This window comes from Inediibacterium massiliense (assembly GCF_001282725.1).
Taxonomy (GTDB): Bacteria; Bacillota; Clostridia; order Peptostreptococcales; family Thermotaleaceae; genus Anaerophilus; species Anaerophilus massiliensis.
The window spans coordinates 115,343-230,685 of record NZ_LN876583.1; the positions used below are offsets into that span (position 1 = coordinate 115,343).

Consider the following 115,343-nt stretch of genomic DNA (forward strand, 5'->3'; position numbering starts at 1 on the left):
TTTCTTCCTCTCCTGTATCTGCATTAATATATATTAGAAATTGATCACCCTTATAAGAAGCCTCAAATTCATAACAATAAATTTCTCCAAAGGAACTTGTAGGAATAATGCAAAGGCTAGGCTCTTTCTCAACTTTTGCACGAATATTTACTTTTTCTCTTGCTTGTTCTTTTGTCATTTTGGGAGGCTCAATATTTCTTTTGTAATTGGTAGTTAAAAAATGAGTGGAATCAAACCCTACAATTTCTCCATTGTCTAAAGCAATTTTTACTTTCACTAAATCTGGATACATAAGTACATTGTCTTGCTTGTATACATAATTAATCAGCAATACCCCATCATATTGTAATGTATAAGTAGGAACTAAATTTAAAAATCCTTTTTCATTTAGAAATTTGGATGCATGCTCTATCCCTTGCTCAGGAGATAAGGTAGCTTTTTTTACCTCTCTATTATTTAAAAGCCATGCTACATATCCATTTCTTTGACTAATATCAATATATACAGGATTTCCTTTTCCCTGTTTTTGATTTTTAGGAATGACTTCAAAGCTATACGTATCAATTCTTCCTTGTCCATTTGTTATTTTTTCTACTTTATCAACTTTTCCTCCTCCTAAAAAAGCAATTACCTTTTTTTCTGCTTCTTTTTGAGTAATTTTATTTCCCTTAAGCCTTGGTCTCATTCCCTCAATCACATGTTCTGAAAAAGGTCCATCATAAATAAGTTCCGGGTATTTTACCATTCTTTCTTCAAATTGATTAAATTTAAGCTGAACAGCATTTTGTTCTTCTGCTTCTTGATTCAATTTTTTGCTACCTTTTTTTCTTAATTCATTTTCCCAAACCACACCTTTTAAAGCTGTTTTTTGTAGATCATGTAAATCCTTTGAAAGATCTAGTGCATAATTATGAAGTTGTTCTAAATTATTAATTTCCTTTTCTCCCAAAACTTCATTATTAATACTTCTCTTGGCCATAGCAAAAGTATAGTCTCCCAATTGACTTAAAAATTTTTCAGTCTTTGTAATATCTCCATGTCGAATAGGAAGTTGTGATAATTTTTCTTGGGCATTGTATGCATTTTGCCATATATCTGAATACAAAACTATATTTTCTTTTTTCTGAGAAGAAACAATGAGTTTGGATAAATCTGTAGTAATGGTCTCTACACTTCCCATTAAATCATAATACATTCTTTGAAATTGATTATCTAAAAAAGTATAATATTCTTTTTTTTCTGCTTGTTGATTATATCCCCATATACCTGTTCCAATCAAAGCTACAGCAAGAATAAGGGGAAGAATAAATCTTTTCATTCATCTACCTCCTTAATTTCCAAACCAATGTTTTCCTATTTTTTTTATTACTTCCCTAGACCAAATCCACTTGCTTGTAGCCGTAGCTGGATTCCAATAATATAAACATCCCCCCGTAGGATCCCATCCATTCAAAGCATCTCTAGCAGCTTTAATACAACTATCATCTGCTGGAAGATTGATTTGTCCATCACTTACAGCAGTAAAGGCTCCAGGTTGATAGATGACTCCTGCAATTGTATTTGGAAAAGATGGATGCCTCGTTCTATTTAGCACAACAGCTCCTACCGCTACTTGTCCTATGTAGGGTTCTCCTCTTGCCTCTCCTGTTATTGCTTTTGCCAATATATTTACCTCGTCATTCCTAGAAGTCCCGCTATTACTAGCTTGATAATCTTTAGATGTAGCAGGCTCCTTTACCGGCAAGCCTATTTTTTTTGCAGTTTCATATCCTACTACTCCATCTACAGCAAGTCCATTTTTTCTTTGAAAAGCCTTTACAGCTTCAAAGGTTCCCCCTCCATATACACTATCAATAGGTCCATTATAATATCCCCATTGTTTTAATTTGGTTTGAAGTGTTTTCACTTTTTCTCCACTAGAACCCCAATATAGAGTTTCTTGTGCACTCCCTATATGTAAATAGGTTTGTATCACAATAGTAGTACAAAAAGTTAATAAAATAATTAATATAGTAACTTTCTTTTTACTTATAGTCATGTATATCCTCCTTTCATAGATTAATTTTATTTTTTGTTAGATTCTACTCAATTATTCAACATTTAACTATGTGGTTATTTTTAGTAAAAAAAATGAGGAAAATTTCCTCATTTTTTTGCCATTCTATTCAATTTTGTTTTTGCCTCTTCTAACATTTCTACCACTTTAAATTTTAATTTAATAGGAACTTCTCCCTCACTTTTAGCCGTACGAATCATATTAAATTCTTCTTTTGTAAGGACATTCATCATCTCTTTTTCAGTTTTTTTATCCGTTAATCCATTTTTCATATCAATAAAGCATAGAGGAGGAAACATAACACACCACCAATTTTGCCCTTCTCCTTTTCCAATCACTACTCGTAAAGCCTCATAATTTCCTGCTGGAAGAGTAATAGATCCATAATTTTTGGTAGGGAAATCATAATCTCCTAAAGAAGCTACGACTTTGTAACTTTGATTATTTTTTTGAATTTCATTTTCAGCAATAGTTTCTATTTCCTTTATATTCTTTTGAATGATTCTCCTACTTTCTTCTAGACTTTGAGACTTTTCAAATTTTGGATTCATTGCTTCAATAATTTTATCTCTAACCTTTAATTTTAATTCTTGATCCTTTGGATCATCACTATTTGCAAGAACATGAAATCTTATTAAATGATCTTTGTAGCTTTGCTGATTGTCATATACATCTTTGGTAAAATAATAAACACAAGAAGAAATACTAAGTACAAATATAATTCCTATCACCCATAACTTTTTATTTTTCCATATATACATATTCATAAAAATCCCCCTATCTGCCAATTTATCATCTTACTTTCAGTATTAACAAATAAGGGAATTTTTAAACCAACTTTTATATATTTTTCCTTAAAATTTATCTTGTATCTCCAATCCTCCTTATGATTATTTTAGAATTTACTTTTACTTGAGTTATTGGAAAAATTTCACTCCAATCTTCTCTTACTTCTTTCCAAATATTTGGTTCGTATTTTCTTAAATATTCTCCACTTTGTACAAGATCTGTTTGAAAATCTTTCTGGATTTTTTTATATAATTTCTCTATAGCTTGATTTAATTCCATTGATGCTTTTTTTTGTACCCTCTTAAGATATGTATCATCTAAAGGCTGATTTCTTACTTCAAATAGATGTTGACTTAACTCTGTTTCTACCTCTATATCAAATGATGTATAGATTTGTCCATTTTTTTCATATACTTTCATTTTTGTATTTGAATTTGTTACTTTTAAAGGAAGTCTAATATTGTCTACTTTTGTATTTAAAATTCCTCCATTAATCTTATTTAGCATAAACATCATCTTTTCTGTTTCTTGTTCTCCTAGCCATCCTACCAACTTGAAATCTTTAAGGACTGCCGACCCTGCAACTTTAATTTCATCTTTAGAAGCCATCATCCTAGGAGTAACGGCAGCTTTACTTTCATGTAAGCTTTTTAATACATATCCTAAATCCGCATCTGGAATCCTTGGAGTTACTTTTTTTCTACGCATCACTTCTCGAATAAAAAGTCCTGGTCCTAATTCATCCTTTACTTTTACCTTTACCACATCTTCAGCATTTCCTCTTGTATTCATAAGATATATCTTTCTTCCAATAGCAGGACTTCTTTCAATATTATCTAATACTTCTCTTACAAAGATTTCATCTTGAGCAAGCTTTTCTCCTAATACAATAGCTTGTGTTTGTCTAAAATTTAAAGTTCTTCCTGTTCTTGTTTCAAATTCATCCAATATATCCTCTAAATTATCTCCTACTGCACTATATACATATTTAGCATCTCCTTGTCCTTTTTGAGCTAAAAGTCCCGTATTCGGGTAAGAAATCGTTACGAGATATCTATTTTTTACTTGATCTATTTTTTCTTCTTCAGTGTTTTCTATTTTTATTTTATTTTCTTCATATTTATCAATACCCACAATAGCTACAAATGCCCTTTTCTCAATTTCAATCTTATCCCAACAACCTGTGAGCAATAATATACTCATCATACATAATAAAACTTTTTTATACACCACCTTTTCCCCCTTCCTTCTTTTTGATATAACTAAGCAGTAGTAAAATAGAAGGAATAATCACCATATGCAAAGTACCTAAATAATATGAAAATTTATCTGCATAATCTCCTAATTGAGCAATATTTTCTGGAATTAATGCAATAAAATAAATAAAAGGAATCAAAAACAATACCAAATAATTTTGTTCTTTTGATTTAAATATTCGACTCAAGGTTAAACTCGCACCAAAATAAAGAGGCACTACCGTCATAAATACAGTAATAATCCACACAGCAATGACAAATATCTGGATATTCTCAATAAATGCTCCTGGCAAATCAATAGTCTTAAAAAGTTCTAAAGACGGCCATATAATATGAGTTGTTTCAACAAGTCCAAATCTCGAAACTGTTACCACTACTATAAACATATAAATCCCTGCTACAATTAATACAGATAGATCTATATCTTTTTTTATATTTTCAGGATCTACAACAAAATTTGCACATACCATAATCATTTCTATTCCAACAAAACTAAAAAATGTAATAGGAATAGCTTGAATGATTTTAGAAATAGGAGTTTTAAAAACTGGAAGTAAATTACTAAAATGTAATTCTCCTAAAACAGGTATAGTAATCAATATAGCAAATATAATTACAAATGGAAAAAGTAGTTGTGCCATTCTAACAATAGATTCTATTCCACTCCTTACAAGATAAGTAGCTGTTAGTAAAAGAGTAATCATTAATACCTCAATAGGTGTATTAAAAAGTAAATAAGCTTTTGTAATTTCTCCAAATATTCTTAATTCAAAGCTTGTAAAAATAACAAGGTATATACAAAAAGACAAAGCAATCAAAGTTCCTAAAATCTTTCCTACTAAAGAATTACTATATTCAACCATATTTTGAGGATAAAATTTTTCTACTAAAGTAGTAAAAATTCTTCCTATTCCTAACGCCAACAATACGGTAATTGATAAAACAATCCATCCATCAGGTCCAACTTTCTCTGTAAGACTTCTTGGAATCGTTAAAATTCCTACTCCTACAATAGTAATACTAATCATCATTCCCAATTGAAAACTTGAAATTTTATCATTATTTCTATTCATCTTTTTCTTCCTCCCCTATAGCTACCGTTGTATCTCTTAGTCTATCATTGTCCCTCCTATGTAAAAATTCAGGTCTTTTTTTCATAAATCGAAGAGGTGCTCGAATCAATACATCTTTAAAATCCTTAAATGTAGTTTCCGTAGCTACAAATGGACTTAAATATGGAACTCCAAAGCTCTTTAAATTACATAAATGAATTAATATAATAATCAAACCTAATATAATCCCATATAATCCAAATACTCCTGCTAATATCATAAGAGAAAATCTGAGTATGCGAAAAGCAATAGCAAAGCTATAGTTTGGAGTTGTATAAGCAGCCATTGCTGTAAGTGCTACAACAATCACCATCAAAGGACTTACAATTCCAGCTTGAACTGCCGCTTGACCTAACACCAACCCCCCTACAATCCCAATGGTTGATCCTATAGGTCCTGGAAGCCTGACTCCAGCTTCTCTTAATAGTTCTAAAGAACCCTCCATAATAAATGTTTCAATAAATGCAGGAAAAGGTACATTCATTCTACTTCCAGCTACATACAAAGCCAGATCTGTAGGTAGCATTCCAGGATGATAAGAAGTAATAGCTATATAAAGACTTGGAAGAAACAATGCAAATACAATAGATATAAACCTTAAAATTCTTAAAGCAGATGCAATCAAAAACCTTTCACTATAATCCTCTGGAGATTGTAATAAAGTAACAATGGTTGCAGGAATCAAAAGAACAAAAGGAGTATTATCTACAATAATAGCTACCCTTCCTTCTAATAATGCAGCCGAGACAACATCTGGTCTTTGCGTATTCTGAATTTGGGGAAAAGGTGACTTCCACTGATCTTCTATAAATTGTTCTATGTATCCGCTTTCTAAAATGGCATCAATTTTAATTTCATCCAATCTTTTTTTGACCTCTTTTAATATGTCTTTATTTACAATCTCTTCTATATATAAAATAGCTATATCTGTCTTTGATCTTTCTCCTATCTGCATTTGTTTTATTTTGAATTTAGGATCACGAATTCTCCTTCTTACTAAAGCAGTATTAATTCTTAGTGTTTCTACAAATCCTTCTCTTGGTCCACGAATAACTGTTTCTGTTGAAGGTTCACTAATAGATCGAAACTCCCATCCTTTTGAAGCAATAACAAAAAACTTGTCCCATTTGTCTACGATCAAAATCGTATCTCCACAAAGAATTGTATCAATAGCTACATTCATATCATCAATCTCTTTTATATCTGCTACAGAAATAGATTGTTTTTTGATTTCTTCAAAAAGTTTTTCCTTCATCAAATGAGGTTCTTTTAAAATATCAGAGGATAAAAGCATCAAACTTTTTAAAACATATTCCTGTAAAAGATCTTTGTTGGATATACCTTCTGCATATACAAGTGCAAAATTCATTTTTTTATCTTTCATAGGTTGAAATTCTCTATAAATCACATCATCACAATTACTTAAAATTTCTTTGATTGTATCTAAATTTTTTTGGTAGTCTTCTTTAATTGGAATTTTTACTTTTTCTTCTTTAGGCTGAAATAAATCATCAAAAAAACTCATAAGAAAATAGCTCCTTTCTTCATACTATTTTAAGAACAATATAAACTCCTATTCCGCCTATAATATATACTAGCCCTACTCCTTTACAAATTTTTGCTTCCCTATATAATTTCTTCTTCTTTAAATTTTTACTATCTATCCATAAAGAAAAAAATCCTATCCCTAAAACTAAAAATACCAAATACAAAGAATAAATATCCTTTAGTTTTTCATAAAAATATAAAATTATTTTTTCCAAGTTTCATCACCCGCTTTTCAAAGTCTATAATATAATATTTACCTTTTTTGAAAGGGATATACAAAAAAAGAACAGCATTTGCTGTTCCTCAAACTATTGGCAAACTATATTTTAGCAAAGTCATAAAATTCGAAACCATTATTGAGAATTTGTGAAAATATAGAATAAGTGAGAAAATCATTAGCATTACACTGTTTGAACATAGTGAGTTTGTAATGCTATTTTCGATCGTTTCTTCATATTTTCCAAATTTGAAAATTGGTTACATTTTTTATGACTTTGTATACAAGATAAGGAACAGCATTTGCTGTTCCTTTTTTAAATTATTCATTATATGTTTTTACAATATATACTTGATTATATATTTTACTTAAATTTTCATAAGCAGATTTTGCTTTATTATAATCTTTGTAAATTCCAAACACCGTAGGACCACTTCCGCTCATTATACTTCCTAATGCTTGGTATTCTAACATCTTCTTTTTAATATCTTTTATAATAGGATGCATACTTTCCGTTACAGGCTCTAATACATTACATAAATTTTCAGAAAGAATCTTTATATCTTTATTTTTTAGAGCCTCAATCATAACTTCCGTCTTAGGATGATCTATAATTTGTTCTACATTTAAATTACCATATACACTAGCCGTTGAAACACTTATATTAGGTTTACATAAAACAATCCATTCCTGAAATCCTTGTATAGAAGTTAATTTTTCTCCTATTCCCTCTGCAAGGGCTGCTCCTCCCAAAATACAAAATGGAACATCTGCCCCTAAATTCACCCCTAAATCCATCAATTCTTTTTTGGTAGCTTTAAGATTAAAAAGTTCATTCATTCCAATCATAACTGCTGCTGCATCTGTACTTCCACCTGCCAGTCCTGCTGCTACAGGAATATTTTTATGAATGTAAATTTCAATCCCTTGTTTAATACCAAAATGATGAATCATAAGCTGTGCTGCCTTATATGCAATATTCCCTTCATGATTGGGTATATATTCACAATTTGAATTTAAAATAATTCCATTTTTAATAATTTTCAAACTAATTTCATCATATAAATCGATTTGCTGCATAATCATCTTCACTTCATGATATCCGTCTTCTCTTCTTTTTAGAACATCTAGTGATAAATTGATTTTTGCTCTTCCTTTTATTTCTAATTTTTCCATTTTACTCACCTCTTTTGTTCTTTCGTATTATTTTATCATTTTTTCCGTATCATTGTACATAAAATAAAAAAGCCTATAAGTTTATAGGCTCTGACTGCTGACAAAGTATATTGTAGCAAAGTCATAAAATTCGCAAGCTCATGGCGCCAACGAAATCTTTTCATTTCATTCAATATTTCCGTTGCTTAAAATTCGGAACAATTATTGAGAATTTAGTGACGTTTTTTATGACTTTGTCTACAAACTTAAGCCTATAAGTTCATAGGCTTTTAAACTAAGTTTTTAAAACTCATATACAAAAGTTTTTTGAATCACAATCTGATCTCCAGGATAAATAGAATCTGCCTTTTCAATATGATTGGTTTCAATCAATTCCTCCACAGTGGTATTATATCTCTTAGCAATCTTCCAAATTGTATCTCCTGGTTGTACATAATATATAGTAATACTTGGTCTTTTGCTCATATCTACTTTTTCATCTAATTCTTGTGCATCTACAATAACTTCTATTTTCATTTTTTCTTTCACTGTACAATTGGCTCCTATGTTGATTCTTACTTCTATTTGTTCTGGATTAATTAAACTATAATCTATATCATAAGTATGTAGTTCTACTTCTGCCTCCATGTTTTCCTTTGCTTTAGGAATTTCCACAAAGTGTCTAAAAGGAATTTCTTGTGCAAAATTCTTGACTCCCTTTTCTTCATCTTGACATAAATACAATACATTTGTTTCTAAAACACCTTCTATGATTACTTTTTCATCATTTAAAGTCATATCTGTCATGACAGGCCTTGCATTCACATGAAGCACCTTCAAAATTTGTAATGCATCGTCAGGTATATCTAGCATTTCTTTTACAATCACATTTGCTGTATTATCGCCTACTTTTTCATAAAAGAAAACAGGTTTTTTATCTATTTTTAAAACCTTTGTTGGAGAATATGCATCCACTAAAACTTCGTTTTGTTCTATCTCACTTACTACTGCATCAATCTTAATTACAGCTTCTACTTCTACGATTCTTTTATCTCCATCTACATTTTCTTTGATCTCTGTATATACTTCATCTCCTTTTAACTTAATTTTGCTTTCCATATCCTTCATAGCATTGGGGATTTCAACAAAATGAGTAAAAGGAACTTCATTTCTCATTATACATAAAGAATTCTTTTCATCATCTCCAACATACAAAGTATTGATTTTAACTACTCCACCTACAATAACCTTTCCGTCTGTAACCTGCCTTTCTTTTTCTACAGGATAAGCATCACATTTTACGATTTCTAAGATATCTGGCATACTTTCATCAATTTCAATTTTTTCTCTTACCATAGTCTCAGATTGGTTTGATCCTACTAGATCTTCATAATATATATTTTCTTTTAAAACCTGTACATCTTCTAAACCTTCTATCTTTCTAAGTACTTCCATTTTCGTAGTATCCATGCTTTTTCCTTCTAAATCCACAACTGCTTTAATCCCTATTTTTCTTTCATTGACTATATAAGAATCAATATGTTCTATAAAGGCACGAATATCCGTTCTCATATTAGGCTCTGTAGCTGGAATATCCATACTTTGATTAAAGCCTGCACTAGCATTCATGCCATACACAGGATACTCCCCTGTATCTGCAACATAAAGTATTTTAAAATTTATGACACCCTCTATGTTCACTTTATCCTTAAGAATTTCTTTTCCTGTAATACTAATATCACCATCTACAGATATAATTCTTGAAATATCAGGTTTTATATCCGGCACTAATATTTCTCCCTCTACAAGTGCTTGTGTATCCCCTCCACCAATTACTTGATCTATCTTTAGTAAATCTCTCATTAATTCCATAGCCATTGATTTTCCTCCTCCTTTAGTCCCTAAATCACACTACTATTTATCTCTTTCTATACTTATGATGAAGTACATAAAAAAAGAAGTGAAAAATAAATTTTTCACTTCTTTTTTAGAAATTTCTCTCCTTCTATAATCATTCTCTCAACATTTTCTTTAGCAGGAGATCCTTGTGACTTCTTTGATTCTATACAATTTTCTATTTTAATCACTTCAAAAATATCTTCTGTAAATACATTTGAAAATCCTTTCAATTCTTTTAGTGTTAAATCTTCAATATTCTTACTCGCCTCAATACAATAAAGAACTATTTTCCCTACTATTTCATGAGCACTCCTAAAAGCTACTTCTTTTTTCACAAGATAATCTGCTACATCTGTAGCATTCATAAATCCTTCTTTTGTATTCTTTTTCATCACATCTTTATTTACCTTCATTGTTAAAATCATTTCATTAAAAATATCAATACAAATGCTTACAGTTTCAATGGTATCAAATAAGGGAATTTTGTCTTCTTGCATATCTTTATTATAAGCTAGGGGTAGTGCTTTCATAATGGTCAATATATTGAATAGATTGCCATAAATCCTACCTGTTTTCCCCCTAATTAGCTCTGCTACATCAGGATTTTTCTTCTGTGGCATAATACTGCTCCCTGTACTATAAGCATCATCTAGCTCTATAAAGTTAAATTCAGCACTATTCCAAATAATCAATTCTTCGCAAAATCTGCTAAGGTGCATCATAACCAATGACATATCACTCATAAATTCAATAATAAAATCTCTATCACTTACTGCATCTAGTGAGTTTTCACATATATGAAAAAATCCAAGCTCTTCTTTTAAAAATTCTAAATCTGTATGATAAGTAGTTCCTGCCAAAGCTCCTGCCCCTAGAGGCATCACGTTGACTCTTTCATAGCAATCTTTTAGTCTTAAATAGTCTCTTTTAAACATTTGAAAATATGCCATCATATGATATCCCAAGGTAATAGGTTGTGCTCTTTGAAGATGTGTATACCCTGGCATAATCGTACTTATATGTTCTTTTGAAAGTAATACGAAAGTATTTAATAAATTTTTTAGTTTTTTAGAAATGCTATCCATTTCATCTTTTAGATATAATCTTAGATCTACTGCCACCTGATCATTTCTACTTCTTGCTGTATGAAGTTTTTTTCCTACTTCTCCAATACGATCCGTAAGAAATTTTTCAATGTTCATATGAATATCTTCATAGGCTGTTTGAAATATTATTTTTCCTTCCTCAATATCTTTTAAAATCTCTTGTAGTCCTTTTATAATCTTTTGTCCTTCTTCTTCTGTAATAATATTTGAATGCTTTAGCATTTTTGCATGAGCGATACTTCCTATAATATCATGCTTATAAAGTTTTTGATCAAAAGATATAGATGCATTAAATTCATCTACAATACTTGCTGTATTTTTTAAAAAACGTCCTCCCCATAGCTTCATGTTTTTATTTCTCTCCTTTTGAGTTTTTTTCATTCATCAAAGCACGGATTGTCAAAGGCAGTGAAAATAAGTTAATAAAACCTTCTGCATCCTTTTGATTATACACATGATCTTCTCCAAAGGTTACAAATTCTTCATTATACAATGAATAAGGTGAATAAGATGCAACGGGCGTGCAATTTCCTTTATAAAGTTTCATTTTCACCTTTCCACTCACACACTCTTGCGTACTATCCACAAATTTAGATAATGCAAGTCTAAGAGGCGTAAACCACAATCCATCATAAACAAGCTGTGCATACTTTTGTGCTACTATTTTTTTATAATTTAAAGTATCTCTATCTAAAGTAAGCTTCTCTAGTGCTTGATGTGCTTTAAAAAGCACCGTCCCTCCTGGTGTTTCATAGATTCCACGGGATTTCATACCTACTAATCTATTTTCAATAATATCAATCATTCCTACTCCATTCTCACCAGCTAATTGATTGAGTAGTTTCATCATAATTACTGGATCATAATCTCTTTCATTTATTTTTACAGGAATTCCTTTTTCAAACTCTATTTCTACAAAAGTAGGTACATCAGGAGCATTTTTAGGAGATACACTCATCATATATATACTCTCATCATGCTCATTCCATGGATTTTCCAAATTTCCTCCCTCGTGACTGATATGCCATATATTTTGATCCCTACTATAAATTTTTTCTTTTGTAACCCCAATTTGAATATTATGCTTTTTTGCATATTCAATACAATCTTCTCTAGATTTTAAATCCCACATTCTCCAAGGAGCAATAATTTTAAGATGAGGATCTAACGCTTTAATGGTGGCTTCAAAACGAACTTGATCATTTCCCTTACCTGTAGCACCATGAGCAATGGCAATAGCCCCCTCCTTTTGGGCTATCTCAACTAGTTTTTTTGCAATCAATGGTCTAGCAAAAGATGTACCCAATAAATAATCATCTTCATATACGGCAGATGCCTTAAGAGTTGGAAAAATATAATCCGTAATAAACTCTTCTACAACATCAATTACATAAACATTTACAGCTCCTGTTGCTAATGCTTTCTTCTTTACTTCCTCAAAATCTTCTTGTTGACCTACATTGACACATACAGCAATCACATCCATTCCATGTGTTTCCTTTAGCCAAGTAAGAATAACAGATGTATCCAATCCTCCAGAATATGCTAAAACTGCTTTTTCTTTTTTCAAATGAATTTCCCCTTTCTAATTTATATATTGAATATATTATAACAAAAATTTATAATTATTCAACATATTTATTCAGATTATTTTATAATTATTCACAAGCGTTAAGATATAAATAAAAAAAGATGAAAGCAAATGCTTTCATCTCAAAAAACAAAATACCTTCTGGCTTCCCCAGAAGGTTATTATCGTTAACTAGCTTGGATTTTTTTGTCATTGTTGCATAAGGTAATTTCAACTGTTTCTGTAAGTATATCTGAATAGCTGTAGGAAACTCTTCTTACCGTATTATATCCACCGTCTATACACACTACAAAGATGTCAGGGTAAGTTTCTTCAAGAATACCTTCTTTTACGCAGATCTTCTTTCTTCCTTTGTTGGCTTTTAATCTTACTTTTTCCCCAACAAGGTGTTCTACATCTCTTTTGATCCTAGCCAAATCATTCTTTTGAGCCATTGAATCACCTTCTTTCACATAATACAATACTATCATATCATATTACAGAACAATTGTCAAACACTTGACCTATTATTATATAATGGATATTTAATATTGTCAATAAACGTTTTAAGTTCCACAAGGAAAACATTTGCACTTTCATGTCCATACTACACGAAAATAGAAGAACACTTAGTTCTTCTACCCATAAGAGTAAAATCTTATTAAGCCTGTAGCCATAGCTTCTGCAATTTTATCTTGTGTTTTTTCTTCTCTTAATTTTTTTTCTTCTTCTGGATTCGTAATAAAGCCAACTTCAATATGAAGAACACTAGATTTTACTTCTCTAAGAAGATAGAATTCAGCTATTTTTGTTCCCCTTTTGATCAATCCTACTTTTTTATGGATTTCTTCTAAAATAAGATTTCCAAGAATTTCTCCCTCTTCATCTCCTCTATAATGATAAACTTCACTTCCTGATATATTAGAATTTAAAAAGGAGTTTTGATGAATACTTATAAAGAAATCAGGTCTTACCTCCTCAGCTAATTTGGCTCTTTTCCCAAGCGGAACATAAACATCTTCTTTTCTCGTTTCATATACTTTTGCTCCTAATCCCCTAAGCTTTTGAGCAAGCTTTAAAGATATACAAAGATTTACATCTTTCTCTCTCAGTCCTGTAGGTCCATATACATCTTCTGTATTTATCCCTCCATGACCTGGATCAAGTACTATTATTCTCCCCGTTAAAGGTTTATTTATACTGGGTTTATCAAAGTTTTTGATTTCTACTCCTGTAAAATAATATTTTAAAATTTCTTCTGCACTTTTTCCACTTTTAGCCATAGAATTTGCACCATACTGACAAAGGCCTAACCCCTCACCCTTTCCTTGCATTTCAATTTGAAAAGCGATAGGCTTCCATCCAAATCTTGTTAAATATCAACAAGAACAATTTAATGTCTTATTTTATAATGAATGATAATATCATTTTCTTCAAAAACTTCTATTTGATCTATCAATTGAGTAAAGATAAGTCTACGAAACTCATATTTACTCCATAGCTTGCTTATGGTTTTTTCCATATCTATTTTATTTTTATGACAAGGTTTATAATTATTCTTTTCATATAAAAAATTTTTCCTTATTAAAAGATTTTCTTTATCACATTGAAATTCTTTATATAAATAAAAAAACTCTTCTTCTGAGATATTTTTTTTCACCTTATCTTCATATAATGATTTTAATATATGTGTACTTTCTGCTAATCTTTTTTCTATAGTTGCCAATTCTTTTTCAACGCTTTTTCTTTGTTTCTGATGATAGACTATTTTTTGTAATTCTTTTTGGAATTTATCTAAATCCACAAACTTATTGACCAGATCCTTAACATCTTTTATGACCATTTCCTCTAACTTTTTTTCTAATATAGAATGTCTAGTGCATTCTTTTTTTCCATACTTTTTATAGGTAGAACATATTAAAAAATAATAACCCTTTGGCATTTTGTAATATGTCATATATCCTCCACAATCTCCACAAAAAGCTAATCCACTAAAAGATTTGACACTTTTTTTGGCTCCTTTATATTTTTTACTCTTTTGATTCATTAAATTTCTAACCATTTCAAAGGTTTCCTTTGAAACAATAGGATCATGAGTATTTTTTATGCTCAACCAATCTTCTTCCTTTAATCTTTTAATTTTTTTAGATTTATAATTAATTTTTTTAGATTTTCCTTGAGTAAGATCTCCTGTGTATGTTTTATTTGTAAGTATATTTTTGATAGTACTATGACACCATTTTGAACTTTTCATCAGAACTGGATTATAGTTTTTTATCTTTTTACTTTTATACACAGAGGGGCAAGGTATTTTCGAATCATTAAGCCATATACATATAGCTTTTAACCCCTTTCCTGATAAATATAGATCAAAAATCTTTTCAACCACCCAAGACGCTTCTTCATCTATCATTAAATGCCCTTTATGATTAGGATTTTTTTCGTATCCATAAGGAGCAAAAGAACCTATAAATTTTCCTTCTTTTCTTTTTAAATCTAATACACTTCTTATTTTTTTACTAATATCCTTTGAATAATAATCATTCATAATGGCTTTAAATGGAGTGATATCATCATTGATACCCTCTTCTTTTGTATCTACCCCGTCATTTAAAGCAATATATCTTATACCTGACTCTGGGAAAAATTTTTCTATATAAAATCCTACTTGTATATAATCTCTTCCAAGTCTACTCATATCTTTTGTCATGACAATAGATATATTTCCCCTTTTTATATCCTCAATCATTCTTTTAAATTCTGGACGATCAAAATTTGTTCCTGTATATCCATCATCTATATAGTAGTCATATACATGCCAATAATTTTCATCTGCATATTTTTTTAACATATTCATTTGATTTTCTATAGAATTAGATAAAAGATTTTCTCCATCCTCATTACTTAGTCTACAATATATTCCTACACTTTTTTTATAGTCTTCTCCTTTCATTATATTTACCTCCTTTAAAGACTTACTTTAAATTTATGAGGTGTGTTTTTAAATTATACTTTCATAAAATAAAGACCTGCTTTAAAGCAGGTCTTTATTTATTCTTATAATCTTTATATATTTTATCTAAATTCTTTAAAGGTGAATAATCTATCACTTTATTTTCATCTAACCCTATCCATTCTAATTCATGTAAATTTTTTAAAGGTTCTATATCTATAATTTTATTGTTATTTAAGTTCAATTCTTTTAAATGTATTAACTTTTTTAAAGGACTTATATCTTCAATACAATTATCTCCTAAATCCAATTTTTCCAAATGAATCAAGTGAGTAATAGGATCAATATCTTCAATTTTATTTTGATTAAAACTTACATTTTTTAACGAATATAATTCTTTCATTCCTGTTATATCCTTTATTTTGTTCCTCTCGGCATGCAATATCTCTAATTGTTTTAAGTTTTTGATACCATTTAAATTTTTTATATCCAATCCATCTACATAAAGTTCTTTAAGATTATCAAGCTCATTTAAAGTACCTATATTTTTAGGAAAAGTATATCCTTTTATATTTTGATTATAATTTAGATTATCTTCTATATGAAGAACTTCTAAGTTTTTTAAACTTTTTAAAGGACTCACATCATCTACTCTACATTCTCTCATGTTAAGCACATGAAGATTCATTAATGTTTCTAAAGGTACTATATTCTTTACACCTATATTACAACTTATATCTAAATCATTTAATTTTTCTAATTTCATAAGAGGGGTCAAATCTTTTATACTGTCTCTTGTATAACTGATCATGCTTTTTGATATATCTAGTTTTTCTAAAGAATATAAATTTTTTATAACATCTAAAGTATTTATATTTGTATCACTTATATTTAATTTCTTCAAATTTTTCAATTCCATCAAAGGTGTAAAATCTACTATTTGCCTTTGAGATAAATCTAATTCCTCTAAATAAGGTGAAGTTTTTACATAATCTATATGGATATTTACTCCTTTTGTAATCTTAAGCTTTTTTAGATGTTTTGGTAAAATAATATTTTCAGATTTATCATTTTTAAAGGATATATGAAGTTCTTTTAGGTTTTTATACTCCTTTAAAAAATTTAATTTTTCATCGTCTACATTATAAATCCATAAAGTTTCTAATTTCTTCAATGCTTTTAGTTCTGAATAGTCTTGTAGATTTTTACAATCCATCTCTAATTTTTTTAAATTCTTTAAGTTTTCTATTCCATCTAATATTCTCACTCTTTTTCCAATAGATAATTCTTTTATATTCTCTAAATCCTTTATAGAAATTTTTTTATTATGCTGATCTAGTGTTTGTATGATGTTTTTCTCCAAGTATAAATCTTTAATAATTTTATCCTTTTTTATATAATTACTAGTATAAAAAACAATAGGCACTACAAGTAATATACACAATCCTTGTATAAGCTTATGCTTTATCTTCCTCTCTGCAACAACCCCTATTATGCCTATTACAATAATAGAATTTGTTATGATACTTTCATCCATATAATAAATAGATAACTTTTTGAATAAATAATATATAGAAAACAAAGCAATTACTGCAATACTTCCTATCCTATTTTCTTTATGCTTTATATTTATAAATGCAATACATATCATTATACAAGCAAGAAACCATGCTGTGTCTCCACTTTTTATATTTGTAATGACATACATAAGTAAAATAAGCTTTTCTAAAATAGACCTTAATCTATCTTTCCATGTTATATCTTGGGTATCCTCCATATTTTCCTCCCATATATTTAGGTATCAACTGTACTTTTTCACTTTTCCCATTTTCAAAAATTCAAGCTTTGTTTCTGTTAATATGACCCCAGAAAATATTACAATACATCCTAACATCATTTTCATAGTCAATGTTTCTCCTAATACTAATACTGCCAACAAGCTTCCAAAAACAGATTCCAAAGAAAGTATAATAGCTGTATGAGAAGCTTCTGTATATTTTTGGGCAACATTTTGAATCGTATATGCAAAGACCGTTCCTGCCAAAGCTAAATAAAGCATAGCCTTCATAACAGAAGGATTAAGATTTAAAGTAAATGGTTCAAATATCAAAGCGGATACTAAAAATAGTATGGCTGCTACTCCAAATTGTACAATACTTAGTACAATAGGTTCTTTGTCTTTTGAAAAATATTCAATAGCTACAATATGAAATGCAAAGAAAAGAGCGCATGAAAGAGTTAATATATCTCCCTTATTCAATGTACTTAAAGAAAAAGATTCATCTATAGTCAACAAGCCTATTCCTATAATCGCTAAAAAAGCCCCTATCATAGAATACATGTCTGGTCTTTTTTTATAGATGATCCAAGTTAAAAAAGGAACCATTACCACATATATAGTAGTTAAAAAAGATTGCTTAGCTGCAGTTGTATAAATAAGTCCTATAGTTTGAACGGCTAAAGCAATATACAAAAATATTCCAATCACAACTCCTCCAACAAATTCTTCTTTTGTAATTTTTTTTAGTTTTTTATGAAATATAATAGATAATAATGCAGTAGCTACTATAAATCTCATAGCCATTAGACCCATAGGTTTCGTTTGAGACAAAACATCCTTGATCACTACAAAAGTAGATCCCCAAATAAAAGCAACTATCAATAGAGCTAAATCTGCATACAATGTTTTTTTCTTCATTTTCATCCCCCTATTCTTCATTTGCATATCTATTTTTCTCTTCTTTTCCTCTATAGTATACCAAATAAATCCACTACTTCCCATATATAGCATATAAAATGTTCTTAATGAACATTAACACTTGTTGAATTTAAACCCAATAAATTCATCATTTCTATTCCTTTAAATACGGTTCCCCCAATCTTTGCACAAACCACTCTTCCTTCTTCATCTCTTTGAACGTCTTCTATAATTCCCTCTATACAAGATCCCTCCAAAGAACTCGGAGGAAGAGTTTTTATATTTAATCTTTTCTCCATTTCTTTTATGGATAAAACCCTCGACTCCTTATATCCAGTAGCATCCCTGCACCCATCACACAATACTTTCCTCAAATATAGTGTTTTGTTTCCTATTACCTTTTCAGAATTCTCCGTAGAACCTCCGCAAATCAAGTGATATTTAGGTTCAATAGGTTTATTATTTATAGTAATAATTTTTTCTTGCGTTTCCTGTACAGCTTTTTGAATTCTATCCCAATTTGAAACAAAATCTTCTTTCCACTTTTCTTTTAATTCATCTATATTTCCAACGACTCCACAGTGTCCACTTGTACAGACATCTGCTCCTTTATATTTAGAACATCCTTCTCCTCCAAATATTTTTGAATTTTTCATTAAAAAAGTTCTATCCATAATCGCTTGTGCCTTTAAAGCTTCTATTTGAAAATCTATAGGGATTTGAGCAGCTACCATAAGCTTAACAACTTCATCCATCTCCATAAATACTATTTTCTTTTTGATATGGTCATATATTTTAACAAAAATAGATTTTTCCTCATTCAAATTCTAGCCCTCCTTCAATCCTAACCTTTTGTTATTTTCAACATTTTATATATAAATAATAGGTCTACACAATAGACTAGTATGGAGTGTAGAAAATAAATAAAGAAAGATCTAAAATTGATTTAGATCTTTGCACACTTTTTCTAAAATTTGAGATAAAGTTTTATTTTCTCCTTTCACATATTCTTGCATTACTTGAATTTTTAATTTTCCTGCCTCTTCTTTATCCCATATGATATATGCAAACCAAGATACAAGCCCTAAATCTAAAAAATCCTCTGTAATTAATCCTCTCATAAAAAAAGAAGATTCCATAGTAAAAATACTATCAATCATTGTCTGTCGTTGTTGTTTTGTCATTCTTTTGCAAACTTCAAAGTCTGTGCAATAATCAATTTTATAATAAGCCACTTCTTCTGGAATAAAAATACCGTACTGATTTTTAAACATTTTCATATTTCCAATGTTTTCACTTAATACTCTCTTATATCCTTCTTCATATTCTTCTTTTGTCAAGTGTCCAAAAACCCTACAAACTAAAGGTCTAACAGGATAAATTACACATTTTCCAGACTCATCTAAAAAAGGGCAATGGGTCTTGTCTACCATCTCTAAAAAATAATATTTTACAACATTAGGCAGAATTTCTTTATAAAGTTTAGACCTATTCGTTAAATAATGGATGATATTTAAAAACTCTACAAAATGGGTAGATACAGATTCCATACAACAATTTGTACAACCTAAACACCTTCCCGTAGGAATCGTATTATAAATTTTATTTAATCGATCAAAATAATCAGATTTTTGAGCAAATTTAATAGATTTTTCTATATGTTTATGATTAAGTTTCATTATAGTCTCCTTTTTATATTTTTACCAAATAAAAAAGAGGATGCCCTAGAGCTCCTCTTTTTATACATAAATTATACTTATTTTCTTTCTACGACTAGAGCTGTTCCCATTCCTCCACCGATGCATAGTGTTGCTAAACCACGTTTTGCATCTCTTTTTTCCATTTCATGAAGTAATGTAACTAAAATTCTTCCGCCACTTGCTCCAATTGGATGTCCGATAGCAATCGCTCCACCATTTACATTTACTTTTTCCATATCAAGATTTAAATCTCTTGCTACTGCAATAGATTGTGCTGCAAATGCTTCATTTGCTTCTACTAAGTCGATATCTTCAATTTTAAGACCTGCTTTTTCTAAAGCTTTTCTACTAGATGGAATAGGTCCTAATCCCATTACAGATGGATCTACACCTGCAGTTGCATTAGATACAATTGTAGCTAATGGTTTGATTCCAAGTTCATCAGCTTTTTCTTTTGACATGATTACAAATGCTGCTGCACCATCATTGATTCCAGATGCATTTCCTGCTGTTACAGTACCATCTTTTTTGAAAGCTGGTCTTAATTTTCCAATAGATTCTGCTGTTACGCCTTCTCTGATGAATTCATCTTGATCAAATATGATTGTTTCTTTTTTCTTTTTGATTTCAACAGGAACGATTTCATCTTTAAATCTTCCTTCTTTTCTTGCTTTTTCTGCTCTGTTTTGGCTTCTAGCTGAAAATTCATCTTGTTCTTCTCTAGTAATTCCATATTGCTCAGCAATATTTTCTGCTGTAATACCCATATGATAATTGTTAAATGCATCCCATAGTCCATCTTTGATCATTTCATCAACGAACTTTGCATCTCCCATTCTATGTCCCCATCTTGCTTTTTCAACTACATATGGAGCATTACTCATTACTTCTGTTCCTCCAGCGATAACAATATCATTGTCTCCTGCTGCAATAGTTTGAGCAGCTAATGCTACTGATTTTAATCCAGAACCGCAAATGATGTTTATAGTTGTTGCTGGAATTTCTACAGGAATACCTGCTTTTACAGCAGATTGTCTAGCAACCCCTTGCCCTTGTCCTGCTTGTAGTACACAACCAAATAAAACTTCACTTACTTGCTCTGGTGCAACCTTTGCTCTGTTTAAAGCTTCTTTAATTACGATAGCTCCTAAATCAGCCGGTTTAAAGTCTTTTAAAGACCCTCCGTAACTTCCTACAGCTGTTCTTACTGCACTTGCAATAACTACTTCTCTCATGGAATATTCCTCCTTAATATATATCAATTATAATGTCAAATTTACGCAAATATATATTATGCAAGATTCATGCCATGTATTTTTTCTTCATATTTCTTTGTTTTCCCTCTATTTCTATCACATTTTTACTATTTATTACATATCAATTGTCGGTTTTTCTGAACATATTGTTCTTTTTTCTGTACATTGTGCTTGCTTTTAAGGACATGTTATCTTAGAAGAATTTTCGAAATCATATTCTATGACTATTTTTTTATCATGAAAAACTTCTATTCTTTTTATAAATTTGCAAAGAGTCATTCTATCTAAGTTTTTAAATCTTAATAAATCATATATATACTCTTTCCATTCCAGTATATCCTTTTTAAATTTTTCTTCTATTCCTCTTTTATTTTCCTGTAATAATTCTTCCTGTTCTTGTATCCTATGAAACTTTTCTTGATAAACCTGTTCATCGATCAAATTTTCTATCAAAAGATCTAACAATCTATTTTTTTTATTTTTAAGTTTTTTTATAGATTTTTCTATATGATCTATTTTTTTATTTTTTTCTTCTTTTTTTATTCCCTCTACAATCTCCAGTATGATACCCTCTTCTTTTTTTATATGATTTGTAATCATTCCTTGTAAAGATGTTCTAACTATATGTTCCAAATCTTTTTCATGTACATAAGCTCCTTGGCAATATTTTTTTCCCATTTTATTTACTTTCCCACATAAATAAGCTTCCTTATCTTTCTTAAAGTGCATTGAACTTTTACATTCTCCACAAATTAATAAATTTGAAAAAAGATATACTCCTTTTGAACCCTTGTTCTTCCCATTTTCTTTTATTTTTTTTTGTACTTCTTCAAATGTTACTCGATCAATAATTCCTTGATGTGTATTTTGTATCTTTATCATATGATCTTGACTATATATAGAATTTATTTTCCCCTTATTTTGAACCAAATCTCCCACATAGAAAGAATTGGATAAAATATTTCGAATGGTACTTTGATGCCATATCAAGCTGCTGTTTTTCTTATTAGCTATTTGACTAGGTGTAGGATATCCTTTGTCATTTAATTCTTTTGCAATTTTATAAAATCCATTTCCGCCTAAATACATAGAAAATATCTTTTGTACTACATAAGTAGATACATCTTCTGATGGAATCATTTGATTCTCATGTTTCATATACCCATAAGGTGGATGACTCCCATTATAGCACCCTTTTTTTGCCCTGCATAATTTCCCAAATCGAATACGCTCCCCTATTTTTTCAGATTCCTTTTGTGCCATGGATAAAAGCAAAGTAAACATAAATTCATCGTATTCTTCTGAATCAAATCCATCTTCTATAGTTATGAATCTTATATTTCTAGATTTTAAATCCCGAATCATGGTAAGTCCTTCCAAAGTATTTCGAGCAAATCTTGATATGGATTTTGTAAGGACAATATCAAATTCTTTTTTTTTACTGTCTTCTATCAAATTTTTTAATCCTTCTCTATTTTTTATACTTTTCCCACTTTCAATATCTTCATAAATTTTGTACATTTTCCATTCTCTTTGTTTTGTATATTTTTCAAAAAAATTTTTCTGATGTGCAAGACTACTCTTTTGTATATCCATATCTGTAGAAACTCTTACATATACAGCACATCTCAAGTTTATTCCTCCTATTTATTTTTTAATTTTAGAATAATGAATTCTTTTACTATATCTCTTAAATCCTTCTCCCCTGTAAATTTTTCAATGACTTTATCTTTTTTCTTCATCCCATCCTCTCCTTTCACCACTTCACTAGTATCCTATAGGGTGAACTGATTAAACTAAGCTGTACTACATAATATGTATAAAAAGGAGAAGTGGTGCATATTGCATGATTTGTAAAACATTTAAGAATCAAGATGCACTTTTACTATTTAAATCTAAAAATATCATTACTTCATTTAGACAAAAGATCAAAGATCATTACATATATTTTCTCATTTTATTCAAAATTCAAAATAAATTTATTGAAATTATTGAATAAATAAGTTATTATGTATATTAATACATGTTGAAAAATTTCAACATATCATGGGGGAATCTTATGGCTATTCGTAGATGGAAAAAATCAAAAACGTTAGATTCATATGTTTTAATTTTTGTCATTTTAGTCATATTATCAGGGCTATCCTATATTATTCCAGCAGGAAATTATAAACGAATTGCTGATCCATTAACTCAGATTACCTATGTTCAACCTGGAAGTTATACTCAGATATCAAAGACTCCCGTATCTCTTTTTCAGTTATTTCGAGCCATACCACAAGGTATGATTACAGGATCAAATATTATTATTTTCGTTTTTATTGTTGGAGGAAGCTTTGGTATTATTAATGCAACAGGCATTATGAAGCGAAGTATTAATGCATTAGCTCAAAAATATCAGGGAAAAGAAAGCTGGATTATTCCTATTTTGATGACTGTATTTGCCTTCTTTGGGACAATCTTTGGAACAGCTGAAGAATTCTTACCATTTTGTCCAATTATTATAGCTCTATTTGTAGCCTTAGGTATGGATAAAATAACAGGTCTTGCCGTTGTTTTAATTGGTGGTTGTGTTGGATTTTCATCTGGTGTTTTAAATCCTTTTACAACAGGCATCGCTCAACAAATTGTTGAATTATCACTTTTTTCTGGAATCTCATTAAGGTTAGCAACATTTGTTATATTTTTATTGACCAGTATTATGTATGTTCTACATTATGCTAATAAAATCAAACAACCGAATTCAATGATAACAAATCAGAACAAATATAGTCTTAAAAAAATCGACTTTGCTACCATAGCCATATTAATCAGTAGTATTTTCTTTATTTCTTATGGTGTATTAGTACTACAATTTGATACAATTGATGTATCAACTATTTTTATCATAATGAGTTTAGCTGTAGGCATAGCCAATCGACTTAGTTCTAATCAACTCGTAGCCGAATTTGTTAAAGGAGCTTCATCGTTAGTTTATGGTGCTTTAATTATTGGAATGGCCAAGGCTGTATTTGTTGTAATGGAATATGGTCATATTTCAGATACAATTATTTACTATCTGTCTAATATTTTAAATGATGTTAATCCTGTAATTGGTTCTGTGATGATGTATGTTTTTCATACTATTATCAATTTATTTTTATCTTCGGCAACAGGACAAGCATCTGTTACAATGCCTATTATGAAAAATTTAGCCGATTTATCTGGGATTACAAGACAAACCGCTGTTCTTGCATTTCAATTTGGAGATGGCTTGTCTAATATTATTTTCCCAACATCTGGATACTTTATGGCCTGTTTAGCAATTAGTAATATTAAGTGGAAAGAATGGTTAAAATGGATGATGCCATTGTTCATTATATTAAGTATAGAAGCTTGTTTGGTTCTAATATTCTCAACAATTATTCACTATGGTCCATTTTAAATAAATATAGAGTAAGTAGGGAGTATGCTATGTCTGGAATCAATGAAAATAGTTTAGACGTTAATGTACTCAAGGCTATTGCAGATGAAATCCGTATAGATATTTTATATCTTCTTAAAGAAGAAGAAATGAATGTAAATGATCTTTCTGAACAATTTGATATTTCAAGGCCAACTGTTTCACATCATTTGCAGATTTTAAAACGAGCTAATCTTGTTTACGCTCGTAAAGAAGGAAAAGAAATTTATTATTCAATTAATATCTACGCGATTACATCTTTAGCAGAGAGTTTATTGAAATTTATTTCAATTTAAGAAAGGAGGAATATTAATTCATTATGTTTAACGCGTTGATATTATTAAACATATAAACATATATTGATTTAGAAGGAGGAGAATTTATGTTAGCTAAAACAAAAAAGAAAAATTTTCAGGTGCCACATGTCTATATTATCTTGTTAGGTGTGATTTTTATCTTCTCATTATTAACTTATATAATTCCTGCTGGTGAGTACGCTCGAGTAGAAGCACCCGATGGCAGAATGGTAGTTGATGCATCCAGCTTTAATTACATTAAACAATCACCTGTTAATATATGGAGTGCTCTGCAAAGTATTCCAAAAGGATTGAGTCAAGGATCTTCTATTATTTTCTTTATTTTTATTGTAGGTGGTGCTTTTGGATTGGTTTCTGAAACAGGAGCTATCAACGCTGCTATTGCACGATTATCAAGGAGAATGAATGGACGAGAACGCGCCTTAATCCCTGTTATTATGTTCGTGTTTTCATTGGGAGGATCCATCTTCGGTATGGCAGAAGAAACATTACCTTTTATCCCAATGGGAATCACGTTAGCAATGGCCCTTGGATTTGACTCCTTGACTGGAGCTGGTATGGTTTTAGTTGGGGCAAGTGCAGGATTTGCAGGTGCCTTTATGAATCCTTTTACAATCGGTGTAGCTCAAGGTATTGCAGGTCTACCTATCTTTTCTGGCATGTCCTATAGAATTTTTGTTTGTTTTGCTTTTTTAGTTCTCAATATTAGTTTCATTTATCTTTATGCCGGAAAAATAAAAAAAGATCCTACTAAAAGTTTAATGTACGATGTAGACAAAAAAAGAGAAAATACCTTTGATTTTAATCAATTACCTGAATTCACTATACATCATAAATTGGTTCTTTGGACAGTCCTTGTAACAATTGTATTATTAATTTTTGGAGTAATTCATTATGGTTGGTATATTACGCAAATAGGGGCATTATTCCTTGGCATGAGTATGGTAGTTAGTCTGGTTTATGGATATACCTTTAACGAGTATGCTCAAAATTTAGTTAAAGGAATGTCAGAATTAACAAGTGGAGCTTTAGTCGTTGGATTTGCAACTGGAATTTTAGTTGTATTAGACGAGGGACATATACTTGATCCTATCCTCTTTAGTATTAGCCATTCTCTAGCAGGTGTCCCTCCCACATTCACTGCATTAGGCATGTATCTTTTTCAATGTTTATTAAATTTTATCGTTCCTTCCGGTAGCGGACAGGCAGCCATCAGTATGCCTATTATGGCACCTCTAGCTGATTTATCTGGCGTATCAAGACAAACAGCTGTATTAGCCTATCAATTAGGAGATGGGATTTCTAATATCTTTACCCCTACATCAGGTTATTTTATGGCAGGTTTAGCATTAGCTAAAATTTCATGGGATAAATGGGCAAAATGGATTTTACCATTAATCTTATTAGAATATCTTTTAGGCGGAATACTTATAACAATTGCTCATATGATAAATTTTGGGCCATTCTAGTAAAAGGTTTTCCTCTATATTAGCTCATGATTCACCTTCGAATTTGAAATCATATAAAAACATTTTAAAATAATTGATAAGAATAGATATGAAAAAATATAATACATTCATTGTAATGTATTAATAATAAGAGGAGTGATTTTATGAATACAATTAAAATTATTAATGGAAAAATTCCTGACTTTAATCAAAGAAAATTTGTGCAACAAGATATTTTTATCCAGGAAGGAAAAATCACGGAAATAGGTAAAATTTACAGAGAAGCTCAAAAAGTTATTGATGCGCAAAATAGAATTGTTTCACCAGGCTTTATAGATATACATATGCATGAAGAAAACTTAATGGCAGAAAATTATAACTATGATATTGCAAACTACATGTTAAATATGGGGGTTACTACCTGTGCAGGCGGTAATTGCGGATTGTCTATGACACCGTTGATAGACTTTATATCTTTTGTAGAAAAAACAGGCGCTCCCACTAATTATATTATGTTTACAGGTTACAATAACTTAAGAGAGGAAGCCGGATATAACGATCGTTATGCTTCGATTGATTCATATGCTATGGGAAAAATTCAAAAATTAATTGAGAGAGATATTCAAGCGGGAGCAGTAGGAATGAGTTTTGGCATTGAGTATTCTCCTGGTATTTCATTTGAAGAAATAATAACAGCATCCCATGCTATTCCAAACACTGATTATCTGTTGAGCGCTCATTATCGCTATGATGAAGTACGATCTAAAGAATCTATTGAGGAAATGATTGAAATTGCAAATCAGACAAAAATACCCTTTCAAATTTCACATTTAGGAAGTGCTGCAGCATTTGGATTTATGGATGATTGTTTGGATACTATTCGAAAAGCACGCAATGAACATATTGATATTATGGCAGATTGCTATCCTTATGATGCTTTTTGTACACAAATTGGTTCAGCTGTATTTGATGAGGGATGTCTAGAACGTTGGCATAGAAATTATAATGACTTACTTTTAACACAGCCTCCTTATAAAAATCAACGTTGTACAAAAGAAATATTTGAAGATGCTAGAAAAAATTATCCAAATATACTTACAGTTGCATTTGCCATGGATGAAGAAGAGGTTATTAAAGCTTTGAAAGAACCTTTCATTATGATTGCATCTGATGGAATTTATACAAACGGTCAGGGCCACCCAAGAGGAGCAGGTACATTTCCAAGAGTACTTGGTCACTTTGTGAGAGAAAAAAATGCTATAGAATTACTGGATGCTTTAGAAAAAATGACAAAAATACCTGCTCAAAGATTAAAATTATTTCAAAAGGGAGAAATCAAAGAAGGTATGGATGCAGATATTACTATTTTTGATGATCAAACAATTATAGATCAAGCCTCTTTTGACAAACCTAATTTAAAGCCACAAGGCATTGATTATGTTTTAATCAATGGAAAAATAGCTATAGAAAACGGTATAATTATCCATAATGCAAATGGGAAAATTATCAAAAAAGTTTTATAAAAAAATTCGTATATTCCTCTCGGAATTGCTCATGGTCTAAGCGGAATTCTTTCATTTCATTCACAATTCAAGATCAAAGAACCAACCTTCATCAAAGGTTGGTTCTTTGCCTTTATTTAGATTGCATAAAAGATACTAACTTTTTCATTATTGATTCTTCTCTTTCCATTAATAGGTATGCTACCGGAATCACATATAATGTAAGCACAGATGAAACCAGCATTCCAAATATAATAGAATATGCCATTGGAGCCCATAAAAGTCCTCCTGATCGACCTAGTGGAATCAAGGAAATTACAGTAGTAATCATTCCAATCATAATAGGTCTAATTCTTGTAGCACATGCTTCTACAATAGCCTCTGATAAATTTTCATAATCATTTTTTACAAGCTTAATATAATCTAATAATACAATCCCATTGTTTACTACTACCCCCATCAAACTAATAGCTCCCAATAGGGCCATAAATCCAATAGGGTATCCTGTAATTTTAAGTCCCCATATGATCCCTATAAAAGATAGAGGAATGGTACCCATAATAATAAATGGTTCTCTTAAATCTCCAAATTGCATCACCAAAATTAAGTAAATAATCGCTACTGCAATCACTGATGGTACTTTCATAGATGTAAATGCATCATTTCTTTCTTCACTTGCTCCTCCAATTTCCATACTATATCCTTTGGGAAGTTCATAATTTTTTAGTCTCTTCATTACTTCCTTCTCTACAGATTCTATATTATATCCATCCTTTACAAACATTCCCACTGTAATAGTTCTTTTTGTATCTCTTCGTATAATCTTATTAAGGGCAAATTCATTTTTTATTTTTCCTATATGTTGTATTGGAATATTTTCTCCAGTAATTGTAGATGTAAAAAATAAATCCTCTAAAACATCTTTATTGTGCTTATTTTCATCTGGAATTTTCATAACTACTGATAAATCATCATCATCAATATTTTCTTGTTTTAATTTAGTAATTTCCATTCCATTAATGGCCATTCTTACAGTTCCTGCAATATCATAATTACTAAGACCTACAAGATTTGCTTTTTCTTCATTTACATTAACAGATAATTTATAAGAATCTAATCCAAAAGTATCTTGAACATTTTTACTACCTTCTATAGTATCTACTTGATCTTTGATATCATGTGCAATTTCTTTAAGTTTTGGAATATCTTCACCAGAAATTCTTACTTGTACTGGGAAATCTACTGGCATGGCAATTTCAAGTTTTTTGACATTGATTCTTGCCCCTGTTATTTTTTCATCTAAAGTCTTTTGAATACGTGCCATATCCTTTTGTTTTCCATTTACAATAATTTGTGCTTTATCTGTAGAAACTTTGTTTGGAATAAAAGTAATATAATATTTTAAAGGTCCTTCTCCTACTTTACTCATAAAAGAATCTACCGACTTATCTTCTAAAAGAATTTTTCCTATCTTCTGTACAATCTCTCCTGTTCTCTCTGAAGTACTTCCTTCTTGTACATCTACATCAATAACATATTGATCTCTCTCTACTGGTGGGAACAATTGAACACCAAGACTCGGAATAATTGTTAAACTTCCTATAAGCGCTCCTATGGCGACTAATAAAATCAATTTAGGTTTCTTAAGTCCAATAGCAAGACTTTTTTTATATTGTTCCAGTAAATTTGTAGATAACTTATCAATAGGAATGAACCTTTCAAGAGTTCTTTGGAATATATTTTTCTTTCCCTCTCCCTTAACTTTTAAGAAAGTATATCCTAAAGCTGGAACCATTGTAAGGGAAGTAATATATGAACTAAACAATGCAACAGATACTAAAATAGGAAGACTTTTTACAAATTTTCCTGCTACTCCTTGCATCATAGCCAGTGGCAAGAAGGATGCAATACTTGTAAGGGTTGAAGTCAAAATAGCAATTTGTACTTCTTTTACACCTTTTATACAAGATGTCTCTCTATCAAATCCCCTTTGCATATAAAGATACATACTATCATTGGCTACAATTCCATTTGCAACTAATAAACTCAAAGAAATAATCAAGGATGCAATGGATACTTGGTGGAGCTGCATATGTTGAAGCTTCATATATACAAAAACACTCATAATAATTAGTGGAATAGAACTAGATACTACAAGAGCACTTCTAGATCCCATTGCAAGAAGCACTACCAATACAACTAGCCAAATAGCAGAAATAAGATTATCTTCAAATAGTTTAATGGCATTATCTACATATTCTGCTTGATCAGTAAAATTAGTAAGCTCCATTCCTTCGTAGAGTTCTCCCTTAAACTCATCAATAATTTTATGTAGTCTCTTACTTGTTTTTACCATATTCTTGCCTTCAGCATATTTTACACCTATAGCAATAGCTTTTTCATTATTATAATTTACAAATATCTCTTTTTTTTCTTCTTTTTTAACAACTTCTGCTACATTTTTAAGATAAATTGGATTTCCAGTTTCAGAAATTCCTACAACTGTATTTTTAAGTTCTTCTACACTTTCATATTCTCCAGAAGTTTGAACAGGCACTTTAATAGCTCCTATCTCTAAATTTCCTCCGGGAATATTTACATTATGTGCTTTGATTAATTTTCCAATCGTACTTGGAGCAATTTTATATTGTTTCAATTTTGCCATATCTACATTGATATGAACTTCTTCATCGATTTCTCCATCTAAATCTACTGCCTTGACATCCGGATCTTCTTCTAATTGATCCTTTAATTCTTCTGCCATTGATTTCAAATCTTTATAAGTATAATTCTCTCCAGTTAATACCATCAAAAGACCATATGTCTCTGTAAAATCTGTTTCTACTTCAGGCTCCCATGCCTCTGCTGGCAAGTCTTTTTTGACTTGATCTACATCATCTTTTAATTCATCCCAAACCTCGTTGATTTTTTCATCACTTAAATCTATTAAGCTTACTCTTATGACTCCTACACTATCCATTGAAAAACTTTCAAGCTTTTTGATTTCAGATATTTCATTAATCTTCGTTTCAAGGGGTTTGATGATAAGCTTTTCTACATCTTCAGGGCTAGCTCCTGGATAAATACATTTGACCATAGCATCAGGAGAAACTACATTAGGATTTTCTTGCCTTTCCATGTCTCCATAGATAAACACTCCTGTAATGAAGACAAAAAAACAGATAAGCATTACAATACTTCTATGCTTTACGCTCCATTTTATCATTATTTCATCTCCTCTACATGTACAGCTTCATCATTTTTTAGTTTGAGTTGTCCTTCTATTACAATCTTCTCTCCTAATTTTAGCCCTTCTTTTATTTCTATTTTGTCATGAATAATATCTCCTGGAACTACCTTTCTTTTAGAAACTTTCTTTTTCTCAGAATCATATACAAACACAGCAGCTCCTTGTGGTGTATTTAAAACTGCATCTACAGGAACTAATACCGCCTTTTTCTTATCTAAAGGAATACGTACCTTTCCCATCATTCCTGGTTTTAACTTATGGTCTTTATTATCGATAATAATTTTTACTGGAAAAGTTCTTGTCTTTTCATCTGCTACAGCTCCTACTTCACTCACTACTCCTTCAAATTCTTTTTCTACTCCATATACATAAACTTTTGCCTTTTGCCCCTTTACAATTTTATTGATGCTTGCATCTGCCACTCCTATTTCCATTTCTACTTGATTAAGATTTCCAAGAACCATAACAGGATATCCTTGACCTACAGTTTCCCCAACCTCTGCAATCTTTTTGAGAACAATTCCATCGATAGGACTTGTAAGAGTTGTATCTGAAAGATCTGATTGAGCCTTATCTTTTGCAGCTTTTGCTTGCTCTAATTCTATTTTTGTATACACTTTAGCATCTAGTGCTTCTTGATATGTATTTTTTGCAGCTATATATTTTGTTTGTATTTCATCTAATTGAGCTGTAGAAATAGCTCCTTCTTCGTAAAGATTTTTCATTCTTTCATAATTCTTTTCAATTAAATCTAGTGCAGCCTTTGCTTGTTCAATCTTAGATGGTACTTGGCTATCCATTTTCATTCTTGAAGATTCAAGCTTTGCATTGGTTGCATCCACATTTAAGGTATAGTCATAAGCATCTAGTTTGATTAAGACATCATTTTTTTTAACTACATCTCCTTCTTCTACAAAAATATTAGAAACTACTCCTCCTGGAATTTTATATGCAATCTTTACTGTCTGAGACGGTTTGATATTTCCACTTAAATCAATTTCTTCAGAATAAGATTGCTCATTTACATCTTCTACTGAAACAGGTTTTAAACTATTTGCCTTCACCTTTTCTTCCTTTTTACCGCATCCTGTTAAAATCAATTGAATAGATAACAAAAAAGTAAGTAATATTGCTATTTTTCTTTTCATACTAGCTCCCCCTTTACAAAGTATTATTCCTCATATGTTCATTATAGTTGAATATCTATTCAACAGTCAAGAATTCCTACTTCTCACATTATCACTTTTCATCTATCACTAGACCATGTAAAATAATGTCTACCATATCATGTAAAGCTTCTCTTAAGGTAATATCATTTTTCATTAAAAAATTTCTATCTACTAATGCCATAATTGACTCTACTATCATTTGTCTTAAAATAACACTATTCACTTTTCTTAACTTTCCACTTTCAATACCCTCCTTAATAAGCTTTTCTTCAGGCTTCCATTCATTGACCCAACTTTGTACCATTCTCCATTGTTTAGGATAATACTGTTTCATTTCATAAAATTTACTAATATACATCAGTCTTGGATCATTAGGAAGAATCATAGCAGTTGCTTTTAATTTTTCAATAGGATCTAAATCTTTATTTTGTAAAATTTCATCTTCTTTTTCTTGTATCTGTTTAAAAAAATGTTCTATAATTGCTTCTATTAACGCTTCTTTAGAAGTGAAATTTTCATACAATGTTCTTTTACTTACTCCTAATCTTTTGGCCAAATCGCTCATAGTAAATTTTATTCCTTTTTCCCCTGTTTCTTCAATGGCTCCTTGGATAATTCTCGTCCTCATCCGCATCACTTCTTTCATGTATGTAATCATAAAACTATTTTAGTTTTTTCAGTACCAATATTATTCTAACACCCTCCTTCATTCCTGTCAAACAATATTTTCCTATTCATTATATACAAAAAAGATGAAAGAATATCTTTCATCTCAGACTGCTGACAAACTATTTTTTAGCAAAGTCATAAAAATAAGAAACATTTATTAAGAATTTGTGAAAATATAGAATAAGTAAGAAAATGATTAGCATTACACTGTTTGAGCATAGCGAGTTTGTAATGCTATTTTCGATCGTTTCTATATATTTTTCAAATTTGAAAATTTAGTAACGTTTTTTATGACTTTGTCTACAAACTCAGATCAAAGAATATCTTTCACCTTTAGAAATTTCATTCTAAAATATGGACATCATATATTTTCTTCATACAAGAAACAATCTCTTTTTCGCTTTCATAAAAAATAGTATTCCATTTCCACAAATCTTTATATAGATAAATTTCACCTACAATCACATTTTTACATTCTTTCGTATTTATGCTTTGATGTATATGAAAACTTCTTTCATTTTTTTGAATCTCTAAAGAAAATTCTAATTCTCTATTTTCCCTCACATCTTCATATATAGTAACTCCACAAACCATTTTTTTTATTTTTTCATCTATTTGATCCATGTGCATTTTAAATTTTCTTTCGTCTTCATCATAAAATATGCTCTTACAAATACTATAGGGTTGATTGTAAAAAATAATATTATTTTTATTCACTTGATTTTTTTCATCCATCATCCAAATCATTAAATCTATAGATGTAGAAATTTCATGGTCCATTTTTATAAAAACATCAAAAGGTTCTCTTATTTTTCCTAATTCTGCTTTCTGCCCTTTAATAAGATTTTGAATCATTTTAATCTCCACCTTCAAAATCAAATTGTAAATATAAAAAAACAATAAATTGATGTGTATGTGCATATTCTAAAAGCTCATATACAGAAAGCTCTTTATTTTTTTGAAAAAGTATAGTCTCCGTATCTACTTTTATAGAATATTCTAATGAATTTACATTATTTATAGGACAAATACAATCTTTATAAAAAGTTGTCCATAAATTTACTAAAAATATTTTTACTTCTTCTGAACATTTTTTATTCCAATGTATAAAATGAGTGATATATTTCTTTAATTTCTCTCTACTAAGAATCATTTGATTCATTTGTTTTTGTTCATATTGTGATAATTCTAAATAAGTATTTTTCCTTACCATTTCAAAATGTTTCTCGTCATGATCTTCTTCTATAATATACTCTATATCTCCCGAAACAATATATTTTTTCAATATTTCGCTATGATGATAGGCATGGTAGAAAAAATATTCCAAATCTGTACAAACTCTACTCATATTTTTAAAAATTTTCTTTGCAGAATCTGTAATAGGCTCCACCCTAAAATACCCATTAAACAATCCTTCCAAATGGTCTGAAATATGATGCACCTCTAATACAATATTGTCTTTTTTATTTTTAGAGTAGATTCTTAAAATTTTCAGTTCATCAATAGAATGGAATATATCCCTAAAATAGAAAATATGACTTTTCATATGAAAATCAGGATTTTTTAAACTGCTGATTAAGCTTTCTATCTCAAAATAAGATTTGATCCACTCTATACATTCTTGTTTATTCATTTTAATCCCCTTATTTATATTGACTTTTATACTCTAAAAGCTTTTGTTTCTGTATATTTTCAAGCTCTGTTAATTCTTTTTCTATATTTGCTCTCTTCATCTTTCCTTCTTCATAAATTTTCATAGACCCTTCAATAGTTTCAAGTAGCTTTTGATGGGTTTCTTTTAATGTCTCTATACTGATCACTCCTCTTTCACTTTCTTTTGCAATTTCTATGGTATTTACTTTTAAAAGCTCTGCATTTTGCTTTAACATATTTTCAGTCGTATCTGAAACCTTCTTTTGAATTTCTAAAGCTGATTTTTGCTTATTTAATGAAATAGCCAGAGCAATTTGGTTTTTCCAAATAGGAATGGTTGTTAGAATACTTGCTTGAATTTTACTTGCTAGTATTTTGTCATTGCTTTGCATAAGTCTAATTTGTGGAAGAGTTTGAATAGAAATTTCTCTACTCAATTTTAAATCGTGAATTCTTTTTTCTACTTCACTCAGTAGTTGTACAAAGTCATTGTATCTTTGTATATCTAACATATCTTGAGTCTTTTGGGCCTGTTCTTTTAAATTTACTAAAGTATTGTCCTTTAATTCTTTATACTTTAATTCTCCTGCTGCAATGTATAATTCCAATTGATGAAGATATTCCATATTTTTTTCATATAAAATATCTAATACATTTACATCTCTTATGAGTTCTTTCCTTGCTGTATCTAAAGATATTACAATTTTATCTACTGTTTGGGTCACATTTTCCACCTGAATTTTGGCTTTTTCTATACTATTTCTAAGTTTTCCGAAAAAAGGAATATTACTCATAATAGATTTTTTTTCTTGAAACTTTTCTATATCGATTTGCTTAATAGTAGTTAACAGAGATGTAAGATCACTTCCAATATGTCCTGTATCTTTTGTTTTCACCCCTTCTAATATACCATCTGCAAACTTTGCAATGTTTCCTTGTATTTCCATTCCAAAGTTTCCTATACTGTTTGTCTCTTCCATTGTTATTTCTCTTTTTAAATCCTTTACTCTTTCTAATTCCACTTCATTAAATTTATTCAAATCCATAGAACTATCTCGTTTTTTTTCTAAAGCTAATTCTTTATTTTCTTGTCTTTGAATTTCTGTCACGTTCTTTTGTTCTGCTTCATTCAATAGATCCTCAAAGCTCATTTTAATCTCCTCCATTTAAAAGTCTGATTGAATCAAATCTCGTATGGTCTTTAAATCGATCTTTAAATTTATTTTTTTTTGTTCTTTTATATTATTGATAGTTTCATAAAGTTTTTGATTCATCTTTTCAATCGTATGAATCAGTTCTTTTTTTAATGTTTTATCTTCCTCATAAGCTGTTACAATCTCAGTAATCATAGGAATGTATTTAAAAAATAAAAGCTCTTGTACAGACATGATTTCTTCTTCATTTTCTTTATAAAATTCTATAACAAACGTATAGTATGATACAAAAGAATACAAACTTACAAAAATTTGTTTATCTTTTTCTTGATATAAAATATTTTCTATATTCTCTAATGCTTCTTTTGCCTCATCTATGCTATTATGGTTATCATTATTATTTTTTATATGATTGTCTTGGTTTTTTCTTTTGAATAGATGAAATATTTTCACCACATCCTTTTTGAAATTGAAAGAATTTTCTACTATATTATATCAAATCCTGCAAAACTGGCAAAGGTCTATTCATCTTATTTATTGAAGGATCTTTCTATATATTATACAATAGAACTAATATGATATTTGGGAGTGAGACCATTGATCAGCAATGAAATAGAAAAAAAATTAAAAGAGAAGGGATATAAACTAACTTACCAAAGAAAAGCAATATTAGAAATTTTAATCCAACATGAACAACAATTTCTAACAGCAGAAGAAATTTATATAAAAGTCAAAAAAGATCTTCCTCAAATCAATTTTTCTACTGTTTATAGAAACTTAGAAATTCTTGAAAAAATAAATATGATTCACAAAATCAATATAGAAAACAAGCCTTCTCAATATGAACTTATTTTACATGATGATCATCACCACCATGTCATTTGTAAAAGTTGCGGAAAAACTCAACCTATTCATTTTTGTCCACTCAAACAAATCATTGAATCTCTAGAAGATAAAGATTTTACATTGACAGAACATAAATTTGAACTTTATGGATACTGCTCTAATTGCACAAAAAAAAATAAGGAATAAGTCTATTTTCTGAATATTTAAACTTTAAACAAGCTATTGCTATTTTTTATATGAAGTGCTATCATTTTATCAAGCAGTCATGACTATTTAACTTTATTAACTTAATATTTTCGGATGATGATAATGGGAGAGAGATGCGAATGCATCCACCGAAGGGGTTAAGCTTTCAGGTAAAAGGACCGTTATCGGACGAGCCTCTGGAGAGACTCAGTATGAGCACCGAAGGAGCAAGCCATAGTTATATGGTGAATCTCTCAGGTAAAAGGACAGAGTATCATGATTTATATCATCATGTTCTAGAGGCCAAATCACATAGGATTTGGCTTTTATTTATAATTTATGCATTTTTGTATAAATTATAGTAAAAGTCTTCCTTTATCGTTTTTAAGTTTAAAACAAAAGGAGGAAAAATAATGGAAAAATTAACTTATCTTTTAAATCAAATCGATGCATTTGTATGGGGACCTCCCCTACTCATTCTTTTAGTAGGAACTGGTATTTATCTAACTATTCGTTTAGGACTGTTACAAGTCTTTAAATTACCCCTTGCTCTAAAATATTTATTTTCAAAAGATGATGATCATACTGGTGAAGGTGATGTATCTAGCTTTGCTGCTTTGTGTACAGCACTTGCCGCAACTATTGGTACAGGTAATATTGTAGGTGTAGCAACTGCTATTAAAGCAGGTGGTCCTGGTTCATTATTTTGGATGTGGATTGCGGCTTTCTTTGGTATGGCAACAAAGTATGCAGAAGGACTTTTAGCTGTAAAATACAGAGTTGTAGATAAAAACGGTCAAATGTCTGGTGGACCTATGTACTATATTGAAAGAGGTCTTGGAAATAAATTATTAGCTAAAATGTTTGCATTATTTGGAATTGGAGTAGCATTCTTTGGAATCGGTACCTTTCCACAAGTAAATGCCATTACAAATGCTGCAAAACTCACTTTAAATATGCCAATTATTGTTTCATCTGTGATTCTTACTCTTCTAGTAGCTTTGGTTACTTTAGGAGGAATCAAAAGTATTGCAAAAGTATCAGAATTAATCGTTCCATTTATGGCTGTATTTTATATTATTGGTTCTTTAATTATTCTTATTTTAAATATTGATTTAGTTCCTCAAACTATAGGACTCGTTTTAAAAAGCGCATTTACTCCTACTGCAGCAACAGGAGGATTTTTAGGAGCTACTGTAATGTTTGCTCTTCGTAATGGAGTAGCCAGAGGGGTATTTTCTAATGAATCTGGTCTTGGAAGTGCACCTATTGCATCTGCAGCTGCAAAAACAAAGTCTTGTGTTCGTCAAGGTCTTATATCTATGACAGGAACATTCTTTGATACCATTGTAGTATGTACTATGACAGGTTTGGTTCTTGTTTTAACAGGTGCTTGGTGTTCTGATGTTGAAGGAGCTGCCATGACCAATTTGGCATTTAGTGAAGCTCTTCCAGGACTTGGTCAATATATTGTTACAATAGGACTTATGTTCTTTGCTTTTACTACTATATTAGGTTGGAATTATTATGGCGAAAGATGTACTGAATATTTATTTGGAATAAAAGGAATCAAACCTTTTAAAATTATATATATTCTTCTTGTAGCTAGTGGAGCTTTCTTAAAATTAGATATGATTTGGATCTTAGCAGATATTGTAAATGGTTTGATGGCTATTCCAAACTTAATTGGTTTGATTGGATTAAGTGGAATCATCGTAACTGAAACAAAAGTATTCTTTGAACAAATGAAGCAAGAAAAAAATTCTTTACAAAATAAAAAAGCAGCTTAGAGAATGTACATTTGTACATTCTTTTTTTATAGAGTAAAATATATTTTTTTGGGTATACAAAGTAAAGATGCAAAAAATAATGAAGGAGATGCTTTATGTTTCAACATGACATTACATTAAAAGACAAAGATTTATTTGAAAAATATGTTTTTAGTTATCCATATGAAACCTCTGGACTTAGTTTTACAAGCCTTTTCATGTGGAGACAATTAAATGAGTTCAAATATGAAATCATAAATGATTTTTTATGTATTGGAGGAGTTAGTTTACTTAATATGGATAAAAAAGAACCCTTTGTTCTTCCTCCTCTAGCTGTAGGCAAATATGATTTGAATAAACTTTCTATCACTATGGATGAAATCAAAAAAAGGTTTGATCAAAAAGGATTCCCTTTTCAAATCAAATTGTTACCAAAGCACTTAATCCCTACATTTGATGAAGCTATGCAGGACAAGCTTATTTTTACAGAAGATCGAGTAAATTTTGATTATGTATATCTTACAAATGATTTGATAGAATTAAAGGGAAGAAAATATCATTCTAAAAAAAATCATTTGAATTATTTTATGAGAAATATTCCTCATAAATATGTTCCATTAACAAAAGATTTGATACAACATTGTCTTGACTTTAACAAACGTTTAATTGATTACAAAGATCTAAATTCTTTTTCAAATCATTTGATAGAAGCTGAAGAAATAGCTTTAAAAGAAGCTCTACTCAATATGGATCATCTTAATTGTAAAGGAGGGGCTATCTTAATTGACAACGAGGTGCAAGCCTTTACCCTAGGTGGAAAACTTTATAATGATACTATTGTTGTTCATATAGAAAAAGCAAATCCAACGATCAAAGGCCTATATCAAGCAATTAACAATGAATTTTGTAAAAATGAATGTATAGATATAAAATATATAAATCGAGAAGAGGATATGGGACTTGAAAATTTAAGAAAAGCAAAGCTTTCTTATCGACCTTATAAAATGGTTGAAAAATTTAATGTAACCTTCATATAAAGGAGGAAATTTATGTTTTTAAGATTTTTGAGAAAAGAAGATACTCCTACTGCAAAAAAATTGTGGGGATATGCTTTTGAAACAGATGAACCCTTTTATAGCTGGTACTTTGATGAAGTATTTTCTCCAAATCACTCATTAGGTATTTTTGAAGAAGACCAACTGATCTCTTATCTTCAATTAAATCCTTATACTCTTTCTCTAAATCACTCTTTATTTGAAACTTCTTATGTAGTAGGAGTCATTACATCCCCTGAATATAGAAATAAGGGAACGATGAAATTTCTTATTCCAAAAGCTATAGAAGAGATGAGAAATAAAAATCATTTTGTCTCTATTCTTATGCCTTTTGATACTACCTTTTATCAACCTTATGGCTGGGAATTATCCTATAGTCAAAAAAAGTATCAAATTCCTATGAGTATCATTGGGCATTTTAGTCAAAGAGAAAAAAAATATTATTTTAATGAAATCAATCTAGATGATGATTTTGAAAATCTAAATAATATCTATGAATCTTTTTTAAATGAATATCATGGATATATGAAAAGAAATAAAAAAAATTGGGACTTTATATTAAAAGATTTAATATATTATGGAGGGTACGCGTTTATTTTAAAAAATGAACAAAAAAAGCCTATAGGCTATATCCTCTATTTTATAAAAGATAAAAAATTTATAGTAAGAGAAATGTCTTATGAAAATTATACAGCAAAAAAAGCTTTATTTAGTTTTATATACAGTCATATTTCTCAAGCTACCCATGTAGAATGGTCTGCCCCTTTAGATGAATCTACCCATCTTTTTTTAAAAGATACCATACAACCTGAACCTACTAATCAAATCGGTATTTATCCTTTTATGTGCGCAAGAGTAATAGATGTAAAAGCCGCTATTGAACATTGTACTTTTCATCAAAATATAGACACAAAATTTTCTATTGAAATTAAAGACCCTTATGCTCCATGGAATGAAGGTATTTTTATGGTACATATTGAAAATCAAAAAGCTAATGTTCAAAAAGATAATCATATAAAAGCAGATTTGTCTTGTTCTATCAATACCTTCTCTCAACTTTTCTTTGGAGCTATTGATATCAATACAGCTATTTTTATGGAAAATATAAAGGTTTATAATCCAGAGGCTATCAAAAATTTTTCAAAGGTATTTTATCAGAAAAAAAATTATATCAATGAATACTTCTAAATAATAAAAGTCATAAAATTCGTCACCAATTTTCAAATTTGGAAAATATATAGAAACGCTCGAAAATAGCATTCCAAACTCGCTACGCTCAAACAGTGTAACGCTAAACATTTTCTTACTTATTCTATATTTTCACAAATTCTCAATAATTGTTCCTTATTTTTATGACTTTTCTAAGATAAACTTTATGGATAAAAAATAGAATCCTCTCGGATTCTATTTTTTATATTTACATATTATATTTTATAACTTTGTCTAAATAGTATTCAATTCTTATCCATTAATTGATGCATTTTCTTTAGGTTGTAATTTTTTACCTGAAATTTTATTTACCATAATCGCAATGGCTCCATCCCCTGTTACATTACATGCTGTTCCAAAGCTATCTTGTGCAAGATATAGTGCAATCATTAAAGATGTTAATGTAGGTGAAAAATGAAGCATACTTTGTAGTAGTCCTAAAGCTGCCATAACTGCTCCTCCTGGTACTCCTGGAGCTGCAACCATAGTAACCCCTAGCATTAATATAAACGGAAACATAATAGCAAAGTTTGTAGTCATACCATTTAACATCATAACTGCCATAGCACAACTTGTAAGTGTAATTGTACTTCCTGATAAATGGATCGTTGCGCATAGTGGAATCACAAATTCTGCAATCCCATCATCAATACCATTTTGTTTTCCTTGTCTTAGTGTAACAGGAATTGTAGCAGCAGAAGATTGTGTTCCAATAGCTGTAAAGTATGCTGGAAGCATTGTTTTAAGTAATCTAAATGGATTTGCTCCAGCAAAAGTTCCTGCAATACCATATTGAACGATTAAAATAACAATATGAAGAATAATAATCATAACAAATACTTTAGCAAATACAGACATAATAGAAGCTACTTCTCCTGCATAAGTCATATTGGCAAATATTCCTAAAATGTGTACTGGTAATAGCGGAATGATAATGTTCGATATTAATTTTTCAACGATTGCTTGAAATTCATGCATGAACTTCTTCATTGTGTCCCCTTCAATTACAGCCATCCCTAATCCTATTGTAAAAGCAAGTAAAAGTGCTGTCATAACCCCCATAATAGGTGGCATATCTACTTTAAAAAATGGTGCTAATAAAGCTTCCTCTGGATTTTTTGCATCTACTGCTAAAGCACTTAAATGCAATACTTTAGGTAATACAGTAGAACTTGTAAAATAAGCTAGTGAACCAGAAATGATCGTAGATAAATATGCAATCAATGCCGTTACTCCTAAAAGCTTTCCTGCTCCTTTTCCTAAATCTCCTATACCAGGAGCAACAAAACCTAAAATAATAAGTGGAATAGCAAATCCTAAGAAGTTACCAAAAATATTGTTGAAAGTAACAAATATTTTGATGAACCATTCTGGTGCTGCATTTCCTAATAAAATACCTAGAATAATAGCAATAATCAATTTTGGAAGTAATCCTAATTTTTTCATAACCAAACTCCTTTCCCTTATTTTTTATTTTTTAATCAGTTTATAGTTTTTCTCTCCTTTCCCCCTTTTTTGTTTTTAGAATATTTAAAATTTTCTTATCTTTTTAGATAAGTTTTCATTATGCCCATTCTATCATAAAAACAATTGTATGCCAATACCGTACACATTATATATTTTTATAAATTTTTATGAAATTCTTAAAGGCTTCAGATCTTTATGTACGATAAAAAAGTCTTTCTTTGGGGAATAAATAAAACAAAGTCATAAAAATGAATAACACACACTCTTAAAATTGTGAACATTTTTATGACTTTATTATCTTATGCATTTAATTTTTTTATCCTATTGTATAAATATTTATTTCCCAATACCCTTTTCTTTTAATTTTACAAGCATATCTTTAGTCATTTTTTCTAGATCATATTCCGCCTTAAATCCCCATTCTTCTTTTGCTGATGTACAATCTAAAGAATTTGGCCAACTATCTGCAATTCCTTGTCTAACAGGATCTACATCATAATTTATTTCAAAGGATGGAATATGTTTTTTGATTTCTGCTGCAATTTCTTCAGGTTCAAAGCTCATAGCTGTTACGTTAAAAGCATTTCTATGCTTTAATTTAGATGGATCTGCCTCCATTAAATTAATAATTGCACCTAACGCATCTGGCATATACATCATATCCATATAAGTTCCTTTTCCAATATATGAAGTATATTTTTGATTTTTCAATGCTTCATAATAAATATCTACTGCATAATCAGTAGTTCCTCCTCCTGGAGGTGCTACATATGAAATAAGTCCTGGAAATCTGACTCCCCTAGTATCTACTCCAAATTTATAATAATAATAGTCACAAAGAAGTTCTCCAGATACTTTATTGACTCCATACATAGTTGTAGGCCTTTGAATCGTATCTTGCGGAGTATGATCTTTAGGTGTAGAAGGCCCAAATGATCCTATTGAACTTGGTGTGAAAAATTGACATCCACATTCTCTCGCTACTTCTAATGCATTTACTAAGCCTCCCATATTTAAATTCCATGCAAATAATGGTTTTGCTTCTGCTGTAGCCGAAAGTAGAGCTGCTAAATGTACAATGGTATCAGAGTTATATTTTTTTACTAATTTATTCATATTCTCTCCATCCATTGCATCTAATATTTCAAAGGGACCTGCCTCTACAACTGGATGATCTGTAGGTTTTCTGATATCTGTAGCTACTACATTGTCATTTCCGTATATTTCTCTCATTTTAGTAACTAACTCCGTACCGATTTGCCCTAATGCTCCTGTGACAAATATTTTTTTCATCACCTATTCCTCCTTATAAAATTCCCATTTCTTTTCCTACTTTTTCATATATACTTAAAGCTTTGTCTAGCATTTCTTTAGTATGAGCTGCTGTAGGCATATTTCTCACCCTACCTGTTCCTCTTGGAACCGTTGGAAATACAATTGATTTTGCATAAACTCCCTCTTCATTAAGTCTTTTGCTAAACAATTGAGTTTTATTTTCATCTCCAATGATACAAGGTGTAATAGGAGTCTCACTTTTTCCTATATCAAATCCAATATTTTTTAATCCTTTCTTTAAATAATTTCCATTTTCCCAAAGCTTATCATGAAGCTCTGTACTCTCTGTAAGAATAGCTATAGCTTCTATACAAGCTGCTGCTGCTCCTGGTGTAAGAGAAGTAGAAAATAAAAATGGTCTAGAACGAACCTTCAACCAATCAATTAAATCCTTACTTCCTGCTACATATCCTCCTACTACCCCAATGGCTTTAGACAATGTCCCTATTTGAAAATCTATTTTGTCTGAAAGTCCAAAATGTTTTACTGTACCTGCACCTTTTCCCAGTACTCCCGATCCATGAGCATCATCTACATATGTAATCAAATCAAATTCTTGTGCAATTTCTACAATTTCAGGAAGCTTTGCAATATCGCCATCCATTGAAAATACACCATCTGTAATAACCATAATTTTATTATATTTTCCTGACTCTTTTACCTCTTTTGCAACTCTTCTTAAATCATCCATATCAGAGTGATTATAACGAATAATTTCTGCTTTTGATAATCTACAGCCGTCGATAATAGATGCATGATTGAGTTCATCTGATAAAATAGCATCATTTTTATCCATTACTGCTCCTATGGCACCCATATTGCAGTTAAACCCTGATTGAAAAACAATAGCTCCTTCTGTATGTTTAAACTTAGCCAGTTTTTCTTCTAATTGGATATGTATATCTAATGTTCCATTAATAGTACGAACAGCTCCTGCTCCTACCCCATATTTTTTAGTAGCTTCGATGCAGGCATTTACTAACCTTTCATTTGTAGCAAGTCCTAAATAGTTATTAGAAGATAAATTAATAAGTTCTCTTCCTTTTATTTTTATAATAGGTCCATTTGCTCCTTCTAATGGATCAATTGTATTGTAAAGCCCTCTTTTTTTCAAATCTTCCAAATTTTCTTTCAAGAATTTATTTAATATTTTACTAGACATTGTATATCCTCCTTATATAAAATATTTGTTTTCACATTGCATACATTTGTATTTTATCTACGCTTATATATATCCATACGCTCCATTATTTCAATTTATTTTTCATCTATCGTGATCGTATTCTACGGACAGTATATCATTTTCAATATGTTTTTTCAATATTTTCCATAAAATATATCATAAAATTTAAAATACATATTTTTCAATAAATTTTCTATCAATTGACGCATATTTTAAAATTATTTCCTTTCTAACTATTTTTATGCATACAAAATCTTTTTATTCTACATAAAATACCTCTTGACACCTAAAAAAGGAAATGCTACGATATTTTCATACAAATGAATACAATCTTCAGGGCAGGGTGCAATTCCCGACCGGCGGTATAGCCCGCGAGCCACTTTTGTGGTTGACTTGGTTTGATTCCAAGGCCGACAGTATAGTCTGGATGGAAGAAGAGGAATATGTATATCTATATTTTTATAGATGTGCTTTTTATGATGAGATAGTCCTGAAAATAATATTTTCAGGGCTTTTCTTATTCATTAGGGAACTATATAAATGAATAAATTGTGTATAACTTTAGAAAGTTAGATTTTCATCAAATTTTAAGCAACGGAAATTCTGAATGAAATGAAAGAATTTCGTTGGCGCCATGAGCAATTCCGATAGGAATATGCGAATTTTTAATTATGAAAGTTTTTTATAAAATTTGGAATAATATAATCATCTATTCCATAGAGGTGAAAAAAATGGACACTTTTTATATGAAAAAAGCTTTACATTTAGCTCAAAAAGGCATTGGCCATACAAGCCCAAATCCTTTAGTAGGAGCAGTCATTGTAAAAAATGGGCAAATTATAGGAGAAGGATATCACGAAAAGTTCGGAGGTCCTCACGCAGAAATCAATGCATTTTTAAATTCGACAGAAGATGTAAGTGAATCTACTATGTACGTAACCTTAGAACCCTGCTCTCATTATGGTAAAACTCCTCCTTGTGCACAAGCTATTGTAAATAAAAAAATCAAAAAAGTAGTCATTGCTATGAAAGATCCAAATCCTTTGGTTTCAGGACAGGGAATAGAAATATTAAAAAAGCACAACATAGAAGTAGTTACAGGAGTCTTAGAAGAAGAAGCAAAGAAATTAAATGAAATATTTGTTAAATATATCAGTACAAAATTACCATTTTGCATATTAAAAACTGCCATGACTCTAGATGGAAAAATAGCTACATCTACTAAAGACTCCAAATGGATTACCAATTCTTCCTCTAGAGAATACGTCCATTTACTTAGACACAAAGTAACAGGAATCATGGTAGGAATTGGAACTGTTTTAGCAGATGATCCTCTATTAACTACACGTATTGTAAATTACAAAGGAAAAAATCCAATTCGGATTATTGTAGATTCTAAAGGTCAAATTCCTCTAAATAGCAATATATTAAAAACAAGTAAAGACATAAAGACTATTATTGTCACAACAAAGATGATTTCAACAGAAAAAATAAAATCAATAGAAAATACAAAAGCAGAAGTTTTGATTACTCCTTCTAAAGATGGAAAAATAGATCTTTCTTACTTGATGAAAACTTTAGGAGAAAAAGGAATAGACAGTATTTTGCTTGAAGGAGGAGGAACACTAAATTTTTCTGCTCTTAAGGAAGGAATCATAGACCAAGTGATCTCTTTTATTGCTCCTAAAATCATAGGAGGAAAAGATGCCTTAACACCTATAGAGGGAGAAGGATTTTCTTTTATGAAAGATGCTATATGCCTAAATCATATAGAAGTCGATCATTTCAAAGAAGATATCATGATCAAAGGCTATATTGCAAAGGAGAGATAAAATGTTTACTGGACTTGTAGAAGAAATTGGAACTATTTTATCTATTACAAAAGGAGAAAAATCAGCAAAAATTACAATTCAAGCAAAAAAAATATTAGAAAATATTTGTTTAGGTGATAGTATTGCTACAAATGGAGTATGTCTTACAGTGACTGATTTTAACCAAAACTCTTTTTGTGTAGATGTAATGGCAGAAACTATGAGAAGAAGTAATTTAAAGGATCTTATAAAAAATAGTCCTGTAAATCTAGAAAGAGCACTAAAGCTAGGTGATCGTTTAGGCGGACATATTGTAAGTGGTCATATTGACGGAGTAGGAATTATTACAGACCTTGAAAAAGAAGATAATGCTATTTGGGTATCTATTAAAGCCCATGAAGAAATTTTAAAATATATTGTTTTAAAAGGATCCATCACTATTGATGGTATCAGTCTGACTGTAGCTTATGTAGACAATCATCTATTTAAGGTATCTATTATTCCTCATACAAAACATATGACTACACTCCTTGATAAAAAAATAGGAGATTCTGTTAATTTAGAGTGCGACATGATTGGAAAATATATTGAAAAATTTTTATTACAAAGAGAATCCTCTCCTAAAAAAGATATCAATATGAATTTTTTATCAGAACATGGATTTATATAATTTCAAATACAATGTAAATTTAAAAAATTTAAAACGAGGTGATAAAAATGTACAAATTCAATACAATCGAAGAAGCCATAGAAGATATACAAGCTGGAAAAATGATTGTAGTCATAGATGATGAAGATCGAGAAAACGAAGGAGATCTTTTAATGGCTGCTGAGCTAGTGACACCAGAGCATATTAATTTCATGGCAACCTATGCAAGAGGATTAATTTGTATGCCTATATGTAAAGAAAAGCTTGAAGAATTAGATATGCCTCAGATGGTATCTCATAATACAGATAATCATCAAACTGCTTTTACTGTATCTATTGATGCAATAGATACTTCAACTGGAATTTCAGCTTTTGAAAGAGCCCATACTATAAAAAAAGTACTAGATCCAAATAGCAATTCTACTGACTTTAGAAGACCTGGTCATATTTTCCCTCTAAAAGCCCGTGAAGGAGGCGTATTGAAAAGAGCTGGTCATACAGAAGCTTGTGTAGATCTAGCAAAGCTTGCTGGACTTTATCCTGCTGGAGTCATTTGTGAAATTATGAATGAAGATGGATCTATGGCAAGAACTCCAGAGCTTATGGAATATGTAAAAAAACATGATTTAAAAATCATTACCATTGCCTCTTTAATAGAATATCGAAGAAAGCATGAAATTCTTGTAGAAAAAATGGCGGAAGCTCATATGCCTACAAAATATGGAGATTTCAAAGTCATAGGCTATCAAAATAAATTAAACAAAGAGCATCATGTAGCTCTTGTAAAAGGAGATATTTCAGATGGCAATCCTGTTTTGGTAAGAGTTCATTCTGAGTGTCTTACAGGAGATGCCTTTGGATCTGTTCGTTGCGATTGTGGTGAACAATATGCAGCTGCCATGAAACAAATTGAAAAAGAAGGACGTGGAGTTCTTTTATATATGCGCCAAGAAGGAAGAGGTATTGGTCTAATGAATAAATTAAAAGCCTATGCTCTTCAAGATCAAGGAATGGATACAGTACAAGCAAATATTGCATTAGGATTTCCTGAAGATATGAGAGATTATGGAATTGGTGCACAAATTCTTTCTGATTTAGGAATAAAAAAATTAAAACTTATGACAAACAATCCTAAAAAGCTTTCTGGCCTTTCTGGATATGGATTAGAAATCGTAGAAAGAGTTCCTATTATCATGGAATATCGTAAAGAAAATGAATTTTATTTAAAAACAAAAGAAGAAAAAATGGGACATATGTTAAATATAGAGGAGGAATAAAAATGAAAATATACGAAGGAAAATTAATTGCAAAAGAATTAAAATTTGCAGTCATTATAGGAAGATTTAATGAATTTATAGGGAGCAAACTTTTATCTGGTGCATTAGATGCACTGAAAAGACATGGAGCAAATGAAAGTGATATAGAAATCATTTGGGTTCCAGGAGCTTTCGAAATTCCTTTAGTTGCTAAAAAACTTGCTAAATCACAAAAATATGATGGGATCATTTGCCTTGGTGCAGTTATAAGAGGTGCAACTCCTCACTTTGATTATGTATCTAGTGAAGTAACAAAAGGAGTAGCTTTAGTAGGACTTGAAACTGAAGTTCCTGTAGTATTTGGAGTACTTACTACAGATACAATCGAACAAGCTATTGAAAGAGCAGGAACAAAGGCTGGAAACAAAGGATACGATGCAGCTATGACTGCCATTGAAATGGCTAATTTACTTAAAGAATTCTAACAACCACACTATCACATCGTATATATAAAGAATTGTGAATACATTAAAAACAGTTTTGTTAAAAAACACATACTGCTGACAAATTATATTTTAGCAAAGTCATAAAAATAAGGAACATTTATTGAGAATTTATGAAAATATAGAATAAGTGAGAAAATGCTTAGCATTACACTGTTTGAGCATAGCGAGTTTGTAATGCTATTTTCGATCGGTTCTATATATTTTCCAAATTTGAAAATTTAGTGACGTTTTTTATGACTTTGTCTATGAAAACAGTTTTGTTAGAAAACAACTTAGTTTTCTCAAAACTGTTTTTTTGTAATGAGCAATCTTTATATATAACATTTACTTAATCATACGATCAATAGTCGTAAGAATCTCATCAATAACCTCTTCATCTCCCGCTTTAATACTTTCTACAATACAAGTACGCATATGACTCTCAAGAAGAAGTCTTCCTACTCCCTTCATAGCAGATTGAGCCGCTGCAATTTGAATCAAAATATCATTGCAATAAACTCCTTTTTCTACCATCCCCTTAATACCCCTTACTTGTCCTTCTATTCTATTCAATCTATTGATCAAAGCATTTGTTACCTCTTGCGATCGATGGCTAACTCTTTCTCCATCTACTATATGACAACAGGGCTGTTTTTTTTCCATGAATTTCCTCCTTAAAATAAAAGTCTTAGAAGAAGCTACTCTATCTAAGACTTTTCATATTTATATACTTTTTATTTCAACCACTTCATATCCTGCTTCTTCTACTGCGTTTTTCAATACTTCATCTGTAACTTCTTCACTTAATTGTATCACAGCATTTTTTCCCTGTAAATCTACTACCACTTCCTGTACTCCTTGGATTTCTTCTAAAGCATTTTTTACATGATTTACACAATGCATACAACTCATTCCTTCAATCATCATTAATTTTTTCATAATTTCTCCTCCTCTTAATTAGGTTTAAATTTTCTAAGTCTCAAAGCATTTGTTACTACAGATACGGAACTTAAAGACATGGCAGCTCCTGCAAACATAGGATTTAAAAGTGGTCCACCTAATGCATAAAATACTCCTGCTGCAAGGGGAATTCCTGCTGTATTATAAGCAAATGCCCAAAAAAGATTTTGTTTGATATTTCTTATTGTGCTTTTACTTAATTGAATTGCAGTAGATACATCTATCAAATCACTTCTCATAAGAACGATATCTGCTGACTCAATTGCAACATCTGTTCCAGATCCTATTGCAATTCCTACATCTGCTTGTGCTAAAGCTGGAGCATCATTAATTCCATCTCCTACCATAGCTACAACTCTTCCTTCATTTTGAATTTTTTTCACTTCATTTGCTTTATCTTCAGGTAAAACCTCTGCATACACTCTATCAATGCCTACTTGTTTTGCTATGGCATTTGCTGTCCTTTGATTATCTCCTGTAATCATAGCCACTTCAATTCCCATTTCATGGAGCTTTTTTATAGCTTTTTTACTACTCTCCTTGACTACATCTGCCACCGCAATAATGGCTACGAATTCATCATCTACTGCCATATACATAGGAGTCTTTCCTTCATCTGCTAATTTTATAGATATATCATTTGCTTTTTCTATCTCTATATTTTTTTGTTTCATTAATTTACTATTTCCTAATAATATATTTTTATTTTCTATTTTCACCTGGATTCCATGACCTGCTATAGCCAAAAAATCATCTAATTTTAAAATATCAATTCCCTCATTTTCAGCTTTTCTTACAATAGCTTCCCCTAGTGGATGCTCTGATCCCTTCTCTGCTGATGCTGAAAGTTTTAAAATCTCTACTTCATCTATATCTGTAAAGCTTATAACATCTGTAACTTCAGGTCTTCCTTGTGTAATGGTTCCTGTTTTATCAAATACTATTGTTTGAATTTTATGAGAAGATTCTAATGCCTCCCCACCTTTTATTAAAACTCCATTTTCTGCTCCTTTTCCAGTTCCAACCATTATGGCAGTAGGAGTGGCAAGCCCTAATGCACAAGGACAAGCAATGACTAATACAGAAATAAATATAGTAAGACAAAACACAGGATCTTTTCCAGTTACATACCAAATTAATGAAGATAATACGGCAATACAAAATACTACTGGCACAAAATAAGAAGCAACTATATCTGCTAATTTCGCAATAGGAGCTTTAGATCCTTGTGCATCTTCTACTAATTTTATAATTTGTGAAAGAGCAGTATCTTCTCCTACTTTTGTAGCTTTAAAATAAATCATTCCTTGCTTATTAATACTTCCTCCTACAACCTTGTCTCCTTTTTTCTTTTCAACAGGAATACTCTCTCCAGTAAGCATAGATTCATCAATAAAGGTATTTCCATCTACTACTTCTCCATCTACTGGAATTTTACCTCCTGGTTTTACTAAAACTATATCTCCTACCTCTACTTCTTCAATAGGAATTTCTATTTCTTTTTCGTCTCTTATAATAACAGCATTCTTAGGCGCTAATCCCATTAGTTTCTTGATTGCTTCTGAAGTTTTACCTTTACTTACACTTTCTAAATATTTTCCTAAAGAAATAAGTGCAATAATCACTCCAGCTGATTCAAAATACAGGTGATGAGCATACATCACTTCTCCATTTAATATTTTATAAGTTGCATAAAATCCATATAAAACAGCAGCTCCTGTACCCATGGCAACTAAAGAATCCATATTTGGACTTTTCCTAAATATAGCTGAAAATCCTACTGTATAAAATTTATATCCGTAAATTAAGATTGGTACAACAAGTAGTATTTGACTCATAGAAAAATTTAATGGATTTTTCATAGGATGAATAATCTCTGGAAGATAAAGTCCTATCATAGGTCCCATAGCAATATAAAGAAGCGGTATAGCAAATATAGCTGATATCATAAACCTTTTCTTTAAATTTTCTATCTCTTCTTCCTTTTTATCTTGCTCTTGTGTTTGATCTCTTTCAATATCTAGTGGAGTATACCCTGCTTTTTTGATTGCTTCCTTAATATCTGAAAGTTTGACTTGACTCGGATCATAAATAACATTCGCTTTATTTGTAGCAATGTTTACATTAGAAGATGCTATTCCTCCTAATTTGTTAATAGCACGATCCGCCGCTCTCGCACAAGCTGCGCAAGTCATACCCTCTATAGATATTACAACTTCTTTATTGGTGTTTTCTTCCTTTGCCTCGTATCCTGCTTTTTTTATTGACTCTTTTATATTTTCTATATTTAATTTTTCTTCATCATATTCTAAAGACATCTTCTCTGTAGCAAAGTTTACATTTACCTCTTTTACACCATCTAATTTTTTAACTGCTCTTTCTGAAGCTTTTGCACAAGCTGCACAACTCATGCCTTCTATTTTTAATATTTCTTTTTTCATATCACCCCTCCTTTATACCCCCCTAGGGTATATTTATTTAATTTCATATTATATGACTCACATTCTTCTGTCAAGTCTTTATTGAATTTATTATGTGTCATAATTTTACTTCCATGCATATGCTATAACTGAAGAAAGAATTTTCTATTATTATAAGGGGGAAAAAAAATGCCTATACATGAAGAATATATGAGAGAACCTAGTATGCCACCATCAGAGATGCCTGGTACGTGTCCTCCAATCGGAAGACCTATGCCACAACCTCCAATCGGGAGACCTACACCTGTACCTCCAATTGAAAGACCTGAAATGCCTATATGCCCTCCTATCGGTATGCCTGAAATGCCTGGGATGCAACCTCCTATAGGAATGCCTCCCGCTGGTATGCCTGGTATGTGCCCTCCTATAGGAATGCCTCCTGCTGGTATGCCTGGCATGTGTCCTCCTATAGGAATGCCTCCTGCTGGTATGCCTGGCATGTGCCCTCCTATAGGAATGCCTCCTGCTGGTATGCCTGGCATGTGTCCTCCTATAGGAATGCCTCCTGCTGGTATGCCTGGCATGTGCCCTTCTATGCCTGTTATGGGGGAACAAGATGTAAAAGAATTATGTTATATGGAACATATGCATGAATCCATGGCTTATATGTGTAAAGCTGAAGCATGTAGAATGCGTGCAATGCAATGTATCCATAANCCTGGCATGTGTCCTCCTATAGGAATGCCTCCTGCTGGTATGCCTGGCATGTGTCCTCCTATAGGAATGCCTCCTGCTGGTATGCCTGGCATGTGCCCTTCTATGCCTGTTATGGGGGAACAAGATGTAAAAGAATTATGTTATATGGAACATATGCATGAATCCATGGCTTATATGTGTAAAGCTGAAGCATGTAGAATGCGTGCAATGCAATGTATCCATAAAGGTTGATTTTACATTTAAAAAGATACTGCCACAAGGCAGTATCTTTCTTCTTTATAAATGTTTTTGATTTTGTACCATATCCACTGTACCCAATAATATATGAGCCAAGCCAAACCCTACAACTCCTGCAGCAATCATAGGTGCAATATCTTTTCTTTTCATAATTGTTCCTGTTAAAGTAACAGCAGAACCTAACGCAGCAGGAATTATTCCTTCTCGAATATGCACATAAACTCCTCCTTTAGTATAAAAGCTTACTATTAGGTTGCTACGATCTTATTTCTTTTATCCATGGCAATCATTGCAAAATGTCTATGATTTTTACAGACCATTGACAAACTATATTTTAGCAAAGTTATAAAATTCGGAACAATTATTGATTTTTACTCATACTTTTTAGGTATTTTCTCCAATATAATTTGTAAGGTCATTGCTTTTCCATTTCTCATAATTTTTATATGAATAGTATCTTCTGGTCTATATTGATAAAGCTTTGTTGAAAGTTCTCTCATTCCAGATATTTCTTGATTTTCTATTCCTACAATAATATCTCCACTGCGAAGATCTCCTTTATCTGCTGGAGAGTTAGGTGTAATTTCTGCTATATATACTCCTTTAGGTACAGATAAATCTGTATTCATATACTTTTCAAAAACATCTACATCTACACCTTTAATTCCTAAATAAGCCTTACTAAATTCACCTTTTTGTATAAACTGATCTACAATTGGCTTTGCCATATTAATAGGAATAGCAAAACCCAAACCTTCTCCTGATTGAATTTTTGCCGTATTGATTCCAACCACTTCTCCTTTGCTGTTTAAAAGAGGCCCTCCACTATTTCCTGGATTGATAGAAGCATCTGTTTGGATCAGATTTTCAATACTCTCTCTTTCATTGATTTGCACGCTTCTTCCTAGTCCACTAACAATACCTGATGTAACAGTTTTTTCAAATTCCATTCCTAATGGGTTTCCTATGGCAATAGCTACTTCTCCCACCTGTAAATCATCAGAATCTCCCAAATCTGCTGCAGCTAAATTGACTCCATCTACTTTTAACACTGCCAAATCTAGCATAGAATCATTCCAAATAATCTTAGCATCCTTCTTTTTTCCATTATCAAATAAAACCTTGACTTCTTGCACTTCTCCATTATTCACAACATGAGAATTTGTTAAAATATATCCATTTTTATCCACAATTACCCCAGTTCCTAATCCTTGTGATACTTTTCTTCCAAAGAAAAAATCTTCTTCAACACTTTGAGTTGTGATTCCCACTACAGAAGACATGGCTTTTTTTGCAACTGCTGATACTAAAAATTGTGTATTTTTACCATCCACTTGAATCACTTGCTTCTTATTTTGTCCAAAATAATTATCAGGATAAGGAAGAATATGACCAAATATATAAACAGGCATAATATAACTTGCAATCACTCCCCCTAATAAAGTTGAAATCAAAATGATACAAATCATCCACAGTCCTTTTTTTCTTCGAGGCTTTTTCTCTTCTTCTACAGAATATACTACTGGAACATCAATGATCTCTATTTTTTCATTTTCCATTTTTATCCCTTCTTTCTGTTGATACTTTTATTAAAACAAAAAGTTATGAACAGAATATGAACAATTTATGAACAACTTATTCTTTGAAAATAGAAATAGAAAAAGTAAAAATCGTCCCTCTCCCCAGTTGACTTTCTAATATTATTTTCTCTTTATGTCTATCTATTATTTTTTTTACAATATACAAACCAAGTCCTGTTCCTTCTTTATTCCGATCTCTAGATTTATCAATTTTATAAAATCTATCCCAAATCTTATTTTGCTCCTCTTTTGCGATTCCTACTCCTTCGTCTTCTATCTTTACCCAAACCTTATGTTCCTCTTCATAGGTATAAATCATAAGCGTTTTATTCTCTTGCATAAATTTCATAGCATTATCTAAAAGATTTACAAGTACTTGTTCATAAGCATCTTTATCTGCCCAAACAAGGGGAAGCTTTTCTTTTAAATGAAGATCTATATGGATTCTTTTTCTCTCAATCGTCTCTTCATATTTTAATAAAGTTCTTACAATCAGTTCATTGACATGAAATTTTTGTGGATAAATAGGATATTGATCGGACTCCATTTTTTGAATATCTAATAAATTGGTAATAAATTTAGTAAGTCTCTTGGTTTCTCCTAATATAATATCTAAATATTTTTTTTGTTCTTCTTTTTTTATGGTTTCATCTGCCATTCCCTGTACAAACCCCTGAATCAATGTAAGAGGAGACCTCAGCTCATGAGCAACAGCAGATATAAAACTTCTCCTATGATCTTCAATTCTTTCTAATTGCTGTGCCATATCATTAAAAGTTTTTGTAACCTTTCCAATATCATCTTTTTCATCTATCACCTCTACTCTTTGACTAAAATCCCCTTTTGCAATTTTTTGAGCTGCTTGTCCCATTTGTCTTAAAGGATCTGAAAGCTTCTTAGCTACTATATAAAGAATCACAAAAGAAATACAAAGTGATATGGTCATAGCCTGCCAAATAATTTTGTGAACCTCTTGAATCACCTTTGTAATTTCATAAAGAGGTGAATGCATGACAATGGCATTATCTACACTTCCATTAATGAAAATAGGTACTCCTACTGTTACCATAGGAGCTTGTCCTACTCCTTCATAAATTCCTTTTTTGACAATAATTTTTCCTTTAAATACTTCTAAAATATCTTTCGTAGTAATCTGCTTTCCAATCCATTTCTTTTCATCGCTAGATACTCCATAAATAATACCTCTTTGATCAATCACCCAAATTCTTGTATTTAAAAATCTCTCTACAGACTGAAGCTCTATATTTAATCTTTCTTTTGTAATATCTCTATTTAAGTAATCAATCACTAATTCATTAATCTTTTCTCCTTCTTGTAAAAGTAATTTTTCATGTCTATTGAAAAAATAATTTTCAAAGAGCTGAGAAGCTAAAAGACCTAGTATCAAAAAAGTAATAACAATAATAATCAAATAAGTAGCAAACAACTTTTTAAATACCGTATCAAGCATCCTTTTTCACCTCAAACTTATACCCTACTCCCCATACCGTTTGAATATTGTAGTAATTTTTTAAAACCTCTAGCTTCTCTCTTATTCTTTTAATATGAACATCTATCGTTCTAACATCTCCCTCAAAGTCCAATCCCCAAATATTTTCAATGAGTTGTTCCCTTGTGAATACTATATTTTGATTTTTCGCTAAAAAATACAAAAGCTCCATTTCCTTAGGAGGCAATGTAATCATTTGATCATCTATCTTTACCCTATAAAGATCCATATCTATAGATAAATGAGGAAGAACAATATTTCTTGTGCAAAAAGATTGTCCACCTGCTCTTCTTAAAACAGCTTCTACTCTTGCCATCAACTCCCTTGGTTCAAAGGGCTTTACCATATAATCATCTGCTCCTAATTTGAGTCCCAAAACTTTATCAAAAGTATCACCCTTTGCTGTAAGCATAATGATAGGTACATTACTTATTTTTTTTATTTCTCTACATACATCCCATCCATCTATCTTAGGAAGCATAATATCTAAAATTACAAAACTTGGAGTTTCCTCTTTAAATTTTTCTATGGCACTTACTCCATCATATGCTGCACACACTTCATATCCTTCTTTTTTTAAATACATTTCAATCAATTCACAAATATATATATCATCATCTACAATCAGTATTTTTCTTTTGTTCATATCCATCGCCTCCTCTTTTTTATTATACCAAAAAAGGCCTTATACAGGCCTTATACATTAGCTTGTTCCGTTGGAATACAAATAAGTCTTCCTGGAGCAAATTCACTAGGAATCATATTAGGATTGGCTTTTAACAATTCATTAGCGCCCACTACAAATTTTTCTGCTACAGAGGATAAGCTTTCTCCTGGTTGAATGATATATATTTTATCTTCTGGACAAGTTAGAGAAGGTTTCGACTCTGGAATACATATTTGTTGCCCTACCATTAAATGATCTACATCTAAACTTGGATTTGACTTTTTAAGTAATTCATATGAAATATCAAATTTAGTAGCGATGGTAAAGAAAGTATCACCTTCTTCGATTGTATATACTTTTCCATTTGGACATACTACAGTCTGTTTAGGAATACAAATCACTTGCCCCACCATCAAATTATAAGGATTTAAAAATGGGTTAAATCTTATAATTTCATTTACAGAAACATTGTACTCCTTTGCAATTTTATATAAAGTATCTCCATATTTTATCGTGTAATAGTTCCCCGTTGGACAAGGTATAGTAGACATCATTGGTACGCAAAGTCCATCTCCCACTTGAAGTTTATCTGGATTTTTCAATCCATTTAAAAAAACAAGGTATTCCACTGTAGTATTATATTCTTTTGCAATTTTATATAAGCTGTCTCCTGGCTTTACAACATAACTCACAGTTCCCATCGGGCAATGCCTATACATAAACAATATCCCCCTTTTATTTAAACTTATTACATCTTATGCAATCACTACTAAAATAGTTTCAATGAACTTGTTTGTATGTTACACTTATATAAGAATATATGGATAAGGAGATGATTTTATGAGTGAAAACTATAAGTTTCATCAAAATAGTAAGTGTGAGTATTTTCCCTGTCATAAGGTAAAAGACAAGGAAAACTTTAATTGTCTTTTTTGTTTTTGCCCTTTATATATGTTAAAAGATAAATGTGGAGGAAATTTCATTTATTCAAATGGTGTAAAAGATTGTAGCAATTGCCTGATTCCTCATGGAAAAGGAGCATATGATTATATCATGTCTAAAATGAGTGAAGTCATTCGTATTGGTAGCGAAAGAGAACAGGAGTAAATACAGTGAAAGTTATTAATATCTATACAGATGGAGCCTGTTCTGGTAACCAAAATGAAAATAATATTGGAGGATGGGGAGCTATTTTAGAATATAAAGAGCACCAAAAAACTCTTTATGGTGGAGAAAAAAACACTACAAACAATCGTATGGAAATGAAAGCCCTACTTGAAGCTTTAAAAATTCTAAAAGCAGCCCACCTAACTGTTAATGTATTTTCAGATAGCTCTTATTTAATAGAATGCTTTACAAAAAAATGGTATGTGAAATGGATGCAAAACGGTTGGATGACTTCTAATAAAAAACCTGTAGAAAATAAAGATCTTTGGGAGAGTCTTTTAGAACAAATCAAAAGACAAGATCAAATAAATTTTTATAGAGTAAAAGGTCATTTAAATCCTAATCAAACTTCACAAATGCAGAAATGGTATGAAAAATTTCTTCTATGGAATGGAAATCAATTTAGTATGGAGGATTTTTTATACATTACCAATATGAATATACAAGCTGACTCATTAGCCAACAAAGGAATTTCTTTATTTAAAATAGATACTCCCTTAAAAAACTCACTTTAGTGAGTTTTTTTTCTGAAAAACTACATTGTGAGCAGATTTAGTCAGCATTCCTCAACATCTCTGCCATAAATAAAATAATATTCAAAAAATATTTACAAATTTTAGAATATATAGTATCATATATCTAGTAGATCTTTAAAAAAAATGTTTGAACTTGTACTATATTTGGTATTCTACATTCGTTAAAGGGGAAGCGATGGGGATATGAGAAAAACAAAGGAAATCAAAAGGGAAATTGAAGATTTAAGGAATCATTTGTATTATTTAATTGGTCAAAAGAAAAATCTCATTACACCAGAAGTCGTAATAGTCAGCCAAAAACTTGATCGGGTACTCAACGAATACGATATTACTATTAAAAAACAGATAGCATAGCTATCTGTTTTTTAAATGGTTTGAATAATCTCTAATACCAGTTTTGAACTTTTTACCAAATCCTCTATTTTTAAATGTTCCTCTAAAGTATGAGGTTTTCTTTCTCCTATTCCTAGGTTCACTGCCTTTAATCCATTTCCATTAAATATATTTGTATCACTGCCTCCACCTGAGCTTTGAATAGAAGGATGGATTCCAAGATTTTGGCAAGCCTTTTTTACAATATTAACAATTTCATCATTTTCATCTATTTTAAAAGCACTATACATTCTCTTAGCCTCTACTTCTGCCTTTGCACCATATTCCTTTGCTGCTTTTTTAAAACAATCTACCATATGAGCTGTTTGTTTGTCTAACTTTTCATTATTTAAACTTCTCGCTTCTGCTTGAATTACTACTTCAGGACATACAATGTTTGTTGCTTTTCCACCTTCTATACTTCCTATATTTGCAGTAGTTTCTTCATCAATTCTTAAAAGCTTCATCATACTAATGGCTTTTGAAGCAACCTCTATGGCACTAATTCCTTCTTCTGGAGCTACTCCTGCATGTGCTGATTTTCCAATGATTTTTGCATGAATTTTATCTTGTGCAGGTCCTTTTACAATAATTTCTCCTGGTTCTCCGCCACTATCTAGTATGAATGCTTTCTTTGCTTGTATCTTTGTATAATCTAAATTCTTTGCTCCAAATAATCCTCCTTCTTCAAAAATACTAAATACTACTTCAATAGGACCATGCTCTATATTTTTTTCTTTTACAACTTTTAAAGCTTCTATTACAGCTGCAATTCCAGCTTTATCATCTCCACCTAATATAGTTGTTCCATCACTATAGATGACTCCATCCTTTATAATGGGTTTAATTCCTACACTAGGATCTACTGTATCCATATGACAACTAAATAAAATAGGTTCTACCTCTTTATTTCCTTCTAGCCTTGCAATCACATTTCCTGTATCTGATCCCGTCTTTTCTCCTGCATCATCTATATGTACTGAAAATCCTAAAGCTTCTAATTCTTTAGTAATAAATTTTGCAAAATTTCCTTCTTTTCTTGTTGGACTATCAATTTGTACATACTCTAAAAAAGCATTTACAATTCTTTCCTCATTGATCATTTGATTTCCCCCATTTCTTTTTTCTATATTATTGTATTCTATTCTTTTTTATAATATCCTTTTTATACATAAAAGGCACCCTAAGGTGCCTTTTCACTTACATTGTTAAATGAATAAATGCATCTGGTCCAATAGGCCATCCTGCTGCATACCAACCGATCATTAGTATTGTCCATCCAATTAAAAATACAATAGAATATGGAAGCATTGTAGAAATTAAAGTACCAATTCCCGTATCCTTATCATATTTTTGAGCAAATACTACGATTAATGCAAAATAAGACATTAAAGGTGTAATAATATTTGTACATGAATCTCCTATACGATATGCAAGCTGTGTAAATTCTGGTGTAAATCCTAATTGATACATCATTGGGATAAATACAGGAGCCATAATTCCCCATTTAGCAGATGCTGATCCAATAAATAAATTAATAAATCCTGCAACTATAATAAATGAAAGTACTAATGGAAGTCCTGTAAATCCTATAGTTTTTAAGAATTTTGCACCACTTACAGCTAAAATAATTCCTAAATTTGTGTATGAGAAATAATTAATAAATTGAGCAGCAAAGAAACATAATACTAGATAGCCACCCATTCCTCCCATAGCTTTACTCATGTGTTTGATTACATCTTTATCATTTTTAATAGCTCCTACTACGATTCCATAAACAAGTCCTGGAACTAAGAAGAAAAACATAATTGTTGGAACCAAACCATCATGAATAAAAGTATCTAATGTTCCATCTACTCTTAATACTGCATTTTCAGGTACCATTAAAAGTAACATAACTCCAATAAATGCTAATATAGAAAGTCCTGCTGCTATCAATCCTTTTCTTTCTTGTTTTGTTACTTCCATAGAATGATCTTCTTCATGAACTCCTTTGTATTCACCAAGTCTTGGCTCTACTATTTTTTCAGTTACCCATGTACCTAAAATAGTAATTAAAAATGTAGAAGCCGCCATAAAGTAATAATTAGAAGTTGGTAATATAGTTAAATTAATTCCACCTGCTTTTAAAGCCTCATTTGTAATTCCTGTTAATAATGGATCTAGCGTTCCTAATAAAAGATTTGCCGAGAATCCACCAGACACCCCTGCAAAAGCCGCTGCCATACCTGCTAATGGATGACGTTTAAATCCTAAAAATACAATGGCACCTAATGGAACCAATACAATATACCCTGCATCGGATGCAATATTTGACATAACTCCTGCAAATACTAAAACAGCAGTTATCAATTTTTTTGGTGTACTAAGCACCAATTTCTTAAGTGCAGCATTAATCATTCCTGTTCCCTCTGCAATACCCACCCCAAGCATAGCTACTAAAACTGTTCCTAACGGACTAAATCCAGTAAAGTTTCCAGTAGCTGTATTAAACATAAATCTTAATCCCTCAGCATTAAATAAAGATACTGCTTGAACTGTTTTGTCTGCTTTCGCTTTCGCATCGTAAAAATTAACTGTAAGTCCTTTAGTTGCAGCAATTTCTGAAATAATAACTACAATCACTGATAATAGTAAAAATATAATTGCTGGATGAGGTAACTTATTTCCTACTACTTCAACTCCATTTAAAAATTTGTTAAAAATACCATTCTTTTTTGGTTCATATGCTTTTGATAAATTTGACAATATAATTCCTCCTTCTTTTAAATTTTTATCAAGATTCACTATTCTGACAATTCTGTTTTTGGGGTGGTATTCAGATTGAAAAGAAAAACATAGATTTTAGTGCTAAGATGTGTATAAATATTGCATCTGTATTGATTATAGGTATAATTTATATTATCACATTTTTTGATTTTTATTTTTTAAGTTTTTGTAATGATTTTCCCGTAAATATTTCAAAAACTTAACTTTTTCATTTTCTTATTTTGGATTCTACCTATGATATCTGGCAAAATATTCATTCCAGAATTTTCATTCATTTACATATTTATTTTTATATTATTCCTTTGATAGATTTTGTACGAAAATATATTCTTTAGAATATATTATATAAAAGAGGGGGTTTAAGAAATGTCCACATACATTCACAAGAGAGATCATCTTTTATTCTTTTTTCTATGCATCATCCTTTTACTCAAAGATACTCCTTATTGCCATACTCATCCAACTACCTTTATGTTATTTTTTCTAAATTTAGTTGTACTCATGAACATATTTTATCTAAAATAAAGGTGGGAATATCTCCCACCTTTACTTGTTTTATGACTTTTTTTCTCTTTTTATTAATACACTTGCAACAATTGCAGTTAATGGAATAGTAAGCACTAGCCCTATACTCCCTGCAAGAGATCTCACAACTTCTGTAGCAATAATATCTAAATTTAGGATCTTAACTATAGATGTCTCATATGCCATAAACAAAAGCAACAAGGGAATGGAGCTTCCTGTATAAGCTAAAATAAGTGTATTGGTCATAGTTCCCATAACATCTGTTCCTACATTCATACCTGCACGAAACAATTCCTTTGTACTCATAGAAGGATTTGCCTTGTGAATTTCTTCTATAGAAGAGGAAATAGACATACCAATATCCATAACCGCACCTAATGCTCCCATAATCATTCCAGAAAACAATAAATCTTTAAAATCAAAATTAATCTTTTGTGGAATAAATAACAGCATATTTGCCTCTTCACTACTCATTCCTGTCAGCTTTACTTGACTTCCTATATAATAGGCAATGATTCCTGCAATAATAACTCCTCCACTGGTTCCTATAATTCCTGCAATACTTTTACTATTTACTCCTGCTATAATGACCATAGTCAATATGGTAATTCCAATAGATATGAAAATAGTAATAGGAATCGGATTTACTCCTTTTAAAATCATAGGAAGAAGTACTTTCAGAATTGCTAAAATGGTTAGCGTAAGAGTAATTACAGCTTTTATGCCCTTTTTTCTTCCTATTAATATAATAAGTAAAATAAAAATGATATATAAATAAATAATATAATGTTGTCTCATATACTCTGTAATAACTATATTCACATGATTATTTTCTTCCTCTACATCTATAATTACTTTATCTCCTACCTTTACAGGAATAGCAAAAGTAGAATTATCAGGAATGCTATGGTCAATTTCATAAATTTTCCCCTTATATTTTCCACTCATTACTTTTAATTTTACATATTGATATGCTTCCGTATATCCTTCTGATATTTTTACTTTTTGTATCTTACTACAATCTAAAATTACTGCATTCTCTGTAGAACTAGGAATTTCTTCATTGACATCTTGGGCATATATAAATTGAAAAGATAATATACAAATCATTAAAGCTAATAATATTTTCTTCATTAGTTTCCTCCATTTAAAGCTTTTTTTCCTAGTATACCATTTTTTCTATATAAAAACAAAAACTCCTAAGCTTTAGGAGTTTCAGACTAAAGACAAACTATTTTTTAGCAAAGTCATAAAAATTAGGAACATTTATTGAGAATTTGTGAAAATATAGAAACAATGAGAAAATGCTTAGCATTACACTGTTTGAGCATAGCGAGTTTGTAATGCTATTTTCGAAGGTTTCTATATATTTCCCAAATTTAAAAGTCAGTGACGTTTTTTTATGCCTTTGTCTAAAAACAAAAACTCCTAATTTCTAGGAGTTTCATGTTTTGAAGAACATTGGTGGTTGCTACACCCGCTACAACCACTGCAGCCTCCACCTGTTACTTCTCTTTTGATGCTTTTTATAAGGCAATAAATTCCAAGACCTATAATAGGGATTCCTATGATCCATGTCATATAATCATCTCCTTAAAATCCTAAAAGGATTCCCACTTGATATATAATAAACGATACAATCCATGCAATCAATGTAGTATAAACAATTGAAAATCCAGTCCATTTCCAAGAGTTTGTTTCTTTTTTAATTACTCCAATTACAGCTACGCAAGGAAGATACAATAAAGAGAATACCATAAAAGATATCGCACTCATACTTGTAAAGCCTGCAGCTTTTAGTGCTCCTGCCATACCCATAACATCTCCATCCATAGCTGCTTCTCCTACTGCTTCTCCAAGTCCATAAATTACTGCCATACTACTTACTACTACTTCTTTTGCTAATAACCCTGTAATTAAAGATATTCCAGCTTGCCACGATCCAAACCCTAATGGTTTAAAAAAAGGTGCCATGAATTGTCCAATACTAGCTCCTATACTTTGTTCCATGTCTACCATTCCTGTAAAATTAAATCCTAAAATAAACCAGATTAATATTGAAGCTGAGAAAATAACTGTACCTGCACGAAGAAGATATCCTTTTACCTTTTCTAATACGCTAATTCCTGTTCCTTTTAAGGTTGGGAATCTATATGGAGGAAGTTCCATTACAAAAGGAGTTTGTTCTCCTTTAAATATAGTCTTTTTAAATAATAATGCAGAGAAAATTGCAACAATAATTCCAAGCACATACAAAGCAAATACAATGGTACTTGTATGTTTAGGAAAGAAGATTCCAGCAAATAATATATAAATAGGTGCTCTTGCTCCACAAGACATAAAAGGTACGACCAATATAGATGCTAATCTATCTTTTTCATCTTCTAAGGTTCTTGTTCCCATTACTGCTGGAACTGAGCATCCAAATCCTATAAGCATAGGGATAAATGCTTTTCCACTCAAACCTATTTTTCTCATGGCTCTATCCATGATAAATGCAACTCTTGCCATATATCCACTATCTTCTAATATACAAATGGCAATAAATAAAAATGCAATTTGTGGTAAGAATGTGAGTACTGCTCCTACTCCACCTATAATTCCATCTACAACTAAAGAAATTAACCACGGTGCACTCCCTGCTGCTTCTAATGAAGCTCCTGCTGCTTCTCCTAATGCTCCAAAACTTCCATCAATCATATCCAAAAATATTTCTCCAACGTTAATAGAGAACCAAAAAACAAAATACATAAGTCCTGCAAATATAGGAAGTCCTAGCCATTTATTTGTAATCACTTTATCAATTTTATCAGAAGTGGTAAGATCTGTATCTTTAGGTTTTTTAATGCATTTTCCAATGATACTTGAAACATATTGATACCTTTGATCTGCAATTAAACTTTCATAATCATCTAAAAGTTCATTACCTGTTACAGCTAGTTCTTCTTGTGTTGAAACACTTGGCTTTAATTTTAATAAATCTAAAATCACTTCATCTTCTTCAATAACTTTTAAAGCTAGCCATCTTAGGTCATATTTAGAAATATTTATCTTTGCTTTTAGCATTTTTATTGTTTCTTCAATTTTATTTTCTAGATCTTTTCCATAGTCTACTTGATTTGGACTATACTTTATATTTTTAAGTGCAATAGCTACTGCTTTATCTAAAAGCTCTTTAAGTCCCTTCTTCTGTGTTGCTACAATAGGTACAACGGGTACTCCTAAACTTTCTGATAATTTTTCTATATTGATCTTATATCCTCTTTTCTCAGCCATATCCATCATATTAAGAGCTACTACTACAGGTTTTCCAAGCTCTATAAGCTGCATAGAAAGATATAAGTTTCTTTCTATGTTAGATGCATCCACAATGTTTATTACTACATCTGGACTTTCATCTACAATATAGTTTCTGGCAATCATTTCTTCTAATGAATAGGGAGATAAACTATATGTTCCAGGTAAGTCTACTGCAATCATATTATGATCTTTATGCTTTAGCTTTCCTTCTTTTTTCTCAACTGTAACCCCAGGCCAGTTTCCAACTGAATGCCTAGCTCCCGTCAAAGCATTAAATAACGTGGTCTTTCCACTATTAGGGTTTCCCGCTAAGGCAATAGTAATATTTTGGGCCATCCTTATCACTCCTTAACTTGAATATAAAAATCATTCTCAATCTCTGAACAAAAAAAATAATATTTTTACTCCATAATAATGTTTTTGGCATCTTCTTTTCGTAAGGTTAAATTATACCCTCTAACCTTTACTTCTATAGGATCTCCTAGGGGTGCTTTTTTTTCTACATATATTTCTGTACCCGCTACCACTCCCATATCCATAAGTCTTCTTTTCGTTGGACCTACTCCTAATATTTTTAGAATTTTTCCACTTTCCTTTGGCTTTAAGTCTTTTAATGTTTTATTCACATCTATACCTCCTTTACGCCATTTCAACCATAATCTGTTGGGTCACAACGCTTCCTAAAACTAATCTTGACCCTCTTACATTTACAATAAAAGCTCCGTTTGTATTATTAGAGATTACATTTAACTTCACCCCAGGAGTGAGTCCCATATCCTGAAGCTTTTTCTTTAGTTTTGGTCCCCAATTAATAGCATTTAGAATTACTTCTTGTCCTGGATTGGCCATAGATAAAGGCATAATCCTTCCTCCTTTTTTAATAACAATTATCATTTATTATATATAATCTCTTGTTTTTGACTTTGATTATCATTTACACTGGTATTATATTCTAATTCATATAAACTGTCAACTGCTTTTATTTTTACAATTTGTGCATATTCCATAATATACGATGCCCGTTCCTAAAATTTCAAACTTTTCTCGATCATATTTTATTTTTTCTTCATTTAATGGAATACTCTTTTTTTGTTTGCATTTTTTACATACTATAAAACAATAATTATTTTCAACAAGTTGAAAATACCTCATACCCTTGTAAAAATCATTACAATAAATTTTTTTTATAGCTATCAATTTTTCCAACGCTCTATAAACAGTTCTTTTACTTATTTTTTCATTTTTTTCATCAATTTTTTTTACAATTCCTTGAATATTAAAAATAGACAAAGGATTTTTTTTGAATATGTCATAAACAATTTTTTGCTTTATAGATAATCCTTCTAACGTGTTCATATTCGACCATACCTTTCATACCTTATAAACATTTTTTAATAAAGATCTCTACTAATTCTTGATCAAACTGAGTATTTTTTCCTTCTTGTAATCTTTCTATAGCTTCCTTTTTTGATAAAGATGTTTTATATGTTCTTTCTCCTGTCATAGCTTCATAAGCATCGCAAATACTAAGCATTCTCACTCTATAAGGAATCTGTTCCTTTAAAAGTCCAAAGGGATATCCCCCTCCATCTACTCTTTCATGATGATATAAAATATAAGGAAGAAGTTCTTTTGGCCCTTTCATTTTTTTAAAAATTTCATATCCCTTTATAGAATGACTTTTCATAATTTCATATTCTTTTTGTGTCAATTTATCCTTCTTTAAAAGAAGTTTATTTTCTATATGAATCTTTCCAACATCATGTACAATGCCAGCATGATAAATTTCTTCTATATCCGCCATAGAATCATTCATTTTCTCCGCAAACCTCTTGGCATACAAAGCTACTTGCAAGGAATGATTCTTCGTAATTTCATCTTTTTTTCCTAAAAGTTTTATGACTTTTTCTATTGTAAATATAGTATGAGTTTTTGTCGTCATCAGGTTTTTTGCATGCATATAGTATCAGGCTTTTACTCCTTTCTGTAATTGTCAACGATATTCATTATCAATAATATTACCATATTATTGTTTGTTTGTAAAATACTTTTAAGTATTGAAAATCTTCTATTGACAGAAACATATTTGGATTTTACAATATACTTGATAATAATTATCATTTAATTAAAGGAGTCTTATTATGCTTGATTTGAAAAATTCTAAAACAAAAATGATAGAAGAATTATATTTGAGTATACAACTTATGATTGGGCTTACAGGAGTAATCATTGTGAGTCATCTTGATAAAAGTATTTTTTCTGTACACACTAAATTTTTATTATGGATTTATTTATTGTATTCGATTACTTGTGTCACTCATTTCATTCGAAAAGTTTATTTTAAAAATATTTTATCTATTGATCCTAATATTTATCTTGCTTTTTTAGATGGTATATTTATTACATTATTTTTATATCTATCTCCCCAAAATTTTTATGCCATATTTCACTTTTTTTATATCTATATTGCTCTTGAAAGTATTCGTTTTTATGATAAAAGTTCTTCTATTTTTAGCACTTTTATTTCTATTTGCTATAGTTTGATTGTCGTCCTTGAGAATCCTCGTAATTTAATTTCATTTGAATTTTTAATTCACGTAGGTTCTTTTTATTTATTAAGCTATATTTTATCTTCCGTAATCCATGAAATTCATCAACTAGAAAATCAAGTACATTTTATGTTTGAAGAAATTAAAACAAAAAATAACATGTTAAAAGAAATAGCTTCTAGAGATTACCTTACTAAATTATATAATCATAAAAGTTTTTATGAATTTTTTCAAAAAATAATCAAAACTACTAAGATGAATCATACCCCCTTTTGTCTAACCATTATAGATATTGATGATTTTAAAAAAGTCAACGATACTTATGGCCATGTAGTTGGAGATATGATTTTAAAAGAAATATCCTTAATTATTCAAAGCAATACAAGGAAAACAGATATTGCCGCTAGATATGGAGGAGAAGAATTTGCTATATTATTTCCAAATACATCTATAAGAGAGTCTCAAAAAATATGTGAAAGAATTAGAAAGTCTATTGAAAATCACATATTTTTTATTCATAATCATAAAATTCAAATTACTATTAGTGGAGGATTAGGAAGTGCTATAATATCCTCTATATCTGCTAAAGGAGTATTTTTTATAGAATTTGTAGATAAACTTTTATATGAAGCAAAAAGATTTGGAAAAAACCAAATCAGATCTTCTTCTCAAATTATTTTCATAGAAGATTAAAAACTCCCATGTTCTTATAAGAACATGGGAGTTTTTAATTTATGTACAACACCTTTTACAATTTTTACAAATCTCTAATTTCTTGCTCAAATCACTTGTAGCTCTTTTGGCAAATATACAGGGCACATCTAAATTTTTAGATTCTCTTTTAATAATATTGACTAAATTATGTTCTATGAAATCATACAAAACAATAATCATATCAATATTACCTGGCAAATCCTTTTTTCTCATACCTTTTTTTCTTCCAGCCCAATGAATATAATCATGAATTCCTTGTTGACTTAATACTTCAGGAATATTTCCCAATCGATCTCCACCTACAATTAACGCAGTCACTTTTCCACTCTCCTTATTGATATTGATTATCATTATTATATACTAATGATAATTTTATGTCAATTCATATTTTATGGAAAATTTCTCATTGAAATTGAAGATGAATTTGTAGACAAAGTCATAAAAAACGTCACTCAATTTTTAAATTTGGAAAATATATAGAAACGATCGAAAATAGCATTACAAACTCGCTATGCTCAAACAGTGTAATGCTAAGCATTTTCTCACTTATTCTATATTTTCACAAATTCTCAATAATGGTTCCTAATTTTTATGACTTTGCTAAAATATAGTTTGTTAACAGTCTAACTTCCATTGAAACAGAAATTTTTAAGGAAAATATTTATAATGTTATAATATATTGTAAATAAAATGATAGATTATGTTATAATCAATGAAAAGACATAATTGTGAATAATTATGCAACTAAAAATAAAATGCTTGGAGGGATTCATATGATAAGTAAAGTAAATCAATTTACAAAAGAAGTAAAGGATGAGCTTATTTATTTAAGTGAGTACATAAGAAACAATCCAGAGCTAGGATATGAAGAACACAAAGCATGCAAAGCACATGTAGACCTATTAAAAAAACATGGCTTTGATGTAGTAGAAAATTATTTAGGAATATCTACTGCTTTTCGTGCAGAATTTGATAGTAAAAAAGAGGGTAGAGCAATAGCTTATCTTGCTGAATATGATGCTTTGCCTGGTATCGGCCATGGATGTGGTCATAATCTTTTAGGAACTACTAGTACAGGAGCAGGAATTGTACTTAGTAAAATGATAAAAGAAATCGGTGGAAAAGTAGTAGTATTTGGAACTCCTGCCGAAGAGACAAATGGTGCAAAGGTAGATATGGCTAATGCAAAAGCTTTCGATCCTATTCATGTAGCTATGATGGCTCATCCTGCTGATTTTCATTATAAAAGTGGCAGTTCTTTAGCTATGGAAGCTATTGAATTTACCTTTAAAGGCAAAACAGCTCATGCAGCTGCTTCTCCTGACAAAGGAATCAATGCATTAGATGCATGCATCAATACTTTTAACAATATTAATGCTTTAAGAGAACATATAAAAAGTGATGCAAGAGTTCATGGAATTATTAAAGAAGGTGGAAAAGCCGCTAATATCGTTCCAGACCTTGCCGTTGCTCAATTTTATGTTCGCGCTACTACCAAAACTTATTTAAAAGAGCTTATCGAAAAAGTAAAAAACTGTGCTAGAGGAGCATCTTTAGCTGCAGGTACTACTCTAGAAATTAGAAATTATGAAGCAAGCTACGACAACTTAGTAACTAATGAAGCTTTATCTAAAGCTTATACCAAAAGATTACAAGAAGTAGGTGTAACAGATATTCATGAACCTAAAGACAGCTATGGTTCATTAGATGCAGGAAATGTCAGTCATATATGCCCTACAATTCATCCATATTTTGGTATTTGCGAAACTGAGACTCCTGGTCACACTATAGAGCTTCAAGAAGCTACCAGTAAGCTTCTAGCTTTTAATAATATGGAGCAAACAATTGATGCTTTAGTTTTAACAGCAATAGATATTATCACAAATGATGATTTATATGAAAAAATCAAATTAGAATTTGACACTACACAAAAATAAACCGCCAAAGGGCGGTTTATTTTTATCCTATTAATATTTTTTTCTTCTAAAATATCCTCTTCCTATTAAAGCTACAAACCCTGCTCCTATGAGAATAGCAGGAAGTGCAACTCCATTACTTCCTCCATTTTTTGTTTCTTTTTTAGATTCTTTTTTCTCTATTTCATAAGCCTTGCCCGCAGTCTCCTGTCCTTTTTGTGCTTCTTTTTGTTGTTCTTGTTGCGGCTTCTCAGTTGATTTCTCTGATTTGTTTCCTACACTGCTTTTTGATGATTGTTGTGTTTCTTGATCTGTATTTTCTTTTACGGATCCCTTTTGGACAGATGTAGCTTCTTGTTTTACATTTTCTGTAGATGCTACAATATTTTTTTGTGCTGACTCTACATTTGTATTTTGTTGTATTTTGTTATCTACTTGATTTTGTGATTCTTTCGGTTCTTGTAATTTTTCTTGAGGATTCATTTCTTGTTTTGTTTCTTCTTTTTTTGGTTCTTCTTGTTTTACTTCCTCTTGTTTTATTTCTTCTTGTTTTGTTTTATTTTTACTAGAAGATGATGATGATTGTTGTTGCTGATTTTTAGAAGTATCCATTTTTATATCTTGATTTGTTGCATCTTTAAATATACTTTGGAATTTTTTCATTGTATCTTGATCTAGTGTAGAAAAACTTGCTGCAAGTTCATTGACCTTTACATTTCCACAAGTATGATGACAACATACTACTCCATATTCTACTGCATTGTTGATATAAATATCAGCAATTTTTTTCATTGTTTCTTCATCAGCTTTCCACATATCTCTTCTTGCAGCTTCCATTTGCCATCCTATAATAGATTGAATCACATAAGGATCTAACTCAGCTCTTACTTTATCATCTAATATAATAGTATCTACTACACTTTTCCATCCCCAATCATCAATTGCATCTAAAGTCGCATCCATTAAAAACATATTCCCTATCTGTTTTCCTATTTCTGCACTTCCTGCATAGCCTTCCTTTAACATTCCTTCAATCCATTTTGGATTTAAAATTCTTGTTCTTAATTCTGTAGAGATAAATTCAGATAAACTTTGCACTTTAGGATCTCCTGCTTTTCTTGTATTGATAATAAATGTTTTGATATCTTTTCCAGACGCAGCTTTGGCAGCTAGTCTTAATCCTCCTAAATATTGCGCCACATCATCATTGTCTAAAGTTCCCCATAAAGAATCTCTTATTTGAGTTACTGTATCTACATTTTTAAGAGCCTCTTTAAATATATCCTTTGCTTCTTTTCCATAAGCATCTTTTCCATAAATATAAGACATACGATTCATATAAGTGTCTACTAAATCATCTTGTGTTTCCCAAGCACTCGTAGTTTCTCCCAAAGTAGATACCCCTGTTCCATAGGTTCCTGGTGCATCTCCAAAAATTCTAGCTCCTGCTAATAATTCTGCTTCTTTTTCACTTACTCCTTTTTCTTTTAGTTGATTTAAAATTTGATCATAGTGTTTTTTAACATGATTTTGGTCATTACTTTCCTCTAATTTTGCTACTTCTCTAAAAGCTTGATCTAAAACTTCTATTGTATTTGAAAAAGTATCTCTAAATAATCCTGATATACTTACTACTACATCTACACGAGGTCTTCCCAATTCTTCTATAGGAGTAACTTTCACAGAGCTTACATTTCCTTTTTTATCCCATACAGGCTCTGTTCCTATCATTCTTAAAATCATTCCAACACTTTCTCCATTTGTTCTCATAGTTTCAATGGCCCATAATACAACACCTACTGAATCAGGATATTTCCCTGTTTCTTGTTTATATCTTTCTAAAAGATCATCAGCTGCTTTTTTTCCTGTTTCCCATGCTGCTTTATCAGGAATTTGTCTAGGATCAAAAGTTGCAAAATTGATTCCTGTAGGCATAGCATCTGGAACTCTTATAGGATCTTTAGATAAACCAGGCTCAATATATTCTCCATTCAATGCACGAATTAAATTGATAATTTCTTGACTTGCCATTCCTAAATTTTTCTCTATATTTTCTCTATCACTTTCTCTACTTGGATCATATGCAATGATAGAATCCACCATTTGATCAAACAAATCTCCCTTTGGTGATTCTCCTAATGTATGAAGTCCATAAGGCATCAGCTCTGTTGCTAGATCTTCTAAATATTCATGAAGATCCTCTGCTGCTTCGTAAAAGTTTGTTTCAAGATTGATATTGATTTCTTGATCAATATGATTATTTTTTACCATCTCTATAATTTGTTTTTGAAGCTCTAAAGCTCTTGCTTCATTATTATTTTTCATTTCATCTAAATAACTTACTACTAAATTTTGAAGTTGAACCAACTCTCCATAAAGCTCTGGTTGAACCATAGGAGGAGTCAAATGATCAATAATCACTGCATATCCTCTTCTTTTTGCTTGTGTTCCCTCTCCTGGATTGTTCATAATATAAGGGTTAATATTGATCATATTTCCAATTAATTGATCTGGCCAATCCTTTTCTCCTAATCCTACACTTTTCCCTGGCAACCATTCTAATGTACCATGAGTTCCTAAGTGAATCACTGCATCTGCTTTAAAGTCATTTTGAAGCCAAAAGTAAAAAGCAATATATTGATGTGTTGGAGGAAGCTCTGGCGAATGGGCAATTTTGTTTGGATCATCTCCCCATCCCCTCATTGGTTGAGGTCCTACAAATACATTTCCCATCTTCATTCCTGGAATAATCATCTTTCCATCTACAACCATTACATTTCCTGGAGCTGGTCCCCACTCTTTTTCTACTTGATCTTTTAAGGCTTGAGGAAGCTTTTCATACCATTTCATATACTCATCTACAGGGATTGTTAAAACATCTTCCTCTAATAGCTTTTCCATTTCTCCTGGTGCCCAACTACCTACGTTTCTTCCTTGTCTTTGAATCATCTCTTCTAAACTTTTTGCATCTGTATTTTGATCAATTGTATATCCATCTTCCTTTAATGCCCCTAACACATTAGATGCACTTTCTATTACATTTAAATAAGATGCTTTGATTCCATCTTTTCCTCCATCATGATTGTAATAAACCAAAGCTACTTTTTTATCTTCATTTTTTTTATTTCTTAAATTTGCCCAAGAAATGGCACGTCCACTAAGTCTTTCTATATTATAATCAACAGGTATTTGCTTTTTAATCGCTGCTCCTGTAATAGGATCTTTTTCTACTTCTTTTTTGCCTCCCATAAAAATAGGTTCAATTCTTCCATCTAGTTCAGGAAGTACTACTTGCCAATATAATTCTTTAGAAATACCAGCAGGATTTTTCTCCCAATCCTCTAAATCACTGCTGTATACAGGTGTAATCACTGGTATATTTAAATCTTTAAAAATTTCTACTGCTTTTTCAGGTTTTCCACTAATAAAATTAAATCCCATTGCTGCTATATATACATCTATATTTGGTTTATGCTCTTCCATATAAAACGTATTGATTAATTCTTCTCTTTTAGCATCTGTAAGGGTAAATATAACGTTGGCATTATTTTCTTCTAATTCTTTTAATAAAGCTTTATGCATCTCTATATCTTCATTTTTAAAATAACTATTGTAAGTACTTACTCCAATCCATGGTCCATCTTTTTCATGATTGCTTGTTTGATACCAAGTCTTATATGCTTTTAAATCCTCAAATATTCCTGGCATAGATGGCTCTGTTGTAATACTTTGTTTTATTTTTTCAATCAATGCGGCATCGGCAGTTCCATTGAGTTGATTCATAATCGCATCATATAAATCATCTGCTGTCACACCATTTTGATTTTTTAATGATCTATAAGCTGCATCTATGATCATAGCTGTTTTTTGTGGATCATCCTTATCATAAACAGAATTTGTTACAGTCTTTAAAAAGTTATCTGAGTTTTCAAAGGAAAAAATCATATCTTTCCAATTCTTTTCATAAACTGCATCTACTACACTTTCTTTTATCATTCCATTTAGCAAAGAAATATTTTCTGCATTTTCAGATCCATATACAGTATTTTGTACTGTATGATGAATATCATTTGTAATCATTCCCATATTTTGTGGATCATTTTGAAAAACTTCTTGAATAGTTTTATAAAAATGATCTACATCAAATGAAATATTTTCTGCATCTGGGTGATAAATGAACCGCTCCGGCATAGTTACTGTTTTGATAGATTCATTTACTTCCATTCCTCCTAGCTTTCCTAAGAAAAGAAGGAGTCTTTTCATATTCTTTACTCCACCCTTTACAAAATAATCTTTTAATTCTTCATCTTTAGTATAATCTAACGAAGGATAATCTTTGCTAAAATCACTACTTCTTGTAATGTAAATATGGCAAGACTGTGGAGCATCTTTAATCATAGGTCCTAAATTATCAATTCCTTGGGAACCTACCATCTCCAATAGTACAATATTTGTATCCTTTAACTCATCTTTTACTTTTTCTATATCTACATCTTTACTAAAAATCTTTAAATCTAGTGGATACTTATCTTTAATTTCTCCATAAGCTTGAGCAATAGGCGCCACATTAGTATCACTTACAAAAATCAAAACTTTTGTAGTCCCTTGTGCATTTGCAAAAGACATATTCATTCCTAAAATCATAGTAAATAAGATCATAAAGATCATAAAAGATTGATAATACCTTTTCATTTTCTTCCCACCTTTATTTTTTTACTTCTCCTTCAATCAAAATCAATTTTCCTGTTTTAGGATCTTGAAATACAGTTCCCATTTCATTAAATCCTTCTCCTGAGCCCTCTTCAAAATCAGGAACTTCTTTTAATTCTTTTCCTTTATCCACCTCCATAATTTGTTGAAGTCTTTGTTGCATTTTTTGTCTTTCTTCTGGTGTCTTTTCCTTAAAAATAACACTTTGAAGGTTCCAAGAAACAACTAAAGCTACCATAAGTCCACAACAAAATACCATCATTACATCCATCAGATTGGCCATACCTGCTAGTGGATCAGTTTCCTCCTCTTCTAACATTCTTCTTTTCTGTCTCCTGATCAATTTCTTCCCCTCCATCAATAAGTTCTAATAACACTTCCATGCGATTTAAATCCTTTTGATACCATCTTTTTCTTACTTTGGATATAATAGATGCTAATGCACCAGCGGCTACTCCTACTACAGTAGTATCAAAGGCAATAATCATAGATTCAGAAAGTCCTGCCACATCCCCTTGTCCAAGCTGCCCAAGTCCCGGTCCTAATGGTATCAATGTTCCCATCAGTCCCAATACAGGACCAAGCTTTGTAATTAAATCTGTTTTGTCTAATATTTTTTTTATTCTAGATTCTTCTTGATCCAAAATATCTATAGCCAACGCTTTTTTAGAGCTTACATCTATATCCTTTTTTTCAATATAATCAAGCAATACATTTTTTTGTCTTTTAGGCAATCCGCTTTTTTCTACTACTTGACATAAATTATTCTTTTTCCAAACTTCATCTTGTACCTGGCAAAATACTTCCATTAACTCATTTTTTTTGTTTTCTTTTCGTTTTTGCCACTCAGCAATAAAATTACCAAACTCCATAAAAATAAATAAAACCATCAAAAGCAAAAAAACGATTACAGGTATTAAAAAGCTTTGAGCAATGGCATGTAATATAGTAGTTAGTGACTTAGAACCTACAATGTTCAACTTTGTATCCTCCTTTAATTTTTTATTTTATATTGAATGAATCCAATACTAGTTACCCCAGTCATTCCAACAAATACTGCTTTTAATATTTTTAATGAATCCACTTTAATTGGAGAAAAACCCATTTTTGCAGCACTTACATAATTAGGAATAAACAATCCTAAAAGCAATGTAAAAATTCCAAAGAAAATCAATATGCTATTGAATATACTTGATGGATTTATATTGAGACAATCTATCATCCACTTCATTCCAAACCCAACTAAAAGTATAAATACAAAAAACAAAATAGCTGTAATCATTTCTAGTAGATGATCTGTTCTTTTTAACTGTCCTTTTGTAAGCATGACACTAATAGACATGGCCAACAGACAAAAAGGACAAGGTAGATAAGCAAGTATTTTATGACCCATACTTTCCTTTTGTGAAGATGAATGATGAAGTCCTAAATAAATTAAAAATACAGACAGCATCATAGAACCCACAAAGGTATAACGATCAATAAAATGAGCAATATATTTCATATGGCTGGTTAGAAAAATACTTAAAAAATACAAAACCAATGAAAATAAAAAGCTAATCAAAGCCATATACCTTTTATTTGTAGAAGATACTCCTAAAATCATTCCTGTTTTTACGCTCAATACAAATAAAGCAAACATCATAGTAAAAATTGCAGTCCACAATCATATCACCTCCTTTTTGTTGGAAATTTCTAATAAAAAAACCTCTCAAAAAGAGAGGTTACACACAAAATAATATGAACTTTTTAAAGTCATTTCTATGTACACCCCCCTATGACCCGTAGGATTTATGTGCTCGTCATAACAGGCAGGTCTTCTGGCTTATGGTCATTATCTTTTGCCTTCCTTCCCAGTTTCCTAGTGGATATAAGCTAAGACTACCATTTTACAGCGGCGGGACCGCGCAGGATTTTCACCTGCTTCCCTTTTCATCTATATTTCTATAGACACCTATCGACATATATTGATTTTGTACGACTACATTATAGCATATGCCATTGTATTTTTCCATAAATAATTAAAAAAAATATAATTTTCCATTTTATATAAAATGAAAAATCATATTTTTTTAGCAAATTGAATAAAATCTTCTATAAAAGAATTTTTCTCATTTTTTCTCCAAATAAAATAAAAAGCTCTTTTCATCATAAATTCTTTCATCTCTATAACCTTTAGACTTCCTTCTTTTACTTCTTCTTTGATAGCTTCTCTTGATAAAAATGTATACCCAAGATTCCATTTCACTAAAGACTTAATGGCTGTAATATCTCCTATTTCCATAAAAATATTGTAATCATATCCTTTTTCCTTTAAATCATTTTCTATAATAGCTCTTGTTCCTGACCCTTTTTCTCTAATGATTAAATTTTCTTTTAATAAATCCTCTATCTTTATTTCTCTTTTTTTACATAAGGGATGATCACTTGAAAATACAGGAACCAACTCATCTTCTTTAAACAAAATAGAATCATATTTCTCTTTTTTAAAATTCCCTTCCACTAATGTAAGATCAAATTTTCCTTCATCCAATCTATTTAATATATGCTCTGTATTCGATACCTCTAAAATTACTTCATGATTTGGAAAACTTATTTTGTATTTTCCTAATAAATCTGGAATAATATAAGACCCTATTGTTTTTGTAGCTCCTAATCTATATCTTTTGATAATACTACTTTGATTGTTTAAAGTTCGAATAAATTTTCTTTCCATAGTCAATATTTGATCAATATGTTCATATAAAAGCTTACCTTCTTCTGTTAAAAATATCTGTCTCCCATTCCTTTGAATGAGAGTTACTCCATACAGATCTTCTAAATACTTTATATGTTGAGTAACTGCTGGCTGGGTAATATTTAACTTTTGTGCGGTCTTTGTATAGCTTTTTAGCTTTGCCAATGTATAAAAAGTAATTTGTCTAGTACACATGCTATTGATCTCCTTTTTTGATCTCAAACCAAAATTCAACTCCATCTTTCTTATTCTCTACTCCAAAAGAACTTTTATGGAGCTTTAAAATTCCTTTTACGATAGAAAGTCCTAATCCCGTTCCTCCTAACTCTCTCGTCCTTGCTTTATCTATTTTATAAAAACTATCCCATATTTTATCCATTTCTTCTTTGGGAATAAAATCTCCTGTATTATATATTCCAATTCTTATAGTCTCCTTCTTTTCTTCAAGAGAAATGACTAGCTTTCTTTCCTTTCCTATATGATGAATTCCATTGTTTATAAAATTTAAAATCACTTGTTCTAACTTATATGGATCTCCTATTGCAATCCAGCTATTTCCATTTTTTTGAATCTGCCCTTTTATATTCTTCTCCATGAATACATAATTGTATTTTTGATAAATCTTTTGTATCAGTTCTTCTATAGAAAAAGGTTCTACTTGTAATTTTATATTTTCCGAATCTAGTTTAGAAAGTTCCAACAAATCCTTTACTAGTTGATCCATTTGATCTGTCTCATCTATAATCACATGGCAATAAAATTTTTTACTTTTTTCATCTTGTACTATATTTTCTAAAAGCCCCTCTGCATATCCTTTAATGAGTGCAATAGGACTTTTCAATTCATGGGAAACATTTGCAATAAATTCTTTTCTTAACTCTTCCATTCTTTTTCTTTTTTCTATATCTTTTTTTAATTGTTCATTTGAAATATTTAATGCTTTTATAGTTTCATTCAATTGATGAGATAAAGAATTCATAGTATTTCCAAGTTGTCCTATTTCATCTTTTCTGTTTCCTTCATATTTTGTATCAAATTTTAACTTTGCCAAATCCTTTGCTACTTCATTTAAAGCTACAATAGGCTTTGTAAATTTCTTTGCATACCAAAATGCCATAAAAGTCCCAAGCATTAAAGAGAATATACCTATATAAATATAAAATTCTTTTGCAACCATCACACTTTCCTGTATAGATGCAATAGAGCTTTGCAAAATAATGATTTTATCATCTATGGGAGCTGCAAATACTAAAAATTTGACCTTCCATTTAGGATGTTCAAAGGTTTCCATTACTTTTTCTCCCTGCAAAACCCTTTTGAATACTTCTTGACTTAACATAACTCCCATCTTTCCTTTTCCATGCCCATAAAATGAATCATTAGAAGATATAATGACAACATTTCCTCCTAAAACATTTTCTATTTTTCCTATAGTATCATTCAAATTTTGTGGATTTTCTTTATATGTATTTTCAATTTCTTTTTCATATTGAATTAAATTTTCTTTTTTTCTTTGCAAATAATATTCTTCAATATATTTTGTATGAAAAATCCATGATATGGTCACAATCATCAAAATAAATATCATAATTCCTACGAATAGCTTCATACCTATGGAATTTCTCATTTCTTCACCTCAAATCGGTAGCCCACTCCTCGAACAGTTTGAATCCAACTATTTTTTTCCTTTAACTTCATTCTCAATCTCTTGATATGTGTATCTACAGTTCTTAAATCCCCATAATAATCATATCCCCATACTTGATCTAACAATTGTTCTCTTGAGAGAGCTTTTCCTTCATATTTTGCTAAAAAGTAAAGGAGTTCATATTCCTTTGGCGTTATATCTATTTCTTTTTCATTGATAAACACTTTGTGGGCACTATGATCAATCTTCATATCTCTTATCTGTATCAATTCTTCTTCTTTTTGTATTCTTTTTAAGAGAGCTTTTATTCTAGCTAATAATATTTTTAAAGAAAATGGCTTTGTAATATATTCATCTGCTCCTAACTCAAAACCAAACAATTGATCAGATTCTTCACTTCTAGCTGTAAGCATTACAATAGGAACTTTAGATACTTCTCTTAATTCTTTACAAACTGTCCACCCATCATATTTAGGCATCATAATATCCAAAATAACCAAATCAATTGCCTCATCAAATAAGTTTAGCGCTTCTTTCCCATCTTCTGCTTCTACAATCAAGAAGCCTTCTTTTGTTAAATAATCCTTGATCAGTCTTCTCATTCTGCTTTCATCTTCTACCACAAGAATTTTGGCCATTGCTTCACCTCCTATTTTATTATACCCAAAAAAACTAAGGTCTGATTTATCAGACCTTACATATTGTTTAAAATTATCTTTTAGAAAAGTCATACAAATAAGGAACATTTAACATCCTCTTCCTTGTCCATTTCCTTTGCCTTGCCCTTTTCCAAATCCTAACCCTAATCTTTCATGTTGATCTCTATTTTCTCCAGGAGTTGTACATTCTTTCATTCTCTCTTCAATAACTTTTTTATACTGATCTCCTTCTTCTTTTGTAATCTCTCCATTCTTTACAAGTTCATCAATATGAGCATTTTTTTGAGTCATTCTTTCTTCTACAGATAAATTACTCCATCTCATACCTACCTTATTTTGACTTACTGGCTCCTCTGCTGCAAAAGCCCCCATACTAGATCCTATCACTAACATTCCTAATACCAAACCAATCATTCTTTTTTTCATAAACTTCATCTCCTCTCTTTGATAAGTTTATTATATCTATAGATTGTGGCATCTTTGTGACAATTCATAGTCTTTTATGTGATCATTCTATATTTTTATATATTCTATCTTCTACCTTACTAGCTATAATTTCATTTTTCCCCTTTAACTTTTCTAGGTAACTTTTCATATCTTTATACTCTAAAAATTCTCCTATCAATATGACTTCTAGCATATTTCTCACTTGATGAATCCTTTCATCTATCTCATACTCTTCCTCTTTGCTCTTATGAAAATACATAAGTACTGCACTTAAACTATCTATGACTCTTCCTTCGTCAAAATTTTTATTTAAACTCTCTTTTAAAATACCTATTTCTTCTTTTGGTAAAGATTCATTTTGAATAATATTTTTGATAAGCTTCTTTGTATATCCAATCATACAATGTCTTCCTTCACATATGCCACATTCTTTTTCCCCAAGACAAATTTTTTCTAAACTTTCTTGTATATTGTGGGTATGATCATAAAGAGTAATAGCTGCTTCTTTAAAAACAGATAAAATTCCTTCTTTTTTTGATTTTATCATAGGTTTTACTACAATATAGATACAGACTCCTATTACAATAAAAAATATACTTACACTGACAGAATTGATATAAGATTTAGGAAGAGTATGATATAATTTCGTCACTCCAAAGATCATAAATATACTAGCAGAACATATTTTAATGAAAATTTCTGGAATCTTATCTCCAATTTGACTGCCTATTAAAATAGCAAGTCCACTCGTAAGAATCATTCCTGATACAGTTCCTAATAATACAAATATAGGATGTGAAGAATCTACTGCCAATGTAATGGCACTTAACTGAGTTTTATCTCCAAGTTCTCCTATAAAAAATGCGACTGCGACTGTCAAAATAGGTCCTATATTCTTTTTTTGCTCCTCCTCTTCTTCTTCCTCATCTTCTTTTAGTGTCCAAAAAGCAAAGCCCACAAATAAAATTCCTGCTGCAATCTGCATTTTATCTAAAGGAATCAAATTGGAAAGATAATTTCCTAAAGCTACAGCTATTCCATGATTTAGAAACGAACCTATAAAAACACCTATCAGCACTTCATATACTCTAAATTTAGTAGCAAAAGTCATGGCAAGGATTTGAGTTTTATCTCCCATTTCTGCCATAAAAATAAGAAATAATGATTTTACAAATGATGTAAGCATTTTGGTCCTCCTTTTTACATTTATATTTCTTTGTACAAAATATCAAAAGCGAGACTCATAGCTTAATAAAGCTATTTAAATAAATAGCTTTATTAAGCTAAAAGTCTCGCCCCTTTTTAAAAAAAGTAAATAGAACCAGGTATTTTCACCAGTATGTTGATTCGTATTTGCAAAAAAATTTTGCGGCTACTCCCTTTTTCACTTAAAAGTCATTTAAAAATATATCATATATTATTATAAATCACAAGTCCTGTAATTATTCAAATTTAAAATATTACTATCTTTCTTATCTATACCTTTTATACCTTTATTTCCTGTTCGTATAAATTCTTTATCATGAGCATATACTATTTATGAATCCTTAAAAGGAGGTCTCACTTATGAAAGCAAATAATAGTATTGGATGTAATGTAACAGAATGTAAATATCATGCAAAGTCAGTTCCTCAGTGTAGTCTAGATCATATAGAAGTTGTCAAACATGAAACCAATGCGACTACAGTAGAATGCACAGATTGTGGAAGTTTTGAAAGAGCATAATAATCATCCACCAGCTTAGCTGGTGGTATTTCTTCAGCCCTATAAGGGCCGGTTATGTGCTTGCGCCTTAAGGCGCTTTTGGTTTCGCCAGCTGCAAAACCCTTTACTTGCTACCCTTAAAAGGGTCCATATATTCTTTTATACTTATTTGATCAGATATCATATCTTCATGCAATTGTTCCTTTATATATTGTTCTATTGCTTTTTTATTACGTCCAACTGTACTTACGTAATATCCTCTGCACCAAAAATGTCTGTTCCCATATTTATATTTCAAATTTGAATATTTCTCAAATATCATTAAACTACTCTTACCTTTTAAAAATCCCATAAAACTTGAAATACTCATCTTTGGTGGTATTGATACCAACATATGTATGTGATCTGGGCAAGCATTTGCCTCTATTATTTGTACACTCTTCCAGTCACATAACTGCCTTAAAATCTTTCCTATTTCTGTTTTCTTTTCTCCATATATTTCTTTTCTTCTAAATTTTGGTGCAAATACTATATGATATTTGCAATCCCATTTCGTATGTGATAAACTACTCTCGTCCACTGTGACGACCTCCTTTTGTTTCTTAGATTTGGCTGACGAAACCTTTTCTATTTTAACAAAAGGAGGTCTTTTATTACATACTCATCGCTAAAAGCTCTTTGGAACCACCCGCATAGCAGGTGGTTTTCTTTATACAATAAAAAGCCTGATTTTCAGGCTTTTTTTAATATATATTTTATATGATCTATATTCTTTCTCATATGATCTAAATTTCTTTCTTCCTTTTTTATATCTATAAAGAAGGTTTTTTTTATTTTTACAGGAGAATCACTAAATATATAGACAACATCTCCTAATAAAACAGCATCTTCTATGCTATGAGTAACAAATACAATAGTTTTTATATCTGTATGAACTAAATGTAGAAATATTTTCATCATTTCGTTTTTTGTTTTGATATCTAATCCTGTAAAAGGCTCATCCATAAGAAGTAAATCAGAAGGATATGCAAATGCTCTTGCCATGGAGACTCTATGTTTCATCCCTGTACTTAAATCTTTTGGATAATAATTTTCAAAACCTTCTAACCCGACTTTCTTTATATATTCCTTTGCTATTTTTTCTCTTTCTTCCTTTTTATAAACTTTTTTTAAAACAAACTCAATATTTTTTTGTACACTTTTCCAAGGCAATAATCTAGGTTCTTGAAAAAGATAAGAAATGGATAAATCATCTAAACCTATAATCTTTCCTTTATCAAAGGGAATGACTTTACTGAGTATATTGAGTAGAGTTGTTTTTCCACATCCTGATGGACCTAAAATACAAGTTGTTTTCTTCTTGGGTATACTCATATGAAAATTTTCATAAATAGATAGATTTTTATAACTTTTATATAAGTTTTCTAGATTGATATTCATCTATATTCTCCATCTCATTATTTTCCTTTGTAAAGATTTCAATATTTTTTCAAATAAAAAACTTAAACCAATGGCAATGAGGGTCCATGCAAAAACTAAATTTGTTTCTATATAAACCTTTGAATTATAAAGACTTGTCCCTATTCCAGCTTTCGGCTGACTTAATACTTCTGCTGCAATAACAGCCTTAAATCCGATCCCTATAGCATTTGAAAGTCCAGCCATAAAAAAAGATGCAATAGAAGGTAAATAAATTTCTGTAAATAAATCTATAAGATTTACTTCATAGATAGATGCCATTTGTATTAAATTTTGGTCTACATTTTTTATTCCTTCTGAAACATTTACACATATAATAGGAAAAGCTACTAAAAAACTTACAAAAACAGGAACATTCTCTGTATGTATCCAAATCAATGCTAAAATAATAATAGACATAATAGGGGTAGACTGAATCATTGCTAAAGGAGGCTCTAACATTTTTTCCATAAAAGGATACATTCCTATACAAAATCCTACTCCCAAACCTAATATAGCAGAAATTAAAATTCCAATACCACCTCTTTTGATGGTATAAAAAACTATTTTGATAAAGTCCTTTGATTGTAAAATATTCAAAAGGCTTTTATATGTATTTTCTGGAGAAGGTAAAATCAATTCATTTCCAATTTTAAGTGTAATAATTTTCCATATCCATATCAATAATACAATAGATAAAATAGTTGGATACTTATCTTTCATAGTAAAAATTTTCATCCGGAAGTTTTCCTCCCACATCTTTTGGTGAAAAATCATATAATATTTTTAAATAATTATTTACAGAATCCTTGCAGGCTTTTGCATCATCAAATTCAATATTACATCTTGGAATAGCTACCTCTGCCATTTTGGCATTTATTCCAACTCCATGCTTTTCAGTCAAAATACCTGCTTGTTCATGATTTGTATTTACCCAATCTATAGATTGTTTATATTCTTTTAAAAATGCATCTACTACTTCCTTATGTTCTTTTGCAAATTCTTCTCTCACTACTATACAGCCTTGAGCAATATATGTTTTAGGATTGACCTTTTTCCATTCTTCTTGTAAATCCATAGCCACTTTTAAATCTTTATTTTTCATTTGAACCATGGTTACAAAAGGTTCAGGTAAAACTGCCAAATTCACTTTTCCTGCCGCCATCCCTTGAGCTAATTCTAATTGAGAAAAAGTATAATCTATTTTTACATCTTCTTCACTTAATCCATTCTCTTTTAAAAGATATCTAAAAATCACATCTGGATTAGAACCTTTTCCAATAGAATAAATAGTTTTGCCCTTTAAATCACTCCAATCTTTCATTTCTTCATTCCCTACTACATATAAAACTCCCTTTGTATTCATAGCGGCTATCTTATATCCTGCTTTTTTATTATAAAGCTTTGCAGCTACATTTGTAGGAAGTGCAGCAAAATCTACCTCCTTTGATAAAATCTTTGCAACCATTTGATCAGGAGTTTCTATGACCTCATAAGATGTATTTATATTTTTCCCTAAAGAAGGATTTGCTTCAAACATTTGAATCATTCCTATAGAAGTAGGTCCTTTTAATCCTACAACTTTTACAGTAATTTCTTTTTCTTCTGTGCTACATGCAGACATAGTAAAAATAATCATAAAGCTTAAAACTAAAGATAAAAATTTTCTCACTGTTATTCCCCTCTTTCTTCATTATATTATCAGTATAACATAGCCTATAATATTATATATAAGTTTATACACTCAGACTGTTGAGAAAGTATATTATAGCAAAGTCATAGAAATTAGGAACAATTATTAAGAAGATGTTTTTTTATGAATTTATCTATAAACTCTATGTATAAGTTTATTCAATCTATGTCATCCTATAAAATAAAGATTATATTCTACTAAACTTAAAAGGGAGTGGTATTTTGTATATTGTTTATCATGATGTAGGTGGAGCACATTCTACTATTGTAGCCGCGGCTATTCATTTAAATCAACTACCCTTAGATTATATTCCAGATAAAAATGAACTTCTTGCACTTCCGTTATTTGATAAAATACAAAAAAAAGATATAGCAAGACTGATTTATCATGGAAAAGATGAATATGGTCATTCTATCTATACCATTGGGAGAAAAAATTCTGCTCATCTTGTAGTCAATGCTATTGAAACGGTATTTCAGATGTTGAACTTTCCTCAAAATGAAATTTTATGTGTAGACACATCTCCTGCTGTAAACAACTTGATGCGAATAGGAGGAGGCAGTTCTAGAAAATTTGGACTTGTATCCTTTGGAAGACCTATTGTCACTTATGGAACTTTAAAAGCTTATTCAAATATTTCTGAAATTGTAAAAAAAACAAAAAGAAAAATAGTACCATAGATGAAGTACTATTTCATAAATTTAATAATTGTTTGTAATACCTTATCTACCTCTTCTTTGCTAATCATATCCTGATCACCTAATAAGCAATCTTTTGCATGCTCTTGTAATATAATAAGGCCTACTTTATGAATAGAAGCTCTAATAGCTGCAATTTGAAGAAGAACATCATTACAACTTTTTGTATCTTCCTCAATCATTTTTTCTACTCCAGCTATATGTCCCTTTATGGTTCTTAATCTATTAATTAAATCCTTTTTTGAATCCATATCTATATCCTCCGTTCAAATTCTTTTCATATTATTGTACCACATTTTATTCATTTATATAATTTCCTAAAAAATAAGAAAAAATTATAAAAATAGTGTCACTTTTATACTCTCATCAATATGATATATTAAGAGCGCAATCATTGTTCTTTAAAAGGGGGATATAAACATATGGAACAAAATAAACAATGTTTATTTGGCTGTGGGAATGACATCTGGATTTGGATCATTGTAATATTTTTCATATTTTGTATTTGCGATGGTGGCTTTCCATTCTTTGGACTTGGAGACAGATAAAATCATGTATGAGCCATCCTAAAAAATCCTTTGTCTTTTATGCAAAGGATTTTTTACTCTTTAAGAAGTTATATACATGAATAAATTTTGGATAGCTTTAGAAAGTTAGCTTTTCATCAACTTTTAAGCAACGGAAATTCTGAATAAAATGAAAGAATTTCGCTTAAGCCATGAGCAATTCCGAGAGGAATATGCGAATTTTTTTAGGCACAGATGTCCTATAAATTTCATAGACTATAGTATACAAAAGAAAAATAAAATATTAAATTTTTAAAGGAGGTATATATGATGGCTAATGCACAACAATATGGATATGGTTGTGGATATGATAGCAGTTTATTATTTTTCTTCTTACTTCTAGTTATTTTATTCTGTGGTGGCTGGGGATATGGTTATTAGTAGTAATTTTTTCTTTCTTAAAAAGAGAATTGGGCATTCACCCAGTTCTTTTTTTTAAGGAATAAATTCTATGCATAAAATAGCTATTGTACAAATATATTATTAGTACAATGTCAACGTAGCGAGGTGATTCATTTATGTTAAAAATTCTTATTCTCAAAAGACGAACTCTATATATTGCACTTGTTCTCCTGATCATATTACTGATTGGAATTGTTTTTTTTACACTCTCAGGTTCAGATGAAACTTTTTTAGATTCAGAAAGAGTAAAATACAATTATAAAAAGGTATCTTTTGAACAAGCAAAAATACTTTTAGAAAAAAATCCAGATACAATTGTATTTGATATTCGCGATGAAGATGAATATTTAGAGGGACATCTCCCTAATGCTACACAACTTACTTATAAAGAACTTAAAAAAAAATTAGACTATTATAATCCAGACAATATTTACATGATCTACGGAGAAAGTGATAAAAAAAGTGAAAAGGCTGCAGAAGTTATGGCTAATAATGGTTTCTCAAAGATTTATATGCTCAATGGAGGCATGCAAGATTGGCCATATGAAATTGAATAATATAAAAATCGCATGTTCCTTATAAGAACATGCGATTTTTATATTGAAATTTATTGAGGAGGTATTGTTTTATTAGGTGGAACAACTGCATTTCCTGTTTTGGCATCAATATGCAATATCCAGTACCCATAATCTCCCTTTTCTGCTTTCTTATCTTCTAGAGAATGCCAGTAAACAAATCCTGTTTTTCCTTCGTAGGGCTGTTCATTTTTTATAAATCTTCCTGGAACGCCATATAAATAGTAAGCCACTTCTCCTTTTTCATTTTTCATAATTCCAAAAATATAATGTTTATATTTATAAATTGAAGGAGGACATGCTGACGTATAAGGTGTATAAGGTATATAAGTATACATATAATTGGTATATCCATAAAAAGGAAGGAAATTTCTATATAACGTTTGTTGACTACAATCAATTTTCCACCATGTGCAGTTTTTCATATTCTTTTCAAAAGGCTCTACAATTGGATAATACTTCAATATGTTTTCTACATATCCACTCACCATTTTAAAATACTGTTGATAATACTCATAAGGATTTTTACAATCATAAGCTTTCATAGCATTAGATTCCTGAGCATACTCATTTTCTTCATATCTCCTAAACCCATTGATAATTCTTTGGTGGTAACTATACTCCTCAACCTTTTGTTTGTTCTCTTTATCATTATCTTGTGTATTTCTCATAATTTTTTCTTCCATTTCTTCTTTTTCTTCTTCCTGTAAATCTTTTGGATAGTCTTTGTTTTGAACTTCCTCTTTTTCTATCTCTTCACTCTCTTTATAGATTTCTTGATTTTGCTCTATTTTGATATCTTCCTTCTCTACTGTATCTTTCTTCTCTTCAATATCTTTCTTCTCTTCCTCAACCTCTTTTTGTTCTGTATCTTGCTTATAAAGATCTTCTTCTTTCGTTTCCACTTTTTCCTCTTTTACTATTGTTTCCTCTTTTACTTTATCTATACTTTGAGTGGCAGGAGTCTTTTCTAGATCAGAAGATTTTTTTTGATTCTCTTCTACAACATGTTTAAAAGCTACTTTCTTTTTATCTATAAATCCTACTAAAGGGGTAGCTACTTCTTTTTCTATTTCTCTTGGCTTTGCCATAATTGCAATAACATTAAAATCCGTAATAGAATGACCTTTTCCATCTACATTGTCAGGATCAAACTTCCAACTTAGTTCTCCCTTTCCATCTTGATCCATCATAAATGTTCCATTTTCTATACAAATATGATTCTTCGTTCCAATTAAGTATCCTTTATACATATACTCTGCATCCTCAAAGTATTTCATATTCTCGATATAATGATTAAGTACTCCTTTTCCATTTCTAGTTTCGATCTTTGTATATCCCTTTGGCATTTTTCCTTCTTTATTTTGGAATCCTTTATCTTCATGATCTAGTATAATAAAGTATCTTCTATACTGTTTCCTGTCCATATTCACCATCCTCTCTTTTATCACTTACTATTAATATATGTACCAACTAGTAAATAAGTTCTTTTTTCGCAAAAAAAATAAGCCTTTAAAGGCTTATGTATTCATATACTACATCTGATAGTTTTCCAAATTCTTCTATACTCAATGTCTCTCCTCTACGATTTTCCTCTATATCACTTTTTTGTAAAATTTCCTTAAGTATCTCTTTTTCTAAACCAAGTCCACTATTAGACAATGCATTTAATATGGTTTTTCTCCTCTTTCCAAAAGCTGCTCTCACCACTCTAAATAATAACTTTTCACTTTTTACAACTACCTTTGGTTTTTCTAATACATCTAAACGAATTACTGTAGATTCTACATTAGGTTGAGGAATAAATACAGATCTAGGAACCTTTGTAATAATTTTAGGATTACAATAATACTGAACGGCTACAGATAAAGCTCCATAATCTTTTGTATTTGGGTTTGCTTGCATTCTATCTGCAACCTCTTTTTGAATCATTACAACCATATTTTGAATGGGTACTTTTTCTTCTAAAAATTTCATGATAATAGGAGTCGTTACATAATAGGGAAGATTGGCTATGACTTTTACAGATCTCTTTTCACATTTTTCCCCAATCAATTGATGTAAATCTATTTTTAGAATATCTCCATTGACTACCTCTACATTATGACAAGCACTTAGAGTTTCTCCTAAAATTGGAATCAGTTTTTTATCAATTTCTACTGCAATGACTTTTGAAGCTCTTTCTGATAATGCTTGAGTAAGTGTTCCTATTCCAGGTCCCACCTCAATGACTGCATCCTCTTTTCCTACATCTGCTCCATCTACTATTTTTGTCAATATATTTTCATCAATTAAAAAATTTTGTCCTAAGCTTTTTGAAAATTTAAATCCATATTTACTCACAATCTCTTTTGTTTTATAAACAGAAACTAATTTTTCCATAAAACTCTCCTATCTAAAGCTTTTTTAGAGCTTCTTCAAATTCATCTCTTGTAATTGCGTAATTATTTAATCGACTTAGAAACTGTTTTGCATTGGCATAACCAATTCCTAATATTTTTCCTATTTTATCTCTTCTTTCACTTGCTTGATTAGATCCAATAAGATCATTACGAATCAAATCAATTTGTTTAAATTCATTTCTCTTTTCTTCACTTTTAGACCGAACTTTACTTAAAGCTTCAATAATGCTTTCAGCAGATGCATTTTCAATTCCTATATCTCCATTTTTCGTAGCTTCTTCTCTTGGTAAAAATGCATGCTTACAACCTGGTATTCTCTGATCTATTCTTTTTCTAATGGTTTCTCCTGCATGATCTGGATCTGTAAAAATAATCACGCCTTTTCTTTCACTTGCTAGTTCTATCCTTTTAAATGTATTTTCTTTAATCCCAAAACCATGGGTAATAATAATCTCTGCATCTACTGCTGCTTTTACAGCAATTTCATCATCTCTTCCTTCTACTACAATGACTTCCTTAATCATATTTTTCACCTACCCTACATTTTTATCCTTAAAATATTGTACAACATACCTAAACGATTGTAAAATACAATGTTTTTTACTTTGATAAATGTCAATACATATGTAATTTCGACATTTTTTGTTGACAATCCCATATTTAGGTACTAATATGTAACAGAGGCCTCGATATTAATTATCATTTTCAATAATTTTTTATTATTTATTGACTCTAATTATCATTTACAAACTACATTAAAAGGAGGTTTATTTATGGATTTACACCATAAAATTGTTAAAAAAATAAGTTATACTTTAGTCTTTTGCTTATGTTTTGTAAGTATTTTTTCGGGCATGTTTCCTACCTTTTCTTACGCCAATGAAAAGCCTAATTTGTCAAAAGATCTTTGTGCCAAATATGGAATTGATGAAAATTTTGAAGGTGAATTAATTATTCAATACAAAAAAATAAAAAAACATAATACTTTAAGAAGTTTATTTTCTCAATCAGAAAGTACTCCTACAGAACAAGAACCTATACTATATAACGTTGAAAGTGGAGAAGATGTTTCTGATGTTTTAGAAGATTTAACATATGATGGTGAAATTGAATACATAGAACCTAATAGAATCTATCGAATTTGTAAAAACTTATCTGATGACTTATCTGAAAGACAAACTGTAAATTCTACTGTTTATAATAACAACGAAGAAAAAAATGAAATAAAAGAAGAAATTTCTAAAGAACAAATACAAAATGAATCAAAAAAAGATACAACAAAAGAAGATGAAGTAAAAGAAGAAATCAAAGAAGAAAAAATCACTGAAGAAATGCAGGAAGATGTAAAAGATAAATACATAGATTACCAATGGGCTCTAAAAGATATACAAGCCTTTGATGCTTGGAAAAGAATAGGAAAAAATAAGCACAAAGCAGTAGTAGCCGTTTTAGATACAGGAGTAGATTACCATCATCCTGATTTAGAAGGAAAAATTATAGAAGGTGAAAACTTTGTAAAGGAAAGACAAAATGGAAGTAAATATCCTTACAATTATGGTGTAATAGATGACAATGGCCATGGAACATTTGCATCGGGAGTGATAAGCGCTCACTATAATAATAAATTAGGAATCGCTGGACTTGCTGGTGACTTAAATGTAGAAATTCTTGCTGTAAAGGTTATGAATGATGAAGGAGAAGGAAATATATTTGAAATCTCAGAAGGTATTCGATATGCTGCTGATAAAGGAGCAGATATTATCAACCTAAGTCTTGGAGGAGAAGGCTATAGTCAAACCATGGCCAATGCAGTAAAGTACGCACAAGAAAAAGGTGTATTGGTAGTTGCAGCTGCTGGAAATGATGGAAAAGATGGAAGCAATTTTTATCCTGCTGCATACCCTGGTGTTTTAACAGTAGGTGCTATTGGAGTAGATGATAGTATTGCTAAATTTTCAAACTATGGGGAAGCCTTAGATATTATGGCTCCTGGTGTACAAATTTACTCTACTTCTATTCCTAAGGAAGCACAATTTGGAAATGAAGAAGAAGGATATTATGCTCAATTTAATGGAACATCCTTTGCCTGCCCTTATACTGCCGGTGTAGCTGCTGTATATAAAATTGTTCATCCTAATACTACTCCTGAAGAAATTAAAGAAGCATTGATTCAAACAACAGTAGATCTTGAAGATATTGGTTGGGATGAAAAAACAGGATACGGTAAATTAAATATGTATGCTGCTGTAAATCCAAATATGAATATTGATCGATTGATTAAAATAGAAGGTTTAAAAAGAAATGACTATTTAAAAGATGAAGTAACTTTAAAAGCAAACATTTTAAAAGATCAAGATGAAATTGATAAAGTAGTATTTTATTTAGATAAAATCTCTAAAGACCATAAAATTGGAGAAATGGAAAAAGGAAATTCTAATAAATATTCTATCCATTGGAATACAAAAGATCAAAAAAATGGAAGCTATGAACTCATTGCTGCAGCTTATGCAGGAGAAGAAGTGAAAGGAACAGATACAATCTCTGTAAAAATCATCAACGAAGTTACAAATGGTATTTTACTTGAAGTCAAAGATCCTGATGGAAATGTAGCTGTAAACTCTTTTGTAAACGTATATGTAAAAGATCCTGAGCATAATAACTATGACAGAATCTATACAGGAAAAACAAATGAACTAGGACTCACAAGAATCCCAGGAACTTTAGGAAAAGATCTTAAAAAAGTATATGTAATGATTCAAGGATCTTTTGACTGCAAAGAAATGAAAAGAGGAACATCTATATTTATGTATCAAAGAGAGTTAGAAGGTCCTGGCGAATTTAAAATTACAGGAGAAAATACTCAAGCTGTTCAATTTAAAACCATCAACAAAGGTGGCTCTGAAATTACAGATGTGGCTTATTATGCTACTGTAGTAGACAAAGATGGAATCAATATAGGAACTACAAATGAACTCAATAACAACAAAGAAATGGCTCCTGTTATTTTTATAGATGAAGGAGATTATGACTTTTTTTCTTACAGCAAAAAAGATGGAGAAACTTATTTCTTAACTCAATGGGCAAAACATATTCAAAAAGGAAGTCAAAAATATGAAATGCTATTTGATGGAACAAAAACAGGGCAAGTACATTTGGTTACAGATACTGAAACAAAAGTAAAATCAGGTATTGTCTATCTATACAATGACAAAACCAATACTTCTTTAGGTATGAAGCTTGGAGGAGAAAATATTTATGTATCTGCTGATACTTATCGTTATAAAATAGATGCAAATGTGGCAGACCCTGAAAATAAACAAGATTGGATCTATACCTTTGATAGTGGTAAAACAGGTATTGTGATTCCAGAAAATGAAGTAGTAGATGTAAAGGTTGGAGGAGGTCTTCACATTAGTCACTTTGACTTAAGCTATGAAGCTGTAGAAGATCATGTATTAGAAGCCAATAAAACATATAATCCTGAAAGCATTCAGTTTATAGAAGAAAATGGAGAAACTATCGTTAAATTTCCTATTGGATATGAATTATTTCAAACTATGAATCGTTTTTCAGATGATTATGGGAATTTCTTGTGTCAAATCAGTAGAGGAAATCTAAGTAAAGCAAGTATTGTCAAACAAGAAGATACACTCCAAGTACAAGATGATGATGAAGATGATAGCAAAGTACTTCTTCCTCGTTTTAGAGTTTTAGATGAAAATGATGAATGGATTTATCCTATTTATTGGGACTTAATGGGTGGTCATGAAGATGGAGAAAAAAGCAAAAATTTCTTTGAATTAACTTTTTGGGATATTATGAGTTTAGATGGAAAGACAGGAGATTATCATCTTCAACTTTCTTTAGAGGAAAATCCTCTGTCTAAAGAAAAATTGGCAAAACAAATGACTGTACGTCTTTATGATGAAGGAATCCATAAAATCGTAAGTCATGATCCTAAGATGATTACAAAACATGTAAGCTGGAGAAATGCTTTAACTGTTCCTTATGTATATATATATAGTCTTAAAAAAGGAAATGATGTAGATGCTGTAAGCAGTGCATCTTTAAAAGAAGAAAACCCTATGGGTGGTGGAGAAGTGGATGCAGTCAGTACAGCATCTATAAACTCTAGCTCTTATCATTGGGAACAAACCTACGGATCATGGGGAAATAAATATCAAGATGAAGATGATTTTGGTACCGTTGCATTAGATTCTAGTATCAAATTATCAAAAGAAAAAAATGGAAACCTTGCAGTCATTAGATATACTCTCGCAGATGATAAAACATATATCTATTTATTTAAACCTTTTACAACCTTTGACGATTTAGATACAGAAATTCATTTGGACAAGCTTGATCTTAAAAAAGTTACTCTTCATGATTTTGAAATGAATAATAAAGAAGTAGAACATATGCAAAATGGTATCAATATTATTTATCAACCTAAGATAGAAAAAGAAAACAAAACTATGCCGATTCGTATGCCTATCTTTACAAAAGACGTTTGGGTAGAAAATGGAGATTATAGCTTTGATGGTCAATTTATCACCCATGCAGATGCTAACGGAAATCAAACAAATTATTATGTAGTTGCAAAGGATATAAAAGTAGATGAAGATAAAGAAATTCATTTTGATGCTTCTAAAAATGCAAAAATCATATTAGATCCTATAGTAAAAGGATATAAAAAATGGAAAGGTGCAGCTCTTCTTCCTTTTAGCAACTACAACCATACCTTCAAAATTGAAGAAAGCCAAGGAAGTATATTCTATGTTCCTGCTGATATTGACTATGATAGTATGAATATTGTATTAGGTCTTGCTGATAATGAAAAACCATCTTATATCTGGAACTACCTACTACAAATGCCTAAATCCCTAAAGCTTGAAGCAGGAAAAGAATATACTATAAAGGTTGGAGGTACATTCAAACCTTTAGTAGAATTACAAAAGAATTCCTTTAAAAACAATGACAAACTTATAGGTTACGCAGGAGTATTAGATGAATTTGGAAATCGCCTTTTAAGCACTAGAATTTCTGCAAATCATGAATGGTTTGATGTAAATAGAAAAGATACAACCACTACCCTATATAACCTTTCTCATAAAGGAATTTGTGCATCCACTTATGCTGATAAAGAAGATTATGTGATTCAACATGATACAACAGATGATGCAAATATTGTCTATCCTTATATGAGACTTTACAAAATAGAAAATGGAGTAGAAAAAGTTTTATATAATGAATCAAAAGCTCATTATTATCATGGTTTTGATGAAAGTTTAGTTAGTCTTTTAAGTGGAGATTATCGTGTAGAAATGGCCTTTGCAGGTAGTCCAAATGGACCTGTATTTACTTCTAAAAATGAAGGGTTATTCAAAATGAATACAAACAGTTCCAACTCTGGTTCTTCTATCAAAGGATCTTCAAGTGGTGGAGGCGGAAGCAACAAAACTACTCCAAAGCCAACAGAAGAAAAACAAAATCCATTGAATTCAATAGATCTTGAGAAGTTCATTCAAAAAAATAAAAAAGAAATTAATATTTCATTAGAAAAAGATCATACCAAAGCATCTTTTACTGTAGATTCATTAAATCTAGCTTTAAAAGAAAATAAAGATATGATTATTCATGTCAAAGGAGAAAATGGAGAATATTCTCTTCCTATCTCTTCATTAGATATGAAAAAGCTTCAAGAAAAATTAGGACAAGCTCCTAAAAAAATTAGTGTTTCTATTGAACCTAAAGAAAAAGACAATTCTATAAAAGATATTTTATCTAATAAAAATGTTAAAATACTTTCTACACCAGTAGAATTTAAAGTATTTGCTTTAGGAGAAAATAATTCATCTGTAGAAATCAAAGATTTTAATAACTTATATATCAATGCTATAATTCCTATTGAAAAAACATTCAATAAAAATAAAGCCACAGCAGTTTCATACGATCCAAAAAATAACTCTTATGATTTTGTTCCTACTACTTTTAAAGAAATAGATGGCAAATGGATTGCAAAAATAAAATCTTCTTCTAATTATATGATCACAATTGTAGAAGGAAACAAAACCTTTGATGATGTACAAACTCATTGGGCAAAAAAAGAAATCGAAAATCTTGCTTCACGATTTATTATCAAAGGAATGAATGAAAACACATTTGCTCCTGATTCAAATATCACAAGAGCTGAATTTGTCACTCTTTTAGTAAAAGCTTTAGGTCTTAAAAATACTGAAAGTAATAAAAAGTTTGTAGATATAAATTCTAATGACTGGTATAAAGATTTTGTATTAACAGGCGCTCATTATGGATTAATCAACGGCTATGAAGATGGATCTTTTAAACCAAATCAACCTATTACTCGTCAAGAAATGGCAGTGATCATTGAAAAAGCTATGAAACTAGGAGGAAAAGCTCCTCAAGAATATGATTATGACAAAACTCTTAAAGTATTTGATGATCAACAAAAGATTAGTGATTGGTCTAAAGGTGCTATATCTACTATGATTCATTCAGGAATTGCCTCTGGAAGAACTGCTAGTCAATACGCTCCAACTGAAAATACAACTCGTGCTGAAACAAGTATTATGGTGTATCGTTTACTAAAATTCATAGACTTTATTGAATAAATATAAAAATAGACAGAGATCATTCTCTGTCTATTTTAATATATACACTAATACTTTTCTTCTTCCATATCTTTTTGTATCCTTGGGACTTTCAAAATAAAGATCAATCTTATTTCCTTTGATAGCTCCTCCTGTATCTTCTGCAACGGCAAATCCATAATCTGCTGATCCGTCTAGTGCTTTGATATACAATTTTGTTCCTAAAGGAATCACCTTAGGATCTACTGCTACCACTCCTGGTCTTACCCTTGTTCCACTACTTGTAATCCCATGATAAGGATGTCCTGGATATTTTCCTGTACTGGCATAAGAACAATCATACGCAGTAGCCGTCATTTTCACAACATTTTTAGCACTTATGCTACCTCTAGAAGTAGCTACATAAATGGCTGTTCCTTTTTCTACAATTTCGTTTTTAGGATTTACTATAATCTTTTCTTCTACCCATTCCTTGGAAGTTTCTACACCATCTTCATAAATAATTTTATACTTAACTTCCTTTTCTCCATTTTCCCCTTTTTGCATGATATTTATTTTGCCTTGATCTAGCTTTTGATTGTATTTGATAACACTTTGAAAGGGAATTGCCTCTTGTTGTGCTACTATTTTTTCTTTTACTCTAGCTATTTTTATAGTTTCGTCTTTTCCTACTTTTTCATCAAGAGCAGGCTGTACTTTATCCTTTTTTCCTACCTTAATTTTATGTTCTTTCAAAATATCTTCTACTTTTTCATAGGCAGTCATCACTTGGATATCTTTTTGATCTGCGTAAACATTTACAGGATGTGCTCGTTTGATTTGTATGATCATTCCATCTTTGACTTTGCTGTCTAAAGGATAAGATACTTGGTCATGATCACCTAATACAAGATTTGATTTTTGAATGGCATTTGCTACATTTGAAAAAAGAACTTCTAACTTTACTGCTTTATTTCCATCTTTAATTGTAATCTGTTTTGTCAATGCAGTACTTCCTAGAAAGATCCCTATTAGCACAACCAGTCCCAGAATGATGAAATTTCTTTTGTTTAGAAATTTCATATTCCTAAAGTGTGTTTCCATAGGTTTTAGCCTCCTTATTTTTAAGTAGAATTCTAAAAAATGAATTCTACATTTTTGAAAAATCTAACATTTGGTTGATTTTTCCTGTTCCTTTGAAGAATCTATAGTATTTTACACAAAAAACTTTCATAAGTCAAATTTTTGTATAATAATTTACAAAGAAATTAAATTTTTCTATATTTATTATTTACATTAAATCCATTTTTATACATATTTTCTTTTTCGCCACTTTTCCCAGGAAATTTCCAAAAAATAAATAAGAAGGATTTCCTTCTTTTATCTTATAGACAAAGTCATAAAAACCGTCACTGATTTTCAAATTTGGAAAATATATAGAAACGATCGAAAACAGCATTACAAACTCGCTATGCTCAAACAATGTAATGCTAAGCATTTTCTCACTTATTCTATATTTTCACAAATTCTCAATAAATGTTCCTTATTTTTATGACTTTTCTAAATATACTTTGTCAATAGTCCATAAGAAGAGATTCCTTCTTTATACTTTATTATATTCAAAATATTATTTTTTCATGCTATAAAAATACCCTTTTTTTATTCACTTAATCAAAAATTTCGCATATAAAATAGGATAGGCCAAAGGCCTATCCTATTTTATATTAAAAAACTTCTTTGCATTTTCCGTTGTTTGATGAGCTACTTCCTCTATAGAAATCCCTTTGATATTTGCAACTTTTTCTGCCACATACTTTACATAAGACATTTCATTTCTTTTTCCTCTGTAAGGCACAGGCGTAAGATATGGAGAATCTGTCTCCACAAACAAATACTCTAGAGGAATACTTTCTACTACTTCTACTGTTTTTCTAGCATTATTAAAGGTTACAGGTCCTGCAATAGAGATATATGCTCCAAGCTTTATATATTGTCTTGCAAGCTCTGCACTGCCTGAATAACAATGAAGAACTACTCCTGTCTCAAAAGCCTCTTCTTCTTTGAGTATCCTTAAAACATCATCATTGGCTTCTCGATCATGAATAATAATAGGAAGCTTTACTTCCTTTGCTAGATGAATTTGTCTTCTAAACCATTCTCTTTGCAAATCCCTTGGAGAATGATCATAATGATAATCAAGACCAATCTCACCAATGGCTACTACCTTTGGCTTTTTAGATAATCCTTTGAGTAAAGATAGTGTAATTTCATCCATATCCTTTACATCATGAGGATGAACTCCTACAGCTGCATATACCATATCATATTCTTTTGCCATCTCAATTGATCTTACTGAAGTCTCAAAATCTGATCCAGGATTGACAATATAAGATATGCCATTTTCTTGTGCTCTTTTGATGATTTCATCTCGATCCTTATCAAATCTAGGATCATCTAAATGGGCATGTGAATCAAATAACATTTATTTTCCCCCTCTAGCTTACTTGAGCTCCTTCATTTATATCGGCAGTAACAAGAGTCAACTCTTTTCCATCTGCTGCAGCTAAAATCATTCCTCTGGATTCTTCTCCTCTTAGTTTAATAGGCTTTAAATTTGTTACTACTATTACTTTTCTTCCTACTAACTCTTCAGGACTGAAATGCTTTGCAATACCAGATACAATTTGACGTACTTCTTCTCCTATTTTCACTTGAGATACAAGCAATTTATCTGCCTTTGGATGCTTTTTGCACTCTAATATTTTCCCTACTTTTAAATCTACTTTGTCAAAATCATCTATGGTAATTTCTGGTTTTTGCACAATTTCTTTTTTCTCTTCTTTTGGTTCTGGTTTTTGATTCATTTTTTCTAGTTCTTCTAACTCTTTTGCAATATCAATTCTTGGGAACAAAGCTTCTCCTTTATGTACTTTGATTCCACTTGGAATTTTTCCAAACTCTAAAGTATCTTCCCAAGAAGTTGCCTGTCCATGATCTATTCCTAATTGATTCCATATTTTTTTCGCTGTGATATGCATAAATGGCTCTATAAGAATAGAGATCATTCTGATACTATCTGATAAGTTATATAGCACTGTATCTAGTCTACTCTTTTTGTCTTCTTCTTTTGCAAGTGCCCAAGGCATAGTTTCATCAATATATTTATTTGTTCTTCTTACAAGTTTCCATATCTCTTCTAATGCATTACTAAAATCTAAATTATCCATTTTTTCTTCTACTTTTTTAGATACACCTACTGCTAATGTTTTTAAATCTTCATCAAATTCTCCTTCTTCTATAGGTGCTGGAATAATTCCTCCATTGTATTTTTCAATCATTGCAACAGTTCTACTCACTAGATTTCCCAAATCATTTGCAAGATCAGAATTGATTCTATTGAGTAATACTTCATTTGTAAACACACCATCTTGACCAAATGAATATTCTCTTAAAAGGAAATATTTTAGTGCATCTACTCCATATTTTTCTACCAATACTACAGGGTCTACTACATTTCCTTTTGATTTGGACATTTTTCCTCCTTCTAGTAAAATCCATCCATGTCCAAATACTTTTTTAGGAAGAGGAATTTCTAGTGCCATCAGCATTGCTGGCCAAATAATTGTATGGAATCTTACAATTTCTTTTGCCATTAAATGAACATCTGCTGGCCAATATTTTTTATAATCTCCATCTACGTCTTCTGGATACCCTAAAGCTGTAATATAATTTGATAGTGCGTCTAACCATACATAAATCACATGCTTTTCATCTATAGGTACAGGTATGCCCCAATCAAAGCTTGTTCGAGAAATACATAAGTCCTCAAGTCCTGCCTTTATGAAGTTTACCATTTCATTTTTTCTTGAAGCAGGCTCTAAAAACTTAGGGTTTTCTTCAAACAACCTAAGAAGTCTATCTTGATATTTAGATAATTTAAAGAAATAAGCTTCTTCTTTTGTTTTTTCTACAGGTCTACCACAATCTGGACACTTTCCATCTACTGCTTGAGTTTCTGTCCAAAATGACTCACAAGGAGTACAATACAATCCTTCATATTCACCCTTATAAATATCTCCTTTTTCATAAAGCTTTTTAAATATTTCTTGTACTCTTCTTTTATGAAAATCATCTGTAGTTCGAATAAAGAAATCATAAGAAATTTCCATAGTTTCCCATAGTTTTTTAATACCATCTACAATCGTATCAATATATTCTTTAGGCTCCATTCCCTTTTCCTGTGCTGCCTTTTGAAGCTTTTGACCATGCTCATCAGTTCCTGTCAAAAACTTTACATCATAGCCTGTAATTCTTTTAAATCTTGCCATAGCATCTGCTGCTACCGTACTATAAGTATGTCCAATATGAAGATTCGAACTTGGATAATAAATAGGTGTTGTAATATAAAAAGTTTTTTTACTCATAAATTTTCCTCCTCTTTTTCTTTCTTTTTCTAAGCTCCAGCTGACCTCTTCTCCACTCTATAAGCCCCCAAAACAACATGAATACATGCCCTGCTAAAGTAGGAACTAGCTTGCTTACTCCTTCTGTTTTTGTATACTTAATTACAACAATTGAGAAAGGCTCTGGATCAAATAAAATAATAGTAATGCCTACTACTATATAAATAATTGAAATAAAAATGATTCCTTGTAAATAACCATAAATAAATCTTAAAAGAAGCGCCTTAGGCTTCCCTGATTTCAAAAGCATCACCTCATATCAAAAATTCACCACAAAAAAACCCCGTCCCAAAACAAGGGACGAGATCTACTCGCGTTACCACCCTAATTTGCCTATATTTCACAATATAGACCTTAGTAAGTGAAATTCACTTTGCACCTTTAACGGACGCAACTCCGGCATAACCTAAAACATTTTCAGCCATGCAGTTTAGGGGCCATCTTCAAGATATTACTTGCGCTAGTTCTCAGCAATCCTAGCTCTCTTTAGCAAATTTGTATCCTTACTCTTCCCATCATTACTATTAACCTTATTATATATATAATTTATAAAAATATACATGTATTGTCAAGGGATTTGTAAGGTTTTCATGTGAAACTATGCTCTTCTATTAACTTGTATAAAATAATTTGGAATAAACCATCCAAGACCTAACCCTATAGCATATCCTATAATCAATAATACAATATTATACATTTGAAGAATTCCTGTAAGCATAGGTCCAAACAAAAGCATAGTACAGATCGCAACTCCTACTTTAAAGAAATTTTCTAATCCTGCAAACATGAGGATTTCTCCATTTCTCTCCATCTTATTTTTTAAGAACAATCTATATCCTATAAATATCATAATCATAGCTGCAATTACTAATACTCCCATAATTAAATCCATTTGATCCATACAATCATGAAATATTTGTTTAGGAAACATATAAAATGGCAATGTGAAAAATCTTACGATATCTCCTATATTTTCAATGAATGTAGGATTAAAATGAATAGATAATATGTCTTGTATAGTAGCAGTATTCATCATCAAAAGTCCCCAAAATCCTCCAGGTAAAGACATAAATATAACTGTTAATATAGCTTGTGCAATAGTGGTTCCTACTAGCATTCCTATAAGCATGGAAAAGCTAAAAAATAACAACATGGGTACAAGACTTACATACAACCAATGAACTAAATCTGCATATCCATAAAGATGAGCTACTTCCTTCATGGAAGATCTCATCAAAAGAGTAATACCAAAGTTTAATATATAAGGAACAACCATTATGCTAAGTCCTGCCAATACTTTACTCATATAAATTTGCACTCTTTTATAAGGCATAACCCCTAAAAGCTCTAATGTCTTTGTTCTTCTTTCTTCTCCCAATAAAAAAGATGCCATCATGATAGGAAAAATAAGAAGAATTAAAAATTGTATAGGGCTTTCTCCTATTATAGGATCTGTAATCATATATGATCTCCAAGCCAACTCTTCTGTATATTGATAACTCATAGGATCTAAATTAGAAATCGCATTTAAATATCTAATATGACTCATAGGTAAATCTAAAAACAATAAACCAAACATAACAATTCCAAAAACCCAATTGAGTCTTATATCTTTTTTATATAAATTTTTATTAAAAAGTGAAGTCACAAAATTCATAGCCTTCCCCTCCCATCTTGTAAATAAATATTTCTTCTAAGCTCATATCTATAGTTTCTAAAAGGATTGGATCATGTTTTTTGATCTCTTCCATCACTTTTTCTACACCTTCTTTTACAACCATTTGATATACTTTCCCAACATTTTCTATTTTTAAAAGATCTTTATGTTCTTGAATTTCTTTAGGTATTTCTCCTTTAAAAGCTACTTGTATTTTTCTTACCTTTTCTTTTAGATCATCAATATTCGTTTGTAAAAGTATTTTTCCTTTATTCATCATTCCTATATGATCACAAATTTGTTCAAGCTCTCCTAGATTATGAGTAGAAATCAATACAGTAGTATTATTTAAACTCACTTCTTGTACAATTAAATTAAGTACCTCACGTCTTATCACAGGATCTAATCCACTGGTAGGTTCATCCATCACCATAACTTTTGGCATCATAGAAAGATTTAAATGTATAGCAAGCTGAGTTTTCATTCCCTTGGATAATTGTCTTATTTTTTTATGATCTTGTATAGAGAATAACTCTTTTAACTTTTTGTATCTTTCCTCATTCCAATCTCTATAAGTATGTCTATAAAAATCTACCATTTCTCCTACCTTAAATTGATTATAGAAGTTTTGAAAATCTGGTATATATGCAATTTTTCCTTTCATAGAAGAGCCATCTGTAAGCTTTTGACCATCTATAAAAATTTCTCCTTCATCTGGTGTATAAATTCCTACCATATTTTTAATCAAAGTAGTCTTTCCTGCTCCATTAGGACCTAATAAACCATAGATTGCTCCTTCCTTTGCAAATAAATTTACATCATCTAATATCTTATTTGCTCCTAATGATTTAGATACACCCACTACACTAATCATGTTTAGCTCCTCCTTCCAACTCTTTTATAATTTCATCAATTATATTCATAATTTCTTTTTTATCTATTCCCATATAATAAGCTTCTACAATTCCTTTTTTAAAAATATCTTTAAGCTCTACCATTTTCTCCCCATCCTTTTTTGCCTCATATTCCATAGATACAAAAGTTCCTTTTCCTCTGAAGGTTTCTATGACCTTTTGTCTTTCTAGCTCTTGATAGGCTTTTGCTACTGTATTAGGATTTAATGTCATCATCTTTGCAAGCTCTCTTACAGAAGGCATTCTATCTCCGGGTTCTAGTAAACCCTTTAAGATATTTTCTTTTACTCCTTCTATAATTTGCTGATATATAGGTGTACTGCTTCTAGGATCTATAATAAACATGTCTTCACCTCCTACATTGTACTCTTTGTATTATAAAACATAGTACACTTAGTACATATATAAATTATCACTTTCCTAAATATTTGTCAACAACAAAAAAGATGGACAAAGATTTGTCCATTTTAACCTATCATGTTATTACAAATCCATACAGATGCAATAACTGCTCCTATATGAGAAAGAATAGCAGCCAGCAAAGTATGCCTACTATCTTTGATTCCTATAGCTCCAAAATAAATAGCCATGGTATAAAATATAGTCTCTGATGATCCCATCATAGTAGATGATACTCTTCCTATAAATGAATCGGGTCCATAGGTATTTAGTAGATCACTTACAACTCCTAATGCTCCACTTCCTGATACCGGTCTCATAAATACTAAAGGGAGTACCTCTTTGGGAATGCCTAATGCATTTGTAATCGGAGAAAATATTTTGATAAATAAAGACAACGAACCAGAGTCTTTAAAAATACCAATGGCCAAGAATATAGCAATCAAATAGGGCATAATTCGAATAGATGTTTTAAAACCTTCTTTTGCTCCTTCTACAAAAGTTTCATAAATATCAATCTTTTTTATGATTCCATGCCCCAATATAATTGTAATCATCATAGGAAGCATCATCACTGAAATAATTTGTAATAAACTAACCATATTAACTTTTCCTTTCTAATATTTTGCAAGATAAAATACCTATCAATGTAGATACAGTAGTGGCTACTAAAGACGTACCTATGATTTCTGTAGGGTTTAAACTTCCTGTATCAACTCTAATCTTTAAAACAGATAGGGGAACAAGCTGAATAGAAGACATATTGATGACTAAAAACATGCACATGGCATTGGTAGCTTTTCTTTTATTGGAATTGAGGCTTTGTAAATCCTCCATAGCTTTGAGTCCTAAAGCTGTTGCAGAGTTTCCTGCTCCAAACATATTGGCCGCCATATTCATGACTATTGCACTCATGGCAGGATGATTTTTCGGAATCTCTGGAAATAAAATCCTCATAAAAGGACTCATCATTTTTCCTATTTTGTCTATAAGCCCAGATTTTTGAGCCACATTCATAAGGCCTAACCATACAGACATAATCCCTGTAAGACCTATGGAAAACATGACTGCATCTTGAGTATTTTTAATGAGTACATCATTGACAATATCTATTCTTTGTGTGATAGCTGCTACACCCATTCCGAAAAATATCATAAATACCCATATTTTGTTCATACTTCACCATCCTTCTATCCATAAACATATTCTTTACTACTTTATTTTTATATCAAAAAAATATTACACAAAAAAAGACGCCGAGGCGTCTTTTTACTAATCTAAACTATTAAGAAAGCTATAAACATAAGGAACAATTATTGAGAATTTGTGAAAATATAGAATAAGTGAGAAAATGGATAGCATTACACTGTTTAAGCGAAGCGAGTTTGTAATGCTATTTTTGACCGTTTCTATATATTTTCCAAATTTGAAAATTAGTGACGTTGTTTATACTTTCGCCTTTATACTAATCCTGCCAATACGGATGCTCTTACAATAATTCCTAAAAGCTTTTGTGTATGATCTACTACTGCAATTGGATATTTTGTCTCTACAGCTTTTGGGATGAGTTCTTGTACATACGTATCCGGATCTGTCTTAAAGTAATCTTGTTTTAAAATATCTTCAACACTTTTCTTTTCCTTTATTGCTTTTATGGTATCGTCTATAGAAATAATTCCTTTTAGTCTTCTTTCTTTATCTACTACAAAGATACTAGAAATCCCATGAGATTTCATTTCCTTCATAGCTACATTGAGTCCATCTTTACTAAATAAAAGAGGAGATGGCGTAAACATAATATTTTTTGCTTGTAAAATTTTTGTTCGATCAATATCTTTTATAAAGTTTTCAATATATTCATCAGCAGGATTTTCAAGAATTTCTTCAGGAGTTCCAATTTGCTTGATTTCTCCATCCTTCATAACTGCCACCCGATCTCCTATTTTAAATGCCTCATTCACATCATGTGTAATAAATATAATAGTCTTTTGAAGTTTGGCTTGAATATCTAATAATTCAAGCTGCATATCACGCCTTATCAGTGGATCTAATGCACTAAATGGTTCATCCATGAGTAAAATGTCTGGGTCGTTTGCAAGGGCACGAGCAAGTCCTACCCTTTGCTGCATTCCTCCACTTAACTCATGAATCATTTTCTCTCCCCAGCCTGAAAGTCCTACTGTTTCTAGTGTATCCTTTGCAATCTTTAATCTTTTTTCCTTTGGAATATCCTTTACTTCTAGTCCATAGGCTACATTTTCAAGGACTGTTCTATGACTAAAAAGTCCAAAATGTTGAAATACCATTGCAATATTATTTTGTCTAAACTCTCTTAATTCTTTTTTATTAAACTTTACAATATCTTTTCCCTCAAATAATATTTGTCCATCTGTAGGTTTGTTTAAAAGGTTTAAACAGCGAATCAACGTAGATTTTCCACTTCCTGAAAGACCCATGATGACAAATATTTCTCCTTCCTTTACTTCAAAGGATACGTTATTAATTCCTACTGTATGCCCTGTTTTTTTCTGAATTACCTCTTTTGTCATTCCTTCATTTATTTTTTTTAGTATAGATTTTGGATGTCTTCCAAATATTTTTGTTAGATTTTTCACTTCAATTTTTCCTGACATAGGTACCGCCTACCTTCTTATTCTAAAATCTTAAACTTATCTGCTAATGATTGTGTCATTCTATCAATAATAATTGCAATTACTACAATAGCCAGTCCTGCTTCTGTTCCTTTGGCAATATCTAGTCTGTTAATGGAGAGAAGTACTTGTTCTCCAAGTCCTCTTGCTCCGATCATAGATGCCACTACCACCATAGACATGGCCATCATAGTTGTTTGATTGACTCCAGTCATAATGGTTGGAAGAGCTTGAGGAAGTTCTACTTTAAACAGAATTTGCATAGGGCTCGATCCAAAGGAATGAGCAGCTTCTACCATCTCTTTAGATACATTTCTAATGGCAAGATTGGTAAGACGAATAATAGGAGCTACTGCATAAATAGTAGTTGCAAATACCCCTGGAACTTTTCCAAGTCCAAATAACATACTTGCAGGAATTAAATATACAAAGGTTGGCATAGTCTGCATTCCATCTAATATAGGCCTCATGATCATTTCTATCTTTTCACTATAGGCCATCCATATGCCTAATGGAATTCCAATGAGTAAAGAAATGATGACAGACGTTAAAACTACTGCAAGAGTAGACATCATAAGCTCCCAAAGCCCAAATGTTCCTATCAAAAACAACATGGCTCCATATATGATTCCTGATGAGAGTTTTTTCATGCGCCACCCTAGGATAAAAACTGCCAATATGACAAACCACCAAGGTAACCATTGTAAAAAGATTTCTACTTTCATTAAAAACCATAAAATACTTTCTTTGATGGTATCAAAAAATGTTCCATAATTTTGAATTAGATATTTTACAAATTTATCTACATACTTTCCAATTTCAATTCTTAATGTATTAGGAAATGAATTCATTCATTTCACCTCTTTTCTATTTTACTGCATCTTTTACTTTGTTTGCCACTTCATCAGATACCCACTTTGTCCATATCTCTTCATGTTCCTTTATAAACCATTTTGCAGCCTCGTCCGCCTCTACTTCATTGTCTTGCATAAAAGCTAAAGCATCGCTGGTAATTTTGCTGCTTGTTTTATATTGTTTCAAAAATTCCACTACATCTGGGGCTTTCTTCTCTAAAGTTTTATTTGCGGCAATGCTTACTTTTACTGGGGGGAAAGCACACGCATAACCTTTGTCCCATAATTTTTCATCATAAGACACATCTTCTAAAAGTGTCATATCATATTTTCCCGTAATCCAAGTAGGTTCCCAATAATATCCAACCCATGGTTCTCCTTTTTCATAAGCTGCTGCAATAGAAGAAGCTAGCGCTGAATCAGAACCTGGACTAAAATAAATGTATTCTTTATCTAATCCATAGGTCTTAATTTTTTCTCTCATAATCTTGTCTACATCCCATCCTGGAATGGCACCATATATTCTTCCCTTTGAAGGGTCTTCTTCATCCTTAAAAACCTTAGGGTATTTTAAAAGGTCTTGTACAGATTTTAAATCTGGCGTTATAGGTTTGATTCCTCTTTCCTTGTCTCCTTTGATCATATACGTAGGTACATAAAACCCTTGTGCATTATCATCATAATTTATAGATAATTCAACAATATCTCCACTTTCTATAGCCTCATCATAATCAGATAAAAGAGTACTCCAACCTTCCATATAGATGTCTATATCTCCTCTTCTAAGTCCTGTAAAGGTTGCCGGCGTTGACCCTCTTGTAATATCTGTCTTGTATCCAAATCCATTTTCAATAATTATTTTTGCTACTTCATTATGAAAGGTAAAACTATCCCACCCTGCATCTCCTAAAATTAATTTTGGTTTTTCATTTGCTCCTTCACTTTGTCCTCCTCCACAAGCTGTTAGTCCAATCATAGAAAAAGCTATAACCAGAATCATGAAAATTTTAAAATTCTTTTCTTTTCTCAGAAAATTCATCTTATCATATTCCTCCCTTGTATTTTTGAATTCTATATATTAAATTATTATAATCAATTTTTCTTTATCTCAAACTACCTATCCTCAATTAGAGAATAATACGTACTACAAAAACGCCAACTTTTTTTAAAAATGGCATAACAACTTTACATCTTGATTAGAAAATTCGAGTATTCCTATGAAAACTTTTCTTGTTTGGTAATTATGATAGGTTTTGTAGGCATTTCTATAAATCATTTAATAGACAAGATTTTTAGATAATCATACACAAGTGTGTATGTTTATATACGAAATTTTATATATTAGTATTTCAATGTCTCATAGTATATCATAAAAATAAAGCGTTGTCAAAATTATCTAAAACATACCATTTATTTTCCTACTAAAAAATGGTATAATAAATCAAATCTTTTGTATGGAGTGATGATGAATGGAGGTTAGAATTTCTTTAGGGGATCTAGGGATTTTCTTTTTAGGAGGGGCATTTTTCATTTTACTTATTTATGGGATTATCCTCTTAAAAAACTTGAATGATACATTAAATATGGTAAAAAAAGTAATAGGAAATAATGAACAAAACATTGATCAAGTTTTAGAAGAAGCACCTTCTATCGCAAAGAATATTGAAAGCTTAAGTCATGATCTTTCTCATAATGTAAAAGCTGCGCAAAGTACATTTGATCAAATTTTAGGTACTACAGAAATAGCCGCTTCTAAGGTTTCAGATCATACAGATCTATTATCTAGTCTCATGGGAATAGTTCAGGCCATTTATACTATTAAAGAATTTTTTGAATCAAAAAAAAGAGGACTTTAAGAGAAGAAAATCAAGATAACTTTTCTTCTCTTTGTGATTCTTTTTGAACACATCTTTTTATATATTCTAATACTCTTTCTCTCTGAGGAGGTAATTCTCCAAAAAATATTTCTTTTCTTAAAGCTTCTAAAATCATTTCTCTCTTTTCTCTGCATATATTTTTAAAATTTGTTTTAATATCTTCTGGTGTCAATAAATCTTTTAGGGCTTGTACTTCTTTGAATCTAGTCAAATAACTATTTGCAAGATACTCTACATGAATTTTATACATACCCATTTCTTCATCTGGATGAAGAAGTTTTCTTGTGGCAACCACATCAGAAAGTCCTATAAGTAAAATATCTAACACTTCTTCTCCTAGCTTTTTAAATAAATCATAGGTTGCTCTTCCACTTACATCATTTCTTTTGTAAAGATTTAAAGTCCACATATGTTCTCTTACCATTTTGCAAAGATATTTTTTAGATGCTAAAGGCAATTGAAATCGGTTTGCTATATTTTCCATCATTTCTGTTCCCACTACTTCATGTCCTATAAATCTTGTTTTTCCTCTTTTGTCAATCCATTTTGCCCTAGGCTTTCCTATATCATGAAATAATGCTCCTAACTTTAATAGCTGCATTCTTGTATGCCCACCAGGTAAAATTTCTTTGATATGCTCCTCATAAGCTTTTCCTATATATCCTTCAAAATATCCTTTTTCATAAATAATTTTTTCTATTTCTTTTAAAGTATATAAAGAATGGTCCCATGCATCTACTACATGATAATCACATTTTCCTACATTTTTCATAGGTAGAATTTCTGGAAATATATATTCAAATAAATTGAATTCTTCATCCATCATTTTAAAATATTCATAAGTATCTTTTTCCTTTAAGATCTCAAAAATTTCAAAAGCGATCTCATTCCCTGCTACTTTTTGTATCTCTTTTGCATTTTCTCTAATAAAAGTAGTCGTCTTTTCGTCTAAAGAAAGATCATATTGACTCATGAGACGTACAGCCTGTAATAGGCAAATAGGGTTTTCCTTACATATTTGAGGATCTATTATAGAAAGTATTTTCCTTTGATCATCTTTTATTAAAAAAAAAAGATTATTGAAAGTATTCACTGTATCCACCCCCTGCAATTATTCGGCAATTTTCGTTCTTATCTATCATATTAAATATTATACCCATACATGTCAATGTTAGTTTGGTATTTTCTTTATATAATTAAATTTATATTTCTTCACAATTTTCAAAATATTACTTTTTTGTTTATATGCCCTTTTTTTTAAAAATTTAGGTTGACTTTTATTTACAGTTTTGGTACTATTTAATTACAGCAAATTATGTCGAAAATTGTTGAAGAGAGGAAGTTGAAAAATGAAATCAACAGGTATTGTAAGAAAAGTAGATGAGTTAGGTAGAGTGGTTCTTCCAATAGAATTAAGAAGAACTTTAAACATCAAAGAAAAAGACGCTTTAGAAATTTTTGTCGATGGAGATCAAATCATTTTAAAGAAATACGAACCAGCTTGTATATTCTGTGGTCAAGCAAAAGATGTTCATAATTTTAAAGGAAAAAATATTTGCCCAGCCTGTATTGAAGAACTAAAGTAAATGATAAAATTCGCATGTTAATCTCTTAACATGCGAATTTTATTTTTCTCTTTCATATATTTGATGAATTTCTTCTGTATACGTACCATCCTCATTGTATACATACAAAGGATCCATAAACTTTAGTTCAGATCTTCCATATTTGACACACTCTATTAAAAAAATATTTGGCTTTTTATTTTTATTGGGATGAATAAATCTAATTTTTTTAGGCTCTAATCTATATTTTCTACATAAATAGATAATATCTACCAATCTATGAGGTCTATGAATCATATAAAAGTGTCCTCGATCCTTTAAAAGCTTGAATGCTTTAGAAATAATATCTTCTAATGTACATTTTACCTCATGTCTTGAGATAGCTTTTTTGCTTTCTGGATTGATCAGTCCTGCTCCTGCATTCATATATGGAGGGTTTGAAGTAACTGCATCAAAGGAATAAGCTTCTGTACACTCCAGTATGTCATTTAGATCTTTATGTATAATTTTTACTCGATCCTCTATTTTATTTAACTTTACACTTCTATTTGCCATATCTGCTACTTCTTGTTGTATTTCAACTCCTAAAATTTCTTTTGCATCTGTCTTTCCAGATAAAAGTATTGGGATAATTCCAGTTCCTGTTCCTAAATCTATGACTCTCCATCCTTTTTTGATTTCACAAAAATTACTAAGAAGTACTGCATCTATTCCAAAACAAAAACCTTCTGGATTTTGTATAAGCCTTAGTCCTCTACATTGTAAATCATCTACTCTTTCATATTCTTTTATCAATTCTTCTTTCATTTCTATCTCTCCTACTTATTCTGTCTCGCTTTTTCGATTTTTTGTATCATTTCTTCTTTGTCCATTACTTCCCAAGAAAAATCAGTAATCTTTCCTTTTTCATCTATTATATAAGTGAAAGGATATTTCCTTACCTTATATCCTATAGCTACATCTCCATTTATATCAAAAAGTACTGGAAATGTATATCCCTTTTCATCTAAAAAAGCATTTACTTCTTCCATATCTTTTTTCTCAGCAGCTAATACATTGACTGCCAATGTAACTACATCATCTTTTTCATATTTTTCATATACTTGCTGCAAATCCTTTAATTCTTTTACAGCATTAGGAGATTTTGTAGTAAAAAAATTAATCAAAACTACTTTTTCTTTTAAATCCGAAAGTCTAATTTCATTTCCTTCTCGATCTAAAAGGGTAAAATCATATGCTTGTTCTCCTACATATACCTCTGATTTTTTTGTGGTTTCTTCTTTTTTAATACTTTCTACTTCTTTCATATCTTTTAGGCATCCACTCATGGATAAACAGATTCCTAGGACCATACCAATCCATATCGATTTTTTTATCATATTTTCGCCTCCTTATATTTTATATGAAGGAAAATATACATATATTCTATGAAAATAGCATAGAAAAAGCCCCGGATGAGGGACTTTTTATTCAGGTCTTGGTGCATCTACAGGACATACATTGGCACAAGCTCCGCAATCAATACATCCTGATGCATCAATTACATATTTATCATCACCTGCACTAATAACACTCACAGGACATTCAGGCTCACATGCACCACAACTGATACATGCTTCTGTGATTATATATGCCATACATTTCACCTCCAAATATAGTGAAAAATCTATTCCTAAGTAAGTATATCCTAACCTTGCTTTTCTTATTCTTCTAGATGCTTAAGAGACTCTTCTATATCTTCTGTTTCTGCTTCTCCTCTTTGACAACAACAAGAATGTATTCTTTGTATCACCTTTTTATCATATATGGTTAAATCATCACTTAGTTTGTCTTCTTTTTCTGGTCTTTCTTCTATAATGAGTCTCACTTTTACACATTCTAATAATACATTATTATCTACTACAATACCTTTTCCATCTGGAGTAATTACTTTTTCTCCTATCTCTGGAAGATTTTCTCGTAGACATTGATAAGTATCATGCTCATATTTTAAACAACACATAAGCCTTCCACAAATTCCTGATATTTTTGTAGGATTTAAAGATAAATTTTGCTCCTTTGCCATTTTTATAGACACAGGTTCAAAATCCCCAAGCCAATTGGCACAACAAAGACCTCTCCCACAAGGACCCAATCCTCCGATCATCTTTGCTTCATCTCTTACTCCTATTTGTCTTAATTCTATACGAGTTTTAAAGACTGCAGCCAAATCTTTTACTAACTCTCTAAAATCTACTCTTCCATCTGCAGTAAAATAAAAGATTACTTTGTTGTTATCAAAAGTATACTCTACATCAATAAGCTTCATATCCAATTTATGAAGGATTATTTTTTCAAGACAAATTTCAAAAGCTGCCTTCTCTTTTTCTATATTTTGCTGATTTTGTATCTCATCTTCTAATGTAGCTACTCGAATTACTTTCTTTAAAGGTGCTACAATATCTTCCTCTAGAATTTCTTTGGGTCCTACAACCACTTCTCCAAACTCTATTCCTCTAGCAGTCTCTACAATTGCATTTTGTCCTTTTTGTATTTGTACTTCATCAGGATCAAAATAATAAATTTTCCCTGCTTTTTTAAATCGTATTCCTACAACAGTTACCATTTTATACCTCCTGCATAGCTAAAAGCATCATTTCTATAGCTAATTGAAAATTTACATTTGCTTTTATATCATTCTTTGTTTTTTCTATGATTTTTATCACATCAATTATCTTTTCATGAGATAAATCCCGTATATGATCTTTTAAAATTTCCTTTTGATCCAAGTTAATCAAAAATTTATCTGAATCAGTCTGAGAAAATAAAAGCATATCTCTATACCAAAAGATCATAAAATCTAGTATTTCATCTATATATTCTTTATGTTCCTTAAAAAATTCAAACATTTCAAAGGGATCCAAAGGATCTTTTTGAAGTAATTTTCCAATGATCTTGATAATTTCTTCTCTTCTTCTTTGAAATCCTTCTGATTCTTTTAAATTAATGGCCTTCCCTAAAATTCCATCAGAAAAAATAGCCATAATTCTTGCTTCTTGAAGATTTAGACCATATTTATTTTTTAAAATTTCTTCAATATATTTCTGTCCTACTTTATCTAATTTAATCATTTGACAACGAGACCTTATGGTAGGTAAAAGAATATTTGCATTTGTACTCATCAAAATAATCATCCCATATTCAGGAGGTTCTTCTAATGTTTTTAGTAATCTATTTTGAGCACTTGTAGTCATTGTATCTGCTTCTTTAATAAAATAAATCTTTTTATCAGATTCATAAGGCTTTTTATATAGATCCTGTTGAAATTCTTCAATTTGATGATTTTTAATGCTTTTTCCCTCAGGCTCAATCACTTTTATATCAGGATGATTATGTGTATTTACTTTTATACATGAGCTGCATTGATCACAAGCATCTCCAACTATATTTTCACATAAAATCCCTTTGGCAAAAGCTTGTGCCAATGTATTTTTCCCAATTCCTTTTGGTCCTTCAAATATATAAGCATGGGCAATTTTATTTTGGTGAATAGCATTTTTAAAATATTTTATAATTTTTTCTTGAC

107 protein-coding genes, 4 riboswitches and 1 other annotated feature (2 of these 112 running past the window's edge) are annotated in these 115,343 nt (G+C 30.6%); of the genes, 24 read left to right on the top strand and 83 right to left on the bottom strand.

Annotated elements, in window-relative coordinates:
• From ypeB to BN2409_RS01000, 20 genes are all read right to left on the bottom strand, one after another.
• A protein-coding gene (gene ypeB / locus BN2409_RS00905; protein WP_053954781.1) for a germination protein YpeB crosses the window boundary here: on the bottom strand, positions 1-1,318 show its 5' portion. Its footprint begins 47 nt before the window's first position; only the first 1,318 of its 1,365 coding nucleotides appear in the window; it begins with the start codon at positions 1,316-1,318; its stop codon lies off the left edge, out of view.
• A gap of 12 nt (positions 1,319-1,330) precedes the next feature.
• The gene (gene sleB / locus BN2409_RS00910; protein WP_053954782.1) at positions 1,331-2,038 is read right to left on the bottom strand and encodes a spore cortex-lytic enzyme; all 708 of its coding nucleotides are present in this window, start codon (positions 2,036-2,038) and stop codon (positions 1,331-1,333) included.
• 107 nt (positions 2,039-2,145) lie between these two features.
• On the bottom strand, positions 2,146-2,823 hold the full coding sequence (gene spoIIR / locus BN2409_RS00915) for a stage II sporulation protein R (RefSeq protein ID WP_242847890.1): 678 nt from the start codon (positions 2,821-2,823) through the stop codon (positions 2,146-2,148).
• Between the two features lie 94 nt (positions 2,824-2,917).
• Positions 2,918-4,075 (bottom strand): Ger(x)C family spore germination protein, encoded by a 1,158-nt coding sequence (locus BN2409_RS00920; RefSeq protein ID WP_053954783.1) that lies wholly within the window; start codon positions 4,073-4,075, stop codon positions 2,918-2,920.
• Positions 4,068-5,174, bottom strand: a complete 1,107-nt coding sequence (locus tag BN2409_RS00925; RefSeq protein ID WP_053954784.1) for a GerAB/ArcD/ProY family transporter — start codon at positions 5,172-5,174, stop codon at positions 4,068-4,070. Before BN2409_RS00925 ends, BN2409_RS00920 begins: the two co-directional genes overlap by 8 nt.
• Positions 5,167-6,738, bottom strand: a complete 1,572-nt coding sequence (locus tag BN2409_RS00930) for a spore germination protein (RefSeq protein WP_053954785.1) — start codon at positions 6,736-6,738, stop codon at positions 5,167-5,169. Before BN2409_RS00930 ends, BN2409_RS00925 begins: the two co-directional genes overlap by 8 nt.
• Positions 6,739-6,757: 19 nt before the next feature.
• The gene (locus BN2409_RS00935; RefSeq protein WP_053954786.1) at positions 6,758-6,976 is read right to left on the bottom strand and encodes a CLC_0170 family protein; all 219 of its coding nucleotides are present in this window, start codon (positions 6,974-6,976) and stop codon (positions 6,758-6,760) included.
• A gap of 323 nt (positions 6,977-7,299) precedes the next feature.
• A complete protein-coding gene (ispE, locus tag BN2409_RS00940; protein WP_053954787.1) occupies positions 7,300-8,154 on the bottom strand; it encodes a 4-(cytidine 5'-diphospho)-2-C-methyl-D-erythritol kinase in 855 nt (284 codons plus the stop codon).
• A gap of 282 nt (positions 8,155-8,436) precedes the next feature.
• Complete coding sequence (locus BN2409_RS00945) at positions 8,437-10,011, bottom strand: DUF3794 and LysM peptidoglycan-binding domain-containing protein (RefSeq protein WP_053954788.1); 1,575 nt, start codon at positions 10,009-10,011, stop codon at positions 8,437-8,439.
• Between the two features lie 98 nt (positions 10,012-10,109).
• Positions 10,110-11,486 carry an argininosuccinate lyase gene (argH, locus tag BN2409_RS00950; RefSeq protein ID WP_053954789.1) on the bottom strand — a complete coding sequence of 459 codons (1,377 nt, stop codon included), beginning with the start codon at positions 11,484-11,486 and terminating at the stop codon, positions 10,110-10,112.
• A 4-nt stretch (positions 11,487-11,490) separates the two neighbouring features.
• Positions 11,491-12,708 (bottom strand): argininosuccinate synthase, encoded by a 1,218-nt coding sequence (locus tag BN2409_RS00955; RefSeq protein WP_053954790.1) that lies wholly within the window; start codon positions 12,706-12,708, stop codon positions 11,491-11,493.
• A gap of 188 nt (positions 12,709-12,896) precedes the next feature.
• The gene (locus BN2409_RS00960; protein WP_053954791.1) at positions 12,897-13,163 is read right to left on the bottom strand and encodes a Veg family protein; all 267 of its coding nucleotides are present in this window, start codon (positions 13,161-13,163) and stop codon (positions 12,897-12,899) included.
• A 183-nt stretch (positions 13,164-13,346) separates the two neighbouring features.
• The gene (locus BN2409_RS00965; RefSeq protein WP_053954792.1) at positions 13,347-14,042 is read right to left on the bottom strand and encodes an N-acetylmuramoyl-L-alanine amidase family protein; all 696 of its coding nucleotides are present in this window, start codon (positions 14,040-14,042) and stop codon (positions 13,347-13,349) included.
• 59 nt (positions 14,043-14,101) lie between these two features.
• Positions 14,102-15,661, bottom strand: a complete 1,560-nt coding sequence (locus BN2409_RS00970) for a recombinase family protein (protein ID WP_053954793.1) — start codon at positions 15,659-15,661, stop codon at positions 14,102-14,104.
• A 94-nt stretch (positions 15,662-15,755) separates the two neighbouring features.
• Complete coding sequence (locus BN2409_RS00975; RefSeq protein WP_053954794.1) at positions 15,756-17,438, bottom strand: leucine-rich repeat domain-containing protein; 1,683 nt, start codon at positions 17,436-17,438, stop codon at positions 15,756-15,758.
• Between the two features lie 24 nt (positions 17,439-17,462).
• Complete coding sequence (locus BN2409_RS00980) at positions 17,463-18,359, bottom strand: DMT family transporter (protein ID WP_110942865.1); 897 nt, start codon at positions 18,357-18,359, stop codon at positions 17,463-17,465.
• A gap of 104 nt (positions 18,360-18,463) precedes the next feature.
• Positions 18,464-19,183 (bottom strand): SpoIID/LytB domain-containing protein, encoded by a 720-nt coding sequence (locus BN2409_RS00985; RefSeq protein WP_053954795.1) that lies wholly within the window; start codon positions 19,181-19,183, stop codon positions 18,464-18,466.
• 111 nt (positions 19,184-19,294) lie between these two features.
• A complete protein-coding gene (locus BN2409_RS00990) occupies positions 19,295-20,038 on the bottom strand; it encodes a YkgJ family cysteine cluster protein (protein WP_053954796.1) in 744 nt (247 codons plus the stop codon).
• Positions 20,039-20,115: 77 nt separating this feature from the next.
• Positions 20,116-21,294, bottom strand: a complete 1,179-nt coding sequence (locus tag BN2409_RS00995) for an acetyl-CoA C-acetyltransferase (RefSeq protein ID WP_053954797.1) — start codon at positions 21,292-21,294, stop codon at positions 20,116-20,118.
• 198 nt (positions 21,295-21,492) lie between these two features.
• Positions 21,493-22,947, bottom strand: a complete 1,455-nt coding sequence (locus BN2409_RS01000; protein WP_053954798.1) for a recombinase family protein — start codon at positions 22,945-22,947, stop codon at positions 21,493-21,495.
• A gap of 214 nt (positions 22,948-23,161) precedes the next feature.
• Here BN2409_RS01000 and BN2409_RS17080 point away from each other — a divergent pair, with 214 nt between their 5' ends.
• The 5 genes from BN2409_RS17080 (at position 23,162) to BN2409_RS01020 (ending at position 28,045) form a co-directional block, all read left to right on the top strand.
• On the top strand, positions 23,162-23,314 hold the full coding sequence (locus BN2409_RS17080; RefSeq protein WP_199872886.1) for a hypothetical protein: 153 nt from the start codon (positions 23,162-23,164) through the stop codon (positions 23,312-23,314).
• A gap of 60 nt (positions 23,315-23,374) precedes the next feature.
• The gene (locus BN2409_RS01005; protein WP_053954799.1) at positions 23,375-24,739 is read left to right on the top strand and encodes a YfcC family protein; all 1,365 of its coding nucleotides are present in this window, start codon (positions 23,375-23,377) and stop codon (positions 24,737-24,739) included.
• Positions 24,740-24,768: 29 nt separating this feature from the next.
• Entirely contained in the window at positions 24,769-25,053 is a 285-nt protein-coding gene (locus BN2409_RS01010) for an ArsR/SmtB family transcription factor (protein WP_053954800.1), read from the top strand.
• A gap of 86 nt (positions 25,054-25,139) precedes the next feature.
• Positions 25,140-26,543, top strand: coding sequence for a YfcC family protein (locus tag BN2409_RS01015; protein ID WP_053954801.1), 1,404 nt, complete (start codon positions 25,140-25,142; stop codon positions 26,541-26,543).
• 143 nt (positions 26,544-26,686) lie between these two features.
• Entirely contained in the window at positions 26,687-28,045 is a 1,359-nt protein-coding gene (locus BN2409_RS01020) for an amidohydrolase family protein (RefSeq protein ID WP_053954802.1), read from the top strand.
• A gap of 112 nt (positions 28,046-28,157) precedes the next feature.
• On the opposite strand, the gene BN2409_RS01025 is transcribed toward BN2409_RS01020, so the two are convergent.
• The 7 genes from BN2409_RS01025 to BN2409_RS01055 all read right to left on the bottom strand — a co-directional run bounded on the left by BN2409_RS01025 (position 28,158) and on the right by BN2409_RS01055 (position 36,372).
• Positions 28,158-31,250, bottom strand: coding sequence for an efflux RND transporter permease subunit (locus BN2409_RS01025; protein ID WP_053954803.1), 3,093 nt, complete (start codon positions 31,248-31,250; stop codon positions 28,158-28,160).
• A complete protein-coding gene (locus BN2409_RS01030; RefSeq protein WP_053954804.1) occupies positions 31,250-32,422 on the bottom strand; it encodes an efflux RND transporter periplasmic adaptor subunit in 1,173 nt (390 codons plus the stop codon). Before BN2409_RS01030 ends, BN2409_RS01025 begins: the two co-directional genes overlap by 1 nt.
• Positions 32,423-32,513: 91 nt before the next feature.
• Positions 32,514-33,071 carry a TetR/AcrR family transcriptional regulator gene (locus BN2409_RS01035; RefSeq protein ID WP_053954805.1) on the bottom strand — a complete coding sequence of 186 codons (558 nt, stop codon included), beginning with the start codon at positions 33,069-33,071 and terminating at the stop codon, positions 32,514-32,516.
• A 383-nt stretch (positions 33,072-33,454) separates the two neighbouring features.
• Positions 33,455-33,967, bottom strand: a complete 513-nt coding sequence (locus BN2409_RS01040; RefSeq protein WP_053954806.1) for a TerD family protein — start codon at positions 33,965-33,967, stop codon at positions 33,455-33,457.
• 1 nt (position 33,968) lies between these two features.
• Entirely contained in the window at positions 33,969-34,745 is a 777-nt protein-coding gene (locus BN2409_RS01045; RefSeq protein ID WP_053954807.1) for a hypothetical protein, read from the bottom strand.
• A 10-nt stretch (positions 34,746-34,755) separates the two neighbouring features.
• Positions 34,756-35,916: a toxic anion resistance protein gene (locus tag BN2409_RS01050; protein WP_053954808.1), complete on the bottom strand. Its 1,161-nt coding sequence runs from the start codon at positions 35,914-35,916 to the stop codon at positions 34,756-34,758.
• Between the two features lie 15 nt (positions 35,917-35,931).
• Positions 35,932-36,372 carry a hypothetical protein gene (locus BN2409_RS01055; protein WP_053954809.1) on the bottom strand — a complete coding sequence of 147 codons (441 nt, stop codon included), beginning with the start codon at positions 36,370-36,372 and terminating at the stop codon, positions 35,932-35,934.
• Between the two features lie 144 nt (positions 36,373-36,516).
• On the opposite strand from BN2409_RS01055, the gene BN2409_RS01060 reads away from it, so the two are divergent.
• The 4 genes from BN2409_RS01060 to BN2409_RS01080 all read left to right on the top strand — a co-directional run bounded on the left by BN2409_RS01060 (position 36,517) and on the right by BN2409_RS01080 (position 40,963).
• The gene (locus tag BN2409_RS01060) at positions 36,517-36,951 is read left to right on the top strand and encodes a Fur family transcriptional regulator (protein WP_053954810.1); all 435 of its coding nucleotides are present in this window, start codon (positions 36,517-36,519) and stop codon (positions 36,949-36,951) included.
• A gap of 114 nt (positions 36,952-37,065) precedes the next feature.
• Positions 37,066-37,143: riboswitch (glycine riboswitch) on the top strand.
• Between the two features lie 3 nt (positions 37,144-37,146).
• Positions 37,147-37,223, top strand: a riboswitch (glycine riboswitch).
• Positions 37,224-37,364: 141 nt separating this feature from the next.
• Positions 37,365-38,741 carry an alanine/glycine:cation symporter family protein gene (locus tag BN2409_RS01070; protein WP_053954812.1) on the top strand — a complete coding sequence of 459 codons (1,377 nt, stop codon included), beginning with the start codon at positions 37,365-37,367 and terminating at the stop codon, positions 38,739-38,741.
• 95 nt (positions 38,742-38,836) lie between these two features.
• On the top strand, positions 38,837-39,757 hold the full coding sequence (locus BN2409_RS01075; RefSeq protein ID WP_053954813.1) for a DUF2156 domain-containing protein: 921 nt from the start codon (positions 38,837-38,839) through the stop codon (positions 39,755-39,757).
• A 12-nt stretch (positions 39,758-39,769) separates the two neighbouring features.
• On the top strand, positions 39,770-40,963 hold the full coding sequence (locus BN2409_RS01080; protein ID WP_053954814.1) for a GNAT family N-acetyltransferase: 1,194 nt from the start codon (positions 39,770-39,772) through the stop codon (positions 40,961-40,963).
• A gap of 273 nt (positions 40,964-41,236) precedes the next feature.
• Here the strand turns inward: BN2409_RS01080 and BN2409_RS01085 are convergent, their stop codons facing one another.
• From BN2409_RS01085 to BN2409_RS01095, 3 genes are all read right to left on the bottom strand, one after another.
• Positions 41,237-42,430 (bottom strand): dicarboxylate/amino acid:cation symporter, encoded by a 1,194-nt coding sequence (locus BN2409_RS01085; RefSeq protein ID WP_053954815.1) that lies wholly within the window; start codon positions 42,428-42,430, stop codon positions 41,237-41,239.
• A 357-nt stretch (positions 42,431-42,787) separates the two neighbouring features.
• Positions 42,788-43,744, bottom strand: a complete 957-nt coding sequence (locus tag BN2409_RS01090; RefSeq protein WP_053954816.1) for an L-threonine 3-dehydrogenase — start codon at positions 43,742-43,744, stop codon at positions 42,788-42,790.
• A 13-nt stretch (positions 43,745-43,757) separates the two neighbouring features.
• Positions 43,758-44,948, bottom strand: a complete 1,191-nt coding sequence (locus BN2409_RS01095) for a glycine C-acetyltransferase (protein WP_053954817.1) — start codon at positions 44,946-44,948, stop codon at positions 43,758-43,760.
• A gap of 346 nt (positions 44,949-45,294) precedes the next feature.
• Positions 45,295-45,412: riboswitch (FMN riboswitch) on the top strand.
• 288 nt (positions 45,413-45,700) lie between these two features.
• Between BN2409_RS01095 and ribD the strand changes: the two genes are divergently transcribed.
• Genes ribD through ribH form a run of 4 tightly spaced genes read left to right on the top strand, consistent with a single transcriptional unit; the run spans position 45,701 to position 49,170 of the window.
• Positions 45,701-46,801 (top strand): bifunctional diaminohydroxyphosphoribosylaminopyrimidine deaminase/5-amino-6-(5-phosphoribosylamino)uracil reductase RibD, encoded by a 1,101-nt coding sequence (gene ribD / locus BN2409_RS01100; protein ID WP_053954818.1) that lies wholly within the window; start codon positions 45,701-45,703, stop codon positions 46,799-46,801.
• Position 46,802: 1 nt separating this feature from the next.
• Positions 46,803-47,450, top strand: a complete 648-nt coding sequence (gene ribE / locus BN2409_RS01105) for a riboflavin synthase (protein ID WP_053954819.1) — start codon at positions 46,803-46,805, stop codon at positions 47,448-47,450.
• A gap of 47 nt (positions 47,451-47,497) precedes the next feature.
• Positions 47,498-48,706, top strand: a complete 1,209-nt coding sequence (locus BN2409_RS01110; RefSeq protein WP_053954820.1) for a bifunctional 3,4-dihydroxy-2-butanone-4-phosphate synthase/GTP cyclohydrolase II — start codon at positions 47,498-47,500, stop codon at positions 48,704-48,706.
• A gap of 2 nt (positions 48,707-48,708) precedes the next feature.
• Positions 48,709-49,170: a 6,7-dimethyl-8-ribityllumazine synthase gene (gene ribH, locus BN2409_RS01115; protein ID WP_053954821.1), complete on the top strand. Its 462-nt coding sequence runs from the start codon at positions 48,709-48,711 to the stop codon at positions 49,168-49,170.
• A gap of 345 nt (positions 49,171-49,515) precedes the next feature.
• Here the strand turns inward: ribH and BN2409_RS01120 are convergent, their stop codons facing one another.
• From BN2409_RS01120 to BN2409_RS01160, 8 genes are all read right to left on the bottom strand, one after another.
• Positions 49,516-49,833 (bottom strand): metal-sensing transcriptional repressor, encoded by a 318-nt coding sequence (locus BN2409_RS01120; protein ID WP_053954822.1) that lies wholly within the window; start codon positions 49,831-49,833, stop codon positions 49,516-49,518.
• Positions 49,834-49,893: 60 nt separating this feature from the next.
• The gene (locus tag BN2409_RS01125) at positions 49,894-50,109 is read right to left on the bottom strand and encodes a heavy-metal-associated domain-containing protein (RefSeq protein ID WP_053954823.1); all 216 of its coding nucleotides are present in this window, start codon (positions 50,107-50,109) and stop codon (positions 49,894-49,896) included.
• Positions 50,110-50,123: 14 nt separating this feature from the next.
• Positions 50,124-52,571 (bottom strand): heavy metal translocating P-type ATPase, encoded by a 2,448-nt coding sequence (locus BN2409_RS01130; protein ID WP_053954824.1) that lies wholly within the window; start codon positions 52,569-52,571, stop codon positions 50,124-50,126.
• 972 nt (positions 52,572-53,543) lie between these two features.
• On the bottom strand, positions 53,544-53,720 hold the full coding sequence (locus tag BN2409_RS01140; RefSeq protein ID WP_053954826.1) for a hypothetical protein: 177 nt from the start codon (positions 53,718-53,720) through the stop codon (positions 53,544-53,546).
• A 155-nt stretch (positions 53,721-53,875) separates the two neighbouring features.
• The gene (htrA, locus tag BN2409_RS01145) at positions 53,876-55,063 is read right to left on the bottom strand and encodes a serine protease HtrA (RefSeq protein WP_110942871.1); all 1,188 of its coding nucleotides are present in this window, start codon (positions 55,061-55,063) and stop codon (positions 53,876-53,878) included.
• Positions 55,064-55,139: 76 nt separating this feature from the next.
• Complete coding sequence (locus BN2409_RS01150) at positions 55,140-56,555, bottom strand: sensor histidine kinase (RefSeq protein ID WP_053954827.1); 1,416 nt, start codon at positions 56,553-56,555, stop codon at positions 55,140-55,142.
• Positions 56,548-57,240 carry a response regulator transcription factor gene (locus BN2409_RS01155; protein WP_278320164.1) on the bottom strand — a complete coding sequence of 231 codons (693 nt, stop codon included), beginning with the start codon at positions 57,238-57,240 and terminating at the stop codon, positions 56,548-56,550. The genes BN2409_RS01150 and BN2409_RS01155 overlap by 8 nt, the downstream gene beginning before the upstream one ends.
• A gap of 50 nt (positions 57,241-57,290) precedes the next feature.
• The gene (locus tag BN2409_RS01160; protein WP_110942872.1) at positions 57,291-57,980 is read right to left on the bottom strand and encodes a muramidase family protein; all 690 of its coding nucleotides are present in this window, start codon (positions 57,978-57,980) and stop codon (positions 57,291-57,293) included.
• A 121-nt stretch (positions 57,981-58,101) separates the two neighbouring features.
• Between BN2409_RS01160 and BN2409_RS01165 the strand changes: the two genes are divergently transcribed.
• From BN2409_RS01165 to BN2409_RS16660, 3 genes are all read left to right on the top strand, one after another.
• Complete coding sequence (locus BN2409_RS01165) at positions 58,102-58,368, top strand: cysteine-rich small domain-containing protein (protein WP_053954830.1); 267 nt, start codon at positions 58,102-58,104, stop codon at positions 58,366-58,368.
• 5 nt (positions 58,369-58,373) lie between these two features.
• Positions 58,374-58,943: an RNase H family protein gene (locus BN2409_RS01170; protein ID WP_110942873.1), complete on the top strand. Its 570-nt coding sequence runs from the start codon at positions 58,374-58,376 to the stop codon at positions 58,941-58,943.
• Positions 58,944-59,147: 204 nt separating this feature from the next.
• Complete coding sequence (locus BN2409_RS16660; protein ID WP_110942874.1) at positions 59,148-59,318, top strand: aspartyl-phosphate phosphatase Spo0E family protein; 171 nt, start codon at positions 59,148-59,150, stop codon at positions 59,316-59,318.
• Positions 59,319-59,329: 11 nt separating this feature from the next.
• On the opposite strand, the gene BN2409_RS01175 is transcribed toward BN2409_RS16660, so the two are convergent.
• The 9 genes from BN2409_RS01175 to BN2409_RS01210 form a co-directional block, all read right to left on the bottom strand.
• Positions 59,330-60,439 carry a M20/M25/M40 family metallo-hydrolase gene (locus tag BN2409_RS01175; RefSeq protein ID WP_053954831.1) on the bottom strand — a complete coding sequence of 370 codons (1,110 nt, stop codon included), beginning with the start codon at positions 60,437-60,439 and terminating at the stop codon, positions 59,330-59,332.
• 97 nt (positions 60,440-60,536) lie between these two features.
• The gene (locus tag BN2409_RS01180; RefSeq protein WP_053954832.1) at positions 60,537-62,084 is read right to left on the bottom strand and encodes an AbgT family transporter; all 1,548 of its coding nucleotides are present in this window, start codon (positions 62,082-62,084) and stop codon (positions 60,537-60,539) included.
• A 576-nt stretch (positions 62,085-62,660) separates the two neighbouring features.
• Positions 62,661-63,764 carry a YibE/F family protein gene (locus BN2409_RS01185; protein WP_053954833.1) on the bottom strand — a complete coding sequence of 368 codons (1,104 nt, stop codon included), beginning with the start codon at positions 63,762-63,764 and terminating at the stop codon, positions 62,661-62,663.
• 294 nt (positions 63,765-64,058) lie between these two features.
• Positions 64,059-64,211, bottom strand: a complete 153-nt coding sequence (locus tag BN2409_RS16665) for a FeoB-associated Cys-rich membrane protein (protein WP_110942875.1) — start codon at positions 64,209-64,211, stop codon at positions 64,059-64,061.
• A 12-nt stretch (positions 64,212-64,223) separates the two neighbouring features.
• Positions 64,224-66,266, bottom strand: a complete 2,043-nt coding sequence (feoB, locus tag BN2409_RS01190; protein WP_053954834.1) for a ferrous iron transport protein B — start codon at positions 66,264-66,266, stop codon at positions 64,224-64,226.
• A gap of 65 nt (positions 66,267-66,331) precedes the next feature.
• Positions 66,332-66,556, bottom strand: a complete 225-nt coding sequence (locus tag BN2409_RS01195; RefSeq protein WP_053954835.1) for a FeoA family protein — start codon at positions 66,554-66,556, stop codon at positions 66,332-66,334.
• Between the two features lie 13 nt (positions 66,557-66,569).
• Positions 66,570-66,791 carry a FeoA family protein gene (locus BN2409_RS01200; RefSeq protein ID WP_053954836.1) on the bottom strand — a complete coding sequence of 74 codons (222 nt, stop codon included), beginning with the start codon at positions 66,789-66,791 and terminating at the stop codon, positions 66,570-66,572.
• 108 nt (positions 66,792-66,899) lie between these two features.
• Complete coding sequence (locus BN2409_RS01205) at positions 66,900-67,286, bottom strand: transcriptional repressor (protein WP_053954837.1); 387 nt, start codon at positions 67,284-67,286, stop codon at positions 66,900-66,902.
• A gap of 22 nt (positions 67,287-67,308) precedes the next feature.
• Positions 67,309-67,872, bottom strand: coding sequence for an HD-GYP domain-containing protein (locus BN2409_RS01210; protein WP_199872887.1), 564 nt, complete (start codon positions 67,870-67,872; stop codon positions 67,309-67,311).
• A 199-nt stretch (positions 67,873-68,071) separates the two neighbouring features.
• On the opposite strand from BN2409_RS01210, the gene BN2409_RS01215 reads away from it, so the two are divergent.
• Positions 68,072-69,172 carry a GGDEF domain-containing protein gene (locus tag BN2409_RS01215; protein WP_053954839.1) on the top strand — a complete coding sequence of 367 codons (1,101 nt, stop codon included), beginning with the start codon at positions 68,072-68,074 and terminating at the stop codon, positions 69,170-69,172.
• A gap of 39 nt (positions 69,173-69,211) precedes the next feature.
• Here the strand turns inward: BN2409_RS01215 and BN2409_RS01220 are convergent, their stop codons facing one another.
• Positions 69,212-69,511, bottom strand: coding sequence for a DUF2325 domain-containing protein (locus tag BN2409_RS01220; protein WP_053954840.1), 300 nt, complete (start codon positions 69,509-69,511; stop codon positions 69,212-69,214).
• Between the two features lie 455 nt (positions 69,512-69,966).
• Between BN2409_RS01220 and BN2409_RS01225 the strand changes: the two genes are divergently transcribed.
• Positions 69,967-71,130 carry a M20 family metallopeptidase gene (locus tag BN2409_RS01225; protein WP_053954841.1) on the top strand — a complete coding sequence of 388 codons (1,164 nt, stop codon included), beginning with the start codon at positions 69,967-69,969 and terminating at the stop codon, positions 71,128-71,130.
• A gap of 30 nt (positions 71,131-71,160) precedes the next feature.
• Here the strand turns inward: BN2409_RS01225 and BN2409_RS01230 are convergent, their stop codons facing one another.
• The 9 genes from BN2409_RS01230 to BN2409_RS01270 form a co-directional block, all read right to left on the bottom strand.
• The gene (locus BN2409_RS01230) at positions 71,161-75,801 is read right to left on the bottom strand and encodes a cobaltochelatase subunit CobN (RefSeq protein ID WP_053954842.1); all 4,641 of its coding nucleotides are present in this window, start codon (positions 75,799-75,801) and stop codon (positions 71,161-71,163) included.
• Between the two features lie 13 nt (positions 75,802-75,814).
• Entirely contained in the window at positions 75,815-76,138 is a 324-nt protein-coding gene (locus BN2409_RS01235) for a DUF2149 domain-containing protein (RefSeq protein WP_053954843.1), read from the bottom strand.
• The gene (locus tag BN2409_RS01240) at positions 76,116-76,799 is read right to left on the bottom strand and encodes a MotA/TolQ/ExbB proton channel family protein (RefSeq protein WP_053954844.1); all 684 of its coding nucleotides are present in this window, start codon (positions 76,797-76,799) and stop codon (positions 76,116-76,118) included. The genes BN2409_RS01235 and BN2409_RS01240 overlap by 23 nt, the downstream gene beginning before the upstream one ends.
• A 14-nt stretch (positions 76,800-76,813) precedes the next feature.
• Positions 76,814-77,485 (bottom strand): DUF2162 domain-containing protein, encoded by a 672-nt coding sequence (locus tag BN2409_RS01245; protein ID WP_053954845.1) that lies wholly within the window; start codon positions 77,483-77,485, stop codon positions 76,814-76,816.
• 127 nt (positions 77,486-77,612) lie between these two features.
• Positions 77,613-77,790, bottom strand: a riboswitch (cobalamin riboswitch).
• A gap of 91 nt (positions 77,791-77,881) precedes the next feature.
• Positions 77,882-78,751 (bottom strand): LysR family transcriptional regulator, encoded by an 870-nt coding sequence (locus BN2409_RS01250; RefSeq protein WP_053954846.1) that lies wholly within the window; start codon positions 78,749-78,751, stop codon positions 77,882-77,884.
• Position 78,752: 1 nt separating this feature from the next.
• On the bottom strand, positions 78,753-80,183 hold the full coding sequence (locus tag BN2409_RS01255; protein WP_053954847.1) for a sensor histidine kinase: 1,431 nt from the start codon (positions 80,181-80,183) through the stop codon (positions 78,753-78,755).
• On the bottom strand, positions 80,180-80,842 hold the full coding sequence (locus BN2409_RS01260; protein ID WP_053954896.1) for a response regulator: 663 nt from the start codon (positions 80,840-80,842) through the stop codon (positions 80,180-80,182). Before BN2409_RS01260 ends, BN2409_RS01255 begins: the two co-directional genes overlap by 4 nt.
• Before the next feature lie 108 nt (positions 80,843-80,950).
• A complete protein-coding gene (locus BN2409_RS01265) occupies positions 80,951-81,289 on the bottom strand; it encodes a hypothetical protein (protein WP_053954848.1) in 339 nt (112 codons plus the stop codon).
• An 82-nt stretch (positions 81,290-81,371) separates the two neighbouring features.
• Positions 81,372-82,496: a TMEM165/GDT1 family protein gene (locus BN2409_RS01270; protein ID WP_053954849.1), complete on the bottom strand. Its 1,125-nt coding sequence runs from the start codon at positions 82,494-82,496 to the stop codon at positions 81,372-81,374.
• Positions 82,497-82,876: 380 nt separating this feature from the next.
• Between BN2409_RS01270 and BN2409_RS16670 the strand changes: the two genes are divergently transcribed.
• Positions 82,877-83,035, top strand: coding sequence for a DUF1540 domain-containing protein (locus tag BN2409_RS16670; protein ID WP_110942879.1), 159 nt, complete (start codon positions 82,877-82,879; stop codon positions 83,033-83,035).
• Between the two features lie 103 nt (positions 83,036-83,138).
• On the opposite strand, the gene tnpA is transcribed toward BN2409_RS16670, so the two are convergent.
• The 4 genes from tnpA to BN2409_RS01290 all read right to left on the bottom strand — a co-directional run bounded on the left by tnpA (position 83,139) and on the right by BN2409_RS01290 (position 86,144).
• On the bottom strand, positions 83,139-83,594 hold the full coding sequence (tnpA, locus tag BN2409_RS01275; RefSeq protein WP_053954850.1) for an IS200/IS605 family transposase: 456 nt from the start codon (positions 83,592-83,594) through the stop codon (positions 83,139-83,141).
• Between the two features lie 152 nt (positions 83,595-83,746).
• Entirely contained in the window at positions 83,747-84,454 is a 708-nt protein-coding gene (locus BN2409_RS01280; RefSeq protein WP_053954851.1) for an ABC transporter ATP-binding protein, read from the bottom strand.
• On the bottom strand, positions 84,455-85,210 hold the full coding sequence (locus BN2409_RS01285; protein ID WP_053954852.1) for an ABC transporter permease: 756 nt from the start codon (positions 85,208-85,210) through the stop codon (positions 84,455-84,457).
• Positions 85,185-86,144 carry an ABC transporter substrate-binding protein gene (locus tag BN2409_RS01290; protein WP_053954853.1) on the bottom strand — a complete coding sequence of 320 codons (960 nt, stop codon included), beginning with the start codon at positions 86,142-86,144 and terminating at the stop codon, positions 85,185-85,187. The genes BN2409_RS01285 and BN2409_RS01290 overlap by 26 nt, the downstream gene beginning before the upstream one ends.
• A 242-nt stretch (positions 86,145-86,386) precedes the next feature.
• Here BN2409_RS01290 and BN2409_RS01295 point away from each other — a divergent pair, with 242 nt between their 5' ends.
• Entirely contained in the window at positions 86,387-86,845 is a 459-nt protein-coding gene (locus BN2409_RS01295; RefSeq protein ID WP_053954854.1) for a DUF3189 family protein, read from the top strand.
• An 8-nt stretch (positions 86,846-86,853) separates the two neighbouring features.
• Here the strand turns inward: BN2409_RS01295 and BN2409_RS01300 are convergent, their stop codons facing one another.
• The gene (locus tag BN2409_RS01300; protein WP_053954855.1) at positions 86,854-87,114 is read right to left on the bottom strand and encodes a metal-sensitive transcriptional regulator; all 261 of its coding nucleotides are present in this window, start codon (positions 87,112-87,114) and stop codon (positions 86,854-86,856) included.
• An 833-nt stretch (positions 87,115-87,947) separates the two neighbouring features.
• Here BN2409_RS01300 and BN2409_RS01305 point away from each other — a divergent pair.
• Complete coding sequence (locus BN2409_RS01305) at positions 87,948-88,388, top strand: rhodanese-like domain-containing protein (protein ID WP_053954856.1); 441 nt, start codon at positions 87,948-87,950, stop codon at positions 88,386-88,388.
• A gap of 50 nt (positions 88,389-88,438) precedes the next feature.
• Here the strand turns inward: BN2409_RS01305 and BN2409_RS01310 are convergent, their stop codons facing one another.
• The 3 genes from BN2409_RS01310 to rnmV all read right to left on the bottom strand — a co-directional run bounded on the left by BN2409_RS01310 (position 88,439) and on the right by rnmV (position 91,332).
• Positions 88,439-89,833 (bottom strand): DUF7922 domain-containing protein, encoded by a 1,395-nt coding sequence (locus BN2409_RS01310; RefSeq protein WP_053954857.1) that lies wholly within the window; start codon positions 89,831-89,833, stop codon positions 88,439-88,441.
• 85 nt (positions 89,834-89,918) lie between these two features.
• Positions 89,919-90,788, bottom strand: coding sequence for a 16S rRNA (adenine(1518)-N(6)/adenine(1519)-N(6))-dimethyltransferase RsmA (gene rsmA, locus BN2409_RS01315; protein ID WP_053954858.1), 870 nt, complete (start codon positions 90,786-90,788; stop codon positions 89,919-89,921).
• Between the two features lie 13 nt (positions 90,789-90,801).
• The gene (rnmV, locus tag BN2409_RS01320) at positions 90,802-91,332 is read right to left on the bottom strand and encodes a ribonuclease M5 (protein ID WP_053954859.1); all 531 of its coding nucleotides are present in this window, start codon (positions 91,330-91,332) and stop codon (positions 90,802-90,804) included.
• 249 nt (positions 91,333-91,581) lie between these two features.
• Here rnmV and BN2409_RS01325 point away from each other — a divergent pair, with 249 nt between their 5' ends.
• On the top strand, positions 91,582-97,440 hold the full coding sequence (locus BN2409_RS01325) for a S8 family serine peptidase (RefSeq protein ID WP_053954860.1): 5,859 nt from the start codon (positions 91,582-91,584) through the stop codon (positions 97,438-97,440).
• 30 nt (positions 97,441-97,470) lie between these two features.
• On the opposite strand, the gene BN2409_RS01330 is transcribed toward BN2409_RS01325, so the two are convergent.
• From BN2409_RS01330 to BN2409_RS01385, 12 genes are all read right to left on the bottom strand, one after another.
• Entirely contained in the window at positions 97,471-98,502 is a 1,032-nt protein-coding gene (locus BN2409_RS01330; protein WP_053954861.1) for a 3D domain-containing protein, read from the bottom strand.
• 610 nt (positions 98,503-99,112) lie between these two features.
• Positions 99,113-99,880, bottom strand: coding sequence for a TatD family hydrolase (locus BN2409_RS01335; protein ID WP_053954862.1), 768 nt, complete (start codon positions 99,878-99,880; stop codon positions 99,113-99,115).
• A gap of 13 nt (positions 99,881-99,893) precedes the next feature.
• Positions 99,894-101,822: a methionine--tRNA ligase gene (metG, locus tag BN2409_RS01340; RefSeq protein WP_053954863.1), complete on the bottom strand. Its 1,929-nt coding sequence runs from the start codon at positions 101,820-101,822 to the stop codon at positions 99,894-99,896.
• Positions 101,815-102,105 (bottom strand): hypothetical protein, encoded by a 291-nt coding sequence (locus tag BN2409_RS01345; RefSeq protein ID WP_053954864.1) that lies wholly within the window; start codon positions 102,103-102,105, stop codon positions 101,815-101,817. Before BN2409_RS01345 ends, metG begins: the two co-directional genes overlap by 8 nt.
• Positions 102,106-102,154: 49 nt before the next feature.
• Positions 102,155-102,389, bottom strand: a binding site (T-box leader).
• A gap of 70 nt (positions 102,390-102,459) precedes the next feature.
• Positions 102,460-103,518: an ABC transporter permease subunit gene (locus BN2409_RS01350; protein ID WP_053954865.1), complete on the bottom strand. Its 1,059-nt coding sequence runs from the start codon at positions 103,516-103,518 to the stop codon at positions 102,460-102,462.
• On the bottom strand, positions 103,493-104,392 hold the full coding sequence (locus BN2409_RS01355; protein WP_053954866.1) for an ABC transporter ATP-binding protein: 900 nt from the start codon (positions 104,390-104,392) through the stop codon (positions 103,493-103,495). Before BN2409_RS01355 ends, BN2409_RS01350 begins: the two co-directional genes overlap by 26 nt.
• Positions 104,385-104,777: a GntR family transcriptional regulator gene (locus tag BN2409_RS01360; RefSeq protein WP_053954867.1), complete on the bottom strand. Its 393-nt coding sequence runs from the start codon at positions 104,775-104,777 to the stop codon at positions 104,385-104,387. The genes BN2409_RS01355 and BN2409_RS01360 overlap by 8 nt, the downstream gene beginning before the upstream one ends.
• Positions 104,778-104,899: 122 nt before the next feature.
• The gene (locus tag BN2409_RS01365) at positions 104,900-105,433 is read right to left on the bottom strand and encodes a spore maturation protein (protein ID WP_053954868.1); all 534 of its coding nucleotides are present in this window, start codon (positions 105,431-105,433) and stop codon (positions 104,900-104,902) included.
• A gap of 1 nt (position 105,434) precedes the next feature.
• A complete protein-coding gene (locus BN2409_RS01370; protein WP_053954869.1) occupies positions 105,435-106,007 on the bottom strand; it encodes a nucleoside recognition domain-containing protein in 573 nt (190 codons plus the stop codon).
• Positions 106,008-106,291: 284 nt separating this feature from the next.
• Complete coding sequence (locus tag BN2409_RS01375) at positions 106,292-107,464, bottom strand: quaternary amine ABC transporter ATP-binding protein (RefSeq protein ID WP_053954870.1); 1,173 nt, start codon at positions 107,462-107,464, stop codon at positions 106,292-106,294.
• Positions 107,465-107,481: 17 nt separating this feature from the next.
• Positions 107,482-108,333 carry an ABC transporter permease gene (locus BN2409_RS01380; RefSeq protein WP_053954871.1) on the bottom strand — a complete coding sequence of 284 codons (852 nt, stop codon included), beginning with the start codon at positions 108,331-108,333 and terminating at the stop codon, positions 107,482-107,484.
• Between the two features lie 16 nt (positions 108,334-108,349).
• Positions 108,350-109,375: an ABC transporter substrate-binding protein gene (locus tag BN2409_RS01385; RefSeq protein WP_053954872.1), complete on the bottom strand. Its 1,026-nt coding sequence runs from the start codon at positions 109,373-109,375 to the stop codon at positions 108,350-108,352.
• A gap of 430 nt (positions 109,376-109,805) precedes the next feature.
• Between BN2409_RS01385 and BN2409_RS01390 the strand changes: the two genes are divergently transcribed.
• Positions 109,806-110,192, top strand: a complete 387-nt coding sequence (locus BN2409_RS01390; protein ID WP_053954873.1) for a DUF948 domain-containing protein — start codon at positions 109,806-109,808, stop codon at positions 110,190-110,192.
• Between the two features lie 10 nt (positions 110,193-110,202).
• Here the strand turns inward: BN2409_RS01390 and BN2409_RS01395 are convergent, their stop codons facing one another.
• Complete coding sequence (locus BN2409_RS01395; RefSeq protein WP_053954874.1) at positions 110,203-111,306, bottom strand: HD domain-containing protein; 1,104 nt, start codon at positions 111,304-111,306, stop codon at positions 110,203-110,205.
• A gap of 256 nt (positions 111,307-111,562) precedes the next feature.
• On the opposite strand from BN2409_RS01395, the gene BN2409_RS01400 reads away from it, so the two are divergent.
• Positions 111,563-111,799 (top strand): AbrB/MazE/SpoVT family DNA-binding domain-containing protein, encoded by a 237-nt coding sequence (locus tag BN2409_RS01400; RefSeq protein WP_053954875.1) that lies wholly within the window; start codon positions 111,563-111,565, stop codon positions 111,797-111,799.
• Positions 111,800-111,838: 39 nt separating this feature from the next.
• On the opposite strand, the gene BN2409_RS01405 is transcribed toward BN2409_RS01400, so the two are convergent.
• From BN2409_RS01405 to holB, 5 genes are all read right to left on the bottom strand, one after another.
• Positions 111,839-112,585: a tRNA1(Val) (adenine(37)-N6)-methyltransferase gene (locus tag BN2409_RS01405; protein ID WP_053954876.1), complete on the bottom strand. Its 747-nt coding sequence runs from the start codon at positions 112,583-112,585 to the stop codon at positions 111,839-111,841.
• A gap of 11 nt (positions 112,586-112,596) precedes the next feature.
• Entirely contained in the window at positions 112,597-113,157 is a 561-nt protein-coding gene (locus tag BN2409_RS01410; RefSeq protein WP_053954877.1) for a TlpA disulfide reductase family protein, read from the bottom strand.
• Positions 113,158-113,244: 87 nt separating this feature from the next.
• A complete protein-coding gene (locus BN2409_RS01415; protein ID WP_053954878.1) occupies positions 113,245-113,415 on the bottom strand; it encodes a DUF362 domain-containing protein in 171 nt (56 codons plus the stop codon).
• Positions 113,416-113,480: 65 nt separating this feature from the next.
• Positions 113,481-114,383 carry a PSP1 domain-containing protein gene (locus BN2409_RS01420; RefSeq protein WP_053954879.1) on the bottom strand — a complete coding sequence of 301 codons (903 nt, stop codon included), beginning with the start codon at positions 114,381-114,383 and terminating at the stop codon, positions 113,481-113,483.
• A gap of 1 nt (position 114,384) precedes the next feature.
• Positions 114,385-115,343: the 3' portion of a DNA polymerase III subunit delta' gene (holB, locus tag BN2409_RS01425; RefSeq protein WP_053954880.1), read on the bottom strand. Its footprint extends 22 nt past the window's final position; only the last 959 of its 981 coding nucleotides appear in the window; its start codon lies off the right edge, out of view — the gene reads right to left on this strand; its stop codon occupies positions 114,385-114,387.

What these genes read in the sequence shown, in the direction of transcription:
- BN2409_RS16665 (WP_110942875.1), bottom strand. Translation starts at nt 64,211, where the DNA reads ATGACATGGATCATAGGAATCCCTATTATAGGTCTTGGAATTTATTGC.
- BN2409_RS01030 (WP_053954804.1), bottom strand. Translation starts at nt 32,422, where the DNA reads ATGAAAAGAAAAATAGCAATATTACTTACTTTTTTGTTATCTATTCAA.
- BN2409_RS01020 (WP_053954802.1), top strand. Translation starts at nt 26,687, where the DNA reads ATGAATACAATTAAAATTATTAATGGAAAAATTCCTGACTTTAATCAA.
- BN2409_RS01310 (WP_053954857.1), bottom strand. Translation starts at nt 89,833, where the DNA reads ATGGACAGGAAACAGTATAGAAGATACTTTATTATACTAGATCATGAA.
- BN2409_RS01330 (WP_053954861.1), bottom strand. Translation starts at nt 98,502, where the DNA reads ATGGAAACACACTTTAGGAATATGAAATTTCTAAACAAAAGAAATTTC.
- BN2409_RS01225 (WP_053954841.1), top strand. Translation starts at nt 69,967, where the DNA reads ATGATAAGTAAAGTAAATCAATTTACAAAAGAAGTAAAGGATGAGCTT.
- BN2409_RS01015 (WP_053954801.1), top strand. Translation starts at nt 25,140, where the DNA reads ATGTTAGCTAAAACAAAAAAGAAAAATTTTCAGGTGCCACATGTCTAT.
- feoB (WP_053954834.1), bottom strand. Translation starts at nt 66,266, where the DNA reads ATGGCCCAAAATATTACTATTGCCTTAGCGGGAAACCCTAATAGTGGA.
- BN2409_RS01215 (WP_053954839.1), top strand. Translation starts at nt 68,072, where the DNA reads ATGCTTGATTTGAAAAATTCTAAAACAAAAATGATAGAAGAATTATAT.
- BN2409_RS01355 (WP_053954866.1), bottom strand. Translation starts at nt 104,392, where the DNA reads ATGATTAGTGTAGTGGGTGTATCTAAATCATTAGGAGCAAATAAGATA.
- BN2409_RS01370 (WP_053954869.1), bottom strand. Translation starts at nt 106,007, where the DNA reads ATGAACAAAATATGGGTATTTATGATATTTTTCGGAATGGGTGTAGCA.
- BN2409_RS01385 (WP_053954872.1), bottom strand. Translation starts at nt 109,375, where the DNA reads ATGAATTTTCTGAGAAAAGAAAAGAATTTTAAAATTTTCATGATTCTG.
- BN2409_RS01365 (WP_053954868.1), bottom strand. Translation starts at nt 105,433, where the DNA reads ATGGTTAGTTTATTACAAATTATTTCAGTGATGATGCTTCCTATGATG.
- BN2409_RS00925 (WP_053954784.1), bottom strand. Translation starts at nt 5,174, where the DNA reads ATGAATAGAAATAATGATAAAATTTCAAGTTTTCAATTGGGAATGATG.
- BN2409_RS01120 (WP_053954822.1), bottom strand. Translation starts at nt 49,833, where the DNA reads ATGGAAAAAAAACAGCCCTGTTGTCATATAGTAGATGGAGAAAGAGTT.
- BN2409_RS01350 (WP_053954865.1), bottom strand. Translation starts at nt 103,518, where the DNA reads ATGAATTTTGTGACTTCACTTTTTAATAAAAATTTATATAAAAAAGAT.
- BN2409_RS01415 (WP_053954878.1), bottom strand. Translation starts at nt 113,415, where the DNA reads ATGGCATATATAATCACAGAAGCATGTATCAGTTGTGGTGCATGTGAG.
- BN2409_RS01200 (WP_053954836.1), bottom strand. Translation starts at nt 66,791, where the DNA reads ATGCCTTTATCTATGGCCAATCCAGGACAAGAAGTAATTCTAAATGCT.
- BN2409_RS16670 (WP_110942879.1), top strand. Translation starts at nt 82,877, where the DNA reads ATGAAAGCAAATAATAGTATTGGATGTAATGTAACAGAATGTAAATAT.
- BN2409_RS00945 (WP_053954788.1), bottom strand. Translation starts at nt 10,011, where the DNA reads ATGGCTATGGAATTAATGAGAGATTTACTAAAGATAGATCAAGTAATT.
- ispE (WP_053954787.1), bottom strand. Translation starts at nt 8,154, where the DNA reads ATGGAAAAATTAGAAATAAAAGGAAGAGCAAAAATCAATTTATCACTA.
- BN2409_RS01235 (WP_053954843.1), bottom strand. Translation starts at nt 76,138, where the DNA reads ATGTTAGAAGAGGAGGAAACTGATCCACTAGCAGGTATGGCCAATCTG.
- BN2409_RS01265 (WP_053954848.1), bottom strand. Translation starts at nt 81,289, where the DNA reads ATGAAAAAAAGAATGATTGGTTTGGTATTAGGAATGTTAGTGATAGGA.
- BN2409_RS01080 (WP_053954814.1), top strand. Translation starts at nt 39,770, where the DNA reads ATGTTTTTAAGATTTTTGAGAAAAGAAGATACTCCTACTGCAAAAAAA.
- BN2409_RS01250 (WP_053954846.1), bottom strand. Translation starts at nt 78,751, where the DNA reads ATGTGTACTAGACAAATTACTTTTTATACATTGGCAAAGCTAAAAAGC.
- BN2409_RS01230 (WP_053954842.1), bottom strand. Translation starts at nt 75,801, where the DNA reads ATGAAAAGGTATTATCAATCTTTTATGATCTTTATGATCTTATTTACT.
- BN2409_RS01405 (WP_053954876.1), bottom strand. Translation starts at nt 112,585, where the DNA reads ATGAAAGAAGAATTGATAAAAGAATATGAAAGAGTAGATGATTTACAA.
- BN2409_RS00965 (WP_053954792.1), bottom strand. Translation starts at nt 14,042, where the DNA reads ATGCAAGGAAAGGGTGAGGGGTTAGGCCTTTGTCAGTATGGTGCAAAT.
- BN2409_RS16660 (WP_110942874.1), top strand. Translation starts at nt 59,148, where the DNA reads ATGAGAAAAACAAAGGAAATCAAAAGGGAAATTGAAGATTTAAGGAAT.
- argH (WP_053954789.1), bottom strand. Translation starts at nt 11,486, where the DNA reads ATGAAGCTATGGGGAGGACGTTTTTTAAAAAATACAGCAAGTATTGTA.
- BN2409_RS01270 (WP_053954849.1), bottom strand. Translation starts at nt 82,496, where the DNA reads ATGCTTACATCATTTGTAAAATCATTATTTCTTATTTTTATGGCAGAA.
- BN2409_RS01285 (WP_053954852.1), bottom strand. Translation starts at nt 85,210, where the DNA reads ATGAAAATTTTTACTATGAAAGATAAGTATCCAACTATTTTATCTATT.
- BN2409_RS00980 (WP_110942865.1), bottom strand. Translation starts at nt 18,359, where the DNA reads ATGAAGAAAAAAACATTGTATGCAGATTTAGCTCTATTGATAGTTGCT.
- sleB (WP_053954782.1), bottom strand. Translation starts at nt 2,038, where the DNA reads ATGACTATAAGTAAAAAGAAAGTTACTATATTAATTATTTTATTAACT.
- BN2409_RS01040 (WP_053954806.1), bottom strand. Translation starts at nt 33,967, where the DNA reads ATGATTCAAAATCTTATTAAAGGGCAGAAAGCAGAATTAGGAAAAATA.
- BN2409_RS00960 (WP_053954791.1), bottom strand. Translation starts at nt 13,163, where the DNA reads ATGGCTCAAAAGAATGATTTGGCTAGGATCAAAAGAGATGTAGAACAC.
- BN2409_RS01260 (WP_053954896.1), bottom strand. Translation starts at nt 80,842, where the DNA reads ATGGCCAAAATTCTTGTGGTAGAAGATGAAAGCAGAATGAGAAGACTG.
- rnmV (WP_053954859.1), bottom strand. Translation starts at nt 91,332, where the DNA reads ATGATTAAGGAAGTCATTGTAGTAGAAGGAAGAGATGATGAAATTGCT.
- BN2409_RS01360 (WP_053954867.1), bottom strand. Translation starts at nt 104,777, where the DNA reads ATGTTTATTATAGATCCTAGAAGCAGTACACCTATATATCAGCAAATT.
- BN2409_RS01400 (WP_053954875.1), top strand. Translation starts at nt 111,563, where the DNA reads ATGAAATCAACAGGTATTGTAAGAAAAGTAGATGAGTTAGGTAGAGTG.
- spoIIR (WP_242847890.1), bottom strand. Translation starts at nt 2,823, where the DNA reads ATGAATATGTATATATGGAAAAATAAAAAGTTATGGGTGATAGGAATT.
- BN2409_RS01090 (WP_053954816.1), bottom strand. Translation starts at nt 43,744, where the DNA reads ATGAAAAAAATATTTGTCACAGGAGCATTAGGGCAAATCGGTACGGAG.
- BN2409_RS00930 (WP_053954785.1), bottom strand. Translation starts at nt 6,738, where the DNA reads ATGAGTTTTTTTGATGATTTATTTCAGCCTAAAGAAGAAAAAGTAAAA.
- BN2409_RS01420 (WP_053954879.1), bottom strand. Translation starts at nt 114,383, where the DNA reads ATGGTAACTGTTGTAGGAATACGATTTAAAAAAGCAGGGAAAATTTAT.
- BN2409_RS01280 (WP_053954851.1), bottom strand. Translation starts at nt 84,454, where the DNA reads ATGAATATCAATCTAGAAAACTTATATAAAAGTTATAAAAATCTATCT.
- rsmA (WP_053954858.1), bottom strand. Translation starts at nt 90,788, where the DNA reads ATGGAAAAATTAGTTTCTGTTTATAAAACAAAAGAGATTGTGAGTAAA.
- BN2409_RS01210 (WP_199872887.1), bottom strand. Translation starts at nt 67,872, where the DNA reads ATGACGACAAAAACTCATACTATATTTACAATAGAAAAAGTCATAAAA.
- BN2409_RS01390 (WP_053954873.1), top strand. Translation starts at nt 109,806, where the DNA reads ATGGAGGTTAGAATTTCTTTAGGGGATCTAGGGATTTTCTTTTTAGGA.
- BN2409_RS01050 (WP_053954808.1), bottom strand. Translation starts at nt 35,916, where the DNA reads ATGAGCTTTGAGGATCTATTGAATGAAGCAGAACAAAAGAACGTGACA.
- BN2409_RS01130 (WP_053954824.1), bottom strand. Translation starts at nt 52,571, where the DNA reads ATGAAAAAAGAAATATTAAAAATAGAAGGCATGAGTTGTGCAGCTTGT.
- BN2409_RS01150 (WP_053954827.1), bottom strand. Translation starts at nt 56,555, where the DNA reads ATGCTTGATACGGTATTTAAAAAGTTGTTTGCTACTTATTTGATTATT.
- BN2409_RS01185 (WP_053954833.1), bottom strand. Translation starts at nt 63,764, where the DNA reads ATGAAGAAAATATTATTAGCTTTAATGATTTGTATATTATCTTTTCAA.
- BN2409_RS00990 (WP_053954796.1), bottom strand. Translation starts at nt 20,038, where the DNA reads ATGAAACTTAATCATAAACATATAGAAAAATCTATTAAATTTGCTCAA.
- htrA (WP_110942871.1), bottom strand. Translation starts at nt 55,063, where the DNA reads ATGGAAAATGAAAAAATAGAGATCATTGATGTTCCAGTAGTATATTCT.
- BN2409_RS00995 (WP_053954797.1), bottom strand. Translation starts at nt 21,294, where the DNA reads ATGAGAGAAGTAGTTATTGCAAGTGCAGTAAGAACAGCTGTAGGAAGT.
- BN2409_RS01075 (WP_053954813.1), top strand. Translation starts at nt 38,837, where the DNA reads ATGTTTCAACATGACATTACATTAAAAGACAAAGATTTATTTGAAAAA.
- BN2409_RS00970 (WP_053954793.1), bottom strand. Translation starts at nt 15,661, where the DNA reads ATGAAAGGAGAAGACTATAAAAAAAGTGTAGGAATATATTGTAGACTA.
- BN2409_RS01165 (WP_053954830.1), top strand. Translation starts at nt 58,102, where the DNA reads ATGAGTGAAAACTATAAGTTTCATCAAAATAGTAAGTGTGAGTATTTT.
- BN2409_RS01335 (WP_053954862.1), bottom strand. Translation starts at nt 99,880, where the DNA reads ATGTTATTTGATTCACATGCCCATTTAGATGATCCTAGATTTGATAAG.
- BN2409_RS01175 (WP_053954831.1), bottom strand. Translation starts at nt 60,439, where the DNA reads ATGATCAATGAGGAAAGAATTGTAAATGCTTTTTTAGAGTATGTACAA.
- BN2409_RS01155 (WP_278320164.1), bottom strand. Translation starts at nt 57,240, where the DNA reads ATGAACAAAAGAAAAATACTGATTGTAGATGATGATATATATATTTGT.
- BN2409_RS01380 (WP_053954871.1), bottom strand. Translation starts at nt 108,333, where the DNA reads ATGAATTCATTTCCTAATACATTAAGAATTGAAATTGGAAAGTATGTA.
- BN2409_RS01300 (WP_053954855.1), bottom strand. Translation starts at nt 87,114, where the DNA reads ATGGATTCAAAAAAGGATTTAATTAATAGATTAAGAACCATAAAGGGA.
- BN2409_RS00975 (WP_053954794.1), bottom strand. Translation starts at nt 17,438, where the DNA reads ATGGAGGATACCCAAGATATAACATGGAAAGATAGATTAAGGTCTATT.
- BN2409_RS01035 (WP_053954805.1), bottom strand. Translation starts at nt 33,071, where the DNA reads ATGAGGACGAGAATTATCCAAGGAGCCATTGAAGAAACAGGGGAAAAA.
- BN2409_RS01095 (WP_053954817.1), bottom strand. Translation starts at nt 44,948, where the DNA reads ATGTCTAGTAAAATATTAAATAAATTCTTGAAAGAAAATTTGGAAGAT.
- BN2409_RS01070 (WP_053954812.1), top strand. Translation starts at nt 37,365, where the DNA reads ATGGAAAAATTAACTTATCTTTTAAATCAAATCGATGCATTTGTATGG.
- BN2409_RS01005 (WP_053954799.1), top strand. Translation starts at nt 23,375, where the DNA reads ATGGCTATTCGTAGATGGAAAAAATCAAAAACGTTAGATTCATATGTT.
- BN2409_RS01410 (WP_053954877.1), bottom strand. Translation starts at nt 113,157, where the DNA reads ATGATAAAAAAATCGATATGGATTGGTATGGTCCTAGGAATCTGTTTA.
- BN2409_RS01045 (WP_053954807.1), bottom strand. Translation starts at nt 34,745, where the DNA reads ATGAATAAACAAGAATGTATAGAGTGGATCAAATCTTATTTTGAGATA.
- ribE (WP_053954819.1), top strand. Translation starts at nt 46,803, where the DNA reads ATGTTTACTGGACTTGTAGAAGAAATTGGAACTATTTTATCTATTACA.
- BN2409_RS01205 (WP_053954837.1), bottom strand. Translation starts at nt 67,286, where the DNA reads ATGAACACGTTAGAAGGATTATCTATAAAGCAAAAAATTGTTTATGAC.
- BN2409_RS01010 (WP_053954800.1), top strand. Translation starts at nt 24,769, where the DNA reads ATGTCTGGAATCAATGAAAATAGTTTAGACGTTAATGTACTCAAGGCT.
- BN2409_RS01125 (WP_053954823.1), bottom strand. Translation starts at nt 50,109, where the DNA reads ATGAAAAAATTAATGATGATTGAAGGAATGAGTTGTATGCATTGTGTA.
- BN2409_RS01160 (WP_110942872.1), bottom strand. Translation starts at nt 57,980, where the DNA reads ATGTATAGGCATTGCCCGATGGGAACTGTGAGTTATGTTGTAAAGCCA.
- BN2409_RS01255 (WP_053954847.1), bottom strand. Translation starts at nt 80,183, where the DNA reads ATGAGAAATTCCATAGGTATGAAGCTATTCGTAGGAATTATGATATTT.
- metG (WP_053954863.1), bottom strand. Translation starts at nt 101,822, where the DNA reads ATGAGTAAAAAAACTTTTTATATTACAACACCTATTTATTATCCAAGT.
- BN2409_RS01110 (WP_053954820.1), top strand. Translation starts at nt 47,498, where the DNA reads ATGTACAAATTCAATACAATCGAAGAAGCCATAGAAGATATACAAGCT.
- BN2409_RS01025 (WP_053954803.1), bottom strand. Translation starts at nt 31,250, where the DNA reads ATGATAAAATGGAGCGTAAAGCATAGAAGTATTGTAATGCTTATCTGT.
- BN2409_RS17080 (WP_199872886.1), top strand. Translation starts at nt 23,162, where the DNA reads ATGATTTGTAAAACATTTAAGAATCAAGATGCACTTTTACTATTTAAA.
- BN2409_RS01305 (WP_053954856.1), top strand. Translation starts at nt 87,948, where the DNA reads ATGTTAAAAATTCTTATTCTCAAAAGACGAACTCTATATATTGCACTT.
- BN2409_RS01375 (WP_053954870.1), bottom strand. Translation starts at nt 107,464, where the DNA reads ATGTCAGGAAAAATTGAAGTGAAAAATCTAACAAAAATATTTGGAAGA.
- ribH (WP_053954821.1), top strand. Translation starts at nt 48,709, where the DNA reads ATGAAAATATACGAAGGAAAATTAATTGCAAAAGAATTAAAATTTGCA.
- BN2409_RS01085 (WP_053954815.1), bottom strand. Translation starts at nt 42,430, where the DNA reads ATGAAAAAATTAGGATTACTTCCAAAATTGATTATTGCTATTATTCTA.
- ribD (WP_053954818.1), top strand. Translation starts at nt 45,701, where the DNA reads ATGGACACTTTTTATATGAAAAAAGCTTTACATTTAGCTCAAAAAGGC.
- BN2409_RS01325 (WP_053954860.1), top strand. Translation starts at nt 91,582, where the DNA reads ATGGATTTACACCATAAAATTGTTAAAAAAATAAGTTATACTTTAGTC.